The 115343-nt window shown below is 39.6% G+C and carries 111 protein-coding genes (1 of these 111 running past the window's edge); 56 read left to right on the top strand and 55 right to left on the bottom strand.

Annotated features, from left to right (window positions below; translation table 11 throughout):
* Window positions 1-1072, top strand: partial view of an Ig-like domain-containing domain gene (locus C4F40_RS10795; RefSeq protein ID WP_231390017.1) — the 3' portion only. The gene continues 485 nt to the left of window position 1, outside the view; 1072 of the gene's 1557 nt are visible here — the last part of the coding sequence; the start codon falls outside the window, past its left edge; the stop codon is at window positions 1070-1072.
* A gap of 17 nt (window positions 1073-1089) precedes the next feature.
* Here C4F40_RS10795 and C4F40_RS10790 read toward each other — a convergent pair whose 3' ends face one another.
* Window positions 1090-1602 carry a gamma carbonic anhydrase family protein gene (locus tag C4F40_RS10790; RefSeq protein WP_196939415.1) on the bottom strand — a complete coding sequence of 171 codons (513 nt, stop codon included), beginning with the start codon at window positions 1600-1602 and terminating at the stop codon, window positions 1090-1092.
* Between the two features lie 3 nt (window positions 1603-1605).
* Window positions 1606-3198, bottom strand: a complete 1593-nt coding sequence (gene nadB / locus C4F40_RS10785; RefSeq protein WP_196939414.1) for an L-aspartate oxidase — start codon at window positions 3196-3198, stop codon at window positions 1606-1608.
* A 484-nt stretch (window positions 3199-3682) separates the two neighbouring features.
* Between nadB and nadA the strand changes: the two genes are divergently transcribed.
* Together nadA and thiL are read left to right on the top strand one after the other, a co-directional pair.
* The gene (nadA, locus tag C4F40_RS10780; protein WP_196939413.1) at window positions 3683-4681 is read left to right on the top strand and encodes a quinolinate synthase NadA; all 999 of its coding nucleotides are present in this window, start codon (window positions 3683-3685) and stop codon (window positions 4679-4681) included.
* A 101-nt stretch (window positions 4682-4782) separates the two neighbouring features.
* Window positions 4783-5823 carry a thiamine-phosphate kinase gene (gene thiL / locus C4F40_RS10775; RefSeq protein ID WP_196939412.1) on the top strand — a complete coding sequence of 347 codons (1041 nt, stop codon included), beginning with the start codon at window positions 4783-4785 and terminating at the stop codon, window positions 5821-5823.
* Window positions 5824-5850: 27 nt separating this feature from the next.
* On the opposite strand, the gene C4F40_RS10770 is transcribed toward thiL, so the two are convergent.
* A complete protein-coding gene (locus tag C4F40_RS10770) occupies window positions 5851-7458 on the bottom strand; it encodes an acyl-CoA carboxylase subunit beta (RefSeq protein WP_196939411.1) in 1608 nt (535 codons plus the stop codon).
* A gap of 137 nt (window positions 7459-7595) precedes the next feature.
* On the opposite strand from C4F40_RS10770, the gene C4F40_RS10765 reads away from it, so the two are divergent.
* The 3 genes from C4F40_RS10765 (at window position 7596) to C4F40_RS10755 (ending at window position 10441) form a co-directional block, all read left to right on the top strand.
* Entirely contained in the window at window positions 7596-8747 is a 1152-nt protein-coding gene (locus C4F40_RS10765; RefSeq protein ID WP_196939410.1) for an acyl-CoA dehydrogenase family protein, read from the top strand.
* Window positions 8737-9591, top strand: coding sequence for a beta/alpha barrel domain-containing protein (locus tag C4F40_RS10760; protein ID WP_196939409.1), 855 nt, complete (start codon window positions 8737-8739; stop codon window positions 9589-9591). Before C4F40_RS10765 ends, C4F40_RS10760 begins: the two co-directional genes overlap by 11 nt.
* A gap of 145 nt (window positions 9592-9736) precedes the next feature.
* Window positions 9737-10441: an enoyl-CoA hydratase/isomerase family protein gene (locus tag C4F40_RS10755; protein ID WP_196939408.1), complete on the top strand. Its 705-nt coding sequence runs from the start codon at window positions 9737-9739 to the stop codon at window positions 10439-10441.
* On the opposite strand, the gene C4F40_RS10750 is transcribed toward C4F40_RS10755, so the two are convergent.
* Window positions 10438-11187: a segregation and condensation protein A gene (locus C4F40_RS10750; protein ID WP_196939407.1), complete on the bottom strand. Its 750-nt coding sequence runs from the start codon at window positions 11185-11187 to the stop codon at window positions 10438-10440. The genes C4F40_RS10755 and C4F40_RS10750 overlap by 4 nt on opposite strands.
* Before the next feature lie 167 nt (window positions 11188-11354).
* Here C4F40_RS10750 and dxs point away from each other — a divergent pair, with 167 nt between their 5' ends.
* Both dxs and dnaA read left to right on the top strand, forming a co-directional pair.
* Window positions 11355-13283 (top strand): 1-deoxy-D-xylulose-5-phosphate synthase, encoded by a 1929-nt coding sequence (dxs, locus tag C4F40_RS10745; RefSeq protein ID WP_196939406.1) that lies wholly within the window; start codon window positions 11355-11357, stop codon window positions 13281-13283.
* Window positions 13284-13645: 362 nt separating this feature from the next.
* Entirely contained in the window at window positions 13646-15073 is a 1428-nt protein-coding gene (gene dnaA / locus C4F40_RS10740; protein ID WP_196939405.1) for a chromosomal replication initiator protein DnaA, read from the top strand.
* A gap of 73 nt (window positions 15074-15146) precedes the next feature.
* On the opposite strand, the gene C4F40_RS10735 is transcribed toward dnaA, so the two are convergent.
* The 6 genes from C4F40_RS10735 to C4F40_RS10710 all read right to left on the bottom strand — a co-directional run bounded on the left by C4F40_RS10735 (window position 15147) and on the right by C4F40_RS10710 (window position 20337).
* Entirely contained in the window at window positions 15147-15521 is a 375-nt protein-coding gene (locus tag C4F40_RS10735; protein WP_196939404.1) for a hypothetical protein, read from the bottom strand.
* A 185-nt stretch (window positions 15522-15706) separates the two neighbouring features.
* On the bottom strand, window positions 15707-16090 hold the full coding sequence (locus tag C4F40_RS10730; protein ID WP_196939403.1) for a hypothetical protein: 384 nt from the start codon (window positions 16088-16090) through the stop codon (window positions 15707-15709).
* A 128-nt stretch (window positions 16091-16218) separates the two neighbouring features.
* Window positions 16219-17262 (bottom strand): tetraacyldisaccharide 4'-kinase, encoded by a 1044-nt coding sequence (gene lpxK / locus C4F40_RS10725; RefSeq protein WP_231390016.1) that lies wholly within the window; start codon window positions 17260-17262, stop codon window positions 16219-16221.
* Window positions 17259-17723: a gliding motility lipoprotein GldH gene (locus C4F40_RS10720; protein WP_196939402.1), complete on the bottom strand. Its 465-nt coding sequence runs from the start codon at window positions 17721-17723 to the stop codon at window positions 17259-17261. The genes lpxK and C4F40_RS10720 overlap by 4 nt, the downstream gene beginning before the upstream one ends.
* Window positions 17724-17741: 18 nt before the next feature.
* Window positions 17742-19082, bottom strand: coding sequence for a PSP1 domain-containing protein (locus C4F40_RS10715; protein ID WP_196939401.1), 1341 nt, complete (start codon window positions 19080-19082; stop codon window positions 17742-17744).
* 136 nt (window positions 19083-19218) lie between these two features.
* Window positions 19219-20337, bottom strand: coding sequence for a DNA polymerase III subunit (locus tag C4F40_RS10710; RefSeq protein WP_196939400.1), 1119 nt, complete (start codon window positions 20335-20337; stop codon window positions 19219-19221).
* A gap of 250 nt (window positions 20338-20587) precedes the next feature.
* On the opposite strand from C4F40_RS10710, the gene dnaN reads away from it, so the two are divergent.
* The 7 genes from dnaN (at window position 20588) to C4F40_RS10675 (ending at window position 26737) form a co-directional block, all read left to right on the top strand.
* Window positions 20588-21712, top strand: coding sequence for a DNA polymerase III subunit beta (gene dnaN, locus C4F40_RS10705; RefSeq protein WP_196939399.1), 1125 nt, complete (start codon window positions 20588-20590; stop codon window positions 21710-21712).
* 11 nt (window positions 21713-21723) lie between these two features.
* Complete coding sequence (locus C4F40_RS10700; RefSeq protein ID WP_196939398.1) at window positions 21724-22383, top strand: DedA family protein; 660 nt, start codon at window positions 21724-21726, stop codon at window positions 22381-22383.
* A 278-nt stretch (window positions 22384-22661) separates the two neighbouring features.
* Entirely contained in the window at window positions 22662-23240 is a 579-nt protein-coding gene (locus tag C4F40_RS10695) for a CAP domain-containing protein (protein ID WP_196939397.1), read from the top strand.
* A gap of 113 nt (window positions 23241-23353) precedes the next feature.
* Window positions 23354-24229 carry a YicC/YloC family endoribonuclease gene (locus C4F40_RS10690; RefSeq protein ID WP_196939396.1) on the top strand — a complete coding sequence of 292 codons (876 nt, stop codon included), beginning with the start codon at window positions 23354-23356 and terminating at the stop codon, window positions 24227-24229.
* Between the two features lie 2 nt (window positions 24230-24231).
* Window positions 24232-24807, top strand: coding sequence for a guanylate kinase (gmk, locus tag C4F40_RS10685; protein ID WP_196939395.1), 576 nt, complete (start codon window positions 24232-24234; stop codon window positions 24805-24807).
* Window positions 24808-24864: 57 nt separating this feature from the next.
* Window positions 24865-25446 carry a nicotinate (nicotinamide) nucleotide adenylyltransferase gene (gene nadD, locus C4F40_RS10680; RefSeq protein ID WP_196939394.1) on the top strand — a complete coding sequence of 194 codons (582 nt, stop codon included), beginning with the start codon at window positions 24865-24867 and terminating at the stop codon, window positions 25444-25446.
* A 10-nt stretch (window positions 25447-25456) separates the two neighbouring features.
* Complete coding sequence (locus C4F40_RS10675) at window positions 25457-26737, top strand: chloride channel protein (protein ID WP_196939393.1); 1281 nt, start codon at window positions 25457-25459, stop codon at window positions 26735-26737.
* 79 nt (window positions 26738-26816) lie between these two features.
* Here C4F40_RS10675 and C4F40_RS10670 read toward each other — a convergent pair whose 3' ends face one another.
* Together C4F40_RS10670 and kduI are read right to left on the bottom strand one after the other, a co-directional pair.
* Window positions 26817-27581: an SDR family oxidoreductase gene (locus tag C4F40_RS10670; protein ID WP_196940386.1), complete on the bottom strand. Its 765-nt coding sequence runs from the start codon at window positions 27579-27581 to the stop codon at window positions 26817-26819.
* A gap of 19 nt (window positions 27582-27600) precedes the next feature.
* Window positions 27601-28449 (bottom strand): 5-dehydro-4-deoxy-D-glucuronate isomerase, encoded by an 849-nt coding sequence (kduI, locus tag C4F40_RS10665; protein ID WP_196939392.1) that lies wholly within the window; start codon window positions 28447-28449, stop codon window positions 27601-27603.
* 230 nt (window positions 28450-28679) lie between these two features.
* Between kduI and C4F40_RS10660 the strand changes: the two genes are divergently transcribed.
* From C4F40_RS10660 to C4F40_RS10610, 11 genes are all read left to right on the top strand, one after another.
* Window positions 28680-28868: a CsbD family protein gene (locus tag C4F40_RS10660; protein WP_196939391.1), complete on the top strand. Its 189-nt coding sequence runs from the start codon at window positions 28680-28682 to the stop codon at window positions 28866-28868.
* A gap of 123 nt (window positions 28869-28991) precedes the next feature.
* Window positions 28992-29771, top strand: a complete 780-nt coding sequence (surE, locus tag C4F40_RS10655; protein WP_196939390.1) for a 5'/3'-nucleotidase SurE — start codon at window positions 28992-28994, stop codon at window positions 29769-29771.
* Window positions 29772-29774: 3 nt separating this feature from the next.
* Window positions 29775-30035: a hypothetical protein gene (locus tag C4F40_RS10650; protein ID WP_196939389.1), complete on the top strand. Its 261-nt coding sequence runs from the start codon at window positions 29775-29777 to the stop codon at window positions 30033-30035.
* A 4-nt stretch (window positions 30036-30039) separates the two neighbouring features.
* A complete protein-coding gene (locus C4F40_RS10645) occupies window positions 30040-30906 on the top strand; it encodes a 1,4-dihydroxy-6-naphthoate synthase (protein ID WP_196939388.1) in 867 nt (288 codons plus the stop codon).
* Between the two features lie 225 nt (window positions 30907-31131).
* A complete protein-coding gene (gene secA / locus C4F40_RS10640; protein ID WP_196939387.1) occupies window positions 31132-34434 on the top strand; it encodes a preprotein translocase subunit SecA in 3303 nt (1100 codons plus the stop codon).
* 13 nt (window positions 34435-34447) lie between these two features.
* A complete protein-coding gene (locus C4F40_RS10635; RefSeq protein ID WP_196939386.1) occupies window positions 34448-34900 on the top strand; it encodes an SPOR domain-containing protein in 453 nt (150 codons plus the stop codon).
* Between the two features lie 50 nt (window positions 34901-34950).
* Window positions 34951-36141 (top strand): M20 metallopeptidase family protein, encoded by a 1191-nt coding sequence (locus C4F40_RS10630; protein WP_196939385.1) that lies wholly within the window; start codon window positions 34951-34953, stop codon window positions 36139-36141.
* A 2-nt stretch (window positions 36142-36143) separates the two neighbouring features.
* Window positions 36144-36707 carry a hypothetical protein gene (locus tag C4F40_RS10625; protein ID WP_196939384.1) on the top strand — a complete coding sequence of 188 codons (564 nt, stop codon included), beginning with the start codon at window positions 36144-36146 and terminating at the stop codon, window positions 36705-36707.
* Window positions 36708-36883: 176 nt separating this feature from the next.
* Window positions 36884-37198, top strand: coding sequence for a rhodanese-like domain-containing protein (locus C4F40_RS10620; RefSeq protein WP_196939383.1), 315 nt, complete (start codon window positions 36884-36886; stop codon window positions 37196-37198).
* 251 nt (window positions 37199-37449) lie between these two features.
* Complete coding sequence (locus tag C4F40_RS10615; RefSeq protein ID WP_196939382.1) at window positions 37450-38865, top strand: Glu/Leu/Phe/Val family dehydrogenase; 1416 nt, start codon at window positions 37450-37452, stop codon at window positions 38863-38865.
* A 377-nt stretch (window positions 38866-39242) separates the two neighbouring features.
* Window positions 39243-39485, top strand: coding sequence for a DUF6358 family protein (locus tag C4F40_RS10610; RefSeq protein WP_196939381.1), 243 nt, complete (start codon window positions 39243-39245; stop codon window positions 39483-39485).
* Window positions 39486-39506: 21 nt separating this feature from the next.
* Here the strand turns inward: C4F40_RS10610 and gcvT are convergent, their stop codons facing one another.
* The 6 genes from gcvT to C4F40_RS10580 all read right to left on the bottom strand — a co-directional run bounded on the left by gcvT (window position 39507) and on the right by C4F40_RS10580 (window position 43938).
* Window positions 39507-40586: a glycine cleavage system aminomethyltransferase GcvT gene (gene gcvT, locus C4F40_RS10605; protein WP_196939380.1), complete on the bottom strand. Its 1080-nt coding sequence runs from the start codon at window positions 40584-40586 to the stop codon at window positions 39507-39509.
* A 196-nt stretch (window positions 40587-40782) separates the two neighbouring features.
* Complete coding sequence (locus tag C4F40_RS10600) at window positions 40783-41616, bottom strand: DUF6929 family protein (RefSeq protein WP_196939379.1); 834 nt, start codon at window positions 41614-41616, stop codon at window positions 40783-40785.
* A gap of 13 nt (window positions 41617-41629) precedes the next feature.
* Window positions 41630-42310, bottom strand: a complete 681-nt coding sequence (locus tag C4F40_RS10595) for a pseudouridine synthase (protein ID WP_196939378.1) — start codon at window positions 42308-42310, stop codon at window positions 41630-41632.
* Entirely contained in the window at window positions 42310-42678 is a 369-nt protein-coding gene (locus C4F40_RS10590; protein WP_196939377.1) for a hypothetical protein, read from the bottom strand. The genes C4F40_RS10595 and C4F40_RS10590 overlap by 1 nt, the downstream gene beginning before the upstream one ends.
* 49 nt (window positions 42679-42727) lie before the next feature.
* Entirely contained in the window at window positions 42728-43216 is a 489-nt protein-coding gene (locus tag C4F40_RS10585; protein WP_196939376.1) for a DUF4112 domain-containing protein, read from the bottom strand.
* A gap of 2 nt (window positions 43217-43218) precedes the next feature.
* Entirely contained in the window at window positions 43219-43938 is a 720-nt protein-coding gene (locus C4F40_RS10580; RefSeq protein ID WP_196939375.1) for an SIMPL domain-containing protein, read from the bottom strand.
* A 159-nt stretch (window positions 43939-44097) separates the two neighbouring features.
* Here C4F40_RS10580 and C4F40_RS10575 point away from each other — a divergent pair, with 159 nt between their 5' ends.
* Window positions 44098-44289 carry a cold-shock protein gene (locus C4F40_RS10575; RefSeq protein ID WP_136818626.1) on the top strand — a complete coding sequence of 64 codons (192 nt, stop codon included), beginning with the start codon at window positions 44098-44100 and terminating at the stop codon, window positions 44287-44289.
* Window positions 44290-44367: 78 nt separating this feature from the next.
* On the opposite strand, the gene C4F40_RS10570 is transcribed toward C4F40_RS10575, so the two are convergent.
* The 3 genes from C4F40_RS10570 to C4F40_RS10560 all read right to left on the bottom strand — a co-directional run bounded on the left by C4F40_RS10570 (window position 44368) and on the right by C4F40_RS10560 (window position 46028).
* On the bottom strand, window positions 44368-44865 hold the full coding sequence (locus C4F40_RS10570; protein ID WP_196939374.1) for a DUF805 domain-containing protein: 498 nt from the start codon (window positions 44863-44865) through the stop codon (window positions 44368-44370).
* 218 nt (window positions 44866-45083) lie between these two features.
* Window positions 45084-45806: a DNA repair protein RecO gene (recO, locus tag C4F40_RS10565; RefSeq protein WP_196939373.1), complete on the bottom strand. Its 723-nt coding sequence runs from the start codon at window positions 45804-45806 to the stop codon at window positions 45084-45086.
* Window positions 45807-45809: 3 nt separating this feature from the next.
* Window positions 45810-46028: a signal peptidase gene (locus C4F40_RS10560; protein ID WP_196939372.1), complete on the bottom strand. Its 219-nt coding sequence runs from the start codon at window positions 46026-46028 to the stop codon at window positions 45810-45812.
* 214 nt (window positions 46029-46242) lie between these two features.
* Here C4F40_RS10560 and rpmB point away from each other — a divergent pair, with 214 nt between their 5' ends.
* The 7 genes from rpmB to bshC all read left to right on the top strand — a co-directional run bounded on the left by rpmB (window position 46243) and on the right by bshC (window position 52145).
* A complete protein-coding gene (gene rpmB, locus C4F40_RS10555) occupies window positions 46243-46476 on the top strand; it encodes a 50S ribosomal protein L28 (RefSeq protein WP_136818622.1) in 234 nt (77 codons plus the stop codon).
* A gap of 70 nt (window positions 46477-46546) precedes the next feature.
* Entirely contained in the window at window positions 46547-46729 is a 183-nt protein-coding gene (rpmG, locus tag C4F40_RS10550; RefSeq protein WP_002998409.1) for a 50S ribosomal protein L33, read from the top strand.
* A 45-nt stretch (window positions 46730-46774) separates the two neighbouring features.
* Window positions 46775-46936 (top strand): DUF4295 domain-containing protein, encoded by a 162-nt coding sequence (locus C4F40_RS10545; protein ID WP_196939371.1) that lies wholly within the window; start codon window positions 46775-46777, stop codon window positions 46934-46936.
* A 170-nt stretch (window positions 46937-47106) separates the two neighbouring features.
* The gene (gene ftsY / locus C4F40_RS10540; protein WP_196939370.1) at window positions 47107-48069 is read left to right on the top strand and encodes a signal recognition particle-docking protein FtsY; all 963 of its coding nucleotides are present in this window, start codon (window positions 47107-47109) and stop codon (window positions 48067-48069) included.
* A 137-nt stretch (window positions 48070-48206) separates the two neighbouring features.
* On the top strand, window positions 48207-49541 hold the full coding sequence (gene rimO / locus C4F40_RS10535; RefSeq protein WP_196939369.1) for a 30S ribosomal protein S12 methylthiotransferase RimO: 1335 nt from the start codon (window positions 48207-48209) through the stop codon (window positions 49539-49541).
* 100 nt (window positions 49542-49641) lie between these two features.
* Entirely contained in the window at window positions 49642-50316 is a 675-nt protein-coding gene (locus tag C4F40_RS10530) for a hypothetical protein (protein WP_196939368.1), read from the top strand.
* A 233-nt stretch (window positions 50317-50549) separates the two neighbouring features.
* Window positions 50550-52145, top strand: a complete 1596-nt coding sequence (bshC, locus tag C4F40_RS10525) for a bacillithiol biosynthesis cysteine-adding enzyme BshC (protein ID WP_196939367.1) — start codon at window positions 50550-50552, stop codon at window positions 52143-52145.
* Here bshC and ctlX read toward each other — a convergent pair.
* The 3 genes from ctlX to C4F40_RS10510 form a co-directional block, all read right to left on the bottom strand.
* On the bottom strand, window positions 52142-53056 hold the full coding sequence (gene ctlX / locus C4F40_RS10520; RefSeq protein ID WP_196939366.1) for a citrulline utilization hydrolase CtlX: 915 nt from the start codon (window positions 53054-53056) through the stop codon (window positions 52142-52144). The genes bshC and ctlX overlap by 4 nt on opposite strands.
* A 1-nt stretch (window position 53057) precedes the next feature.
* Entirely contained in the window at window positions 53058-53972 is a 915-nt protein-coding gene (locus tag C4F40_RS10515; protein WP_196939365.1) for a dimethylarginine dimethylaminohydrolase family protein, read from the bottom strand.
* A 323-nt stretch (window positions 53973-54295) separates the two neighbouring features.
* Complete coding sequence (locus tag C4F40_RS10510; protein ID WP_196939364.1) at window positions 54296-55120, bottom strand: N-acetylmuramoyl-L-alanine amidase; 825 nt, start codon at window positions 55118-55120, stop codon at window positions 54296-54298.
* 119 nt (window positions 55121-55239) lie between these two features.
* Between C4F40_RS10510 and rlmN the strand changes: the two genes are divergently transcribed.
* Together rlmN and C4F40_RS10500 are read left to right on the top strand one after the other, a co-directional pair.
* The gene (gene rlmN, locus C4F40_RS10505) at window positions 55240-56295 is read left to right on the top strand and encodes a dual-specificity RNA methyltransferase RlmN (RefSeq protein ID WP_196939363.1); all 1056 of its coding nucleotides are present in this window, start codon (window positions 55240-55242) and stop codon (window positions 56293-56295) included.
* Window positions 56296-56338: 43 nt separating this feature from the next.
* Window positions 56339-57025 carry a ComF family protein gene (locus C4F40_RS10500; RefSeq protein ID WP_196939362.1) on the top strand — a complete coding sequence of 229 codons (687 nt, stop codon included), beginning with the start codon at window positions 56339-56341 and terminating at the stop codon, window positions 57023-57025.
* Window positions 57026-57145: 120 nt separating this feature from the next.
* Here C4F40_RS10500 and C4F40_RS10495 read toward each other — a convergent pair whose 3' ends face one another.
* The gene (locus C4F40_RS10495) at window positions 57146-57523 is read right to left on the bottom strand and encodes a VanZ family protein (protein WP_196939361.1); all 378 of its coding nucleotides are present in this window, start codon (window positions 57521-57523) and stop codon (window positions 57146-57148) included.
* A gap of 202 nt (window positions 57524-57725) precedes the next feature.
* Between C4F40_RS10495 and C4F40_RS10490 the strand changes: the two genes are divergently transcribed.
* The 4 genes from C4F40_RS10490 to C4F40_RS10475 all read left to right on the top strand — a co-directional run bounded on the left by C4F40_RS10490 (window position 57726) and on the right by C4F40_RS10475 (window position 62932).
* Window positions 57726-58058 carry a PadR family transcriptional regulator gene (locus C4F40_RS10490; RefSeq protein ID WP_196939360.1) on the top strand — a complete coding sequence of 111 codons (333 nt, stop codon included), beginning with the start codon at window positions 57726-57728 and terminating at the stop codon, window positions 58056-58058.
* A 36-nt stretch (window positions 58059-58094) separates the two neighbouring features.
* On the top strand, window positions 58095-59726 hold the full coding sequence (locus C4F40_RS10485) for a PspC domain-containing protein (protein ID WP_196939359.1): 1632 nt from the start codon (window positions 58095-58097) through the stop codon (window positions 59724-59726).
* Window positions 59727-59849: 123 nt separating this feature from the next.
* Window positions 59850-62267, top strand: coding sequence for a TonB-dependent receptor (locus C4F40_RS10480; RefSeq protein WP_196939358.1), 2418 nt, complete (start codon window positions 59850-59852; stop codon window positions 62265-62267).
* A 77-nt stretch (window positions 62268-62344) separates the two neighbouring features.
* Window positions 62345-62932: an LOG family protein gene (locus C4F40_RS10475; protein WP_231390014.1), complete on the top strand. Its 588-nt coding sequence runs from the start codon at window positions 62345-62347 to the stop codon at window positions 62930-62932.
* A gap of 23 nt (window positions 62933-62955) precedes the next feature.
* Here the strand turns inward: C4F40_RS10475 and C4F40_RS10470 are convergent, their stop codons facing one another.
* The 6 genes from C4F40_RS10470 to C4F40_RS10445 all read right to left on the bottom strand — a co-directional run bounded on the left by C4F40_RS10470 (window position 62956) and on the right by C4F40_RS10445 (window position 71407).
* Window positions 62956-63981, bottom strand: coding sequence for a LacI family DNA-binding transcriptional regulator (locus C4F40_RS10470; RefSeq protein WP_196939357.1), 1026 nt, complete (start codon window positions 63979-63981; stop codon window positions 62956-62958).
* A gap of 80 nt (window positions 63982-64061) precedes the next feature.
* On the bottom strand, window positions 64062-65075 hold the full coding sequence (pelA, locus tag C4F40_RS10465; RefSeq protein ID WP_196939356.1) for a pectate lyase: 1014 nt from the start codon (window positions 65073-65075) through the stop codon (window positions 64062-64064).
* Window positions 65076-65178: 103 nt separating this feature from the next.
* Entirely contained in the window at window positions 65179-66798 is a 1620-nt protein-coding gene (locus C4F40_RS10460) for an NADP-dependent glyceraldehyde-3-phosphate dehydrogenase (RefSeq protein WP_196939355.1), read from the bottom strand.
* An 81-nt stretch (window positions 66799-66879) separates the two neighbouring features.
* Entirely contained in the window at window positions 66880-68286 is a 1407-nt protein-coding gene (gene uxaC, locus C4F40_RS10455; RefSeq protein ID WP_196939354.1) for a glucuronate isomerase, read from the bottom strand.
* An 18-nt stretch (window positions 68287-68304) separates the two neighbouring features.
* Window positions 68305-69945, bottom strand: coding sequence for a UxaA family hydrolase (locus C4F40_RS10450; RefSeq protein WP_196939353.1), 1641 nt, complete (start codon window positions 69943-69945; stop codon window positions 68305-68307).
* A gap of 1 nt (window position 69946) precedes the next feature.
* Entirely contained in the window at window positions 69947-71407 is a 1461-nt protein-coding gene (locus C4F40_RS10445; RefSeq protein WP_196939352.1) for a tagaturonate reductase, read from the bottom strand.
* Between the two features lie 176 nt (window positions 71408-71583).
* Between C4F40_RS10445 and C4F40_RS10440 the strand changes: the two genes are divergently transcribed.
* Together C4F40_RS10440 and C4F40_RS10435 are read left to right on the top strand one after the other, a co-directional pair.
* Window positions 71584-72408, top strand: coding sequence for an SMP-30/gluconolactonase/LRE family protein (locus C4F40_RS10440; protein ID WP_196939351.1), 825 nt, complete (start codon window positions 71584-71586; stop codon window positions 72406-72408).
* An 82-nt stretch (window positions 72409-72490) separates the two neighbouring features.
* Entirely contained in the window at window positions 72491-73786 is a 1296-nt protein-coding gene (locus C4F40_RS10435; protein ID WP_196939350.1) for a UDP-N-acetylmuramoyl-tripeptide--D-alanyl-D-alanine ligase, read from the top strand.
* Here C4F40_RS10435 and C4F40_RS10430 read toward each other — a convergent pair.
* The 5 genes from C4F40_RS10430 to C4F40_RS10410 all read right to left on the bottom strand — a co-directional run bounded on the left by C4F40_RS10430 (window position 73783) and on the right by C4F40_RS10410 (window position 80122).
* The gene (locus C4F40_RS10430) at window positions 73783-74403 is read right to left on the bottom strand and encodes a trimeric intracellular cation channel family protein (RefSeq protein ID WP_196939349.1); all 621 of its coding nucleotides are present in this window, start codon (window positions 74401-74403) and stop codon (window positions 73783-73785) included. The two genes, C4F40_RS10435 and C4F40_RS10430, sit on opposite strands and share 4 nt — an antisense overlap.
* A gap of 133 nt (window positions 74404-74536) precedes the next feature.
* Window positions 74537-76273, bottom strand: coding sequence for a M56 family metallopeptidase (locus tag C4F40_RS10425; RefSeq protein ID WP_196939348.1), 1737 nt, complete (start codon window positions 76271-76273; stop codon window positions 74537-74539).
* Between the two features lie 6 nt (window positions 76274-76279).
* Window positions 76280-76681, bottom strand: coding sequence for a BlaI/MecI/CopY family transcriptional regulator (locus C4F40_RS10420; protein ID WP_313785400.1), 402 nt, complete (start codon window positions 76679-76681; stop codon window positions 76280-76282).
* Between the two features lie 143 nt (window positions 76682-76824).
* Window positions 76825-77415, bottom strand: coding sequence for a TetR/AcrR family transcriptional regulator (locus C4F40_RS10415; protein WP_196939347.1), 591 nt, complete (start codon window positions 77413-77415; stop codon window positions 76825-76827).
* Between the two features lie 322 nt (window positions 77416-77737).
* Window positions 77738-80122, bottom strand: a complete 2385-nt coding sequence (locus tag C4F40_RS10410) for a glycoside hydrolase family 95 protein (RefSeq protein ID WP_196939346.1) — start codon at window positions 80120-80122, stop codon at window positions 77738-77740.
* A 77-nt stretch (window positions 80123-80199) separates the two neighbouring features.
* Between C4F40_RS10410 and C4F40_RS10405 the strand changes: the two genes are divergently transcribed.
* Window positions 80200-80691, top strand: a complete 492-nt coding sequence (locus tag C4F40_RS10405; protein WP_231390013.1) for a Crp/Fnr family transcriptional regulator — start codon at window positions 80200-80202, stop codon at window positions 80689-80691.
* Between the two features lie 451 nt (window positions 80692-81142).
* Window positions 81143-82666, top strand: coding sequence for a TlpA family protein disulfide reductase (locus tag C4F40_RS10400; protein ID WP_196939345.1), 1524 nt, complete (start codon window positions 81143-81145; stop codon window positions 82664-82666).
* A 234-nt stretch (window positions 82667-82900) separates the two neighbouring features.
* On the opposite strand, the gene C4F40_RS10395 is transcribed toward C4F40_RS10400, so the two are convergent.
* Complete coding sequence (locus C4F40_RS10395) at window positions 82901-83521, bottom strand: DUF1016 N-terminal domain-containing protein (RefSeq protein WP_196939344.1); 621 nt, start codon at window positions 83519-83521, stop codon at window positions 82901-82903.
* 404 nt (window positions 83522-83925) lie between these two features.
* Between C4F40_RS10395 and C4F40_RS10390 the strand changes: the two genes are divergently transcribed.
* A complete protein-coding gene (locus C4F40_RS10390; protein ID WP_196939343.1) occupies window positions 83926-84804 on the top strand; it encodes an Rpn family recombination-promoting nuclease/putative transposase in 879 nt (292 codons plus the stop codon).
* Window positions 84805-84892: 88 nt separating this feature from the next.
* On the opposite strand, the gene C4F40_RS10385 is transcribed toward C4F40_RS10390, so the two are convergent.
* The 12 genes from C4F40_RS10385 to C4F40_RS10330 all read right to left on the bottom strand — a co-directional run bounded on the left by C4F40_RS10385 (window position 84893) and on the right by C4F40_RS10330 (window position 94479).
* Window positions 84893-86197 carry a TolC family protein gene (locus C4F40_RS10385; RefSeq protein WP_196939342.1) on the bottom strand — a complete coding sequence of 435 codons (1305 nt, stop codon included), beginning with the start codon at window positions 86195-86197 and terminating at the stop codon, window positions 84893-84895.
* A gap of 30 nt (window positions 86198-86227) precedes the next feature.
* On the bottom strand, window positions 86228-87058 hold the full coding sequence (locus C4F40_RS10380) for a hypothetical protein (RefSeq protein ID WP_196939341.1): 831 nt from the start codon (window positions 87056-87058) through the stop codon (window positions 86228-86230).
* 24 nt (window positions 87059-87082) lie between these two features.
* Window positions 87083-87310, bottom strand: coding sequence for a hypothetical protein (locus C4F40_RS10375; RefSeq protein ID WP_196939340.1), 228 nt, complete (start codon window positions 87308-87310; stop codon window positions 87083-87085).
* Between the two features lie 5 nt (window positions 87311-87315).
* Complete coding sequence (locus C4F40_RS10370; protein WP_196939339.1) at window positions 87316-87996, bottom strand: hypothetical protein; 681 nt, start codon at window positions 87994-87996, stop codon at window positions 87316-87318.
* 215 nt (window positions 87997-88211) lie between these two features.
* Entirely contained in the window at window positions 88212-88532 is a 321-nt protein-coding gene (locus tag C4F40_RS10365) for a hypothetical protein (protein ID WP_196939338.1), read from the bottom strand.
* Between the two features lie 18 nt (window positions 88533-88550).
* Window positions 88551-89363 carry a hypothetical protein gene (locus tag C4F40_RS10360; RefSeq protein WP_196939337.1) on the bottom strand — a complete coding sequence of 271 codons (813 nt, stop codon included), beginning with the start codon at window positions 89361-89363 and terminating at the stop codon, window positions 88551-88553.
* A gap of 44 nt (window positions 89364-89407) precedes the next feature.
* Window positions 89408-90460, bottom strand: a complete 1053-nt coding sequence (locus tag C4F40_RS10355; RefSeq protein ID WP_196939336.1) for a hypothetical protein — start codon at window positions 90458-90460, stop codon at window positions 89408-89410.
* 31 nt (window positions 90461-90491) lie between these two features.
* Window positions 90492-91394 carry an IS4 family transposase gene (locus C4F40_RS10350; protein ID WP_196939335.1) on the bottom strand — a complete coding sequence of 301 codons (903 nt, stop codon included), beginning with the start codon at window positions 91392-91394 and terminating at the stop codon, window positions 90492-90494.
* Window positions 91387-91656 carry a DUF4372 domain-containing protein gene (locus C4F40_RS10345; protein WP_196939334.1) on the bottom strand — a complete coding sequence of 90 codons (270 nt, stop codon included), beginning with the start codon at window positions 91654-91656 and terminating at the stop codon, window positions 91387-91389. Before C4F40_RS10345 ends, C4F40_RS10350 begins: the two co-directional genes overlap by 8 nt.
* A gap of 289 nt (window positions 91657-91945) precedes the next feature.
* On the bottom strand, window positions 91946-92779 hold the full coding sequence (locus C4F40_RS10340; protein ID WP_196939333.1) for a hypothetical protein: 834 nt from the start codon (window positions 92777-92779) through the stop codon (window positions 91946-91948).
* 18 nt (window positions 92780-92797) lie between these two features.
* The gene (locus C4F40_RS10335; protein WP_196939332.1) at window positions 92798-93556 is read right to left on the bottom strand and encodes a T6SS effector amidase Tae4 family protein; all 759 of its coding nucleotides are present in this window, start codon (window positions 93554-93556) and stop codon (window positions 92798-92800) included.
* Window positions 93557-93567: 11 nt separating this feature from the next.
* Window positions 93568-94479 carry a lantibiotic dehydratase C-terminal domain-containing protein gene (locus C4F40_RS10330; RefSeq protein ID WP_196939331.1) on the bottom strand — a complete coding sequence of 304 codons (912 nt, stop codon included), beginning with the start codon at window positions 94477-94479 and terminating at the stop codon, window positions 93568-93570.
* A 224-nt stretch (window positions 94480-94703) separates the two neighbouring features.
* Between C4F40_RS10330 and C4F40_RS10325 the strand changes: the two genes are divergently transcribed.
* From C4F40_RS10325 to C4F40_RS10315, 3 genes are all read left to right on the top strand, one after another.
* Window positions 94704-97079: a peptidase domain-containing ABC transporter gene (locus C4F40_RS10325; RefSeq protein ID WP_196939330.1), complete on the top strand. Its 2376-nt coding sequence runs from the start codon at window positions 94704-94706 to the stop codon at window positions 97077-97079.
* Between the two features lie 2 nt (window positions 97080-97081).
* Window positions 97082-98407, top strand: coding sequence for an HlyD family secretion protein (locus C4F40_RS10320; protein WP_196939329.1), 1326 nt, complete (start codon window positions 97082-97084; stop codon window positions 98405-98407).
* 64 nt (window positions 98408-98471) lie between these two features.
* A complete protein-coding gene (locus C4F40_RS10315; protein WP_196939328.1) occupies window positions 98472-99239 on the top strand; it encodes a glycosyltransferase domain-containing protein in 768 nt (255 codons plus the stop codon).
* Window positions 99240-99278: 39 nt separating this feature from the next.
* Here the strand turns inward: C4F40_RS10315 and C4F40_RS10310 are convergent, their stop codons facing one another.
* Both C4F40_RS10310 and C4F40_RS10305 read right to left on the bottom strand, forming a co-directional pair.
* Window positions 99279-100307: a glycosyltransferase family 2 protein gene (locus tag C4F40_RS10310; protein ID WP_196939327.1), complete on the bottom strand. Its 1029-nt coding sequence runs from the start codon at window positions 100305-100307 to the stop codon at window positions 99279-99281.
* Between the two features lie 332 nt (window positions 100308-100639).
* On the bottom strand, window positions 100640-101251 hold the full coding sequence (locus C4F40_RS10305) for a hypothetical protein (RefSeq protein ID WP_196939326.1): 612 nt from the start codon (window positions 101249-101251) through the stop codon (window positions 100640-100642).
* Window positions 101252-102114: 863 nt separating this feature from the next.
* Between C4F40_RS10305 and C4F40_RS10300 the strand changes: the two genes are divergently transcribed.
* The 3 genes from C4F40_RS10300 to C4F40_RS10290 all read left to right on the top strand — a co-directional run bounded on the left by C4F40_RS10300 (window position 102115) and on the right by C4F40_RS10290 (window position 108338).
* Window positions 102115-105498, top strand: coding sequence for a SusC/RagA family TonB-linked outer membrane protein (locus C4F40_RS10300; protein WP_196939325.1), 3384 nt, complete (start codon window positions 102115-102117; stop codon window positions 105496-105498).
* Between the two features lie 4 nt (window positions 105499-105502).
* Window positions 105503-106858, top strand: coding sequence for a RagB/SusD family nutrient uptake outer membrane protein (locus C4F40_RS10295; protein ID WP_196939324.1), 1356 nt, complete (start codon window positions 105503-105505; stop codon window positions 106856-106858).
* Between the two features lie 235 nt (window positions 106859-107093).
* Window positions 107094-108338 (top strand): peroxiredoxin family protein, encoded by a 1245-nt coding sequence (locus C4F40_RS10290; RefSeq protein ID WP_196939323.1) that lies wholly within the window; start codon window positions 107094-107096, stop codon window positions 108336-108338.
* Window positions 108339-108403: 65 nt separating this feature from the next.
* Here C4F40_RS10290 and C4F40_RS10285 read toward each other — a convergent pair whose 3' ends face one another.
* The 4 genes from C4F40_RS10285 to C4F40_RS10270 all read right to left on the bottom strand — a co-directional run bounded on the left by C4F40_RS10285 (window position 108404) and on the right by C4F40_RS10270 (window position 110719).
* Window positions 108404-108625: a hypothetical protein gene (locus C4F40_RS10285; RefSeq protein ID WP_196939322.1), complete on the bottom strand. Its 222-nt coding sequence runs from the start codon at window positions 108623-108625 to the stop codon at window positions 108404-108406.
* Window positions 108626-108853: 228 nt separating this feature from the next.
* Window positions 108854-109042 (bottom strand): hypothetical protein, encoded by a 189-nt coding sequence (locus C4F40_RS10280; RefSeq protein WP_196939321.1) that lies wholly within the window; start codon window positions 109040-109042, stop codon window positions 108854-108856.
* 22 nt (window positions 109043-109064) lie between these two features.
* Window positions 109065-109781: an ATP/GTP-binding protein gene (locus C4F40_RS10275; protein WP_196939320.1), complete on the bottom strand. Its 717-nt coding sequence runs from the start codon at window positions 109779-109781 to the stop codon at window positions 109065-109067.
* Complete coding sequence (locus tag C4F40_RS10270; protein ID WP_196939319.1) at window positions 109778-110719, bottom strand: AvrD family protein; 942 nt, start codon at window positions 110717-110719, stop codon at window positions 109778-109780. Before C4F40_RS10270 ends, C4F40_RS10275 begins: the two co-directional genes overlap by 4 nt.
* A gap of 321 nt (window positions 110720-111040) precedes the next feature.
* Here C4F40_RS10270 and C4F40_RS10265 point away from each other — a divergent pair, with 321 nt between their 5' ends.
* The 5 genes from C4F40_RS10265 (at window position 111041) to C4F40_RS10245 (ending at window position 114761) form a co-directional block, all read left to right on the top strand.
* Window positions 111041-112051, top strand: a complete 1011-nt coding sequence (locus C4F40_RS10265; protein ID WP_196939318.1) for a hypothetical protein — start codon at window positions 111041-111043, stop codon at window positions 112049-112051.
* 237 nt (window positions 112052-112288) lie between these two features.
* Window positions 112289-112654: a hypothetical protein gene (locus tag C4F40_RS10260; protein WP_196939317.1), complete on the top strand. Its 366-nt coding sequence runs from the start codon at window positions 112289-112291 to the stop codon at window positions 112652-112654.
* Window positions 112655-113488: 834 nt separating this feature from the next.
* Window positions 113489-113851 (top strand): fibronectin type III domain-containing protein, encoded by a 363-nt coding sequence (locus C4F40_RS21775; RefSeq protein WP_390881650.1) that lies wholly within the window; start codon window positions 113489-113491, stop codon window positions 113849-113851.
* Window positions 113851-114297, top strand: a complete 447-nt coding sequence (locus C4F40_RS10250; protein ID WP_196939315.1) for a DUF5675 family protein — start codon at window positions 113851-113853, stop codon at window positions 114295-114297. The genes C4F40_RS21775 and C4F40_RS10250 overlap by 1 nt, the downstream gene beginning before the upstream one ends.
* A gap of 155 nt (window positions 114298-114452) precedes the next feature.
* Entirely contained in the window at window positions 114453-114761 is a 309-nt protein-coding gene (locus tag C4F40_RS10245) for a hypothetical protein (RefSeq protein ID WP_196939314.1), read from the top strand.
* The last annotated feature ends 582 nt before the right edge of the window (window positions 114762-115343 follow it).

The following is a 115343-nucleotide window of genomic DNA, read 5'->3' as shown; positions in this document are numbered from 1 at the left end:
AGATACTAGCGGAAATTTTACTTTTAAAAATTTGAGGGAAGATACGTACCGCATATACGCGCTGCAGGAGCAAAACAACGATAGAATATATAACAGTCCTGACGAAGCAATCGGGTTTTTAAAGGACAGTATCATATTAACAACCGATATTTCCGGTATTCATCTAGAATACTCGAAAGGAAAACCGCTAAAACACCGCACGTTAGAAAAGAAAATAGAAAAAGACAGCAGAATACTACTTACGTTTAATCAACAACTAGATGATCCAGATCTCCAAATTTTTGATCCGAGCACATACAATGCAGCAAAAGTCGTTAATTACTCAAATTATAAGGATTCCGCATTTGTCTTTCTAGAAAACTTAGACTTCGACTCGTTAAAGCTACAGCTATCTGATAATGAAAATATTATTGATACTATTCTAATTCGAAGAGGAAAAAATGATAAATACGAGCGATTCATTACTCCCCTATTGAATATCTCCAACAAAGTAGATAAGATAAATCATATTACACTCAGCAGTAAATTTCCGCTAGCATCTATCGATAAAAACAAAATACAGCTCTTAGAAGACTCCGTATCGCGACGAAATTTTCAATTACAACAAGATAGTTTAAATAGCAACCTATACCACATCAGATTCAATTGGAGAGCAAATAAGAATTACGAGTTAGTCTTAGAAGAAAAAGCGATGCTCAGTCCATTTGATGACTTCAATAAAGAGCATAAAACTAAATTTACACTTGACGAGACTGATAATTATGGAGATATTATCTTTCAGATAACCGGCTTGGATACCTCATCGAACTATATCGTCGAGCTAATTGACGAAGCCAAAACGAAAGTATTTAATAAACGAATTATAAGAAATCAATCCACATTAAACTACAGTAAATTTCCTGGAGGAAAATACTCTATAAGAATAATACAGGATATAAACGGAAATAATAAATGGGATGGTGCTAATGTATATACGCTAGAACAAGCAGAACCTATCTGGTATCTCAACAAGACTTTTACTATTCGTGCAAATTGGGAGCAGAATGAAACGATAGCCGTAAAATTCGAATAGTACTACACTTCTCGGTTTTAATCAGAAAACCAAGAGCTATATAAAACATAGTTATGTGGAAGCTTCTGCAACAAGTGAAGTTGATCGTCTGTGAGTGGTTTAATTTTTTTTGCGGGCACTCCTGCATATAAATAGCCAGATTCACATACTGTATTTTCCAAAATGACCGCCCCAGCAGCTACAATAACATTGGACTCAATAATAGATCTATCCATTACAATAGCACCCATTCCGATCAATACGTAATCGTGTATCGTACAACCGTGAATAATTGCATTGTGACCTATATTAACATATCGACCAATATCAGTACCGTTCCGCTCATATGTACCATGAATAGTTACATTGTCTTGGATGTTGGAATAGTTTCCAATCCTGATGTAATTGACATCTCCCCTAACTACTGCATTAAACCATATGGAACAATATTGACCGATAGTTACGTCTCCCACGATTGTACAATTGGGTGCGACAAAGGTGTCTTCTCCTATAAACGGAAAATGCTCTTTAACAGGTAATATAATCGCCATATCTTATAAAATAGTATCTTCTAATGCATCAGCGTGCTCAGGATAATCTGTCGTATAGTGTAACCCTCTGCTTTCCTTTCTTCTCATGGCAGACTTCACCACTAAATATGCAACCTGAATAACGTTTCTTAGCTCACAAAGTTTTACAGAAAGCTTTGTCTTCTTATAAAAAGATTCTGTTTCTTCATACAAAAGTCCCAATCGACTCATCGCACGCTCCAAGCGAAAGTCAGATCGTACAATACCCACGTAGTCACTCATAAACTTTTGTGTTTCACGCAGATTATGTGTTACCAATATATCTTCATTGGAGAGTCGTGTATTAGAATCGTCCCAATCCGGAACGCCTTCCTTAAAATCCAGCGCAGAGAATCGCGCACTTGCATCTAAAAAAATACGATGTGCAAATACGGCAGCCTCAAGTAATGAATTAGAAGCCAACCTATTAGCACCATGCAGACCTGTAGACGAACACTCTCCGCAAGCATACAAATGCTGAATTGACGTAGCACCAAACTCGTCTACTAATATTCCTCCGCATAAATAATGCGCAGCTGGCGTAACTGGTATAAAATCCGTAGTCATATCTAACCCGATGGAAAGACATTTCTCATAAATATTGGGAAAATGAGCGAGCAAATCCGATTTGCTCCGGTGTGTAATGTCTAAATATACGTAATCCACTCCCGATTTCTTCATCTCCGCGTCTATGGCTCTTGCAACAATATCTCGTGATGCCAACGAACCCCGCTCATCATATTCTTCCATAAAAGAATCCCCATTGGTTCTACGAAGTATACCACCGAAACCCCTCACGGCTTCTGAAATCAGAAAAGCCGGGTACTCGCTTGGGTTATATAACGAAGTCGGATGAAATTGAATAAACTCCATGTTTCTAACTTTGCCCTTTGCTCTGTATACCATCGCTATTCCATCTCCAGTAGCAATTATGGGATTTGTCGTACTTGCATATACATGACCCGCCCCTCCCGTAGCCATCAACGTTACCTTTGCAAGAAACTTTTCAACACGATTTGATCTTGTGTTAAAAGCATATATGCCATAGCAATTAATATCTTGCGATTTCTTGTCCACGTGCTCTCCAAGATGATGCTGGGTGATTAAATCTACCGCGAAGTAATGCGTAAGTATTTCAATATTGGCGTTCTGATGTACCTGATCTAATAACGTACGTTCGATTTCATATCCGGTAATATCTTTATAATGCAAAATACGATGTTCGGAATGTCCACCTTCCTTGGCTAAATCATACTCACCAGAAGCTTCCTTATCAAAAGAAGTTCCATAAGCGATAAGTTCATCAATTCGCGCCGGCCCCTCTTTAATTACGTTTTCCACAACCTGTGGATTACATAATCCATCTCCTGCAGCATGTGTATCCCGGATATGCTTTTCAAAGCTATCTGTCTGATCCGTAACGACTGCAACACCACCCTGAGCATACTTCGTATTTGATTCATCTTCATTTGCCTTGGTAACAATCAATACTTTCCCCAACTTAGCCGCTTTTAAGGCAAAACTCAAACCAGCTATACCCGATCCAACTATTAAAAAATCAACCTTTCTGAAAGACATACCGCTCTTTATATATATCAACATTGTAAGACAACAAATTAACAAAATATGTGGAAAACGTGTAGACAAATAGTGAATTAAATTTTAAAACTATTTATTCATCCACAATCCAACTAAAATTCACACATATGTTATGGAATTATTACCTCAATTTGAATATAATATTAACAAATTATAAACGCTAAAAAACTCACATAAAAATATGGAAAATAAAAACGGCTAAATTTTACGTAATTGATAATCAATACTAAATCTAATTCAAAATGTGAATAAGTTGTTGATAAAAACAAGTTATCCGTATATAAGAATAAATACGATCTAAATTATCCCCATTTTCCACATGCTAATAAACAATAAGATTCTCTTTTATAAAAAGAATTATTATTTATTGAAAAAAGAGAATGTGGATTTCGTTTGAATTTCTTTGTTTACTTTTGTGAAGTTGATTAGTCAAAGTAATTAACGGCAATTTAGAGAAGAGATAATGAATACGACTTTTGAAAGAGATTTAGAAGCAAAGGGATTTATAGATGTGGATGTAGATCCAACTATTGATCTTGTTTCTGAAATCAACAGACTGAAGAAAGAAAAGAATGCTGTTATTTTAGCTCATTACTACCAGGAATCTGAAATACAGGATATAGCCGATTATATTGGAGATAGCTTAGGTCTTTCGCAACAAGCGGCTAAAACTGACGCTGATGTAATTGTTTTTGCCGGTGTACATTTCATGGCTGAAACGGCGAAAATTCTTTCACCAACAAAAAAGGTTTTATTACCAGATTTGAAGGCAGGGTGTTCTTTATCAGATAGTTGCCCTCCACACCTCTTTGCTAAGTTTAAAGAACAATATCCAGATCATTTAGTCATCACCTATGTAAATTGTACAGCAGAACTAAAGGCTTTATCGGATATTGTCTGTACTTCAAGTAATGCAGTGCAAATTGTAGAAAGTCTGCCGCTAGATCAAAAAATTATTTTTGGTCCGGATCGAAATCTAGGTGCTTATGTTAAAAAGAAAACCGGGCGTGATCTTGTTTTGTGGAATGGTGCTTGTATGGTGCATGAGATTTTTTCGCAAGATAAGATTGATGCTTTACAAGATGCTTATCCCGAAGCAAAATTTATAGCACACCCCGAATGTGAAGATCATATTTTGGCCAAAGCGGATTATATTGGATCTACTTCCGGGATGCTGAAATTTACGATTGAGGACTCGAGTCAAACGTACATCGTGGCCACGGAGTCGGGAATTTTACATCAGATGCAGAAGGCTAGTCCGACTAAAACTTTTATTCCTGCCCCTCCAAATAACCTATGTGCATGCAACGATTGTCCGCATATGAAATTAAATACGTTGGAAAAATTATATAACTGTTTATATTACGAACAGCCTGAAATTAACTTAGCTGCAGATGTTATTCTTAGGGCACAAAAACCTATTGAACGTATGTTGGAGATTTCGGCTCAATTAGGATTGTAGCTTTCTTTATAGATCTCAGATATGAGTATTTATACATTTAGATCTCTTATACTTATAACCTTTGACTTTTGTTTTTTAACTTAATACTTTTGAATTAAATAATGTTTGATAATAAAGATAGAACCGATATTCATGAGTTAGGCGAATTTGGTCTAATTAAATATCTGACGGAAGCTGTGGAAATCACTGAATCTTCGACCGTAAAGGGAATAGGCGATGATGCTGCAGTGTTGGATTTCGGTAATAAGAAAACATTAATTTCAACGGATTTATTACTGGAAGGTATACATTTTGATTTACGTTATGTTCCGCTTAAACATTTGGGTTATAAAGCTGTGCAGGTTAATTTAAGTGATATCTATGCAATGAACGGCTTGGCTTCGCAAATAACTTTTTCCATAGGCCTTTCTTCCAAGTTTCCTTTAGAAGCTGTTGAAGAAATATACGAAGGTGCACTGATTGCCTGTAAAAAATACAATGTCGATTTAGTGGGGGGAGATACTTCGGCGTCGGCACAAGGCCTTGTGATTTCCGTAACGAGTATCGGATATGCAGATGCGGATAAAATAGCTTATCGCTCAGGTGCAAAAGAAGGTGATTTACTCTGTGTTTCGGGAGACCTTGGTGGTGCCTATGTAGGATTACAGCTATTGGAACGTGAAAAGAATATTTTCTTGGAAAATCCTGAAATTCAACCGGATTTAGAAGGTAAAGATTACATAATTGAAAGGCAATTAAAACCAGAAGCTAGAAAGGATGTTGTGGAATTGTTTGAAGCGTATGGTATACAACCCGGTGCAATGATCGATGTTTCGGATGGTTTAGCATCTGAAATATTGCATATCTGTAATGCTTCAAAAGTAGGATGTAAGCTTTATGAAGAGAAAATTCCATTGGATCCGATGACTTATGAGACTGCTCGTGAATTTGGCTTAGATCCAACCGTTTGTGCATTGAGTGGCGGTGAAGATTATGAGCTATTGTTTACCGTTTCGCAGGATCAGTACGATAAAATTAAAAATCAGCTTGATATTTCTATTATTGGTTATATCACCGAAGAGCAGGCGGGATGCGAAATGATTTCAAAATCAGGACATGTTCATCCAATTACAGCTCAGGGATGGAACGCGTTTAAAAAATAAATATCGGTTGTTCAACCGATATTTATTTTAGGTTTGTATCACGCCTACATTATACCTTTCAATTGTTGAGTTGTGATTCGCGGCTTCAATGCCCATAGAAATAATTTTACGGGTATCTTTAGGATCTATAACACCGTCTACCCATAAACGGGCCGCTGCATAATAAGGACTTAATTGTTCATTGTATTTTGTTTCAATATCTTTTAGTAATTTGTTTTTATCCTGCTCCGTAAGTTCTATTCCTTTGGATTTTAAAGTCACTTCCTGTATTTGAAGCAGCGTTTTACCTGCAGATGCGCCGCTCATTACAGCCATGTGTGCGGTAGGCCATGCATAGATTAATCGTGGATCATAGGCTTTACCACACATGGCATAATTGCCCGCTCCGTAGCTATTTCCGACTACAAAGGTGAATTTTGGTACCACTGAATTAGCCATTGCATTTACCATCTTTGCCCCATCTTTAATTATACCATTATGTTCTGAACGACTTCCCACCATAAAACCCGTTACATCCTGGAAGAACACCAGTGGAATTTTCTGTTGGTTACAGTTCATTATAAATCGAGCTGCTTTGTTTGCTGAATCCGAATAGATTACCCCTCCCATTTGCATTTCCGTTGCATTTCCCGGTTTTTTGGCCTTAACAATTTCACGTTGATTCGCGACAATTCCGACAGCCCAGCCATCTACACGAGCTAATGCACATATAATCGTTTTACCATAATCTTTTTTATATTCTTCTAATGAGTCTTTATCAACAATTGCTTCCAATATGTGTATCATATTGTAAGGTTTAAGCCTATCTTCTGGTAAGTGTTTGTAAATGTGTTGAAAAGGAAAGGCAGGTTCCGTACTTTTAATACGTGAAAATCCAGCATAGGGATTATCACCAAATTTATCGACAATGCGACGAATGGCATCTAAACAGCTTTCATCATTTGGGTATTTATTATCTGTGACGCCCGATATTTCGGAGTGTGTACTCGCTCCTCCTAGAGTTTCGTTATCAATAATTTCTCCTATTGATGAGCGCACAAGATAAGATCCAGCTAGAAAAACAGACCCTGTCCCCTCCACGATCATGGCGTAATCAGACATTATAGGCAGATAGGCTCCTCCAGCTACGCAGGATCCCATTATTGCTGATATTTGTGGGATGCCCATTGCCGACATTTTAGCATTGTTCCTAAATATACGACCAAAGTGTTCTTTATCGGGGAAGATTTCATCTTGCATAGGTAAATATACACCAGCGGAATCTACTAGGTAGATAATAGGTAGACGATTTTCCATCGCTATTTCCTGTGCTCTGAGATTCTTTTTACCTGAAATTGGAAACCAAGCTCCAGCCTTTACCGTAGCATCATTTGACACGATGATACATAATTTATTTTTTACATAACCGAGTACGACTACGACACCACCATTCGGACAACCTCCATCTTCTTTATACATTCCATCTCCGGCAAAAATTCCTATTTCAGTATACGGTTTATGCTCGTCTAGAAGGTAGATAATCCGTTCCCAAGCGGTTAGTTTTCCTTTTTCCTTATGTTTTTGTATTTTATGTATACCGCCTCCTAAATGAAGTTTTTTTGTTTTTTCCTTTAGTAATGTCAGTAGTTTGTCCATACGGATATATTAAAAAAATGTTAATTTGTAATCTGTTAAAGAATCTATATTTATAAATATCGTAAAATATTATTTATTTTTTATGATATTTGTAAATATAGATTAAAACCCTATATAAACTTAAGGAATATTTTATTATGTACGAATTGAAAAATACAGAACAAATGGATTTAGTACGTGAAAGTGCTCGCCAATTTGCACAAGCTCATATTAAACCTTATATCATGGAATGGGATGAAAGCCAACACTTTCCTGTGGATCTCTTTAAAAAAATGGGTGAGCACGGTTTTATGGGTGTGTTAGTTCCCGAGAAATACAATGGTACAGGCTTAGGTTATCAAGAGTATATAACGATTTTAGATGAGATATCTAAGGTATGTGGTTCGATAGGTTTATCTGTTGCTGCACATAATTCCTTGTGTACAAATCATATATTGTCATTTTCTAATGAAGAACAAAAACAAAAATATCTCCCTAAATTAGCTTCTGCAGAATGGATTGGCGCTTGGGGACTGACAGAAACCGGCTCCGGGTCGGATGCAGGAGGACTGACGACTACGGCAGTAGCTGACGGGGATTATTTTATTATAAATGGATCGAAAACGTTTATTACTCACGCAATTAGTGGGGATGTGGCCGTAGTTATGGTTCGCACCGGAAAGAAAGGTGATAAGCATGGTGTGACCGCTTTTATCATTGAAAAAGGAACACCTGGTTTTACTGCAGGTAAAAAACTTGATAAACTAGGAATGCGTGCGTCGGAAACAGCTAGTTTGTTTTTTGATAACTGTCGAGTGCATAAAAGTCAAGTCATCGGAGAGGTAGGTAACGGCTTTATACAAGCTTTAAAATTATTGGATGGAGGAAGGATTTCTATAGCAGCGCTATCGTTAGGAATAGCCCGCGGGGCTTATGAATGTGCACTAATATATGCGAATGAACGAGAACAGTTTAATCAGAAAATATTTGATTTTCAGGATGTTGGTTTTGCTTTAGCGGATATGGCTACAAAAGTAGAAGCTTCTGAATTGTTGATCCGTCAGGCAGGATATCTGAAAGATACCGGTAAAAACGTCACAAAAGAAGGTGCAATGGCAAAATTATACGCTTCTGAAACCGCTGTGGAAGTTTCTAATCAAAGTGTACAGATTCACGGTGGATACGGATTTACGAAGGATTTCCCAGCAGAGAAATTTTTTCGTGATGCGAAGTTATGTACGATTGGAGAAGGTACAAGTGCTATTCAAAAAATGGTTATTTCCAGAGAAATAAAAAAGGATGTTAAGTAAATCGGATATTCAACTGGTAGATTGTCCTCGCGATGCGATACAGGGTATAGCTGACTTTATATCAACGGAGAAAAAAGCAAGATATATTAATCAATTGATTGAAAGTAAACTTTTCGATTATATTGATTTTGGTAGTTTTGTTTCTTCTAAAGCGGTACCCCAAATGAAGGATACAAGCTCGCTTATTGATCTCATTCAAAAGGATGATCACACCCAATTAATTGCTATTATAGCAAATGAAAAGGGTGCTGAAATTGGTAGCCAATTCGAAAAAATAGATTATCTGGGGTATCCGTTTTCTATTTCTGAAACGTTTCAACAGCGAAATACAAATTCCTCCATATCCGAATCTTTTGGTAAGGTAGTAGCCTGTAAAAAGATTATCGATAGCACACCTGCTCAGCAACTATTGATTTATATTTCCATGGCATTCGGAAATCCGTATGGAGATAAGTGGCATACAGATATCGTATTGGAATGGATTGAAAAATTGAAGGAATTGGGTATACGCCGATTTTCCATAGCTGATACCACATCCGAAGCGTCTCCCTTAGTGATAAAAGAACTTTTGGGTATTTTATTTGTTAATTTTCCCGAATTGGAATTTAGTATTCATTTGCACAGTGGCGCTAATTCAGCACTTTTGAAAGTTAATGCAGCTTACGATGCGGGATGTAAAACATTTGAAGGTGCGATGCTAGGATATGGAGGATGTCCCTTTGCTCTGGACGACTTGGTAGGTAATATCCCTTCGGAATTGCTTTTGGACAGGTTTGGAAGGGGGAGTCTCGCGGAAAGAACACCATTGTTAGTCGGTTTTCAAGAGTTGATAAGTAGATGTTAGGTGTTAGGTGTTAGGTGTTAGGTGTTAGGTGTTAGATTAAAAATAGAGGATAAAATTACAAGATTTAGTGGATTACAGGAAATAGAATATTCGGCTGTAGCAGATAAAAAAGTATATTTTTAAATTAAAGAGGGGGTATCGGATAATGGAGTATAATTTTATAAAAGTAGAAAAGAAGGATTTCAGATTTATTTTGACATTGGCCCGCCCGGAAAAGAGAAATGCGTTTACACCGACAATGGTCAACGAAATAGCGCATGCGTTTGATCTGGCCAATGCCGATGATGCCATTAAAGTTGTCATAATTAAAGCGGAAGGTCCTATTTTTTGCGCAGGAATGGATCTCAATACGTTTGAAAATCCAATGCTTGATATTCTTAATCCGTTCATTAAGAATCAGGATATTTCGTTGGGACAGGTATTCGATGGTTTATTGAAACCTTCTATAGCGATAGTAGAGGGAAATGTTATTGCGGGCGGTTTTCTTATTATTCTTGGTTGTAGTTATGTCTATTGTAAAAAAGATGTACAGTTTAAACTTCCGGAGGTAGATTTGGGTATTTTTCCGTTTCAGGTGATGGCCGGTTTACTTAAAGTATTGCCCGAAAAAAAGGTGTTACAGTTGTGTCTAAATACCGAATATTTTGACGTCCAGAAAGCAATAGCGCTTGGTATTGTTGACGGATTTATAGGAGAAGGTGCCGTTGAATCAATTTTGGATTCCTTCGAAAGACGTAGTACTAAAGCTTTAATGACGGGTATTAAAGCTTTGAGAAAATTACCGACGGTAGTAAAAGAAGAACAATTTGCGTATCTTAAAAATTGTTTGGATACATTAAAGAAAGATTAATTTAATTCAATAGCTCTTTTCTCAACCGAAAAATTATTATATCCTATTCCTACTTCAATTTCCAATAGTTTTTGCTGAAGCATTTCAAGAATAGCGAGAAAATTAAAAACAAAATGTACTTTGTTTTCTGAATTCTTTAGAATGTTTTGAAAATCGAGTTTTTTGTTGAGTTCTATTAACTGGGAGATAGCCTTCTTCTGCTGTTCGATGGTGTAGGGAAACTTAATAACGGTATGTGTTACAGGAAGTACGCGGTGTGTAAAATGATACATCATTTTCTCGTAAACCATCATCAATTTATACAAATCAAAGGAGGAAAGTTCTTCTTCCATGATTTGACGTTTTGTATTCTTTAAATCATAGGTAATATTGCCGCGAAGATGCAACTTTGATCTTCTATCCTCAGCCTCTTTAAGGTGTTCACATACGTCTTTAAATTGCTTGTAGAGGATCAGTTTTTGAACGAGTTGTTCTTTCAGATCTACCTCGTTTTCATTTTCGAGATCCGGCCTTGGAAGCAGCATTTTGGCTTTAATACGCATTAAAGTAGAGGCTACAAAAATAAATTCACTGGCTAATTCAATATTCAAAGACTGCATTTTTTGAATATAATCCAAAAAGTCATTTGTGATTCTAGAGATTGGGATGTCGTGTATATTCAATTCATCACGTTCGATAAAGAACAATAATAAATCAAAAGGACCTTCGAACTGTTCTAACTTGATTTCGTAACTAGTAGCTTCCATAAACTGTTTCAAACTTAGACAAACTTGGATTTTTTTACAAGTATTATTTTTAGTTGCAAAAGAGTAAAGAGCGCAAAGGGTACGGCAAAAACTTTTATTTGCTTATATTGTTCCACTGTTTATAGAATAAATTGTTACTTTGTATCTTATTTTGAAATTTTTCATTTATGCAAGTAGAGGCAGGAGCACTTTTACAGAATATAATCTATCCATCTGATTTACGACAACTTAAGGAATCTGATTTAGAGGAAGTATGTAAAGAGTTGAGGCAATATATAATTGACGTCGTATCTGTTAATGGCGGACATTTCGCCGCTAGTTTAGGGGTGGTTGAATTGACTGTCGCGTTACACTATGTTTTAAATACCCCTTATGATCAGATTATATTTGATGTAGGTCATCAAGCATATGGACATAAAATATTAACAGGTAGACGCGAAACTTTCCATACCAACAGGATAATAGGAGGACTTTCCGGATTTCCTAAACGAAGTGAGAGCGAATACGATTCGTTTGGTGTAGGACATTCCTCAACATCGATTTCGGCAGCCTTAGGTATGGCCGTAGCTTCCGAATACAAAGGAGAGACAGACAGACAGCATGTTGCTGTTATAGGCGATGGTGCCTTGACGGGGGGTATGGCTTTTGAAGCACTAAACCATGCGGGTATCGAGAAATCAAATTTATTGGTTATCCTGAATGATAATTGCATGTCGATTGATCCTAATGTAGGTGCTTTAAAGGAATATCTAACGAGCATCACCACGTCAAAAAGCTACAATAAATTTCGTGACGATCTGATTTCCGTATTAGCTAAAATCTCAAAAAATGGCCCTGATGCATATGGTTGGGCTAAAAAATTGGAACAAAGTATAAAAGGAACATTATTAAAGAATGCAAATTTATTCGAATCGCTCAACTTTAGATATTTTGGTCCTGTAGATGGGCATGATGTCAATAAATTGGTAAAAACGATAGAAGACCTTAAACATATTCCCGGACCCAAATTATTACATGCGGTTACGGTAAAAGGAAAGGGATACGCGTTGGCGGAAAAAGATCAAACGAAATGGCACGCTCCAGGTTTATTTGATAAAATTACGGGAGAAATTAAAAAATCTTCGTCGGATAAGCCGAAGCCACCAAAATATCAAGATGTTTTTGGATATACATTAGTGGAATTGGCTGAAGTTAATCCTAAAATTATGGGTGTAACACCGGCTATGCCGTCTGGGTCTTCTATGAATATCATGATGAAAGAAATGCCTACCCGTGCTTTTGACGTAGGTATAGCAGAACAACATGCTGTTACGTTTAGTGCGGGTATAGCTGCGCAAGGATTAGTTCCTTTTTGTAATATTTATTCGACGTTTATGCAACGGGCCTATGATCAGGTCATACACGATGTAGCATTGCAAAAGTTAAATGTTGTGTTTTGTCTTGATCGTGCGGGTTTAGTAGGTGCCGATGGTCCTACGCATCACGGAGCATATGATATAGCCTATATGCGTTGTGTTCCAAATTTGATTGTGTCTTCTCCGATGAATGAAGAAGAATTGCGTAATCTGATGTATACATCACAATTGGAAGATAAGGGTCCTTTTGTAATTCGTTATCCAAGAGGTAGTGGTGTGATGCTAGATTGGAAAAGACCTTTTAAAGAAATTAGGATCGGTAAGGGACGTAAACTTGTAGACGGAGAAGAAGTTGCTCTTCTGACCTTCGGGCATATTGGTAATGAAGCAACAAAGGCTTTGTCTATATTGAATAGTGAAGGTATCCATCCTGCCCACTATGATTTGCGTTTTGCTAAGCCTTTAGATGAGGAGCTTTTGCACGAAGTATTTCAGAAATTCAGTAAGGTGATAACCGTGGAGGACGGTTGTTTGCCCGGTGGAGTTGGGTCTGCCGTGATAGAATTTATGTCGGATTACAACTATCGGGCGCAAGTGAAGCGTTTGGGTATTCCGGACAGTATTGTAGAGCATGGTGAACAGTCCGAACTTTGGGATATTTGTCATTACGATGCAAAAGCCATTATTGAAGAATGTCGAAAAATGGCGAAAGCAATGCCTACAGATGCTATGGTCAGTTAGTTGTTGCCTTTCAACAAAAAATCAATTGAGCCACAAGTATTTGTGGCTTATTTTTTGTAGTAAAAACATACTGAAGTTTTATAGTTAGAGTTTTCCACATCTTTAATAGTCTACTTCGATTCAAATGCAAATTTTACTTAAAATTTCGTTTATTTTTTTTCTGTGGAAAAGAATAAGTTGACAGGAATTCATTCGCTAAAAACAACTAAAAAAATCGTTTAACTGGTTGTTCTTTAATTACTTAAGTTTTTTTTAACTTTTTAATTTTTTAGCTGAAAAATTTTTGTCATCTTCGTTGTAAGGAAAAGTTATAAACACTTTTTATATCATTAATTGGTTATCAAGTTATTAACAATTTAGGAATGGAAAAAACGTATACAAGTGTTTGGAATAGTTGTCTTCAGGTTATAAAAGACAATATCCCAGCACAAAGTTTCAAGACATGGTTCGAGCCCGTAAAAGCGGTTCGTTTGGAAGGAAACGTTTTAACTATTCAGGTGCCAAGTTTATTTTTCTACGAGTGGTTAGAGGAGCATTATGTAGGGATTCTTCGTAAGACCGTTAAAAAGTTTTTAGGCGAACAGGGCCGTTTGGAATACAATATCGTAATCGAAAAATCTTCGACTAATATACCATATACAACCAATCTTCCTTCAACAGGAAATGGTGCGGAAGCAAAGAGGCAGTCAATTCCTGTTCCCGTAGCTCTTAACAAGAATATCAAAAATCCTTTTGTTATTCCTGGATTAAAGAAATTACAAGTAGATCCGCAATTAAATCAAAATTATACGTTTGATAATTTTATTGAGGGCGAATGTAACCGTTTGGCGCGGTCCGCTGGTTATGCTGTTGCCAATAAACCAGGAGGAACCTCTTTTAATCCGTTAATGATTTATGGAGATGTAGGGTTGGGTAAAACCCATTTAGCACAAGCTATTGGAAATGAGATTAAGAAAAACCTTTCGGATAAGCTTGTTATTTATGTTTCTTGTGAAAAATTCTGTCAGCAGTTTGTAGATTCATTGAAAAATAATACGATCAATGATTTTGTTAACTTCTACCAGGCAATGGACGTAATTATAATGGATGATGTTCACAATTTTGCAGGAAAAGAGAAAACACAAGATATATTCTTCCATATTTTCAACCATTTACACCAATCGGGTAAGCAAATTATCCTGACTTCAGATAAAGCGCCGAAAGATTTGTCTGGTTTAGAAGAGCGGTTACTAAGTCGTTTCAAATGGGGATTGTCTGCAGATATCCAGATTCCGGATTTAGAAACGAGAATGGCTATCTTGAAAAAGAAGATGTATTCCGATGGTATTGAATTACCTGACAGTGTTGTAGAATATGTTGCTACGCAGATCGATAATAGTGTTCGTGAGTTAGAAGGTGCTATGGTATCTTTGTTGGCCCAATCAACGCTGAATAAGAAAGAAATTGATTTGAACTTGGCAAAGTCGATGTTAAAGAATTTTGTTAAGAATACAAACAAGGAAATTTCGATGGAATATATTCAAAAATTAGTTTGCGAATATTTTGAAGTGCCTGTAGAAATGGTCAAATCAAAAGTTCGTAAGCGTGAAATTGTACAGGCTCGTCAGATTTCTATGTATCTGGCTAAAAATCACACGAAATCTTCATTGAAATCAATTGGAAACTTCTTTGGAGGAAGAGATCATTCCACGGTTATTTACGCCTGTCAAACCGTAGAAGATCTAATTGAAACCGATAAAAAGTTTAAAACGTATGTGCAGGATATCCAAAAGAAATTGAAAGCATCATAAGGTTAGGTAGTACACAAAAAAGGGAGGGATTCATTTTATGAATCCCTCCCTTTTTTGTGTACTATAGTTTTAATTATTGTACTGGCTGAATGGGTGATGGTTGTTCCTCTTTTTTAGCATTACGCTCTTCAACGTATTTGGCAAATTCAGCTTTTTGTTCGTCCGTCAACAACTCCGTTATCTTTGCATCTGCAGTCGATGTTAATGTCGAGATTTGTTCTTTAACTGCATCTTCTGATAATGTTGTATCTGCTTTTAGCGCATATTTCGCTGTTGCTTTTTCTAACACAATATTATATACAGAAGCTTGTTGCTCTTCCGTGAGTGTCAACTTTTCTGTGAGCGTTGTCACTGTTTCCTTTGCTTTTTCCTCAGCTGTCCCTTGTTGAGCGAATGTTAATGTAATAGCGAATAAAAAGCTTAGTCCTGTTAAAATTAATTTTTTCATGGCATAAATTTTTAAAATGTTTAAATACTATATTTTTAATTGTTGTTGATATAATAACAGCTAAAAGAGCTGATTTGTTGTATATGTGTATCTATTTTGTTACATTTTAACATGATTTAACAAACCAAAGGGTGTATAATGAAAATTATACACCCTTTAATAAACTGATATTCAGTTTATTATTATCAATTTCTAGACGACCTGCGTTGAGATCTTTCTTTTTGTATCTCTTCGTACTTTTTGATTTGCTCTTCGGTCAGAATCGATTTTAGCTTTGTATCATACTTCTCTCGAAAGGATCTCATTTTTTCTATACGTTTGTCCCTGTCTCCGTCTCCTTGTTGAAATAAGGCTTGTTGCGCTGTGCTCTGTTGGAGTGAATACGTATAAATAGAATCGCGCTGGCTTTGATCTAAACTTAACGCGGTGTTGAGTCTTTCTACTTCTGCTTTCGCTCTTTCTTCGGGTGTCCGGTTTTGGCCTGGCCCTTGACGGTTTCCTCTTTCTTGGGCTATTGCTGCTGAAGCAGATAGGAATATAGCCACTAATACTAACATTAAATTTTTCATACGCATGTTATTTTCATTTGTTTACTTCTAAGTACATTTATTGGCGCTTGCACTTCTTAGTATAAAAATCAAGATTTTATTCTATATAAATGCATTGAAATAAGAAGTTTAGTAAACATTAACCTTTGTTAATGTTTATTAACACTTTGAGCATGAGAAAGGTAGTTTAGTATTTTCTTATCGAAGATTTGCCGATCTGTTATAAAATCTAACTGGATCGGAATATAATAGATAGGAAGGGCAGCGAAGACATCTATATGAAGACGGTGTATATCTTTCTCCGTGGTGATAATGATTTTGTTCCCTTTTAGGTGTTGAAAAGCGGTGTTGATTTTGATATAATCTGCTTCGTCATAATTATGGTGGTCGGCGAAGGTTAATTCTTTAATAGAAGCCACTTTATCAAGTAGATATTCTTTTAAGGGTTGAGGATTAGCTATACCTGTGAGCAAAAGGATATGATAAACCGACAGGTCAAATTCTACGGGTATGTGATTACGATTTCTTAATTGATCGTATTCAATGGTAGAATAGCATATGGGTGCCGCGGAGCGCCTTCTAATCCGGTATTCTATTTGTTGTTTCTGTGCCAATGAAAGTTGCCGAGGGCATTTTGTTATTACTATTAGATTTGCCCGGGACGAAGCTGAAAATGTGTCTCTAAAATTTCCCGTTGGGAGTGTGATCATCATGGAGAATAATGAAGCAAAATCAAAAAGTAAGATAGTGAATCCTGGGTTTAATTTGCGGTGCTGGTAGGCATCATCTAAAAGAATAACTTGATGATCCTTTTTTAAGATTTCGACCCCTTTGCATCTATCTTCGCAAACTGCCACGGTAAGTTTCGGAAATTTATTTTTGAATTGTAGCGGCTCATCTCCGATTTCTGCAGCTGTAGAAGATAGTTGAGCATACTGGAAGCCGGTGGTTTTACGGCCATATCCACGGCTTAAGGTTGCAAGTGTATAATGTGAAGATAATAAACGAACAAGGTATTCCGTCATCGGACTTTTACCTGTCCCTCCTATTGCTAAATTTCCAATCACGATAGTGGGTATATCAAATGATTTGCTCTTGAGTATGCCGCTGTCGTAAAGTTGATTTCTAATCCATACTGTGAGAAAATAGATTAGGCTTATGGGTAATAGTATCCATCTCAGGATCAGGATCATTTTTTCACGAGCTTAATACCGACATTGATGATGTTTTTTAGTGGATTTTCGCGCATATTTTGTTCGACAGCAAATTCGTATTTTCCAGTATCCGGGAAAGCAATATTTTCTTTTGCTAAGTATTGCTTTTCGTAAACACCTCCTGCCGAATTGCTTAGCCACCTGCCGTCTAGTTGAGCCAGTACAATCTCTTTTCTGTAGGCGGTATCTTTTAATCCCTTTCCTTTTTCATGAAACAGGACAAAAATATTGGAGAAATCGTAATCAGCGCTATGTCTTAAATTGATATATATATCATATTTGGCTGTAATATCATCAATATCTACTTCAAATTTTTGAATATTATCATACGACCAGGATTGATTAGGTATCGTTGAATTTTTTTCATAGTAGGCTCCATCCACACAAGAAGAAAGCGAAATAATTACACAGGCTACGATTAAAAGGTGCTTATACATCATACCAAAATTTGGCGAGATCTACTCGCCAGTTTTATTTGATTTATCGTTGTTTCTGTTCCTATTGCGATTATTGAATCGTCTTTTTGGTCTTGACTGATTTTCAGCGCCCCCCTCATTTTTCTTTTCAGCTTGATTTTTAGGAAGCTGTTTTCTTTCGCCTGGCGTATTCTCTTTCTTTTCAGCAATTGTATTAGCTGGGGCTGGTGTTTTTGGTTTACTTTTCTTCTTTTTCTTTTTTCTGTTCTTTTCATCAAGACGTGTAAGACTATCTTGTCCGACCACATTTTCATAATCCAAGACAACAGATTTTTTAACCTCTTGTGCTTCGGGAGTGTATTCTAAAGCTTCAGGCTTTACACCGCCTTTATTCATCTCAGCAAATTCTCTTACTTTATCTATTGATAAAGGAATCCAGTTCTCTACTCCTGGGTAAGAAAACCACATTGTTTTTTTGAATATATCTGTCTTCTGCAAGTAAGCCATCCCAGCTAAGGTTTCCAAACGATCCACATCATTGGGAATGTCTTTAAGTGCATCCATGTAGCTGTCTAATTCATAATTTAAACAACATTTCAATTTACCACATTGTCCTGCTAGTTTAAGCGTATTTAAGGACAAATTTTGATAACGTGCAGCTGAGGTAGATACGGTTTTAAAATCGGTAAGCCAGGTGGAACAACACAATTCTCTTCCACAAGATCCAATGCCACCCAGTCTACTTGCTTCTTGGCGCATTCCGATTTGCCGCATTTCAATACGGATACGAAAAGATTCAGCCATTCTCTTAATCAGCTCGCGAAAGTCAACACGACCTTCTGCTGTATAAAAAAACGTCGCTTTCGTTTTGTCTCCCTGATAATCTACATCGGATATTTTCATGGAAAGGCCTAAATCCAAAGCGAGTTTACGTGCCTTGTGCATGGTTTCCCATTCCAATTCTTTTGCCGCATTAAACTTCGCAACGTCGGTTTCGTTGGCTTTTCGGTATAACTTTTTAGCGACCGAATCCGGTGTAATGTTATTCTTTTTAAGCTGTAACCTTACTAATTCACCTGTCAAAGAAATATGTCCAATATCATATCCTCCCGTAGAAGGTTCTACAGCGACCATCTCACCCATTTCTAAGTAGATATTGTCTGTATTGACAAAAAAATCTTTACGAGATCCTTTAAAACGAACCTCTACGATATCAAATGGTTTATAATTTGATGGCAAATCCATGTCGGAAAGCCAGTCGTATACATCTAATTTATTACATCCGCTGGTCATGCATGAGCCATTATCCTGGCATCCTGCTGGTACAGTGCCTAATTTGCTACTGCTTCCACAACCTCCGGACGAGCAACTGCCACATCCCATATTTTTATTTTATATATATATTGAGCCCCTTCCGGGAACGTTTAATTTTCCTCTATCAATAATTTTCAAAGGCAGAGGAGAGATTTAAAATTTGCTATTATATTCAACCTGATTATAATAACGTATAAAAACAAATTTATCTAAGTTTGAACAATAAAACTAATTGTAAAGATAAATCTAAAAATAATATTTTAGGATTCGCGTTTCTCTCAATTGCGTAATGTGCTTTTTCAAGCTGCCCAATCGCTTCTACAAGTTGTTCAAATTGATAAATCCCACTAAATTTTTCTACAAAAGTCAACTCTTCTTGCTGCAAAAATACTAAATCGCGTAAACCTTGCTGCATCAAAATAATTTGACGCATCATATTAATGGCATAAAGTAAGAAACTTTTTTGGTTTTCTCGTCCTAGTTTTGCAAGATTTTCGTCACACAACGGAATAATCTCCGAACCGTTGTCGGAATAGATATTACGAAGCCAATAAACGAACAAATCGAACTTTTTATTTTCGCTTTCTTGTTGAACTAGATTTAAAGCCTCTTGGATATTTCCATCGGCGATAAAAGCGATCTCATTGGCATTTTTAGCATCAATTTTTTTATTTTCAATCAGAAAATTTTTGATTTTATCGTGTTGTAACTTGTTTATTTTAACGAGTTGGGTACGAGAAATAATGGTATTAATTATTTTATCCTGATTTTCTGCTACAAGTAAGAAGAGCGTTTTTTCTGGCGGTTCTTCAATCAATTTTAACAACGCATTCCCCTGAGTGTCTAAATATTCAGGCAGCCACATAATCAATACTTTATATTCGGCTTCGAAGGATTTAAGACTTAACTTTTTAATGATACTGTGCGCCTCTGCAATATTGATATTGGCTTGTTTATTTTCTGCATCCAATTGATCTCTCCAAAAGGACAAGCCCATATACGGGTTTTTGATAAAAGATTTTCGCCAACTTTCAACATAAGTCGTTGCCGTTTCATCTTTACCTTTTGCAAAGAAGGGATAAGAAAAATGCAAATCCGGATGAATAAGTTTTTCGTACTTACGACAGGAAGGGCACTGTCCACAACTATCGTCCTCGCCTTTGTGTTCGCAATTTACATATTGTGCATAGGCTACTGCTAAGGCCAGGCTTCCGGAGCCTTCAGGCCCTAAAAACAATTGGGCATGACTCACCCGGTTTTCTTTCACCGTGTTGCGTAAATGTGCTTTAATGCTTTCGTGTCCTACTATTTCTTTAAACTGCATAGCTATTGGCTACAAACTTAGATAAAATGCTTTGCATTCACGAACCCAATGTAATGAGTTCGTTCATTGCCAGTGGAATAAATACAAATGAATAAGCGTGAAGCGCCCATGACACCTTTAAAGGCAAAGACAAGTGAATAAAGCCTGGTATAAAAAGTGCTAGTTTGCAGTACAACAACCTTTCATTAGTATTGTAAAGATTTCATAATTTTTCTGTATTATTGCATATAAAAAATTTAGCAAATCAGAAATGAGATTTATTGTATCTACTTCAGTTTTATTAAAGCAATTGCAAGCCATTAGCGGAGCTTCCAGTAGCAGTACTGTGCTTCCAATATTAGAAAACTTTTTGTTTGAGATCAAAGATAATACGCTTACTATTTCAGCTACCGACCTACAAACCAGTATGGTCACTTCTCTGCCAATTGAAGCAAAAGAGGAAGGCCGCGTAGCCATGCCATCTAAAATCTTGATAGATACATTAAAAACGCTTCCCGATCAACCCGTGGCATTTTCGGTAGACACGAATACATTGGCTATTGAAATAAGTGCTGGAGACGGAAAATATAAATTAAGTGGTGAGAATGCTGACGATTTTCCTAAAATCCCTGTTGTCGAAAATGTGACAACGGTAAAAATCGTAGCGCCAATATTAGCAGAGGCAATCAACAAAACTATTTTTGCGGTAAGTAATGATGAATTGCGTCCAGCTATGTCGGGCGTACTCGTGCAATTGGGGGATCAAAATGTAACTTTTGTGGCTACAGATGCACATCGTTTGGTCAGGTATCGTCGCACCGATATTGGTACTGAAAAGCCAACCTCTATTATCCTTCCCAAAAAAGCGCTGACATTATTAAAGTCTTCACTTCCTTCGGATGATGTAACGGTATCTATCGAATACAACAATACAAATGCATTTTTTCAATTTGGAAGTATTCATTTAATATGTCGGTTAGTAGATGAGCGCTATCCAGATTATGAAGCGGTTATTCCGCAGGTAAATCCCAATAAACTTACTGTCGACAGATCATTATTCTTGAATACCCTTCGACGAGTGGTGATTTTCGCAAATAAAACAACGCATCAGGTGAGATTGAAGATCAATGGTAGCGAGTTACATATTTCGGCGGAGGATTTGGACTTCTCCAATGAAGCACACGAAAGACTAAGTTGTCAATTTGAAGGTGAAGATTTAGAGATTGGCTTCAATGCTAAGTTCTTAGTAGAGATGTTAAACAATCTGAATTGTGAAGAAGTTGTATTGGAAATGAGTACACCAAATAGAGCTGGTTTATTAGTGCCGGCTATAAAGCAAGATAATGAAGAGATCTTGATGTTGGTAATGCCTGTTATGTTAAATAATATCGGTTAATACGTTCGATCTTGGAACTCATTCATTCTTTAATAGATTTTATACTTCACATTGATGATCATCTTGTGGAGATTGTTAATGATTATCGGTATTGGACATACTTGATTTTGTTCTTAATAATTTTTGTTGAGACGGGAGTTGTAGTTATGCCGTTTTTACCGGGTGATTCCTTGTTGTTCGCAGCAGGGATGCTAGCTGCCCAACCTAATGAGTTAAATGTATGGGTTATGTTAATCCTATTATTAATTGCGGCGATTACTGGAGATTCTCTTAACTATGCTATAGGAAAGAACTTTGGCATGCGAATTACAAGGTTCAAGATTTTAGGCAAGCAGATGGTAACAGACGAACAAATTGCCAAAACCCATTCCTTTTACGAGAAGTATGGTAGCAAAACGATTGTAATAGCTCGCTTCGTTCCGATTGTAAGAACCCTTGCTCCTTTTGTTGGAGGTATCGGCAAAATGAACTATGGAACGTTTATTACTTATAATGTAATAGGCGCATTTCTTTGGGTCGTAGGAATTACATTGGCGGGGTACTTTTTAGGAAATATTCCCATTATAAAGGATAACTTTTCAAAAGTAGTATTGATAATTATTTTTCTTTCTATACTTCCAATTCTATTCGAAGTTGTTAAAGAGAAATTTTCCAGAAAAAAAGGCGTCTAAAAAGTCAACAGCACCATCATTTCGAGGAGGTACGACGAGAAACCTATGGTTAGTTTTTTTCCCTATTGAAAATTAGTTGTTAAATTCGTACATAGATTTTGCATCGCAGAGCCTTCGCGTTCTCCCTTCGATCGAAATGACGTTTAAACAATTTGTGTGACCGTTTTGGACAACGCCTTTTTGTGGAAATCGTTTCCGATGATCACAAAAATACCATCAATTTCCTTCTGCTTTAAACGTTGTAATTGATAAACAGTCTGTAATAGAAATATATTTTCATGCGAACACTTATTATATTAATCTCTCTTTTTTTATTTACAACCGGTAACGCGCAAAAGAAGAATATCACTGTTGATAAGGTTCAGGCCAAAGAGGCTTTTGAATTATTAAATGATATTCGAATGAATCCAAAAAAATATGCCAAGGCGTTGGGAATATCTAATATTTCGAAAATTACCGGGACTAAATTGATCTGGAATGATACCTTGGCTAAGGTAGCCGAATTGAGGGCATACGATATGGCCAATCACAATTATTTCGATCATGTTTCGCCCAAGGGGTTGGGGCCAAACTATTATATTTCGAAAGGAGGGTATCCGTTGAATAGCGATTGGCTGAAGAAAAGCGCCGCTAACAACTTTGAATCCATTGCGGCTAATCATCCAACTGCTTCAGATGGAATAAAAGCGTTTGTCATTGGAAAAAATTCTCCGGGATTTATGCACCGAAAACATGTTTTGGGGATGGATGAATGGAACGGATCGCTCGTCGATATAGGCATTGGTTTTGTGCGCGTACCTTCTGGGGCACAATACACAACTTATTTATGTGTCTTAATTGCCAAACACGATTGGTAGCCAATTGCATATGTATATTGGTTAATTTTTAGCGGATATATGTCTGTACACCTCACACAGGGAATATTCATGTCTTGGTGCGTGTTGCCCACGAATATTTCATATCTTTGCGTATGATAAAATCAATGACGGGATATGGTGTTGGCTCGAAGGAAAACGGACAGGTAAAATACACCGTAGAAATCAAATCGTTAAATTCTAAGTTTCTGGAGCTAGGTATTCGCCTTCCAAAAGCGGTCTCCGATAAAGAACTGACTTTGCGTGGTGAGTGTAGCAAACTTATTGAACGAGGCAAGGTCAACGTAATGATTTCTTCAGAATACACTGATCAAACTGCAAAAGCCTCAACTATCAATGGTGACTTGCTTAAAAAGTATTATACACAGCTTCAAGAAATCGCTTTTCAGGTAGGAGATAAACAAGCTTCCTTGTTCGATTTGGCCTTAAATATGCCCGAGGTCGTTACGAATAATGAGGATGAAGTGGATGAAGAAGAGGGAAAAATTTTAATGGCAGCATTCCATCAGGCAATTGAAAGATTTAACACTTTTCGATTGGACGAGGGTAAGGTTTTAAAGGCGGATTTAGAAAGCCGAGTTAAAATGATTTTATCGTTTTTATTAGAAGTGGAATCGATAGAAGGAGATCGTATTCCCCTGATTCGCGAGCGTATTAGTCAATATATGGACGATGCGGTTGGAAAAGAGCATATTGATAAAAACCGCTTTGAGCAAGAACTGATTTTTTATATTGATAAATTAGACATCACTGAGGAAAAAGTTCGTTTAAGAAGTCACTGCAACTATTTTTTAGAAGCACTGACGGCAACGGATTCGAACGGAAAAAAATTAGGATTTATTTCTCAGGAAATGGGTCGGGAAATCAACACATTGGGGTCGAAAGCTAATCATGCGGGTATTCAGCAAATTGTGGTACGGATGAAAGAAGAATTGGAAAAAGTTAAGGAGCAATTACTAAATGTATTGTAGTAATGAATGGTAAGCTAATAATTTTTTCTGCTCCATCGGGAGCCGGAAAAACAACGATAGTACGACATATTTTAGGACAACATCGTGATAAGTTTGAGTTTTCTATTTCTGCGAGTACACGTGATCCACGAGGAACAGAAGAGAACGGAAAGGATTACTATTTTATCTCAAAAGAAGATTTTTTACACAAGATTGCAAAACACGAATTTATTGAATTTGAGGAAGTTTATGCCGGTACTTTTTATGGTACATTGCGTTCGGAGTTGGAACGTATATGGGCCTTAGGAAAACATGTCATATTTGATATCGACGTGATAGGTGGATTACGTCTCAAATCAAAATACCCGGATGATGCGCTCGCTATTTTTGTTAACCCCCCTTCTTTGGCGGTTTTAAAAGAACGTCTTTCTGGCCGAGGTACGGATTCGGAAGAGAAGTTGGGTGAGCGTTTTGCAAAAGCGGAATTGGAATTATCTTACGCCGATAAATTTGATGTGATATTGAACAACTTTGACCTAGATACAGCATGTCAAGAAGCTGAAAAACTGGTGTTGGATTTTTTAGCGCGTAAAGATTAAAGACACAGAATAAAAAGAATCCTTTACGGAAAATATTTTTTTTCTTAATACGAAGTAATGGCAGATAAAAAGATTGGTTTATTCTTTGGCTCGTTCAATCCCATTCATATTGGTCATTTGATTATCGCGAATTATATGACTAATTATACCGAATTGGATGAAGTATGGTTTGTCGTGTCTCCTCAAAACCCGTTTAAAGAAAAGAGAAGTTTGGGAAATATGTACGACCGATTGGAAATGGTAAATCTCGCCATCGAGAATACGGAAAACCTGAAAGCCTCAGATATCGAGTTTAAACTACCACAACCGTCCTATACTATAGATACCCTAATGCATTTAGGAGAAAAATATCCTACCAAAGATTTTTTCTTGATTATGGGAGAAGATAATTTGACCGATCTTCCGAAATGGAAAAATGCAGATATTATTTTTCGGGATTATAAATTAATAGTTTATCCCCGGCCTGGATATGATGGGGGGCAGCTAAAAAATCATCCTTCTGTTATTATGACGAAATCTCCCGTAATGGAATTATCATCTACCTTTCTACGCAGAGCGATAAAGGATGCAAAGAACATTAAATTTTATACACCGGATAAGGTCATTGATTTTATAGCCAAAAAAGGAATGTACTTATAAGTCCTGCAATATGAGAAGAAAAGTAGTCGTATATAATTATTTTAAGCTGATTCTTGCTTCGCTTTTCATTGGTTTGATCTCTTCTTTACTCGCTGATTCCTTAAAGTATATTACAGAAAATTATCAGCATCGAATTCTCGAGAAAGTTGGGCAGATTAATCCCATGATATATATTATTTTGCCATCTATCGGTATTACGATTATATATTTTCTGCGCAAATACGCGTTTAAAAATCGTCAAAACAAAGGGATTAAAGAGATTTACAAAACCTTAGAGACTCGAAAGGACGATTTACCGCTTTTCAAAATACCTTCTCATTATTTCAATGGATTTCTCACAGTTATCTTCGGTGGTTCCACAGGTATTGAGGTCTCGACAGTTGTAGCGACAGCTACTGTAGGGAATGTAGTCCACAAGAAGGGTAAGGTTGCTTTTGCTTATAAGAACGAATTGATCTGTGCTGGAGTCGCTGCAGGAGTAGCCGTTTTGTTTGCCAGTCCTATAGCCGGGTGGCTATTTGCTATTGAGGTAATTTCGAGAAAGCTAAGCAAGCCCGTAGTTGTGAGTTGTACTGCGTCGGTTTTAATAGCATGTGTTTTCGTTTATTTTTTCGATAGTGAGATGTTGTTACCTTTTCCCATAGATCAATGGAACTGGGGTGCCCTTCCATATATATTAGTCTTAAGCCTACTTGGAGGTACATTGGCACTTTACTTTACCAAAATCGTTATTTATGTAAAAGGCATCTTTGCAAACATTAAAAGTAATTTTATACGCGTTAACTTTGGTGCATTAATAGTGGGTACGATGTTATTTTTTGTTCCCTATTTGTACGGTGATAGCTATCATGGCCTTAAAGACGCGATATCAACCGCTATGAATGAAACGTTTAGTATTTCGTTTGGTTTACTTCTTCTTTTTATGGTGATATTGAAACCGTTGGCTGCATCTCTTACATTGGGTGCTGGTGGAGATGGTGGTGTCTTTGCCCCTAGCATAGTTTCCGGAGCCTTTCTGGGACTTTTCTTTGCGCAAATATGTAACACGTATTTTGGTACAGAGTTGATTTTAATAAATTTTGTGCTGTTTGGCGCTGCGGCAACGTTATCGGCGGCGATTCATGCGCCATTTACCGCTTTATTTCTAATTTGTAGCATTGCTCCGGGAGGGTATATTCTTTTTGTCCCCCTGATGCTGAGTAGCTTTGTTGCCAAAATGTTTGCGAAGTGGCTTTATCCGTTTAACGTATATACCTATAAAGAGGGAAAACCTATTATACAGTTGAAATAGGAATGTAATTTTGAAGAAATAATAAGATATGATACAGAGGAAGCGAGAGATACTTACTTCCTCCGTATCATGGGATTCGTTAACGACCCATCCATCCCCCATCTACGGTAAGAATAGTGCCGTGTACGTAATCAGATGCCTTTGAAGCTAAGAATACCGCAGGACCTTTGAAATCTTCTGGTTCGCCCCAACGTGCTGCAGGAATACGACCCAAGATTGATACTGAGCGTTCAGCATCTTCGCGTAGTGCTTCCGTATTATCGGTAGCGATATAGCCTGGAGCGATTGCATTTACATTCACACCCTTAGCCGCCCATTCGTTAGCAAATGCTTTTACCATGGAGCCCACAGCACCTTTGGAGGCCGCGTACCCCGGAACGTTTATTCCGCCTTGAAAAGTCAATAACGAGGCTGTAAATATAATTTTACCCGAACCGCGTGCGATCATATCTTTTCCTATTTCGCGCGTTAAGATAAACTGCGCATTTTGATTGATTTCTATGATTTCATCCCAATATTCATCTGGATGTTCTGCGGCAGGTTTACGTAGGATGTTCCCCGCGTTATTGAACAGAATATCAATCTGTCGATGTTCTGTTTTTACTTTTTTAATAAATTTATAAAGCTCTTCACGTTTTGAAAAATCGCATTGGTAGGCATAGAAATTTCGACCAATTGCCTTGATCGATTGCTCTACTTTGGAGTTTTCCAATTCTAAGGTTGCTGACACGCCGATAATATCGGCGCCTGCTTCTGCTAAAGCTTCTGCTAAAGCTTTACCAATACCTCTTTTACACCCCGACACGAGCGCCACTTTTCCTGTTAAATCAAAAGAATTTAATATAGACATATTTGGTTGGTTGTTATTTTAGATCCGTTATTGCACTTTTATCCATATCATCGTAGTCCATGTTTTCTCCGGCCATTCCCCAAATAAACGTATAATTGCTTGTTCCGGCACCAGAGTGGATAGACCATGGCGGAGAAATCACAGCCTGTTCATTTTGCATCCAGATATGACGGGTTTCATCTACAGGCCCCATAAAATGGGAAACAGATTGTCCTTCAGGTACGTCAAAATAGAAATACACTTCCATACGACGATCGTGTGTATGCGCGGGCATGGTGTTCCAGACAGAACCCGGCTTTAATTCGGTCATTCCCATTTGTAATTGGCACGTCTGGATGACGGTATGCAACAACATTTGGTTAATCGTCCGGTGATTGGCAGTTTCCAAAGCTCCCAATTCGATTTTGTTCGCTTCGGCCTTAGTTACGCGCTTTGTCGGATAGCTGTGGTGTGCCGGAGTAGAGTTCAAATAGAATTTTGCCGGTTTGCTCGAATCGTTGCTGATGAAATAAATTTCTTTGGCCCCCATTCCAATATATAGTGCTTCTTTGTAATTTACCTCAAAAGTTTCACCATCGACTTCGACTTTTCCGTCTCCTCCGACATTGATGATGCCAAGCTCACGACGCGCTAAAAAGTAAGGTTCTTTTAACAAGGGTTCAATTGTTTCGAGTTTTAATTTTCCGTTGACTGGAAGCGCTCCTCCCGCCATGTAACGGTCATAATGCGTATATACAAAGTGCACTTTATCTTCAACGAAAAGGTTCTCGATTAAGAAGTTTTCACGAAGACCTTTCGTGTCTAAAGATTTCGTTTCGTTAGGTCCAATGGCGTATCGACTCTCAAAGGTAATGTTACTCATAGTTGTTAACTGAAATTTTAAAAATAAATTCTAAATTTAGCTAAAATTACGTGGATATGCAATATAAATGGCCTGCATATCGACGTAAGTTATCAACGTCCCCGGGGATGCTTCTTCCGTATAACGCAAGATCAGTTTCCGCCGGTGATCTTTGTAGGAGAATACAGATCTTTTAAAACATTTAGGAGGAGGGATTGTTTAATTGATATCACATAAATAATGGAGGAAAAATGGATAATTTAGATTTGAAAGGAAAGTGGAACGAATTGAAAGGTAAAGCGAAGCAGGAATATGCTGAGTTGACTGATGACGATTTAAAATACGAAGAGGGAAAAGACGATGAGTTACTTGGCCGTCTTCAACAAAAACTGGGCAAGGCTAGAGAGGAAGTCGTGGATTGGCTTAAAGGGTTAGGCTAAAATTAATGATAGGATAATTTAAAAGTTGGTTTCTAAACGGAAACCAACTTTTTCTTTTTAAATACGATACAAACTACCCGTAGTTTTTGCAATCTCTTAATTTTTTCTTTCTAACTTCGCACTATGGCTAAAAAGAAACCGTTGATTTTAGTCGTCAATGATGACGGCATTACGGCACCGGGTATTAAAGTGCTGCTTGAAGAGATGCAAAAAATAGGTGATGTGGTGGTAGTTGCTCCAGACAGCCCACAATCGGGAATGGGACACGCCATAACGATTGGAAAGCCGCTGCGTTTGGATAAAATTGACCTGTATGAAGGTGTGGAGATGTATAAATGTTCGGGCACACCGGTAGACTGTGTAAAGTTAGCGGTAAACAAGATTTTTAAGGGTAAAAAACCTGATTTGTGTGTATCGGGAATCAATCACGGGTTGAATTATTCTATTAACGTGTTGTATTCGGGAACAATGTCGGCTGCCGTAGAGGGAGCCATTGAGGATATTCCGTCGATAGGATTTTCGCTAGATGATTTTTCGCATCATGCCGATTTTTCCCATTGCCGACCGTATATACGCGCTATCGCCCAGCAGGTGTTGGACAATGGTTTACAAAAAGCAACCTTGTTGAATGTCAATTTTCCACATATCAGTAAAGAACTAAAAGGGATAAAAATATGTCGACAGGCAACAGCAAAGTGGTTTGAGGAATTTGATGAACGTCTGGATCCATATAATAGAGAATATTTTTGGATGACCGGCAAATTTCAGTTGTTAGATAAAGGAGAGGATACGGATGCACACGCGCTAAGCAATGGCTATGTTTCAATTGTTCCTACGCAATTTGACATGACAGCCCACCATACCATTACGGAGTTAAATTCCTGGAGTTTTGACATCAAATAAAGTATGAAAAATTCGTTAATCCAGGGTGTACTAATTGGCTTCATTGCGCCGCTGATAGCTTTTTTACTGACTGTTTATACTGACCTTGAGAACATGCTATCTCCGGATAAGCCCATTTTTTTATACGTCATAGCAGCAGGTGTTAATTTAATAGCAACGCGTATTTTGTTTAAAGAAGGTTTTGATGCAGCTGGACGAGGTGTGGTATTAGTCACTTTTATCGGTGTATTGCTGCTTTTGTTTTGGGCAAAATTTAAAATTTAAGAACATGGAAATAACGTTAGGCTTTTCGCCTTGTCCAAATGATACGTTTATTTTTGATGCGTTGGTACATCATAAAATAGACACAAAGGGGTTAACATTTAACGTGGAATACCACGATGTCGAGACCCTCAATGAAAAGGCGTTTAATAATAAGCTGGATATTACAAAACTTAGTTACCATGCGTTTGCATATGCGGTTCAAAAATACGAGTTGTTGGATGCAGGGAGTGCTTTAGGTTTTGGTGTCGGTCCATTATTGATTACAAAAAACGAGGAGTTAGCGGCTGAATTGAAAGAATACGCCGGAGATCATCTGCCGGTAGCGTTACAGGATCTGCGGGTTGGTATTCCAGGGAAATATACTACGGCCAATTTTTTATTGGGATTAGCTTTTCCTGCCCTACAGAATAAACAAGAGCTGGTGTTTTCGGATATCGAACAGGCGTTATTGGATAATAATATCGATTTAGGACTGATTATTCACGAAAACAGATTTACGTATCAAGATAAGGGGCTTTTTAAAGTCGTGGATTTGGGGGATTTCTGGGAGAGAACGACGAATAATCCCATTCCCTTAGGCGGTATTGTGGTTAAACGTGAGCTTCCTGTTGAAGTTAAATTATTGGTTAATCAGCTTATCAAGGAAAGCGTGGAATACGCTTTTGCCAATCCGAAATCCGGAATAGAATATATTCGTTCGCATGCGCAAGAAATGGAAGACTCGGTAATGTATAAGCATATAGATCTGTATGTCAATCAGTACTCTATACATTTGGGAGCGGATGGCCGTTCTGCGGTTGAAACAATGTTTAAAAAAGCGCTTAGTGCGGGGCTTATACCTCAATTTCACACCAATATTTTTTTAACATAAGAAGCCCCTTATGATCTGCCGCAACAGCAACAGTTAAAGAAAATGTCATGAAGATTTCTTGATGGACATTGGAGACAGACACTTTCTGAAAAAAAAAGTAAAAAAATAGTTATCATAGCCTAAGTTATCATCCTTAATAAGTAAATTTGCCCGATTAGCGCCAAATTGTCTTAAATAGTTTTTTGGATTTAATTTTGCGTGCTAGAACTGAGATAAAAAAATATTATGTTAAAATTTCTAAGTAAACTTTTTGGTAGTAAGTCCGAACGGGATATTAAAGTTATCCAACCGTTAGTTGCCAAGATCAAAGAAGAATACAGTAAGCTAGCCGACCTCACACATGATGAACTCCGCGCGAAAACCACCGAATTTAAGAACCGAATCCAAGAATATTTAAATGAAATAGATACTGAAATTGCGGAATTGAAAGCAAGTGCGGATGAAAGTTCAGCTGATATCTCCGGAAAAACAGAAATCTATGAAAGAGTCGATAAGCTGACTAAAGATAGAGATAAGAAACTAGAAGAGATATTGTTAGAAATTCTTCCCGAAGCTTTTGCTGTTGTAAAAGATACTGCACGCCGGTTGACGGAAAACACTGTTGTTGAGGTTACAGCTAATGATTTTGATAGAGACTTGGCTGCCCGCAAACCGAATGTAACTATTCAAGGTGATAAAGCACATTGGAGCAACACATGGAGTGCGGCGGGAACAGAAGTCACGTGGAACATGGTGCATTATGATGTGCAGCTTATCGGTGGTGTTGTTTTACATCAAGGAAAGATTGCGGAGATGTCTACAGGTGAAGGTAAGACATTAGTAGGTACTTTGCCGACCTACTTGAATGCTTTATCAGGACAAAGTGTGCATATAGTGACTGTTAACGATTACTTGGCAAAACGTGACTCCGAATGGAATGGTCCTTTGTTTGAGTTTCACGGATTAAGTGTGGATTGTATTGACAAACATCAACCAAATTCACCACAACGGCGTAATGCGTACAAATGTGACGTCGTTTACGGTACTAATAATGAGTTTGGTTTTGATTATTTGCGTGACAATATGACGCAGACACCTGACGCAATGGTACAACGTAAGTTGCATTTTGCGATGATTGACGAGGTTGACTCTGTGTTGATCGATGATGCACGTACCCCTTTAATTATCTCAGGTCCTATTCCACTTGGTGATCAACATGAGTTTCATCAATTGAAACCGCGGATTGAGAAGTTAGTGAACGCGCAAAAGGCATATATCAATACCGTATTGAATGAGGCTAAGAAAGCGATAACAGCGGGTGATACCGATGTTGAGAAAGGTGGTTTAGCTTTATTCCGTGCCTACCGCGGTCTTCCTAAAAATAAAGCATTAATCAAGTTCTTAAGTGAAGGTTCTAACCGTCAAGTTCTTCAAAAGGTAGAAAACTACTATATGCAGGAGCAAAACCGGCACATGCCAAAGGCAGATAAAGAACTGTTTTTCGTTATTGATGAAAAAAATAATCAAGTCGAGCTTACGGAAAAAGGGATTGAATTGATTACGGCTTCAGGAGAGGACAGCAGTTTCTTCATCCTTCCTGATGTAGGTACAGAAATCGCCGATATTGAGAAGGCTGATATTCCATTAGAAGAGAAGGCTTCCCGCAAGGAAGAATTATTGAGGGATTATTCGGTAAAGGCAGAGCGTATCCATTCCATTAATCAATTGTTGAAGGCCTATACGCTTTTTGAAATTGATGATCAGTATATTGTAGACGAGGGGAAAGTAAAAATTGTAGACGAGCAAACGGGACGTATCATGGATGGTCGTCGTTACTCGGATGGACTGCACCAAGCTATTGAAGCAAAAGAGAATGTAAAAGTAGAAGATGCTACTCAAACATATGCTACAATTACCTTGCAGAATTACTTCCGTATGTACCACAAGCTTGCGGGTATGACGGGTACGGCTTCTACAGAGGCCGGAGAGCTTTGGGAAATCTATAAATTGGATGTTGTAGAAATACCGACAAATAGACCAACCCAACGTGATGATAGACAAGATTTTATTTATCGTACAGCACGTGAGAAATATAATGCAGTTGCACAAGAAATACAACTCCTTACGGAGCAAGGGAGACCGGTATTAGTCGGTACTACTTCGGTAGAGATCTCCGAATTATTGAGTCGTATGTTGAAGTTGAGAGGCATCAAACATAATGTATTGAACGCAAAACTTCACCAAAAAGAGGCGGATATCGTGGCTGAGGCAGGGCACCCAGGGCAGGTAACTATTGCTACAAACATGGCAGGACGTGGTACGGATATAAAATTGGCCGAAGAAGTTATTAATGCCGGCGGTTTAGCTATCATTGGTACAGAGCGTCATGAATCTCGTCGTGTCGACCGCCAATTACGTGGTCGTGCCGGTCGTCAAGGAGATCCGGGATCTTCTCAGTTTTTCGTTTCATTGGAAGATCCGTTGATGCGCCTTTTTGCTTCCGAGCGTATTTCCAACATCATGGTAAAAATGGGCGTTGAGGAAGGAGAAGTGATGCAGCATGGTATGTTGACGAAATCGATCGAAAGAGCCCAGCGTAAAGTAGAGGAAAATAACTTCGGTATCCGTAAACGTTTGTTGGAGTATGACGATGTCATGAACTCGCAGCGTACCGTAATTTATAAAAAACGCAAAAACGCATTATTCGGTGAACGTCTTGATGTCGACTTGAATAATACGATTTACGATGTTACAGAGGATATTGTGACGGAATCAAAAGAAGGAGGTTCTTATGAAGAATTCCAAATTGAAGTAATTCGTCTATTTGCCCTTGATCCTGCTATTTCGGTGGATGAATACGCCTCCGGTAATATTCCTACGCTAACAGATAAGCTTTTTACGCAAGTAATTACGCATTACGAAAATAAAGCGAAAACTATAGCTACGCAGACACTACCTGTTCTCTCAAATGTAATGGCAGAACGAGGCGATATGATCGAAAATGTGGTTGTTCCATTTACAGATGGAATTCGTGGCATACAAGTTGCGACGAATCTGAAGAAAGCTGTCGAATCTGATGGGTCTGAAGTATTCAAATCTTTTGAGAAAGGAGTCGTACTGGCACTTATTGATGAAGCTTGGAAGGAACACCTTCGTGAAATGGACGACTTGAAACAATCTGTACAAAATGCAGTTTATGAACAGAAGGATCCAATTATCATTTACAAAATGGAGGCTTTCAATTTGTTCAAAGCGATGCTCGCTGCAATGAATAAGGATATTGTTAGTTTCTTGTTCAAGGGAGAAATACCGGGCCAGCAGCAGCAACCAGAAGATATACAGGAGGCTCGTCCTATCCCAGTTCAGGCTAAGGTTGTAGCGACCAAAGGGCAATTAAATTCGCCAACAGGTGTTAGCGACGAGGATATTGAAACACGTGTACCTCAAGTCACACAACCTATCCGTAAGGAACAATCTGTGGGGCGTAATGACGAATGTCCTTGTGGTTCAGGTCTTAAGTACAAGAACTGCCACGGAAAGAACAGTTAAGAAATATAAAGTGATGCTGAAAAAAGGGTTGATTTTATGTGTTGTACTTGGAGTGATATCTTCTGTAGCGAAGGCGCAGGAAGGTACTGTAGCGGTGGTAAAAGATTCATTGATTACATTATTACAAGAATATAGATCCGCGCATGAAATTAACCCTACAGTTGCACGCGCTATTAGTTTAGGAACCAAACCCATCGACAAAAAAACAGCAACTCGGGTGAAACGTAAGGGCTTTAGGGTACAGATATTCTCGGGGTCAAACCGTAATGAAGCTTACGCTGTACAGAGCCGTTTCCGAAATCAGTATGCCGACGTGGATAGCTATATTAATTACGATGAACCCAATTATCGGGTCAAAGTTGGTGATTTCAGAAGTAGAGCAGAAGCAAATAATTTTATGGGTGCGTTACGTTCACAATACAACAATGTTTTCGTTTTTGTTGAAGACATCTGGGTCTGGGAATAAAACCTTCATCGCCTAAGGCGAGATGAAGGTTTAAGAAAAAAATCTACATTATGTCCGATTTAAAGGATACCATCAAATCTATATCGCGGGAACTGTTTAGAGAAACAGTTGCTACGAGACGTCATCTCCATCAAAATCCTGAACTTTCGTTTCAAGAATTTAATACGGCTAACTTTGTAAAAGCGAGATTAGATGAAATAGGGATCCCTTATCAGTCTATGGCTAATACAGGCGTTGTAGGTCTGATAACTGGTGAAATGCCTTCCGATCGTGTTATCGCGTTGCGTGCTGATATGGATGCGTTGCCTATTACAGAGGCAGAAGGGCGGGAATACGGTTCACAGAATGTTGGTGTCATGCACGCTTGTGGACACGACGTACACACCTCTTCTCTATTAGGTGTGGCAAAAATTTTATTTCGTCTTAAATCTAAGTTTGGCGGTACGGTAAAGCTTATATTCCAACCGGGCGAAGAACGTCTTCCTGGGGGAGCTTCTATCATGATTAAAGAAGGGGTGCTGAAAGACCCCGAACCGCAGGCGATTATAGGTCAACATGTAATGCCTTTGATTGAAGCAGGTAAGGTTGGTTTTCGCGCTGGAAAATATATGGCTTCCTGTGATGAACTTTTCATGACGGTACACGGAAAAGGTGGGCATGGAGCACAACCACATGAAAATATTGATCCCATTGCTATTACGGCACAGATTATTACGGCCCTTCAACAGGTTGTTAGCCGTAGTGCCGATCCACGTATCCCTACTGTGTTATCTTGGGGTAAAATAGTGGGTAATGGTGCCACGAATATTATTCCGGATGAAGTTTATTTAGAAGGCACATTCCGAACTTTCGACGAGAAGTGGCGCGGCGAAGCACATGAAAAAATCAAAAAAATGGCGTTGGGAATAGCAGATAGCATGGGAGCAAGCTGTTCCATAGAAGTACGAAAAGGCTATCCATTTTTAATAAATGAACCGGAGCTAACAGCGCAATCCAGAAGTTTTGCTCAGGAATTTTTAGGACACGAAAACGTTGTTGAACTAGATTTATGGCCGGCAGCAGAAGATTTTGCGTATTATTCGCAGGAAACAAACGCCTGTTTCTACCGTTTGGGCACCGGGAATGTAGCGAAAGGAATTACATCGGCGGTTCATACGCCCACTTTTGATGTCGATGAAAGCGCATTGGAGCTGAGTATTGGTTTAATGTCGTATATAGCCCTTCGTCAACTAGGCGCATAGGTATGTCGTCTCATCACATAGTAAGAGAAAATCAGGAACCGGCACTAATTGTGGAATCGGTAGCGGATTTGGACGCGGAATACATTGGTCAGTTGCTGGAATGGAACCCTACCGTCTTTACAAACGACTACACGATTGATTTCTTTTTGGCAGATGATATCAAGGTAGACATTGTTGTTACGAATCAGGGCAATTTGTATGTGCAGGAACAGATAAAAAAAATCCCCGTACAACGGGGATTTATTGCTGATGCCATACAGTATTTGATCGATAACAACTACAAAGCTGTTAATATAATTTGTGACGAAATTCCGGATACGGTTTTCTCCTTTTGTAAGGAGATAAACATCGTGCTATTTATCGCTGGCAAAAGATATGTTTTTATAGAAGGGAAATACGAAAAATGGAAGCAGAAAGGAGAGCAGCTCTTTGTGAGGGAAGATCTGTTAAAATCGCTAGTCGGTGTTAAGAAGGTCGCGAGAAATACGTTTATGACGGAGCAAGATGGATTTATTCATCTGGCCTTTAATACAACTGAATTTGTTTGTATAGGGGAGGAAATCTAAAGCATACTATTCGAAGGCGTGATCTACCAGATCTTTAGCTCCTATTGGGGTGGCATGATTGAGACCGCTACGCTAAGTTATTCATTCGTGTTGATCTTCAACGGCATGAATGAGCTCACTCCGTTCGGTTTGCGAATTCAAAGCATTTTATCTAAGTTTGATTAAAATAGAAAACTATGAAAGAAGTTACTGTTCAAGAATTGAAGTCAATGATGGATCGAAACGAAGAGTTTCAGTTAATCGATGTTCGTGAATCTTTTGAATATGAAGTATCTCATTTAAATGGTCTTAATATTCCGCTATCCGGCGTTGTGATCGAGGCTGAGAAAATTTCTAAAGATATTCCCGTTATCGTCCAGTGCCGTTCAGGTAAACGAAGCGCTCAGGCAGTGATGTTATTGGAACAAGAAGGCTACACGAATCTATCAAATTTAAAAGGTGGCATTTTAGCTTGGAAAGAAGAGATTGACCCCGACATGGACGTGTATTAATTGAACCGATATTAATACGGGTAAAAAGGGAATAAAGTTATACTATATTCCCTTTTTATTTTTTGTTGATTTAATGTAGAAAACCTAACAAGATCCTAACCAATTCCGGTCTTTATTTATTATTTTTTAATAATACGGCGCCATTGCTGTAAAGTTGCTAAAAGTTTGTTTTTCGCTGATTTTTAAAGATTTATCTATTGATTTTTTGGTAATTTTATCGAAAATTATAAACAGAATAAACAAACCATTTTATGTCTACAAGTGAATATAGTTTTTTCAAAGGAGTAGAGCGAAGCTTTGATAAGGCTGCTAAATTTACGCGATTTTCAGCCGGGATATTGGAGCAGATCAAGGCGTGCAATTCTATATTGCGTGTCAAATTTCCCGTCCGCATCGGCGACAGTGTGGAAGTAATAGAAGCTTATCGTGTGCAGCACTCACACCACAAATTACCCTGTAAAGGTGGGATCCGTTTCAGTATGGAAGTAAACCAGGATGAAGTAATGGCCTTGGCCGCGCTGATGACGTATAAGTGTGCCATTGTGAATGTACCTTTTGGCGGAGGAAAAGGCGGGATAAAAATAGATTCAAAAAAATATAGTGTATTTGATTTAGAAAAAATTACCCGTCGCTATACTTCGGAGTTGTGCAAAAAGAATTTTATTGGGCCAGGAATTGATGTTCCTGCTCCTGATTATGGTACAAGTGGCCGGGAAATGAGTTGGATAGTAGACACATATTCCTCTTTAAATCCCAATGATGTAAATGCTATGGCCTGCGTTACGGGTAAGCCTATTTCGCAGGGCGGTGTTAGGGGGCGTGTAGAAGCAACAGGTCTCGGTGTGTTCTTTGGTATTCGAGAGGCGTGTTCTTACGAAGAAGATATGGTAAAACTGGGCTTGAGTACGGGTGTAAAAGGTAAGAGAGTTATTGTGCAGGGATTAGGAAATGTGGGCTATCATGCCGCTAAATATTTTCAGAATGCCGGAGCTATTATTGTGGGGTTGATCGAATACAATGGAGCTATATACGATGCCAATGGAATAGATGTAGATTTGGCGCAAGCGCACCGTGCCAAGAGCGGCTCGCTGTTGAATTATCCCAATGCTAAAAATATAGAAAATGCTTCCGAAGGTCTAGAACAGGTGTGCGATATTCTTATTCCTGCAGCTCTTGAATCAGTAATTCATAAAGAAAATGCCGCTCGTATTCAAGCGAAAATCATCGGTGAAGCCGCAAATGGCCCTTTGACTCCAGATGCAGATGAGATTTTGCTTGCAAAGGGCGTGCTTATTATTCCAGATATGTACTTGAATGCTGGCGGGGTAACTGTTTCTTATTTTGAATGGTTAAAGAACCTGAGCCACGTGCGCTATGGGCGGCTTGAAAAGCGATTTAGTGAAAATAGGTATGCCGAAATTATCAACTCTGTGGAGAACATGACGAATAAGAAGGTGTCTGATGTCGAACGTAAGATTATCCTTAAGGGGCCGGATGAAATTGATCTTGTTCACTCGGGGCTTGAAGACACGATGATGGGGTCTTATCAAGAAATAAGAGAAATCTATGTCAATACACCGAATGTGGATGATATGCGTACCGCTGCGTTTATTTGTGCGATTAATAAAATTGGTGTTTCTTACGAAGAATTGGGCATATTTCCGTAGCAAAGGGCAGAAAAATAAAACAGGTCTATTGTCTGGATACTCCGTCTGCAAAACTTCATGTATCTTTGTAGCATGAAACTCATGAATCTATTTCATCAAACTAAGCAGGCGTTCTTATTTAGTTTGGTGTTTTATATAATAGGGATTCTATTATTGATCCTGAAGGTGTCTTTTGCACCGTTTATAGTTAGTATTTCATTACTAATTTCGCTTATATGGGTTTTTCTGGTACTTCGAGAAATTATGCTTTCTCCGTATATTGATGCTTCCGAACGATTCATGTTAATCTTGTTTATTATCTTTTTAAATATTATCGGCGGGATCGCTTATTTTTATTTTCTCAGAGAAAGAATCATACGACAAAAAGGGGTAAAGAAATGAAAAAGCAAATTATATTAAATGTACTGCTCAATTTAGGAATTGTTTTTCTGATTATGAGTGGAATTGCGGGTTATCAGAGCGGTAATATGCTGATTGTGGGATTGGCTATAGCTATTGGTGTGGTACTGATTTACCTGAAAATGGTGCTCTTAAAATACGTTCGAAGCCAAGTTAAACCGGAGTTGCGGAGACCTCCTTTGATTAAAGAAAAGAAAAATAAAAAACGGGTTAAATTTTAACCCGTTTTTTATTTTTTGGGATTATTTTACAAAAGGAGGTTTTTTGATTACTGCTTTCACTTTTTGATTACGGATATTGATGTAAATTTCGGTACCTTCTTTTGCGAAGGCTGTATTGACATAACCAAGACCAATAGATTTTTTCAATGAAGGAGACTGTGTTCCCGAAGTTACACGTCCAATCGAGACGCCTTCCGCATCTACGATTTCATAATCGTGACGTGGGATGCCTCTTTCTATCATTTCAAGTCCAACTAATTTTTGAACAACTCCGCTTTCTTTTTCTGCTTTAAGATTAGCAGAATTTACAAAGTCTTTTGTGAATTTCGTCACCCAACCTAAGCCTGCGGCGAAAGGTGAAGTGTTGTCATCAATATCATTACCATATAGACAGAATCCCATTTCCAGACGTAACGTGTCGCGTGCACCCAACCCTATCGGTTTGATTCCATAAGGTGCACCTGCTTCAAAGATAGCATTCCATACTTTCTCTGCGTCTTCATTGGCAACATAGATTTCGAAACCTCCAGCCCCGGTGTAGCCTGTAGCCGATACAATTACATTGTCTACCCCAGCGAACTTTCCTTTTTGGAAGGAGTAATATTCCATTGGAGCTAGATCGATATCTGTTAACGATTGCAAAGCGTCGGCTGCTTTAGGGCCTTGAATTGCCAATAGCGAAGTTTTGTCAGAGATATCTTTCATATCGACACCTTCGGTGTTGTATTTACTGATCCAGTTCCAGTCTTTTTCAATATTTGAAGCATTGACTACCAATAAATATGTCGTCTCGTTGATGCGGTACGTCAAAAAGTCATCTACAATACCACCATCTTCATTTGGAATATACCCGTATTGCACTTTGCCATCGTAAAGCTTGGCGGCATCATTAGAAGATATCTTTTGGATCAGATCCAAAGCCTTTTCTCCTTTTAATATAAATTCGCCCATATGACTTACATCAAAAACGCCGACAGCAGTCCGTACTGTCTCGTGCTCATCATTAATACCGGAATATTGCACGGGCATATTAAACCCCGCGAATGGAACCATTTTAGCACCTAATGATATATGTAGGTCTGTTAAAGCAGTGTTTTTCATTTGTTTTATAGTTATATTTTAGGGCACCATGAAACACATGGACAATCAAAAGGTCATTTCTTACCAGGTATTTAATGACTTATCGAGTACATGAAGTTTCATTTCGTTTATATAAGTTATGTTTTTTTCCAAAAATAGTTATTTAAACAACAATAAACATGATCTTTTTGCGGTATTACTAATTTTGCGCAATCGATTACTTTTGTACGGTGAGTTTGTAGATCGTCGTTTCAAGGCTTTCATCATCCGGATCTTCGCAGAGCAAAAAAACCAATTTACGCTCGTCTTCTTCCATTAAGGTGATCCCTTCGAATTTATGCGTCGTCGATATCATTGTTAAATCTTGAACTTGTTTGGTTTCAAGATCTATTTTGCCCAATAGACTTCCTCCTTTTTCTCCATCTTCATAGGTTGATTCAGTCCCTTCTATCGCTGCCAAAAAGTAAATGCTGTTGTCAACACGTATAGCATCCGTGAAGCCGGCAGTTCCTTTTTCGAAACGAGGGAGAACAACTGGAAAGAACTGCGCAGAATCTTTAAGGTTCAAATCTACCTGGATAATGCCATTCTTTCCGGCAGGGCCATTTCCCCTATTGAATAGATAATAATGGTTCTGGTAAATAAAAGAACCTTCGATATTGAGGTCTTCGTCTGCTATAGACAATGATTCCTTCACGGTGTTAAACGTATCCGTCCATGGTTGATGGATTACGGGGTCTGTGTTGCGAATGCGGAGTTTAAAAAGATGATTTCTATTTTTTGTAGAGGCAGATCCAAATATGTAGAATGTATCGTTATACTTAAAAATAGATTCGAGATCCAATTTACGCGCTTTGGGTACGCGTTCGGTATGGCCGTTGCGGTCGTAGAGTAGGCGCTTTTGTAGACGTTTTTCTGCGATGAGATAGGTATAGAGATAATTACTGTTGTCGGCTATCAGAAAGATGTTGTTATTTTCGTAGTGTAAGCCGGATGCTGCGCCTACGCCTGAAATGGTTAAAAATATTTCGATGATGAAATTGCTAAACATGATTTATGAGGAATTAGGTTATAGCGAGTATATCAAGTACACGACGAAATTCGGGTTGAAGAGGGGCTTCGATATGTATATTTTCTTGGGTACGGGGGTGGATAAAATCAAGTGATTTGGCATGTAGCATCATGGTGTCCATTTGAAACATCTCTTTCCAAAGTTTATTCTGTTTATTACATCCATGTGGCCTGTCGCCGATTATCGGGTGAAGAATGTGGGCGAAATGTCGTCTTAATTGATGCATTCGCCCGGTTTCGGGACAGGCTTCCACGGCAGAATAACGTGAAGTTGGAAATTTTCCAGATGGAATACCAATTTCAGCTTGAGCCAGCTTTTTAAAATGCGTTATGGCTTCTTGTACCACTCCATTTTCTTTGGCTAAAGGGTAGTCTATTGTGCCCTCTTGGGCACAGAAGCCTCTTAGTATTGCGATGTATTTTTTTTCTATCGCTTTATCGCTGAATAATGGTTGAATCAGCTGGTCTGTTTCTTTATTTAACGAAAATAATAGGACACCGGCGGTCTTTCTATCGAGGCGATGAGCTGGGTAAACTGTTTTGCCAATTTGATCGCGAAGGAGTTGTAGTGCAAATACCGATGTATCTGCGGCGATGGAAGATCTGTGTACCAATAGACCGTGAGGTTTATTGATCGCTATGAGATTTTCGTCTTCGTAAAGAATCTCTAACATTACAGCGTTTTGAGAATGTCAACGATCTCTCCTGCTTTTTCATCAATTTTTGGACTAAACCATATTTTTTTAAAAGCCCCTCCCCCTATTGGAGTTTCTTCGCCCTGCCATTTGAGACTTACCAGGGAAAATAAATAATAGTTTTTTATCTGTACATTATTCTCTACAAACTCGTCAGCAATGCGGTTGCCAAACAATGTCATGCCGAGCTTTAATGCATCTTGGTGTTCGTAATTGAGTTGTTTTTCCACTAAAGAGGTTGCTTTTCCTTTTACGGCGATGTAAATTTCCTCTTCCCTGGGATTCGTCACAATTGCAATAAGCATAATGGCGATAATAATTAAAGCAAATATTCTTGTTTTAGACATAGTGCAAAAATAGTGCATAATTTTTTCAACTACGCACTAATATTTTATGTTAAAATAAACTCCCTATGAAACTAAAAAGCCAATCTGCTAAAAGCCACATTAAATAGAAGATAACACCGCAAAATAGGAGTAATATGAAAAAGATGGACATCAATAACCCTTTGGCTGAGCCTTGATGTTTGCCTTCGAAATAATGTTCCTTTAAAAGGTTAATGTTTTTTTGATTGGCTTTGTTAAAGAAGTCAAATATATTTCCGATTAATGGGATTGAACCTAGTGTCGCGTCCATTATGACATTTAGAAGCATTTTTACCGCGACCTTGGATCCTACTCCATTGCGATACATCACAACGACAAGCATTAATGAAATTCCGAATGATGCGACTTGGCCACCTAACGGAATGAAATTTAATATTGGATCCAATCCGAAGCGGAATTTTCCAATACTAAACTTGCTATCCATCCATTTAGATGTACGTTTCACCCATTGGAAGTCCTGGAGACGTTTGTCTTCAGGAGATTGTATCCCATGATCCATTTTTATTTAAGCTCAAATACCACGTCTATATAACAGGTCAGTTTGATCGGACGGATGTCGATATTAAGACCGTTTCCACTTGACTCCATCACAGACGCGTCGGCAGCTTTTGCATAAGACATGACGCGAGGTTGCGGAATTAGGTCATTGAAGTTCATGCTGCTGTTATCGTTGATGACCAACGCCTTTCCTACTCCCTGCTGATCCGCTTCTGCTAATATTTCTGCATTGCGACGAGCATCCTTTACGGCTTCTGTTTTCAATTCCTTTTCAATTTCCTTTTTCTGAGAGTGATCGTATCCACTTATGGATGTACTTTCGATTCCAAAAGGATCGACTTTGTCTAATATCACGTCTAAATTATTGAGGTCAGCTATTTTGAGGCGATATTGGCGTGCCTGCAACAACTCGTTGCCTTTTTTCTTCACATTATGGTTGTAGCTATATACATTCTGAATGGTAAAGTCCTCTTTTTTCACGCCATTTGCTATGGCAGCATCGTATAGCTGCTTCTCCAAAGTTTCTATGAGAACTTTTTTCTTGGTGTTTCCGTCGATGTAAAATTCTTTCAGATTAATGGAAAGATAAATGATGTCTGGAGTTACTTCGCGTTCAGCGAAGCCTTTGGTCGCTACCTTACGACTGTTTTCTACATTTCCTGTTTGTGCTTGAGCCATTGTCGTTGCGCCGATCAAAATAAGGAGACCTAATAATTTTTTCATGTGTATATAATCTAAATATATGTAAAAGTACTTCAAAAACTTTATCGTTTTATGTATTCGATAGACACAAAACAATTGTCAGCGTTTAAAGTTGTTTTCAAAAAAATTACATCTTTTCAAAAAAATTAATACCTTTAGAAAAAATAATACCTTAATACAATGCAAGAAGGAGTAGTAAAATTCTTTAATGAAACCAAAGGTTTCGGTTTCATCATTCCAAATTCTGGAGAGAGCGAGATTTTCGTTCACGTGTCAGGATTAATCGACAAAATTCGTGAGAACGACAACGTGTCTTACGATGTGGATCAAGGCCGCAAAGGTCTTAACGCGGTAAATGTAAAAGTTATCTAACAGATTCTATATATATTTATTGTGAAAAGCCCCTATTCAAAACTTGAATAGGGGCTTTTTTACGTTTATCTCGTTCTTTTAGATCTGTGTATTGTTGTCGAGGGGATTATTGGGAGCAGGTGGTGGGTTGGTGTATGGTTTATTGGGATCCTGATATGCCTCACGTTGTCCGGCAAAGGGGTCTTGATTTTCGTCCGCTTTGGGATCTGCTCCGTATTCATTGTTTCCGTGATCGCCTTCTAATATGAATAGGTACAGCACATAAATTACCCCGATACACGTTAAAGCCCAAAGTAGATTCCAGCCAGACCTTCCCGTGTCGTGAAGGCGTCGTATACCTACTGCGATGCCCGGAATAAGTACGGCGAGCGCATAGATGGAACTTAAAATCCCATTCTGGCTGTACCAAGGAAGGCCTTCGCCGCCAATCGAGAGACCAAAGAGCTGATCTATTGTCCTTAGGATAACACTACCAATGATAAAGTTTACTAGCGTAAACATCCAGTATTCTTTACGGCGGGCACGACCATTAAAATTAGCGTAGTTGTCGCGGACTACTTTTAAGTACCATTCCATAATTGTGATAATTTAAATTTAAAATTGATATTAAATATCGAAAATCATTTGTAAAAAGACAAATATACTTTCGAATAACAGGGTTTGTTTAAAGCAGTATTAATAATGACTTTCAAAAAAGAAGGTCAAATAAAACTACGTATACTACAACGCGGCGGCTTGAAAATTGTTTTGTTCTATTTTGATGATTTTTAGAAGTGACGAACTCTAGCAGAAACCTAATGAAATATTTCTTCTAAAATATACAGCGAATTAACTTCTCCAAAGTTTTCGGTGTGCAGACGGTAAAAATCTGTTATTTTTTGCAGTAAATAAATCCTATCTGCATGTTTCATTTGAAAGTGATGAGATGCCTCATAGCTAGCCGTGAGTATATTGTGGAATATCGTTGTATGCGGTTCCTGTAATACATGTTGATGCGGGGGGAGTGAATGGGTAAACACCCCGTCCATCAAATCAAAAAATGGTTTCTGATCTTGGTTTACGGTAGGCAAAAAGCCGAGAAACTTGCTGAGTTTCATTAAAAAACTGAGATGGAAATTGGCTAAAGGGCTTTCCGTTTCATCGAGCCACAATATAGATTGCTGTATGAAGTGGAATAGTTGCGGATCAGGCTGTTGGTGTTTCAATACTTTATATAATACCTCATTAAGAAAAAGGGCTAATGAGCTTTTTACAATATTTAACGGTATTTTATGTAATGTAGGGTACTGTTGTGCCTCTTTGATTCGCTGCAGGGCATTATTGTCTTTGTGATAGACTACCAGCTCTAGCAGATGAAGTGGTTGAAGGATGTTGATGTGGATCTTGGCTTTGGGTTTTCTGGCGCCATTAATCAAATAAGACTGTAGGCCCAAGTCTTCTGTAAATATCTGGGCTACTACACTGTTTTCCGAATAGTTGGTGACTTTGAGGGCAATTCCTTTGGTCTTCTGAAGCATAATTTACTCCTTTTCTCTCCTTCTTTGTAAAATAGCGCGGCGGTCCATTTTGCGGAAAAAACTATACATGATAAGGAGAAATCCCATTCCGAATAGAATCACACCAAGCGGCATAATAATTTTGTAGATGTTATTTTCGTTTTCCATAAGGATATTGCCGCCATATGAAGCCGCGATACCGGTTGATAAAAGAAGAATTCCACGTAGTAGATATTTGTTCATTGTGAATTGTTGAAAACTATTTTGCCTTCTGTAGACAAATATAATATTATAAAAGATATACATTTGCGAGAAGAGCCGATTATTGAATTATTATTTCAAATAATTCTTATTTTACTGTTGTATATCACAAAAAAAATTTAGATATTTGCAAACTCTTTGCAGAGAGTGCAAAGGGATAATTTGTGTAAATAGACAAACATTAAAAATAAATATCATGTCAAGAATTTGTGATCTAACAGGCAAAACGGCATTAACAGGAAATAACGTATCTCATTCGAACGTTAAGACTAAACGTAAATTCTACCCGAATTTGCAAACTAAGCGTTTTTATATTCCTGAAGAAGATCGTTGGATAACTTTAAAAGTGTCTACATCTGCTATTAAAACAATTAACAAGAACGGGATTACTTCGGTTATCAATAAGTTTATCAAAAAAGGATACGTTTAATAGATAATCGCCTGTTAAATTAAAAATATTCATGAACATTAGTCCTTCGGGATTTTAATAAAGTAAAATAATGGCTAAAAAAGGAAATAGAGTACAAGTAATCTTAGAATGTACTGAGCACAAAGAAAGTGGTCTTCCAGGGATGTCGCGTTACATCACAACAAAAAATAAAAAGAATACTACAGAGCGTTTAGAGTTGAAAAAATTTAACCCTGTTTTAAGAAAAGTCACTGTTCACAAAGAAATTAAGTAATCACGTTATTGATGGTCTAGTACCATTGATTTAAAATATTATACCATGGCAAAGAAAGCAGTTGCATCGTTACAAAAAGGTGGCGGTAAAGAATACACAAAAGTTATCATTACTACTAAATCTGCAAAAACTGGAGCGTATACTTTCAAAGAAAGTATGGTACACAATGACAACGTAAAAGATGTTGTCGCTGCGGGATCTAAATAAGCAGACGATATTCCTTTTTTTAAAGTTTTTCTTTAAAAACACGAAAAGCCGTTTTGGTATTGCACCAGAAGGGCTTTTTTAGTATGTTTGATTCCCCTAACCCCGAAGGGGAATACAGGATTTTGTGTTTTGGCTATGGTGCAAGGGGGATGACTTTTTACATTTTACGAATGGGATTATTTGATTTTTTTAAGAAAAAACAGGAAACTCCTGAAGCACAAGAGGCCTTAGATCGCGGATTGGAAAAGACTAAAGAAGGTTTTTTATCCAAGATTACAAAAGCTGTTGTTGGTAAATCGACAGTGGATGATGATGTACTCGACAATCTTGAGGAGGTATTGGTCACTTCGGATGTGGGGGTTACGACTACGTTGAAAATTGTAGAGCGTATTCAACAGCGTGTAGCCCGCGACAAATATGTAAGTACTGATGAACTGAATGGGCTTCTTAAAGAGGAAATACAAGATCTGTTGGCAGAAAATAACAGCGCGGATTTTGAACACTTCGAATATGGGAACCATAAACCGTATGTTATTATGGTGGTGGGTGTCAATGGGGTCGGTAAAACGACCACTATAGGTAAATTAGCACATCAGCTTAAATTAGCAGGAAATAGTGTAGTATTAGGAGCGGCAGATACATTTAGAGCCGCTGCGGTAGACCAAATCCAACTTTGGGGCGAACGGGTAGGCGTACGAGTAGTGGCTCAAGCCATGGGTTCGGATCCGGCTTCGGTGGCATTCGACACGGTACAATCTGCCCTAGCCAATGGCGACGATGTCGCTATTATCGATACAGCAGGCCGTTTGCATAATAAAGTGGGTTTAATGAATGAGCTTGGTAAAATCAAAACAGTAATGCAAAAGGTTGTACCAGGAGCTCCCCATGAAATTTTGCTGGTGCTGGATGCCTCTACCGGTCAGAACGCAATAGAACAATGTACGCAATTTACACAAGCCACGGATGTCAACGCTCTGGCGTTGACAAAATTAGACGGTACAGCGAAGGGTGGTGTGGTAATTGGCATTTCCGATCAATTCAAAATTCCGGTTAAATATATTGGAGTAGGTGAGAAAATTGGCGATTTGCAATTATTTAACAAGAAGGATTTTGTGGATTCACTATTTAAGTAAAATTATATTAACAAAGAAGTCAAAGCGCTTTTTGAGATAGGAACGTTCTTTCGGTGATTTCGCGGGAAGATTTTCGTTTTTTGGTAGTGTGTATAATAGCTCAATACGCATATCTCACTACACAATAATAGAATAATATGAGAACAAAATATGCAAAGGTTGCCCAACCGGTGAGTAAACCTCGTGTGAATGTCGTAACATTAGGATGTTCGAAAAATATACACGATAGTGAGGTGTTGATGGGACAATTGAAGGGCAATCAAATCGAAGTGGTTCACGAATCGACGAATATCCAAGCAAATGATATTGTCGTAATTAACACCTGTGGGTTTATCGACAATGCAAAGCAGGAATCAATAGATACCATTCTGCAGTATTCCGAACTTAAAGATCAAGGTAAAATAAATAAAGTAATTGTAACGGGTTGTTTGTCTGAGCGATATAAGCCCGAATTACAATCTGAAATTCCAAACGTAGACGCTTATTTTGGAACGAATGATCTTCCGGATTTATTATCCAGTATAGGTGCGGATTACCGACATGAACTATTAGGTGAGCGCCTGTTGACTACACCCTCTCACTTTTCGTATTTCAAAATTGCGGAAGGCTGTAATCGTCCGTGTTCATTTTGCGCTATCCCGCTTATGCGGGGGAAACACGTTTCTAAATCAATCGATGATCTCGTAAAAGAGGCGAAGTTCTTGGCTTCAAATGGTACGAAGGAACTTATTCTAATTGCACAGGATTTAACGTACTATGGATTGGATATCTATGGAAAGCGTAATCTTTCCGATTTAATGCGGCACCTTTCTGATGTAGATGGAATCGAATGGATTCGTTTGCAGTATGCCTATCCTTCCGGATTTCCGATGGATATCTTGGATGCTATGAACGAAAGAAGTAATATTTGTAACTACTTAGACATGCCATTGCAACACATTAGCGATAGTATGTTGACTTCGATGCGTCGTGGTACAAGTAAGCAAAAGCAAATTGATCTTGTTGACAAAATTCGGGATAAAGTTCCGGATATCGCTTTACGTACAACACTGATCTGTGGATATCCAGGAGAGACGGAACAAGATTTTCAGGAAATGTTGGAGTGGGTCGAAGAAACGCGTTTCGATCGCTTGGGTTGTTTCACGTATTCGCACGAAGAAAAAACACATGCGCATACGTTAGCGGATGATGTTCCGGAAGAGGTGAAGCAAGAACGTGTGGAAGCGATTATGGAAGTACAGCAAGGTATTTCTTATGAGATCAACCAAGAAAAAATAGGGAAAACGTTCAAGGTTTTAATCGACAAAGTGGATGGGGATTATTTTGTGGGACGTACCGAATACGACTCTCCGGAAGTTGATAACGAGGTCCTCATCGAAACGAAGGGAACTTACGCTCGTATTGGTGATTTCGTGCAGGTGAATATTCATCGGGCCGAGGACTTTGATTTGTATGGTACGGTTGTAAAATAGCTAGCTTAAAGTAATAAAAACCAGAATAAAACATTTGTAAAAAGACAGGAAGTTCGCTAAGTTTGTTATAGATTATTTTAACCATCTCATTACGATCATTATGACAAAGAATTTATCCTTCCTAAGCCTTGTGTTGGGTTCGTTATTAGTAGCGTGTGGCCCGAGTCATGTTGAACCGGAAGTAATTATTGATCCGGTTGAGGATATAGCGTCTCTTTCAGTTATTGATGTATCTAAACAAGCGTCCTTGCCCAGTCAGCTGTATATCGATGGACTGTTTGGCACGAGCGAGGGAATCACTATTGCAGGATCGTCAGATCAGCCAGCCGCATATGAAGACATTCAAGCGGGACTTCGTACATTTTCTATAGGAGATCATGAAGACACCGTTCGTATTAGCGAACATCAGTATTATACCCTAATGGTATTTGATAAGGACAGCGTACAGCTTACGGTTGATGCGCCTTATGAAGATAACAAATTTAATGTCCTGCAGTTAATACGCTGGAATCTTATCGGGGCTAATCCATCAGATTATAAAGTAGATATAATGGGCGATTCGTTGATACGTAATATTGAAGTAAACGCCTTCACCTATGTTCCTTCCGAGTCGAAAAAGGTAGAGCTAAAATTATATCACAAGAGTAATTCGAATACCACGGTCGGCACACAAGAGATTGAAATCGAGATGAATAAGAAGTTTACGGTGAATATCTTATATGATCCTGCTAAGGAAGAATATGGGTTTAACACGATTGTTCAAGCTTCAAAATAAGCTAATCTATGATTGCAATTGTCAAATAAATGATATAATTCGTTGTATAGACCTACCTTTTTAGAAAAATCTGTATTTTGTGTATCGAAAGAATATACATTTCCTCTATCGATAAATTTCAAAGGCTGAGGAGAGAACGATAAGGCCGCTTAGCGCACATGTATGCCATTAAAAATGGACATCGTGAATGCTAAGCATTTTATCTAAGTTTGTGCAAGATTTTAAAAAGGTAGATGAAAGCAACATATATCGACTACAAGGACACCAACAGTTTTTCCAAAACATTGCTCGCATATTTGGCAGCAGATGAGGAGTTAGCAAATTTTTATGGCAATTCTCCAGATATTTCGGGCTTTGCGAAGCAAATTGAGCTGAAGTCTTCTTTTACTTTTAACAATAGAACAATTCTAGTCGATCAACTAAAACGACAATATGGTACCGTGTTGGCAGATTCTCCGCAGGTGGCCGCCAACATTGAGTTGTTAATGGATCAAAATACCTTTACCGTTACCACAGGACACCAGTTGAATATTTTCACGGGGCCATTGTATTTTATCTTCAAAATTGTCACCGCGATACGTCTAGCTTCTGATTTAAAGAAAAGTTTTCCAGAGAAGGAATTTGTACCTGTTTATTGGATGGCGACGGAAGACCATGATTTTGAAGAGATCAATAATACACGTGTATATGGAAAAAAAATAGTTTGGGATGTTCCGCGCGTATCGGGTACCGGAAGGATGGATACAGGGAGTATGGAACAGGTCGTGCGCCAATATTGTTCGATGTTGGGTTTATCCGAAAATTCCACCAAGCTTACAGCGATAGTGGAAGATGCCTATCGTAAAGATAGATCTTTAGCAGATGCAACCCGTGTTTTTGCAAATGCACTATTTAAGGAATATGGGCTCGTCATTGTTGATGCCGATAAGCCAGCGCTAAAAATGCTCTTTGCGCATATTATTGAAGAGGACATCTTGTATGAAAAAAGCTTTCATGCCATTACGACGACTTCCCAATTGTTAGAAGAAAAAGGTTTTCAAGCACAGGTACACGCTCGAGAATGTAATTTCTTTTATCTGACGGACGATTTCCGGGAACGGATTGTCAGGAACCCCGATGGTAGGTTTGAGGTTTTAAATCAAGATATATATTTCACCGAAGTGGAAATAAAAGCTGAAATCCAATCTCATCCCGAGCGTTTTAGCCCGAATGTAGTTATGCGACCGTTGTATGAAGAAGTCATTCTACCTAATTTGGCCTATATCGGTGGTGGTGCGGAAATTGTTTATTGGCTTCAGTTAAAGGCTAATTTTGAGCAGTTTGGAGTTCCTTTTCCGATTCTAATACCCCGTAACTCGGCTATGATTACGGATGATAATGTAGCCGGTAAAATCTTTCGATTGGATCTCACGTTCAGGAGTATTTTCAGATCCACCCTTATCTTGCAGAATGATTATGTCAAACGACATACGACCCACCGTCTTAATTTAAGGGATGAATGGATGGAGATCAATGCCATATTCGCGAAAATCAAGCTCCGTACACATAAAATTGATCCGAGTCTTGCGCCGAGCGCCGAGGCCGTAAAGGCTCGTCTCAAAAAGGCGATGAACAACCTGGAAAAGAAACTTCTGAAAGCCGACAAAAGAAATCATGATGAGGCCCTAATCCATATTGAACGGGTTAAAGAGCGGTTATTTCCCGGAGGTGGTCTGCAGGAACGTACGGAGAATTTCGCAACACTGTATATTAAATACGGAGATGATTTGGTCAACGAGTTGGTGAAACATTTTAATCCGTTAGACTTTAAATTTACGATCCTGTATTAATAGAAAACTTCGGCCATCATACACCTTACACTTCCTCCTCCATATTTTTCGATGGTGTAAATAGGAGCGTGAATTATTTTTCCGAATTGTTCTAACAGATTTATTTGCTCTTCGGTATAGCTTTCGAATGCTTGTGAACTCATACAAATAATCGACTCGCCTTCCGTGGAACGTATCTCCAGAATGTTACCGGTAAAATAATTTAGTTGATCTATTGAAATCGGAATGACGGTCTTATTGGTTTCCTCAAAGCACTTTTGAAGCAGTTTTCGATGCTCCGAATTATGAATACTATCCCAACAAATTACGCTAAAATTTGTTCCTACAGAGAGCATGACGTTGGTATGATAGATCGGAAGCATCTTACCATCCACCTGATGCACCGCTTCAAAAATTACGGGACGATATCCGATCTCTTCACACCATAGCTGTACCAATTGAGGATGGGCTCTTTCGGATAAGGAACAGTAAGCGATTTTATGGATTCTATCTAATACCAGTACACCCGTACTTTCCAGATACATTCCACGTTCTTCATAGATTGAGTAGTCTTTTAGTTTTTCGAAGTTGAGACCAGCCTTGCTGAGCAGGCCTAAATAATTGAGGTTTCGTTCTTCCCTTCGGTTTGGCGCAAACATGGGATATTGAATGGCCGTCGCCCCCTGATGAAATGAGATTACATTATTGGGAAAGATACTATCAGGCGTATCCAGCTCTGCGTCGTTTTGTACGACAATCGTACGAATCCCATGTGTTTCCAATAAGACGACAAAGTTGTCAAACTCTGCCAAGGCAATTTCCTGTACGTTTACCTGTTTTCCTTCTTGCTGGAAATGATTGTTCACGGCCGTCTCTTCATTACGTCTGAAGGCGGTGGGTCTTACCAGTAAAATGGTATCAGTGGCTTGCATATCAATCGCGTGTTAAAGGTAGCGTAGAGCAGCGGAGTAACCCTTCCTGCTTACCGATTTCGTGATATGGGATTTCCTCCACAATAAAACCATGCTGTCGAAGCCAAGAATTCAGACGTGTAAATCTCTTTTCGGAAACAATGATCTCTGGACTAATAGAAAATACGTTTGAATACATTTGATACATTTCATCGGCGGTAATCTGGAATAAATTTTCGATCCCGAATAGATCTATGATCGTATTGTATTCGGATTCTTTTTGAAATCCCTCTTTGAAGATGATGGCTTGATGTGTACCGACTGGTTGAAAACAACAGTCCAAATGTAACGCATTCGCTCTGGCGTCGGTCATGGATTTGATCAGATCAAATTCGAGTACCGTTTTGTTGGGGAACAAGTTTCTGATAAAATCTACACCTTGTATATTCGTCCGTGCCGTATTGTACTGGGTATAGTCTTTCCCGCTGTAAGTGCCGATGAAAATGTGGTCATTCCATAAGATTACATCTCCACCTTCAATATGTACTTCTTTCGGCGGAACGATAAATTTTTCTGAATCGATTTGGCGGATAATATATTGAATCGCATTCCACTCTTCTGCCCGATCGGGAAGAATATTTGCTTTTATAAAATAGTCATCCACCACGAAGCCGATATCACGCGTAAAGATTTGATTTAGTTCGGGAATTAATTCCGGACGATAGACTTGGATTCCGTATCGTTGCAGTACTTCGGCAAAAGTCTGCATTTCATATATCATATCACTTTCGGTAGGATAGGTTCCGGCAATTATATGTTCCAATGATTTTGGATCGTATGCCTCGTCTACTGTGGGAACAGGTCCATTGCTTTTTGCTGTTCCAAGTATTACGGCCCTTAGCCTACTTGTCTCGTTTTTCACATTTAGCTTTAGCATAAAATTACTATAAAAAGGTCTTTCTGCTAAGGTAGGAAACAAAATCTGAATCAAATAGCACGTAGAAATTATTACGAATCTTCCTGAAATAGCTTAAAAATAGTATTAAAAAGCTAAGAATTTAGGGAAGTTTTAGAATTTTTTTTATTCGTGAAGCTAGGGAGCTGTCTAAAATTTCCTTCGCCGCTGCCTTTGGTGGTCGCTAAGTTCATGAACTTACTACGTTCGGCTTACAAGTGTTTAGATGTCACTGCGTTCAGTATGACAACATAAAAACTACATTTATTGTGAGAACGTGTGTTGTAGGAAATCTTCTTTTATTTCTACAAGAATTTTTTGAAAATAGAATACAATATCTTCAGATCCTCCTCGTTCAGGTTGGCTGTTGTTGTATCTTTTTGGATATAATGTATTTTGAACGCTTTAATCGCGGCATCTAGGTTCTTGACATCGTAACCAATAATGCGCAGCGCCAATCGGGGCTCGAAACCAAGAGGAGGAGTTTCCAAATAGTCATCATACCAAAATCCGAATCCCTTTTCTGCTAAGGTTTTCCAGGGAAAACGCGATGGGTCATTTTTGCGTGTAGGAGCATAATCCATATGGCCTATAAAATTAGCTTGGGGGATCTTGTAAGCATCTTTTAAATAGGCTAATAATTGAACCAAGGCATCTATTTGTATCTGTGGCCAAGGGTCTGTGGTTCCGTTGTTGTCTAATTCTATACCGATTGATGAGGAATTCAAATCGGTATCATTACCCCATTTTCCCAATCCGGCATGGTGTCCACGGTAATAATCGTTCACCATTTGTACAATTTTACCATTCCGTCCGATGACATAATGCGAACTCACAGCAGCCCTTTCACTGTGGAAAGTTTTTACCGTTTGTTCCAATGAATTTTGCGCGGTGTGGTGGATCATTACATAATTGGGTTTGCGTACACCAAAATTAATGGATGCAATCCATTCTTTATCTGCGGTGCTAATTTTTTCCAATTGCCCTATCACAGGACTTTCCTTATACACTTCAGCAAATTGCTTTGCTTTCTTTTTATACACTTTCTCGGTAGCTGCATATTTTCCTCCTCCACATGAAGACAAGATGAGTAACGCCGTGATGGCAGATAGAATGGAATGTGCTTTCATAGAACAAATATATTGAGTCTCAGGGATATTCTTGTTTATTAATATAATATTTGTGTAAATCTGTAACGGGGTCTAGAAGATAATAGGACTACTAATAAAATTTGCTGTATCTTTGTAGCGTGGCAGAGAAAACTAAGTTAGTGGATATCAGAAGTCTTTCGTTGGATCAATTGAAAGACAAACTTACTGAAATGGGTGAGCAAGCATTCCGTGCGAAGCAAATTTATGAATGGATCTGGCAAAAATCAGCGACTGATTTTGATGAGATGAGTAATTTGAGTAAGCCACTTCGCGAAAAGCTAAAAGCTGGTTTTACGATTAATTTTGTTTCCGTTAAAGCATCGCAGATTAGTGCAGACAGGACTATAAAAAGTAGTTTTTCACTTTACGATGGTAACATCATTGAGGGCGTGTTGATCCCGACTCCAGAGCGTATGACGGCATGTGTCAGCTCGCAAGTGGGCTGTAGCCTTACTTGTAAATTCTGTGCTACGGGGTATATGGACCGTAAGCGTAACCTCAATGCGGATGAAATTTACGATCAAGTTGTTTTGATCAGTAAACAAGCTGAAGAAAAATATGGACTCCCTCTTACAAATATCGTATATATGGGAATGGGGGAGCCGCTATTGAATTATTCAAATATGCTGAAATCCGTTGAGCGTATTACAGCAGCAGACGGATTAAATATGGCCGCGAAACGTATAACGGTCTCTACGGCCGGTATCGCCAAGATGATCAAAAAATTGGGTGATGATGAAGTAAGGTTTAATCTAGCGCTTTCTTTACATGCTGCAAATGACGAAAAGCGCAATGAAATTATGCCTATCAATGAGCAAAATACACTTCAATCACTTGCCGAAGCTCTTAAATATTATTACGCTAAAACTAAAAATCCGGTAACTTTCGAATATATTGTCTTTCATAATTTTAACGATGAGTTGCAAGATGCTAAAGAGTTGGTTCGTTTTTGTAAGCACGTGCCTTGCAAAGTCAATATTATAGAATATAACCCTATTGCGCTCGCTGATTTTGTAAATGCAGAAGCAGATAAAATTGATCAGTTTGCAACTTATTTACGTAATCAAGGGATTATTACCAATGTGCGTCGTAGCCGTGGAAAGGATATTGATGCCGCATGTGGTCAGTTAGCGATAAAAGAAGCAACAGCATAATTATTTATTGCTATCTTTAGTGAACTAATCGCTTAGAGATGTGATGATTCGTCAGTATTTTCAAGATGTTGTACGCTTGCTTTTCCCGAGTACCTGTGTAGGATGTGAGATTTCCCTACTGTCACATGAAGAATTGCTTTGTACCGAATGCCTATACCATCTCCCTTTTACTGATTTTCATTTGGATTCCGAAAACGCTACCGCCCGTCAGCTGTGGGGTAAATTAGACTTTCAGTTTGCCGTATCTATGTTATATCTATCTAAATCTTCTCGTGTAGAAAAGATAGTACATAATTTCAAATATGGAAATCAGCCGGAAATAGGCTATTGTTTGGGAAAAACATATGCACGAAAACTGGCGCAGGTTCCCGATATCGAACAGATCGATCTAATTTTACCTGTTCCGTTGCATCGCTCTAAATTGCGGAAAAGAGGATACAATCAGTCCAGCTATTTTGCAAAGGGCCTTGCTGAAGGGCTGGAAAAAGAATGGTCAGATAAATTGTTGATGCGATCAAAGGCGACAATAAGCCAGACGCAAAAGAGCCGATCGGATCGGTACAATAATGTAGAGAATATATTTTACATCAAAGACAAGGAGGCAATCAAAGATAAACACATCTTGATTGTAGATGACGTGTTAACCACCGGGGCCACGATCTCATCCTTGGGAAATGTATTGATCGATTTGGGCGCCCAAGTAAGTGTGGCGACTATGGCTCGAGCGTAGCCTATCTCTTTTTTCCGATTGGAGAAGGGCAATCACAGTCCTTTTTAAAAATGCCACAGGATTGTAAGCCTGTTATTGTCAATAAGGCTACGATCAGCCAAATAATGTTTTTTTTTCGCATTAGAAATCTCTTTTTTGATAGTATAAAATATACGCAAAAGTCCCCATTCCTATACCTACCCCATCCGCAAATATGTCCCACCAATCAGAAGTACGCGTTGGTGAAAAGTACAATTGAGCACCTTCGGTTACGAAAGCAAATATAACAGTACTTATCAACACTTTAATAACGGTTATCCATTTTGAAGCTCTCCTTTTGGATTTAATGATAGATCCCCAGTATAATAGGACAGTCAATACGAAGAATGTACCACAGTGCGCCAATTTGTCGAAGCCCTCAAAAAGAGGTATTCCCACTTCATTGGAAGGCATTATCATAAGCACGAACATAATAAGCGCCCAAAATATAGCCCAAAAGTAATTTACAATATATCTCATGGTGCCCTAAATGTCGTGTTAATCTTTGAATTATAGAAAGTAAATCTGCATAAAATCAGAAAAAATAGTCCGTATTTATAATACAGTATTCTTTCGTTTGAAAATTATTGTTCTGAATTTCAGATTGTTGTGATGTTTTGTATAAAAAATATAGTACTATGTATTGCAAAGTACTAGTTAAAGGATATATCTTTGTATTATTATGATAGCAGAAAATACACAAACCCAAATGCGAAAGGGGATATTGGAATACTGTATCCTTTCCATTATTTCTAAGGGTGAAATATACGCTTCGGATATTATCGGCGAGCTTAAAAAGGCGGAGCTTTTAGTAGTGGAAGGAACACTATATCCATTATTAACTCGTCTTAAGAACAATGGCCTGTTGAGTTACAGTTGGAAGGAGTCTACTTCGGGTCCTCCGCGAAAGTACTATCAGATCACTGTTGAAGGAACGGCAGTCTTGGAAAAGCTTGATATCACCTGGAAAGAGTTGCTTTACGCTGTAGAGACATCATTATTTGGACGAAAATAAAGAACATAAACAACCCAACTATAACAATAAAAAATCATGAATAAGACCATCATCATAAATATCAACAGCATTGTTTTTCATATTGAAGAAGATGCCTATGAGACGCTACGTGGCTATATGATCGACATAAAGCGACATTTTAGCCAATCTGCTGATAGTGGAGAAATATTGCTTGACATTGAGAATCGAATCGCAGAAATGTTCAGTGAGCGGATTCAATCGGGAAGAAAAGAAGTGATCAATAAAGACGATGTCTCGGAAGTTATCGCGCAGATGGGCCGTGTGAGTGACTTTGAAGACGCTTCTGGAGAAGAAGAAATAGGACAACAGTCATATCAACAACAACAATCCTCAAGCGGGGAAGAACATAAAGCTCTCCCAACGGGAAAGAAATTAATGCGTGATCCAGAAGATACTACAATCGGTGGCGTTTGTAGTGGGTTGGGGCATTATTTTGGCGTTCAGCCGAAGTGGATGCGTGCATTCTTTATTCTATTCGTTTTGATTGGTGGGTCTGGAGTTCTGCTATATATTGTGTTGTGGGCGATTATGCCCGTAGCCTCTACACGTGCGGATAGAATGGCAATGCGCGGAGAAGCTCCCAATTTACAAAATTTCAAAAAGAATTTTGAAGAGGAGATGGAGGGTATACGTGATAACTTTTCTGGCGCAAACGCTCATTTTAACCGCGGATTGCGCACGGTTGGAGCAGGTTTTGGAGAGATCTTCAGATTTATTGGAAAGGCACTTGCAGCCTGTATGCTCGTATTCGCTGGAGCTACTATTTTTGGCCTATTTTTCTTCTTCGTGGCCTGTACATTAGCTATCATGGGTTATCAGGATGAGATCATTTTTCCGCCTTTGGAAATACTAGAACCAGGACAGGCGTTTTTTGCTTTACTAGCAGGTACTTTTGCCATTGTGTTACCTTTTGTTGCGCTATTTTATGTCTTGCTCCGGATCTTATTTAAAATCAAGCCTATGAATAGCTATCTCTCGCTGGGCATGTGGGCTACTTGGATCGTTTCTATTATCGTCGTGATATTCTATTGTGTGATAGGAGCCCAAGATTTTAAGGAAGATAGTATCATCAAAGTGGATCGGCCGCTTAAGACACAGGCTGTTTATTCGTTTTCTGAAAAAGATGTACGTGTGATTGAAGCATCTTCCTCTGCAGATGGCAGAACCAAATACAATATTCAGGTAGATGGAGAAAGTTTGCATAACCTGTTGCGTTCGGATATTGAAATCCGTTTTGAATCATTGGATTCTTTGGAAAAGCCCTTTATTCAATATCATTATAAAGCAAAAGGAAAATCGTATCAACTGGCGGCCGAACGCGCTTCAAAAATAAATTATCAAGCCGAGCAGGTGGACAGTAAAGTAATCTTTAATAGCCATTTTGCCTTAGGTGCGGGTGATGTGTACAGGAATCAAAGTGTAAGCGTGGTCGCGTATTTACCAGTGGGTGCTAAAGTAGAGATTGATCGTTCTTTGGAGGGTAAAATCAGAGAAATTGCTTATCACAATTGCTACGATAATTACCCCGAAGAATCAAAAATGAAACAAACAGAATGGATCATGACAAAATCTGGTTTAATTTGTGCCATACCTGAAAAAGTAGAAGAGAAAAAAAGTGAAGAGGAAGATGCAACCCAATCAGAATAATTTGCGTCTAGAAGGTAATTAAATGCTTTATCGAAGAAAGAGGAAGGAATTTCTATTTTAAAAGAACAAACAGCTCTCGGTTATGCATAGGCCGAGAGCATATCATAAAGATAACTTATATACATGAAACAAACTTTACTATTACTACTGTTAAATATACTTACTACTGTTCATTTTGCTTGGGCTTCCCGACAGGAAACTGATGTAAAAGGTAAGGTCGTCAATGAGCAGCAGGAACCTATTATCGGCGCTTCTGTTTACCTTTTGTCTTCCAGTACACAGGCGATTATCAAAACAAGTGTAACCAATGAATCCGGATACTACGAAATAAAGAATGCTCCTCAAGGCTCTTTCGTAATTGAAGTTTCTGCAGTAGGATTATCTAAATTCAAAAGCGAACCGTTTACTGTCGTCGATAGGGGAATAGAAATGGATATCATTACGATGTTGCCTTTGTCTACCGAGATAGAGGCTGTAGAAATAAAAGGGGAACTACCGCTCATTCAAAGCACAAACGGCAAATTAATACTGAATGTAGAAAACTCTTCTATTTCAGCAGGTAACAATGCATTGGAAGTTTTAAAAAGAGCGCCTGGTGTAAGTGTCGACAAGGATGACAATGTACTATTGATGGGGCAACAGGGTGTTAATGTTACTATCGATGGTCGTCAGACTTACATGACCGGAGATCAATTGGCGACATTTTTGAAGAGCACCGACGGCGCTCAAATAAAAAGCATTGAAGTTTCTACGACCCGTTCTGCAAAAGACGATGCAGAAGGTGCCGCGGGGGTCATTAATATTGTGATGAAGAAAAATAGAATAGAGGGTTTTAATGGGTCATTTGTAGCAAGCGGCGGTATGGGTAACCGCTTCCGGGGAAATTCATCGATTAACCTGAATTATAAGAAAAACAATACAACGTTGTTTGGTAGTTATTCCTATACCGATAATACGACAGAAAGTGATTTGGCGATCGAACGGACGATTCCGAATAATAATGAAAACACAGTTTTTGATCAGACTGCCGAATTATTTGAGAAAGATCGAACGCATGCTTATAAAATTGGTATAGAGCAGAAGACATCCGACAGAAATATTTTAACGCTTCAATTTAGCGGAAATAATAACATTGAAGATCAAGATAACGCCAGTATAACGAATATGGGGCCAGTGTTAACTGTTATTGACTCGATTATGAATACAAATTCTTCCAGCGTCGAACGTTTTAACCGATATTCTTTTAACGCCAATAACGAGTTTAAAATTGATACAGCGGGTACAAAGTTAACAGCTGACCTAGACTACAGTAGGTTCAGTACTGGAACGAATATCGATTATTTGTATAAAACAATGTTCCCCGATCTATCTAATATCTATGACCCCGAATTAGAGCAAAGTAATTCATCGATTAAAATAGATATTGTTGCGGCGAAGTTAGATTATACGCAGCCATTTGCTGAGGGTAACCTTGAGGCAGGGTTGAAGTATAGTAATGTCAGATCAGACAATGACATACTTTTCGAACAATTTCTGGAGGGAGCCTGGGAAAACAATACAAACAGAACAAACAACTTTCTATATGTCGAACAAATTGCCGCCGGGTATTTAGATTACTCCAAAGGGTTCGGCAAATGGAGCATTAAAGCGGGCCTCCGTGGAGAATATACATTTTCTGATGGAAAATCCATTACACAAAGTTCCCAGGTAAAAAGAGATTATTTTAATTTATTTCCATCGGCAGCAGTAAGTTTTAATGCACACGAAAACCATGCGCTGTCCTTAAGTTATGCCCGCAAGATTTCACGTCCAAACTATAGGTACTTAAATCCATTTGAGTATTATATAGACAAGAGAACTTTCATGCGCGGAAATCCGTATCTACAGCCGCAGTATACAGATAATTTGACCTTAAATTATACCCTGTATAAAATGTTTAATATTTCGGTAGGGCATGACTATACTACAGATGCTATGGTTGAAAGTATGGGACAGGATACGGTTGAAAAAACAACTTGGGTGATAAGGGAAAATTTGGGACGGACCAATACAACATATTTAAATATCAGTGCCCCTTTCCGGGTTGGTAAATTTTGGACCATGTATAATAACTTAACAGGCATTCATATGTTTTTTGAAGGTCCGATTGCAGGGTCGTACGTAAGCCAAGGCTCGGTTTTCTTTCAGGGGACTTCCATGAATACCTTTAAGCTTTCAAAAGCATTCTCCGCCGAAATGTCTGTTAATTATACATCTCCGTTCCTCTACAATGTGTACCGTATTGAAACCAAGTGGAACATGGATTTGGGTGTTAATTTTAACTTTAAAGACGAGAGAAGCTCACTTAAATTTGCTGCCACAGATATTTTCAGGACCAATAGAAACAACCTGTCGACAAATTTTTCGGAATTTAACTCCAAAATACGGCAGTATCATGATGCGCAGTCCGTACGACTAACATACACCTATAAATTTGGAAATTTAAAGCAGGCTATCCGTAAAAAGGACAGCGATAGCGACGAAAAAAATCGGGCTTTATAGCGAGGTTATTTGTTTTACTGTTTAGTTTAATCAAGCCGTAAGCTCTTTGCTTGCGGTTTTTTAATTATAATTGTAGCATGAAGATGAATAGCATATCCGTTTTTTGTGCATCAAGCCCTGGTTTTGATGAATCTTGGATGCGAGAAGCACGTTATGTGGGTGAATATTTGGCAACAAAGAAAATTACACTAGTGTATGGAGGCGGACGGGTGGGGCTTATGGGTGCTGTGGCTGAAGGAGCTTTAGCAAAGCGCGGAAAGGTGATCGGAGTAATTCCCAAGTTTTTAAACAGTAAAGAAATTGCGCACAGCGGTGTCACGGAACTGATATGTGTGGATACTATGCACGAGCGCAAAACCATTATGGACGAAATGTCTGAAGGTATCATTGCGTTACCGGGTGGTTTTGGAACGATGGAAGAGCTGTTTGAGATGATAACCTGGGCGCAGCTTGGTTTACATCAAAAACCTGTAGGTCTATTAAATACGAATGGAATTTACGATCATCTCATTGCTTTTATCAACCATCTGGTGCAGGTGGGTTTATTAAAGCAGGAGAATCAAGAGATGCTATTAGTGGATAATACGATAGAAGGACTTATCCAAAAAATGGAATCGTATGTTGCTCCCAACGTACCCAAATGGTTGAACCAGGATAGAACATAAAACACGAATAGTTGCGAGGAAAGTTAACTATGTTGTACGGGCAACACAATCTGTTCGAATTCCGTGATCGGATATTTTGTTTCGATCATTTTGATGAGCAGTTCTACAGACGTTTTACCCATTTCAAATGCATTTTGGCGGATTACAGTTATTTTTGGTGAAAATAACTGTATAAAGTCTGAATTGGTAAACCCTGCAATTGGGAAATCATGCGCTACGTTTTTTTCTTTGGTAGCTAATAGAAACCCTGCTGTAAGGCGATCTCCCGAAATAAAAATACTATCAAAGCCTTCCTGAAGAAAGTGATCCAATGCGCGATTTATTTCCTCCATATGCATTCCGCCGTATGGGCAATATTGAATCAATCGTTCGTCAAAAACTACGTTATGTTTATCCAACGCTGCTTTATAACCATTTAGACGAGATTGTGTAATAGACAGGCTTTTGGAATTTGTGAGATGTGCAATACGTTTTTTGCCGGATAAAATAAACTCCTCAGTAGCTTTGTAAGCTCCTTGAAAGTTATCCGATACAACCGTGAATGTATTGAAATTGTTGGGAATACGATCAAAAAATACAATGGGTAAGCCCCTGTTGTAAAGGTCTTTGATATAGTCAATATCTTTTGTTTCGGAAGAGAGAGATATAAGCAAACCATCCACCGAACGAGAAGCCAGGTGTTCTATATTCATTTTCTCCTTCTCACTCGATTCGTGAGACTGTGAAATAATGACATGATAGTTTTTCTGATGGGCTACGGATTCAATCCCGTTTACAATCTGTGAAAAAAAATTATTAGCGATTTCGCTGACTACTATACCGATACTTTGTGACTTTCGCTCTTTTAGGCTCCTTGCGATAGGATTTATTTTGAATTTCACTTTCGCAGCATAATCCAACACTTTTTTCTTGGTTTCTTCGCTGATTTCATGACTATCCCGAAGCGCACGTGAAACAGTAGAGGTGGAAAGACCTAAATCTTGCGCAACATCCTTGAGGGTATAATTTCTGTACTTCACAAAGGTAAACTTAGCTAAAATGCTTGGCATTCACGAACACCCATTAAAAAAATTACTATTCGTAGATCTGTTAATGCGCAATATAATCCGTCTAGCCTATCTAAGTAGCATTAATTTATCCGCTTAAGCCATTTTTCATATTCTCGTGTGATTACTTTTTCCGGCCAGTTTCCATACCAAGAGTAGCCGTTTTTTCGTTCTTCGCTTACTTCATTCAAAGCATGTTTTATGGTATTATCTCGGTCACCAAAGATAGGCTCATTGGTTTTGACGTCATAAAACCTTGCCCATATGGTGGAAGTTGATGAAGGAACGACATCCCGGATGAGTTTTCCGTTTTTTTCGGTCTTGATATAGTCGTATCCCACCTCTTTATGGGTGGAAAACCATTCTACAGCATGGATAATGGCACTTTTTATTTCGGGAGTGGGATTGTCAAGTCGCATCAAAAAGCGAAGAATACCGGCTGATTCCGCTGTAGCTAAGGCTACCGGTTCAAACAGTCTGGCTTGAGCAGGCTCCATTGTTTTTTGATCATACTGTGCGGCCCAGATGGACAATTTGTCTCCTTGTTTAACCTGGGTTTGTAAGATGCATTTTATACCTCGTAGCAAGGCCTTTTCTATTCTTCCGTTAAATTTATCCGCTAAAACAGCATAGCGGTCTTGTTTTGTTGATATGGAAAGTAAAATTTCCAATACATTAATCATCGCACCATCATTGTAGGTGATCTGGCCACGGTATGAACTGCTATCTGGATAATATTGTGGCCATCCTCCTTTTTCGTTTTGAGCTGCTAGGATATACGCAATGCCCTTTGTCGCCGCTTGAAGATAGTTGTCGTTGTTTGTTTTGGAATAAGCAAGGAGAAGATGATTGATCTCACGGGTTGTCGCATTATTGTCAATAGTCGCAGCCTTTTCGGTCGATTGATCGATCACTTTTTGCAACGCAGGTGTGAGCGGTTTTGAATAGTCGACAACGGATTTATCGGCCAAGTGCTTCGGCCAGCCTCCGTTTTTAAGTTGATAGCTAGTCATACGATCTGCAACAGAATCCGACAGCACCTGTGCATTTGAAATGTTGAATAGTGCCGAGAGTAATATGGATAAAAATATCTTCATAACTGGGGTTATTGAGATAAGACGATAGCCGTTGGACGATCGAATTTACAAAAGGTTTATAACGATACAAGTCAAGCACGGGGCTTGACTTGTAGCTGTTGTTTTAAAATATAAACTTGGTGCTGACGAAATTCGAATTATTGCTTTCAATAATATCATTGAGTAGCTTCTTATTATCGTCGGTATACTTTGCGGCCACCAATGATCGTATAGAAAACGAGCGGATGGCGTCGAATACTGAAAGCGTACCTTCTGCACTGTCTTTTCGGCCGGTGAATGGGAAGCTATCTGGGCCGCGCTGACACTGGCAGTTGATATTCACGCGGCTTACCTGATTCACTAACGGATCTATCAGTGAAGAAATGATCGCTGCATTCCGACTGAATATACTTACCTGCTGTCCATGTGGCGAGCTAATTAGATATTCTATAGGCTCCTCCAGATCATCAAAAGGGACGACAGGGATCAATGGGCCGAATTGCTCTTCCCGATATAGTTTCATCTTGTCGTTTACAGGATATAAAATAGCAGGGTAGACAAAGGACTCTAGTGTTTGTCCTCCGTTCTCATTAACTACTTTAGCTCCATTTGCAATAGCATCGCTAATGCATTCTTGTAAATAAGCCGGCTTATTGGGCTCGGGAAGTGGGGTAAGCGACACGCCACTTTCCCAAGGCATTCCAAATTTTAATTTGGAGACCTCCTCAGAAAGCTTTTTCAAGAACTCTTGTGCTAAGCTACGGTGTACATATACAATCTTGATCGCTGTACAACGTTGCCCGTTGAATGATAGCGACCCAAGTACGGTTTCCTTTACGGCGAGGTCTAAGTCAACATCCTTCGTAATAATGGCTGCATTTTTAGCGTCTAAACCTAATATGGCACGTAATCTATTTACTTTCGGATGAAGTTTCTTAAGCTCATTTGCTACTTTACTGCTACCAATTAAGGTAAGCACATTGATCTTTCCAGATTCCATTAGCGCAGGAATAATTTTATTACCCCTTCCGTAGATGGTATTAATTACCCCTTTTGGAAAACTCGATTGAAATGCCTCCAGTAATGGATAGTGTAATAACGTACCGTGCTTTGGTGGTTTGAATAATAACGTATTACCCATTATCAAGGCCGGAATCAGGGTCGTGAATGTTTCATTCAATGGATAATTGAATGGTCCCATACATAACACGACACCGAGTGGTGAGCGACGGATCTGTGCAATAATACCCTGCTCTATCTCGAAACGGGAAGATTGTCTATCCAGATCTTTCAACGAATCTATAGTGGCGTAGATATATTCTACAGTTCTATCAAATTCTTTAATCGAATCGGCGTAAGATTTTCCGATTTCCCACATAATCAACTTGACAACAATGTCTTTTTTATCGATCATTTTATTGGTGAAATCTTCCACGCATTTAATACGTTCAGCGACCGACATCGTAGGCCATTTTCCACGACCATTGTCGTAAGCCGCTACGGCAGCATTTAATGCTTCTTCGGATTCTTTCTCTGTACATACCGGATAACTGCCGATACGTTTACGAGCTAGACCGTCTTTCGTCTTTACGCACACCGGCGAGAAAACTTCACTGACAGGACCATTCCACGTTTTCATTTCGCCGTTAGACAGAAATGTTCGCTGGTCGATCTGTTCTTCCAAAAGATACTCTTTGGGGATGTCTTCTTCTTCCCAAAAGAGATTTTCCAAATTTAAGCTCATACTAAGTTTAGTTGTTTATGATGTTATGCTAAAGTTAACAAAAAACTCAACAGTTAATAGGTCAAGTCCTTTGTCGGATTATTATTTGTAAAAATTGAAGTAGTTTCTAGCGTTTTTATAGCAAATATCTTCTATAAGTTTGCCGATCCATTCCATATCATTTGGCAGTTCACCGTTCACTACATCTTCCGCGAAAAGATTACAAACCAACCTTCTGAAATATTCATGTCTAGGAAATGAAAGAAAACTCCTGGAATCGGTGAGCATACCTACGAGACGGCTTAATAAGCCCATATTTGATAAGGTATTCATTTGTTTGATCATTCCGTCTTTTTGATCTAGAAACCACCAAGCTGATCCGAATTGAACTTTACCAGCAACAGATCCGTCGTTAAAATTTCCGATCATGGTGGCGATCAGTTCGTTATCTGCTGGATTGAGGTTGTAAATAATCGTTTTCGTTAGTTTATCCTGTGTATCTAATCTATTTAAGAATTTGGATAGCGCTCTTGCCTGACTAAAATCTCCAATCGAATCGAAGCCCGTATCCGGACCCAATTTGGTCAATAGCCTGGTATTGTTATTGCGAAGTGCACCCAGGTGATATTGTTGCACCCATCCTTTTTCATGATCCCATTCCGCAAAATAGGTCAACATAGCAGACTTGAACTTCAGGTTCTCGGAATAACTAATTTCCTGATTTGTGCGGATTTTGTTGAAGATAGAAGCGACCTCATCTTTTGTATAATCTTCGGCATAGATCTGTTCTAAACCATGATCAGATACCGAACAACCATTGGCCGCAAAAAAGTCGTGACGCTGTTTAAGCGCACTCAAATATTCATCTAGGGAGCCTATTGACGTGTTGGTGACCTGTTCTAATTTGGATATATAGGTATTTAAATCCGCTATATTGTCCGAATTCATCGCTTTATCAGGACGAAATGCAGGCAACATTTTTAGTGTGGAACCTTCCTTCGCAAATTGTTGATGATATTCCAACGAGTCAATCGGATCATCTGTCGTACAGACTACTTCAACGTTCATCTTTTGCAATAGCCCACGTACGGCATATTCGGGTGTACGAAGTTTAGCCGAAGCTTCGTCGTATATCGCCTTCGCTGTATCTCCGTTTAGCAGCGTATTAATTCCAAAATAACGTTGCAATTCTAAATGTGTCCAATGATATAGGGGATTGCGCATCGTATACGGCACGGTTTCCGCCCATTTTTGGAATTTTTCAAAATCTGAGGCATCGCCGGTGATGTAACGTTCATCTACCCCGTTTGTTCGCATAGCACGCCATTTATAATGATCCCCATATAACCACACCTGCGTCAAATTTTCAAAATTGATATTATTAGCGATTTGATCAGGAATCAAGTGGTTATGGTAATCTATAATGGGTTGATTTTTGGCATAATTATGATATAATTCTTCCGCTACTTTGCTTTGTAATAAGAAATTATCATCTAAAAAATTTTTCATGTCAAATAGTTTTTATAATTATAAACTCACGCCTCTTTTCCAGGGAATGAAGTCGTCTTGATTTAGTAATACTGCTTTTGGCGTGATCTCACCACTCGCCGCTTTGATGCAATAGGCAAGGATATCCTCACCCATTTCTTCGATGGTTTTTTCACCTTCGATCACCGGCCCTGTGTCGATATCAATAATATCACCCATTCGGCGGGTCAGCTCTTTATTTGTTGACACTTTGATCGTAGGGCAGATTGGATTTCCCGTGGGCGTACCCAGGCCCGTTGTAAATAAAATCAGTGTTGCGCCAGAAGCTGCCTTTCCAGTAGTAGCTTCTACATCATTTCCGGGAGTACATACTAGGTTTAATCCCGGTTTAACAGCTTGCTCGGTATAATCTAATACATCTTCTACCGGCGAAGTGCCTCCTTTTTTAGCTGCTCCATTGCTTTTTATAGCGTCTGTGATCAACCCGTCTTTGATGTTTCCAGGCGAAGGGTTCATGTGGAATCCTGATCCCGCCTGTTCGGCGGCAGCACTATAAGAACTCATCAGCCGGATGAATTTTTTTGCCGCCTGCTCATCTTTTGTGCGGTCGATAAGTTGTTGCTCTGCGCCACACAATTCCGGAAATTCGGCTAATAAAACGGTGCCACCTAATCCGACCAATAAATCTGACGTATATCCGACGGCAGGATTTGCACTGATACCGCTAAAGCCATCACTTCCGCCACATTTAACGCCCAGTACCAGCTTATTGATCGGTGCCGGACTGCGTTCCAGTTTGTTTGCTTCAATCAACCCTGTGAAAGTTTGTTTTATCGCCTCTTTAATCAGCTGCTCCTCACTTTGCGATTGTTGCTGCTCAAAGACAAACAACGGTTTATCAAAGCCTGGGTTGCGTTCCAATAAATCTTTTCGAAAGTCAGCCACCTGCAGGTTTTGGCAGCCCAGACTTAATACAGTTACTCCAGCCACATTCGGATGGTCTGCATAGGCGGCCAGCAATTTGCTTAGCACAGCAGCGTCTTGGCGGATGCCACCACAACCGCCCTGATGGTTGAGAAATTTAATACCGTCGATATTTTTAAAATACCGCTCATTTGGTGCTGCACTATCCGCAGAAAAGTCGAGGTTAGCAATATCGTCGCCTTGCTCGTAATATCTGATGAGGCTATGCGTGAAACGCTTATATTTATCGGTTACTGTATAACCGAGCTCATTATGCATGGCTTCTTTTATGACATCCAGGTTCCTGTTCTCACAAAATACGGTTGGTATAAAAAGCCAATAATTTGCCGTACCCACCCGGCCATCGCTACGCCAATAGCCATTGAATGTGCTACCCTCAAATTTGGACACATCAGGAGCCTGCCATTCATAATGATAGGGACGATAGGTATAGGGATCTACAGCGTGTTTTGTGTTTTGGGTATTCATAATGCTGCCCGCAGGGATTGGATACTGTGCCTTTCCGACCAATACACCATACATATAAATCTCGTCTTGCAGATTCATATCTCCGGTAAAAAATTTATGTTTCGCCGGGATATCTTCCAGCAGTGTATAAGCCTTGTTTTCAAAGCTAATGGTCTCTCCTTGTTTCAAATCTTGAAGAGCGACCAATACGTTATCCTTAGGATGTATGCGTAATACTCGTGATTTCATCTTAAACCGTAGTTTTATTTTCTTTTTTAATGGCATTAACTTGCGCTTGCACCTCTTCCAAAAAACCCGGGAACGATGTTAAATCAACTCCCCAGATAGCTTGATCGGCTAAAATATTTTTAACAACTGTATCTTCATTTTGCCAGTAGTCGTATAGCTTTCCAGCTTGATCATCTTGGATAGCGAATGAATTACCTTTTAATTTCGTGAAGAATTTTCCCTCAGATTTTTCTGTATCCATAAGTATAATATAGGCTGCAAAGCCAGTTGCAATATGCTTTGGTGTATCTTCTGACTTGCTATACCATTTTTCGACGATTGGAACATTCCGTAGTACCATTTTCGATGTATAGTTTAAGGAGATCGCTTCCCACTTGTGTGCCAGGAAAGGATTGCTAAAGCGATCGATCACACTACCTGCAAAATCGTTAATATCTGTACGGGTTATTTCTTCGGATTCAATCGCCTGGCCGATCTCATTGAATGCCAATTCTTCGATAAATGTTTTGAAAGAAACATTTTCCATGGCTTCTTTTACCGTCACAAACCCTTGGAGCAACGCATATGCACAGGTGAGAGTATGTGAGCCATTTAATAGACGAAGCTTCAGTTCTTTGAATTTATATACGGATGGTGTAACGACCACGCCAGTATCTACACTTGCAAAACTCAGAATGTCCTTTACTTTTGGATCGTTGGTCTCAATGGCCCACAACGTGAAAGGTTCTGCCATGATCATAAGATCATCCTTATACCCTAAACTTTCGTCAACAAACGCACCCGGCACAATACGATCGACAAGCGTGTTGCAGAATGAATTAGCAGACGTCAACCATTGGATAAAGGTATCTTCAAGGTTGTTCTTTTTCGCTAACGAAATGGTGTATTGTTTTAGTACATCGCCGTTGTTAGAAATAAGTTCTGTTGGTAAGATAATCAAACCTTTGGTTACGTCACCATTAAATGCTTTGTAGCGTGCATATAAGTAAGACAGCAATTTGCCGGGGAATGAAGCTGGTGGCATATCCTGGATGTTATCACTGCTTTCTACGATACCTGCTTCAGTTGTATTAGAGATGATCACTTCGATATCTGTACTCGCCGCGGTAGCTAATATTTCATTCCATTGTTCTCTCGCTGATAGCACACGACTAATAGAAGCATTGATAATGTTTTCTTCTACAATTTCTCCTTTACTAATACCTTTAATACAGGTTGTATACAAATTGTTTTGCTCTTTAAAAGCATCTACACCACCGGAGGAGGTTGATTTGACGACAACAACCCGACCATTAAAAACACCTTTTTTATTTGCTTTATCAATAAAATAATCCGGTAGGCCGCGCAGTAATACGCCTGTGCCGAATTGTATTACTTTTTCCGGAAGATTCAGAACTTTTTCAGTTGGTTTTTCAACTGTAGCACTTGTTATTGAAACTAGATTTTTATGATTTAAATACATAGAGACATTATATTGGATATACAAGTCTAACCAATTTTATTAGAAGTGCGAAGTGATTTTTACGCAAACGATGTCGAAGAAAGCGCGTTATATACAGAACAGGTAAATTTGATGGTATGGTTTAATTTGGTTATTTTTATCCGAATGCATTTACCCATAAAAGAAAAATTAAATAGATGAAAACGTTAGTCAATATATTATGTTCCGTGCTATTCATTCAAGGAATTAATGCACAGCAGAAGGCGCTTGATAAGATTTGGGAGTCGAAAGATCAATTGCCCGTTCCGGAGTCCGTACTGTTTGTTCCAGAAAAAAATGAATTATATGTTTCCCTAATTGATGGTGAAGGGGCCACAAAGGATGGTAAAGGCGGCCTTGCTATTTTAAACCTTGACGGCTCGCTGAAACAAGCGGATTGGATTACCGGCCTGAATGCTCCTAAGGGGTTAGCCTTATATCGCGATCTTCTGTACATTGCGGATATTAGTTCTGTTGTGGTGGTGGACGTTGTCACGGGAAACATAGTAAACGAGATTGAGATCGCGGAGTCGACCTTCTTAAATGATGTTACCGTCGATGATAACGGTGTAGTATACGTTTCAGATACGCGTCAAAATAAGATTTTCCAGATTAAGGGATCCAGGTACACCTTGTATATGGATAATGTACCTTCTGTAAATGGGTTGAAATTTGTAAATGATAACCTATATGCATTGGCGGGACCTGAGTTATGGAAGATTGATGCTAACAAAAATAAGACCGTACTTGCAACGGGATTTGAGAAGGGTGGCGACGGATTAGAACCCGTAGGCAACGGCGACTTTCTAGTGACATGTTGGGCGGGACTTATTTATTATGTGCGTGCAGACGGATCTTTCCAGAAAATGCTCGATGTGCAAGGCAATATGAATACAGCAGATCTGGGATACAATCCAAAAGAGCAGATATTGTATATCCCCACTTTCAATAGCAACAGCGTCGTCGCGTATAAATTAAAGTAGAGGCACACGATCAAAAAAGGAGTATTATTTAAAAAATAATGCTCCTTTTTATGTTTACTTTTGTTTTATCAATTAACAGGTTATGCAGATCGATCAACTTTACGACATTTATAAAGCGTTTCCCAAAGTAGTTACAGATACGCGTCATATAGCGGTAGATAGTATTTTCTTTGCCTTAAAGGGAGCTAACTTTAACGGAAATGCATTTGCTGATCAGGCGATAGCCGCTGGCGCAAAATATGTAGTGATAGATGAGCCTCAGTACCAGAAAGGAGATCATTATATCGTAGTAGAAGATGTGCTTTCTACACTTCAACATTTAGCAAAATATCACCGATCTCACCTAAATATTCCTGTTATCGGTGTCACCGGAACAAACGGCAAGACGACAACGAAGGAGCTGTTGCATGCAGTCCTTTCTCAGAAGTATAAAACCTATTCTACAGTAGGCAATCTAAACAATCATATCGGGGTGCCATTGACCCTGCTTTCGATAAACAATAGTTACGAAATTGCTATCGTAGAGATGGGGGCAAATCATGTGGGGGAGATTGCACTATTAAGTGATATAGCACAGCCTACGCATGGTCTCATCACCAATGTCGGAAAAGCGCACTTGGAAGGATTTGGCTCGTTTGAAGGAGTTAAAAAAACAAAGGGAGAGCTATATGATTTTCTTCAGGAAAATGATGGCACTCTTTTTTTGCAAAGCGACAATGTCGAACTTCTAGAAATGGCGAATGCCAGAACCTTTAATAAAATTGTGCGGTATGGTTTTTCCGATCAGAATGATGTAACTGGGAAGTTGTTATATGCTAACCCCTATCTTTCCATTAGTTGGAAGATGAAGGATACAACCCCGATCTATGAGCTTACTACACGCCTTACGGGATCATATAATATCGAAAATCTCTTGGCTGCTATTGCAGTGGGGTTACATTTTGAGGTGTCCCCTATTCCAGTCAATATGGGGATCGAAGGTTATATCCCCAAAAATAATCGTTCACAAATTACAAAAACAGCGAAGAATACCATTATTGCGGATTTCTATAATGCGAATGCAAGCAGCATGTCGGCGGCTTTGGATAATATGAGGGTGTTGGAGGCGGAGCATAAGGTGGTGATCTTAGGGGATATGTTTGAAATGGGTGAGGACGCTTATGCAGAACATAAAAAAATTATCGAATTGGCTAAGTCCTTACGACTGGATCGGTTAATTTTTGTAGGAGAAGAATTCTATGCGCAGCGGGAGCCGGAAGGCGAATACTACCGAACCACGGAGGAAGCTAAATCTGCAATTCCGACTATTGAAAATAGTTTTATCCTACTAAAGGCATCCCGCGGAATGGCATTTGAAAAACTATTGGAACAGCTTTAATTGTCTTTAGTTTCTGTATGATTGACTGTAGGAAGTGATAAATTGAACTTAACAGATAATATGCGAATCAGAAATACCAGTGCTGCGCTTAAAAAGGCATTCGTGCCGTTATCCACATGCAGGTTATTTAAGATCACAAATAACAAGGCGCCAGATAAACATGCAGTAGCATAAATCTCTTTTCGTAATATTAACGGTGTTACATTCATCAATACATCCCGTATTACCCCGCCCATGGAAGCAGAAAACATACCTAACATTATTGCAGCAATGTCGCTGCTTCCGTAAGACAATGATTTTTGAACACCTACCACGGTAAAGAATCCGATGCCGATGGCATCAAATAAGGACAATGTTCGCGCCCATTTGTCTAATTGCTTGTTGGCTATAATTGAAATAAATACACCGATGAATATCGCAATCAGGTAATTTCCGTCTTCGACCCAAACCGGTCGAATATTTAGGAATATATCGCGTAATGATCCACCGCCTATAGCTGTTACAAACCCGGTAAAACTGGCTCCGAAAATGTCAATGTTATTGCGGTTGGCTGCCATAGCTCCCGATATGGCAAAAACCATTGTACCTAAAAGATCGCTATAATATATAAAGTCCATTTATTAACGATGTATACCCAACGCAATAATACGTAAAAAACCTTCATATTTACCAACAATATCGGTAAATATGAAGGTTCTTTACGGCCAATGATATAAGCGCGTTAAGACAGAATAGCGAGGTTGGGCTACCTTAATTCTCTTCTGATTGGTGCAAGGTCTCTAGCTCCTGTTCAAATTTTTTGTGGATTTCTTGATATTCCGGAGCCTCATATGCTTCTGTTATTTTATTTATTTTAGCCTTAAATTCAGGCGATTCATAATATGCTGCAATGTTTTTTGCACTGCTTTCTATTTTCGCAATTTTGGCTTTGAATTCGGGCGATTCAACGTATTTTTCGATGTCCTTGGCACTAGATTCTATCTTCGCGATCTTTTGCTTAAATTCTGAGGACTCAACGTATTTTTCTATTTTTTTAGCTTCCAATTCTATCTTTGCTATTTTCCCCTGAAATTCTGGCGAATTAAAATACTTCTCGATATCCTTTGCATTTGCCTCTATTTTCGAAATCTTCGCTTTAAATTCCGGCGACCCGAAGTACTTTTCGACCTCCTTGGCATTGGCTTCTATCTTTGCTATTTTGGCCTTGAACTCTGGCGAATTGTGATAGTGCTCAATCTTTTTTGCATTTGCCTCTATTTTTGAAATATTGGCTTTAAGTTCCGTATCGTTGCAGGTCGCCTTTAAACTATCGGATCTATTGTCCGAGTGGTGAATTACGGTTGTAGTACGAACAATAGGTGTTTCTGTTGACGCAACCGAAGTCGTATCAGAATCTTCCCTTAGTGTCAGTACTTCCCGTATTTCTGTTTCATGGTTTATTTCAGTTAGCGTTTCTGTTGTAGTTTCTTTATTTTTTGTAAGATCATTTTTATTTCTGTCAGGCGCTATCCAAGCTACAGTAATAAACGTAAATAAAGTTAATGCAATCGCAAACAACTGTTGCTTTACATTGGGATAATTTCTTTCCATATTCGTTATTCGTTTTATACGTTTTAATAAATAGTGCGTGTTTCCGGTTGCGGCCATAGACATAGCAGGAGCTTGTTCAACTCTGAGCGTTTCGATATGGAGCAATGCCTTGGCATAAGCGAGTGGCGTCTTGGTCGAACGGACGACTAAGTCATCGCATGCGTGTTCGCGCTCGATGTGCATAAACCTTGAGGTAAGCCAAACAAAAGGATTAAAAAATAACATCGTTTCTATAGATACTTTGATAAGGTTGATTAAATAGTCATTCCGACGAATATGAGCCAGTTCATGCAACAGTATGGCTTCCACTTGTTCGGTGTCGAGATGGTTTATGAGCGCAACGGGAAATAATACTATGGGTTTGAAATAACCAATCGCCAGCGGTACGCTTACACGTGTAGAAAGATAGAAACCAATCGACTTAGAAATATTCAATTTTTGTAACGCTTTTTGAAACAGCATTGACCATTCTGCAGGCACGGGTTGAATGTTGTAGTTACGGATCTTTTTGAGCCTTATGTAACCATTTACTAGAAAAGCAGTCTGAAATAGTATTCCCAACAGGTATATTATTACGATAAAAGGAAAAATGTTTTCGGTGGCGAATTGCCCTTTTTGAAATTCTTTTAAGAGTAGAACATAGTCCTGTTCATTGAATTTAACACCTGGATTGGTGTGCGAAACCGGAAGAGAGAACGTAGAAACGACGGTAAATATAAACGCGGCCAGTGTTAACAATAATGTTCCGAAAGCGATATTGTGTTTTATTCGCGGGCTCGCCTTAGGCATAAGGGCGAACAAGCCGAACAATATAATATATAGTATTGCTCCTTGCCACAGGGAGTGAACGATACTCCATCCGAGGGCTTTGATCAGATTTTGAATAATAGCTTCCATGGTCTTTTATTTTTCCAGTTTTTCGAGGTATTCTTTTATTAAATCGATTTCTTCCCTACTCGCACTTTTATTTCCCAGCGCCTGCATTACTAACCGCGCTGTAGATCCATTGTATACTGTATCTATCATCTTGTTTAGAAAATGTTGCTGTGTATTCTCTTTATTCAGTAGCGCTTTATAGATGTGTGTCTTTGCCGAAGTATTTCTATCTACCATCCCTTTTTCGTGCATGATCTGCATGATTTTGAGAATGGTGGTGTATCCGATGTCTTTTTTATTCAGTTCTTCGAATACCTCACGTACAGTGCATTCTCCTTTTTTCCAAAGGACCTGCAAAATTTCCATTTCGCCTTCAGTAGGCTTAATTAAATGCTCATTCATATCTTCTACGAATTGTTTCGTATTCAAATGTACGAAGTAATTCGTAGAATCAAAATAAAATTCATTTTTTTTTCTTATTCTGTGATATCTACTGCAGCTACTGGGTTAAATCGCTTCTGTTTCGTCAGGAGCAATTGCGGGTTAATTTAGGTTTTTGTGCGAAATGGTAATTATTTTATCTGTTTGATTAGCCTCGTAATGGTGTTTACCATTCTTTTTCTGTCGGATTTTTTATTTATATCAATCCCATAGAATGTGTTCCCTTTTTCAGCGGAACGGATAGAAAGGTAATATAATCCACCTATGGTCAATGCCAATAGTGGAGATGCATCCATTTTAACGTCCTGTTGGTCGATAAATTTATCGACCATCTTGTTCGTATTTTCCAGCCTGTCTTGCGCAATTTTTTTTAGTGTTTCATTTTCTTCACTCAATTCCCATATCAATAAGCGCTTCAGGAGGTCTTTTTCATAAATAGAGGTAAACTGGTCGGTTAGCATGTCTTTAACAGTCCCTTTGGTTATCTCTTCGGGTACTTCCCGTTGGGATTGCCAAAAATCATTTCTGAGGAGGTATTCGGTTTGCAATCCCTTTAGGTCTCCGAAATGGAAATAAATCAGTTTTTTATCTACATTCGAGATCTCGCAAATTGGATTTGCTTTCAACTCCGTGAATCCTTTATTGATAAGGACGGATTCTACCGCATTTAATAATTTCGATTTTGTAATTAAAGATTTTTGTGTTTTTTTATTTTTAGTCATATCGTATATCCACCACGTAATGATAGCATATTAAATAGTTATTTTGCACCTGTATGCGGGCAATGAGCCTTTTAAGATCAGTATATATTTTGAAACCTTGTTATAAATCAGGCTCCGGGACTGCTAGAATCTACTAAACAAAGGCAATTCGCGAATACAAAAGTTCTAACTGTTTGATGTAAAGAAGGGAAGTTTTCTGAAGGGTATCGTTCATAATATATTGGATTTCGTTTATAATTTCTAAAATAGGCAATTTTAATTGCTTTCAAAAGAGGTTGAAAGATTTTATGCTATCATCTGCAAAAACTATTTAGTTGTTTTTCTATACAGCTATCGTTTTATACTGTCCGTTTACCAATATGTTGACAGTGCCCCTTGGTCCTCTGATTTTGTAATCCACCACCTTTCGTGCCTTCCAGCGGACATCAATTTCATAGTTTCCGCGGGCTTTCAATCCCCGGATTTCTCCGTCCTGCCATCCGCTTGGTAATGCGGGTAATAGATGGATATAACCATTGTGGCTCTGCAGAAGCATTTCAGCAATACCTGCACTTCCGCCGAAGTTACCGTCTATTTGGAAAGGTGGATGCGCGCAAAAAAGATTGGGATACGTTCCGGCACCAGCACCTTTATAGGTTACTTGATCTGCATGCGCGGGCTTTAAAAGCTGACGCAAGATTTCCAACGCATGATCTCCATCCTGCAAACGTGCCCAAAACAGGATCTTCCACGCACGCGACCATCCTGTTCCTTCGTCTCCCCGTACTTCTAGCGTCTTGCGTGCCGCATCGGCCCATATTGGCGTGGTCTGTGGAGAGATAAACGGAGCTGGATATAAGCCATATAAATGGGATACATGCCGATGTTGCGGTTCGGTTTCTTCATAATCCTTCAACCACTCCATGACACGTCCATTTGGGCTTACCACTACGGCTGGAGGCAGTTGCGTGAGCTTAGACTTCAGCGCTGCTACAAAACGATCTTCTTTTTGTAAGATGGAGTCTGCCTGAATTAAAGAGAGATACAGTTCGCGCACAATCTGGTTGTCGATCGTTGGACCCATCACTACGGAAGCGGTCTTTCCATTAGGCAAGCGAAAGCCATTTTCTGGAGAAACGGACGGTGCGGTTACGAGCCATCCCGTAGCGGGATCTTTAATCAACGTTGCATCATAGAATACCGCTGCATCCTTTAAAATCGGGTATATATCGTTCAAGTAGTCGGTGTCTTGCGTAAACTGATAATGTTCCCATAGATGATTGCACAGCCAGCCGGAAGCTGTACTCGCCCCCCATGATGCGTGTTCGCCAGGAGCTGTATACCCCCACACATTGGTCATCATGTACACCACCCATCCCGGGGCATTGTAGTATGCCTGTGCCGTTTGTCTACCTTGCTGTGCCAATGTTTTGATCAGTCGAATAAATGGCATGTGGTATTCGCTTAAATTTCCTACCTCAACACCCCAATGGTTCATCTGTGCATTAATATTTAAGTGATAATCACCATTCCAGGGCGTTTGGATCTGATGTGTCCATAGCCCCTGCAAATTGGGAGGTAATGCACGTTCGTCGTCTGGAGCGGTACTGGATAATGTTAAATAGCGCCCGAATTGAAAATATAAGGCAGCCATAGCCGGATCTTGATTTGGATCCGCGAAAAAATTCGTGATACGTTTATCCGTAGGCAATTCACTGTTTTCCTTCGAAGCAAGCTGCAAATGAACGCGATCAAATTTCGAACGATAATTTTTCACATGTTCGGTATGAAGTTTTTTTTCGGAGAGCTTTTCAATTTTGCCTATCTCATTCTGAACTTGTTTCTCTGGATCACCACCGTAGTAGCTGGTGCTTGCCGCTATGTATATAACTACATCGCCCTTGGCTTGGACCGTCAATTCTTTTCCGTTTTTTTCTATGCGAAGATCTTTCCCTTTCACTTTTACCATCCCCGCAAAGCGTAAATTTTTCCCACCCTTGCCATCCGGCAATGATCCATTGATGCGTAAACCATCCGAGGCGAGGCGGTAATCCTCAACATTCTCTGGTCTATCCAGTCGTAAGGAGAAACGCAAAGCGTTCTTTTTGTTGGCATGCAAGGCAATTACCCCTACATTGGGACCAAATGCGGTATAATATCGACGTGTATATTCTACGCCATCCGCTGTAAACTCCGTCAAGGCGGTAGCCGTCTCCAAGTCCAAGCTTCGTCTGTAGCTTGAAATATGATCGAGTGAATCAAATTTCAAGTGCAGGTTGCCAAATAACTGATAACAACCGTAAGGTACGTTTGCGCCATTGCCATGGCCCGATCCTTTACCATTTGTCACAAAAGTTTGGTTTACCAACTTTTCTGCCTCGTCATTTTTGCCTTCAAGTAAAAGAGCTTGTATACGTTGCACTTTTTGATAAGCTGCTGGATCATTCGGATCTTCCGGACTTCCCGACCACATACTGATTTCATTCAGTACAATGGTTTCTTCTTGTACTTTTCCATCCGGCATCATGCCGATTTTCCCGTTTCCTAATGGTAGGGTGGCTTCCCATATGCTGGCGGGTTTGTCGTACCAAAGTTTTAGATTATTGTCTTGGGCATAGCAATGGCAACATCCAATAAGGCAGAGTCCGATACAAATGAAAGAATAAAGTCTAATTGGGCGATAGCAAAAAGACACGAGGTTAGCAGAAAAAAAACGAATGGTGATCATCTTATGGTCTATGTGTTTAGATCTAAAGATATAAAACAAAATAAAACTTACATCAACTGTTTTACAAACAAACGTTTGTGTATTTTATCAAGATAAATGAGTATTTTTCAGAAGCCGGAAAAGTTGCCCGCCAAATTGCCTTTGTGCAGGAAGGTGTTTTGATGATTTGTTATTATAATAACAAAGGCGAAGAAATCGTTCATCATTTTGTAGATGAAAATCACTTTGTAGTGGACCTGGAAAGTTTCAACAACAAAATCACTTCTATGATTTACATACGGGCGGTTACAGATTGTGTGCTAATCTTGTTCTCGTATGAACGTTTCAAAGAGTTGTCCACCACGATTATTGATTGGGATAAAACCATCCATAAAATTACCGTAAAAACCCTGCTGGATAAAGTTAACTTAGTGCAGCCAAAGTTGAATACCGAGGCCAAAACCCGATATTTGGATTTCTTGAAAAACTTTCCCAATTTAGTAAATAGGATACCGCTTATTTATATCGCTTCTTACTTAGGGATTACAGCAACCTCGTTAAGCAGAATCAGGAAAAGTATCAGTAAATAAATTTCAAGTAATAAACTTTAAAATCGGATAGCCTGGGTTGGTCGGTGTGAGCTCAGGATAATGCCATAGGCGAGGGAGTAAATCTGTTGCTATCTATTATAAAATCTGCACCGGGAAAAAGACCACCATTCTATTCAAACGAGTTAGGTGTATCGGTCTAAATCATCGAAAAATGGATAAGGTCTTTACGGTCTGACGATAAAATAGCGTTCCTTGGAGCGCCAAAGACCGTATGATATAGGGGCTTAAGTAGCAGCTAGTAATTGCAAAATATAATAGGAATACAAATTGATTGAGGAAACAATCGACGCAGATTAAGAAGTAATGATCGAAATGAAGATACCAGTATACGTTATTAATTTGAAAGAGCGAGCCGACAGGTTAACAAGTGTCCTCGCTGAATCTCGGCAGAACTTTTTTAAATTTTGCCGGGGTTTAAATCAAGATAACAATGATTAAAATAAAACTTCTTTTCGTCTGTAGTCTTTTGTTCTTTTTGTCATGTAACCGGGCAACAGAGATCGCTACAGACACTACAAACATAATCGCCGGTACTTCCAAAATAACAGGAATCATCACTCCTATTGATCAAAATAGGGATAGCATCATGGTAACTTTTAATGTTATACATCCAATTTCTGGAGAAAATGTTAAACATCAAGTTCTCGCTGACCAATTGGGAAAATTCTCAATAGACTTTGATATGGAAACCGAGACTTCTTTATTATGGTTGTATACGAGTGTAAATCCCAATAAATTTTTTTTCATCAAATCGATAAACAATCACTCTACTCACATTGATATCGACTATAATTCAAATCGTGACATCAAAAATGTCGAGGTTACGCCTGTGATGAATAAATATGATATGATGCAGACCATGGGGGTGTTAAACAAAATGTTTGATTATAGACCAGATAGCCCAGGTTGGGTATATCCACGACTCTATGATAAAAGTGTAGATGAGTTCTTGGATCGTGCTAAAAGTACAGTATCTCATAGATTAGCACTATTCGTAAATAAGGATGACGCATTATCCAGAGAGTTTAAAGATTTTATAGCTAAAGAGTATCGTTTATACTTGTATACAGGACATGTCTTTGATTACCAAAGAGAGATGAAGCTTAATTATCGTAACGCAACTCAAGACACAGCCAATACACCAGAAATCCAACAGATTGATCGGTCATATTTTCGTTTTTTGAAAGAGTTCAATCTCAATGATCCGCAATACCTCCACACGTTCACATTCTCCGAATTCCAGAGCCTAGTTCTTCAAAATGAGGTTTTAGATCTTCCAAAGATCGGAGAAAACGATATCCCCTCTTGGTTGGCAAGCGTGAAAGTTATTCTAGCTGATCTGGTCGGATTCGATGAAGGGCCATATTATGATATTCTGGCGGCAAATGCCTATGGTTGGCAGCTCAACGAACAGGTAGAACCCCTAACCGAAAAGCAAAAAGAGCATATAACCCATTATTGGAAAGATGGAAAAATCGCAAAAATACTCTTTCGAAAAAACCGACAGGTTGTTGAACTTGACAAAGTAAAATCACCTACTGTTGTAAATGACATCACGTCGGTTCCGGAAGATAAGGTCATGGAGACTATTGTTTCTAAGTATAAGGACAAGGTTGTGTTTATTGACCTTTGGGCAACATGGTGTGCTCCTTGCCTGGAAGCAATGAAACAATTCAGAGGTGCAAAAGGCGATTTTAAAGATAAGGATATTGTATTTGTATATATCACCAACGGGTCTTCACCCCAAAAGTTATGGGAAGAAAAAATAAAAGGAATAGGCAGCGAACATTATTATCTGACAGACGCCCAGTGGACTTACATGATGGATTATTTTGAGTTTGAGTATATTCCGTCCTATCTGTTATATAATAAAGAAGGCGTACTCATGAATAAATTTTCAGCCTTTCCCGGAAATGACGCTGTAAGCGGGATGATTAACGATCTGTTAAAATGAGCAAGCCATGGCGGCATCGTCAATATAATTACCGCACCAAAACGTATAAAACTGCGTTAAAATATTACTATGCAAAATATATTTAAGTCAAAATTTTTTATGGTTATAACCATAATTACATATGTAAAAAGATATCTTTTGTGGTTATAACCATAAAGATGATTTTAAAAACAGCATATATAGATCAGGTCAAAAGTTTTATCGATAAACCGCAGATAATGATACTTACTGGTATTAGACATTTAGAAATTCAAGAACATAACTGTCTTTAAAAGTACTGGCAATATCGATGTGAATTGCTTTTGCTTCCGGCGAAAGTTTCGAATTTCCTATCATTGTACGCTCAAAAAGACTTGCTGATATTTGGCGATCTAGCTCTCTAACACTATAATTCTCTCGGATGCATAGACGGATATAAAACTCTCTTTCTTCTTCCATTTTACATCGGGAGAAAATAGTGCGGTGATGTGTCCAACTTAATTGTACCAAAATTGTGTTTCTGATGTTCTTTGGTTCAAATTGTGTCCTCACTGAGGACACAATTTTACTATTATCGTTAGATAATGTTTGTTGTTCAGTTGAAATGATAAGTTTGGATGGAGCATAGGTCTCGTAAAATTGTATGATTCTATAGAGTCCTCTACGGTTAAAACCTTTCAGTTCAGGATTGTTTTTTTGAACGAAAGTTGCAAGTTCTTCGACCGTTTTATCACCCCACCCAGCAACAGCGGGCTTATCTTTAATATATGATCCGACATTCCAATACAGGTTTATCAATTGTACATTAACAGCTTTTATGGCGCTATTTCGTGATTGTTGTATGAGTTGTATGATGTCTGAAAAACGTTTGTCCATGTCTACTACTGTATGTTATAAATATTGCTTTTACATTCAAGTACTCCCATTGGTTTATGTACACGCTGCGTTGTATGAATTCGGTTTCTAGTACGGTTTATATTTTTCCAACGCAGCGTTGGAAAAACTCTGATGAAGAGAAAAAGCTGTAAAATTTAATACAATTGTAGAGGTTTGTTGGGGAAAAACCAGAATAATATAAAAGCCTATACTCAAAGTCAGAAACAAGAAAAATAATCAATCCATAGCCTCATAAAACAGTATTAGCTGGGATATAAAAATAAACATGGTCTAAACCGTGAGTTTACGAAAGATAATAAGTTTTGATCTATTTTTTTGCTAATTTATTTAGTTTTTTGCAAATTTTATTGCTATATTTGATTAATAACCAATAGATAACGGTAATGGCAAAAGCAAAAAAGCAGACAAGTAATTACGTCGATATCCTCAGCGACTTCGGCTGGAAATATTATTTTGGTCGTGAGGAGAACAAGAGTAATCTCATCAATTTTCTGAACAGTCTTCTCGAAGGGGAGCATGTCGTTGCTGACTTACAGTACAGCAATGTCGAAGAAGATGGTGAGGATGTCAGCGATCGTAAGGTCGTGTTCGACCTGCGTTGTGTCGGTGAAGGAGGGGAAGTTTTTTTAGTGGAAATGCAGCTGCAGAACCAGGACTTCTTTTTCGACCGTGCAGTAACCTATACCTCGCGTACCATAAGTCGCCTGGCTAAGAAAGGAACAGACGGCAATGGGTACGAGCTGCCTTCCGTTTATTTTGTTGCCGTATTGGGTTTTCGGATGGATAAGCTCAATAGTGATAAATACTATTATAGTGCAAAGGTGATAGATGAGTTTGATCAGGAAGTATTGTATCCTAAGCTAAGTTACAAGATGCTAGTGCTGCCCAATTTCAATAAACCACTGACAGGATTGGATACTGTTATAGATCAATGGATGTATCTGATGAAGCATTCGCATGAGATGAACCAACTGGCTAACTATTTGGATAAAAGAATATTCTCCCGTATCTTTGCCATAGGAGAACTGGCAAATCTAACGCCTGAGGAACATATGGCATATATATCAAGCTTGGATCGTAAACGTGATTATAATAACACGATAGCCTATGCAAAAAAGGAGGCTCTCGCCGAAGGTATTGCCGAAGGCGAACGCAAGAAGGCTATTGAATCAGCCCGTAAAATGTTGAGTAGGGGGTATGATAAAAAGGATATCAGCGATCTTCTGGGGCTTTCTATTGAGGAAATCGAAAAACTAAAATAATTATTTAGACATTATAAAGTCTATTGCAGCCATCTGGAATCTTTTCAGATGGCTGTTGTTGTTTAATGTCATCACGCAATCAAAATGCCTATTTCGTCAATGTTTTTAAAATTTCACCCTTGTACAGCATGGAATACCGGGCGTTGATCAACCTGAATTCAGAAACATTGTAATCCGTCAATGCCTTGTAGAGATCCATCGAAGAACTTTTTCCGATCTTGTAGCGCTCGTTCATCGCTTCATAGTTTACTTTGTTCGCTTCAAATGTAGCCTCTAAAGCTCTTAGTTCCTCAATGGATGCCTGATATTCCAGCTCGGATTGCGAGAATGCTTCCCGTCGCTGCTTTACGACCTTTCCTTTTTCAAATAGGAGATTTTCCTGCCCGAGTCTCGCCTTTTTGGTATTAGCTCTAGCCTTAAAGCCGTCATAGATGGGCATAGAAATAGAGATATTACCATATAGCGATCTATTCTGGTTGAACTGTTCCCACAAGGGCATTACCATACTATTAAACATATTATAGCGTTGTGACGAATAGTTCGTACCGTATCCGCCATTGAGTGAGATAGTAGGGTAATAGGCTGATCTGGCAAGTTTGATATTGATATGTGCCAGATCGATCTGCCTATCTATAGCCTTGAGGTAAGGATCGTTTATGAGATATTCTTCAGGCGGGGCTAAGGGTAAACCTGATGCGGTCGGAGGTACGAGTTCCAGTTCATCCGATTCCGCCATCTCCAATAGCTGTTTGAGCTTGAGTAAGCCCAGGTTGTAGCCATTCTTTGCCGTTACGATATTGAGCTTATCATTTGCTACCTTACTTTTGGCCTGGGATAGATCAATTATGGTCCGCTTGCCCACTTCGATCTGGATCTCTTCCTGCGCAAGCTGCTGTTCGGATAGTTTTAGCTGTACCAGACTAGCCTCGTAAAGATCATGGTTGATCAATGTCTGAAAAAACAACGATAGCAACTGCAGCTCCAGTTCTCTTTTCAACTTTTCAACATCCAATTTTGTGAGCTCCAGATTCAGTTCTTCCGCTTTAATGGTATTTACTTTTTGAAGGCCCTTAAACAGGATTACATTGGTTGCGATATTGGCATTCGCATAATTAGACCACTGGTTTCCCGTAATCAGCTGGCCGGTAACCTGATCGAAAACCAGTCCAAGCGTATGCTGGTTGTTTGCATTGAAATAGATATTCGGCATCAACGCATGTTTCGCCATATCGACGTTCATCACAGCGATACGCTCCTGCAATTCCCGCTGTTTTAGATCCAAGCTGTTTTCCACCAGAATCTCTCGGGCGCGTTTCAGTGAGAGTACCAGTTGCGCATGTGAGAGCAGGGGTAATAACAAAACCAGCAACGTTGTCAAAAACCACTTCTTCATTATTTGGAATTAATTATAAATGGTTCTACCTTAAAAAATAAACAAAGGATTGTTATAGTCATCTTTAAAGTTTTTAATCTTTAGCTTTCTTTGTCGTCCTGTACTTGACACCGTGAAGGTCTTATCTGGATTTAAGCGAATGTAGATGTCGGCAAGACTTCTTCTAGGGGTTCCATTGTTAAGGTAAGGGTGAAAAAAGCGACCAAACGGGAATTGACTTTCTTTTGTACCGAACACGAAATCATAAAATTTTCCTCTTTCCCCATACAACAACTCCGTTTCACCCATGGTTCCCTCCCTTTCTACAACAACCTGAAGAATAAGGACCGAATCGCGAGTAAGCTTGATCGCTTCTGAATAATTCTGATTAAGGTATTCCGTAAATTCTTTTATTTTTACAGCACGGGGTGTGGCCACAACTGTTGAAAACCTCGTTGCTTTTGCTATATAAGAGTGGGTTTTAGTCAAAAGAATCCCGCTGGTCTTAGATTCCATTAATGTAGTATAATGGACGAAATTCTTACTAAGAATAAGATTATACACCATCGGATACTTTTTCTTTACCCAGAAACGATCTCCTTCAAAGTTCAGGTTGTAAAAAGTATAATTTAGAATCCCCGTTTTACCTGCGTAATAGATTGAGTCTATGATTCCATAAATATCTAGATTTACGGGGATACCATCAAAATAATCTACACGTATAGAGTCAATACCCTCATAAGTAGCAAAAATAGTTGCTATATCATCCTGTATAGTTTCATCCTTAAAATCAATTCTGTCTATCTGCCCTAAGAGGGAATATGACTGAGTGAATACGATAAAAAACAGGGCTAAACTGCGAACACCAATTAATAATTTCATGATTAATCTTTATTTTCTCCTTCATTAAGGATTGTAATATTTTTTTGTGAGACCTTCATATATTTCACGATTTCGTCCATCATTGTAAAAGTCTTGTAGACTGTCGTAAGACCTTACTGTTCCATGATCTGTTATGCTCCATACCTGCCCCGTCGAAGGATCTGTTCTTACGGAGTGAGAAAGAACACTTCCATTATAAAATGAGATAACTGTTGCTGCTGATGCATTAGAAACATAATTAGTGTTCATCATTATTATTACCAATACATCAGTGGGTTTTTCGGATCTTCTTTATAATTCTTTATCCTCAGCACTCGCCCCCGACCAGTACTTGATACAGAGAACGTCCTGTCAGGATTTAAACGGACATATATATCAGCGATGCTTATTTTACGATAGGAATTAAAAAATCGAAAAAAAATCATGTACTTCTCGTGTTTTTCGTCGGGGCCAAATACAAATTCATAAAAGCGGCCTTCCTCGCCATGAAGAAGAAACTTTTCCTTTATTGTTCCTTCTGCGTCTAAGACTGCTTGTACTATAAGAATCGAATCTTTTGTTGGCATGATAGTATCTGAATATTTCGCGTTCAAGTAATCGGTAAACTCTTGAGTTTTCTTCAATTTTGCTGTTGAAGAATAATAAGCTACTACATCCCTTACTCTAGAAGATTCTTCAGATACGACTAATCCGAAATGATTGAGATCTTTTGGTATATACTCCTTCAAATTTTCGTTTAGAATAAAATCATACAATAAAGGGTATTTTCTTTGTAAGTATAACAGATCCCCTTCAAATTCCAGATTATAATAATGTTTTCGTTTATTATGTTTCAGGTTAGAAAAATTACTGGAATCCAAGTCTCCATACACAATTAAATCGGTAGTTTTTTTATTGTAATAAGTAAAATCTATCGAGTCAATCGTTTTATATTCCATAAAAATTCCTCTTATATTTTTTTCAGAATAATAATCGCCGATGTTTTTCTTCTCGTACTGCGATACGCGGCAAGACGTAAAACATATTATAGGTAGAAGGAGGTAGATAAGTGCGTGGATTTTCATTTGATAAATCTTGAATTCTTAAAGCTGATAGTATTTTTTTACCATATCAGCATTATTGTAAATATCTCCATGTGTTAGACCGTTTGGTGCTATGGGAGAGTGTAATAATCCTGGATGCTAACGTAATGTTTAATATCACCATGATCGGTTTTGCTCCATACCTCACCTGTATTTGGATCTGTTTTAATAGAATGCATAAGTGTACCTCCAGATCCATAAAATGAAATGACGTTTGCATCAGCTGAATTAGAAGAATAAGTTCCATCCATCATATTTTCAAACGCCAAACTTTCATTTATGCCCCATGAAGATGTAGGCATAGTGGAGTTGTCGGGATCAACAAACCACAGATCAAGTCCCATAGCATAGCCATGACAATTGGATTTGTAATGTCCCGGTATATCATTCACTACAAACTGTTGCCCTTATCAATACCCTTCTATGGTATGAAGACCCCTCGGAGTTTTGATCGTGATACTTCCGTCCCTATTCAAGCGTACCAATACACGGATGAATGTGTCATGTCTTAGCCCTGATGTTTCTAAAATCGCTGCTCTCCATGATTTACTGCTTTTACGAAACTCTTCAACAATGATATCATATAACAATGATGGTCTGCCAACTATCCGTTCTACATCACCTAAACTGTCATCTCGAAGTACCTTACACTTCAGTACATACACAGAATCTCTTTCTTCCGTAAACTGTTTTTCTTTTTTGTACCTCATGCTTATGGTCTGCTGTAACTCCTTCATATTGCCACCGTATGATGCGGGCCATCCTAATATTCCTTTTTTTTCTCCTTCTAAAAGCCTTTTGTCGGTTAGAAATCGGTAGATGATGGAATCTTTAAATGCGACTATACTATATAAATTATCTTGTTGGAGCGCATTTATGTCTTTAGATGAGAAAAGCTCAGTTCCTTCCGATACAATATTGACCATGTCATATTTTTCTTTGAAAAAGACTGAGTCTGCCTCATAGCTTAAATCAAAGTAAAGAGATTTACGATAGTTGTACTCGTCTCTTTCTTTAAAATGCAATATCGAAACTGAGGGAATATCCTTTCTGTAGATTATAGAAAGAGAGTGTAGTGTAGGATATTCACTAAAAAGGCATGTAACCGATTGATTTGGTTCCCGAACAAATTTTATGAATTTATTCTCCTCATATAATGCTTGCGCATGGACGTAATTGGGAAAGCTAGAAAATGTTATTGCAAGCAAAATATTTAACAGCATCCTCTCTGGGTAAATGAAAAACTTGTTGTTTCTATTACAGATCATCACCTTAGCTTATAATATTTTACCGTACCCTTATACCAATCTTCAGTGCCGACGGGAGCCTCACCTCGTTGAAATGCAGCTTCTGAATTGTAGGTGTTTACATCTGAAATCATTCCTTTTGCGGCGTAACCTTGTGACATGTCATATTTTCCAGCATGTATTGCGTAATCGCCTGAATACACTACTGCAATGCTGGCATTGGGGTCAAAGCTAGATGTTTCTTCGTAAAATGCGTTTTTATATGCTTCGAAAGAAAATTCGTTTTTAGTTGTTGTTGAGGTATCATCCCAAAAATAGTATTGACCATCTGCAACAGCAAATCCAAAACAATTTGATTGATAAGAATCCTCAATAGATAAAAATTGTCCCGTATTGGTATCCCATATAGATACTGTTTCGTAGACAATATATTTTTCTCCATTTTTGTCCGTTAACTCCATTTCCCTATACTCGAAGATCAGTCCGTTCACTGTCGAATCCTCTCCTGTCGGAAAGAACGTAATTCTATCAGTGGGAGTAGCAACAATATTCCCATCTGAATCCCTTACCCAGGGGTCTCCCGTATTGCTTTGCCCCGTATTTCCATTGTTACCTCCACCACCACCTGGATAGTAACCTCCATAGTCGCCATAACCCCCGTACGCTCCATAATTCCCATAGTTCCCATAACCACCTGTGCCGTAACCTCCATTATGATACCCCCCATATCCTCCTTCGTAATAACCACCGTATCCTCCGGGTCCCCAAGGCGTCCAGTCATCCCAGTCATCATCAAAATATCCTCCATATCCTCCACCTATATCTACCCCAGGAATCTCAATAGGATTGTTCGGGTCTCCGTAGCCCCCGAAATTACCATAGTCTCCATATCCACCAGGGTTATACTCACCTTCCGGCGGAACATATCCGTTTTGCATGGCTGCCCAAAGTTCTTCCCATGAGTTATACCCACCATAACTTCCGGTTCCGCCCTTAATACTATGCAAATGCTCCAGATCCAGCATTTCCAGTTCCTGTCCCAATTGGTCCAGATTTAATTTTAATCGTTTCATTTTGTTTTTATTTAAGATCATTGCTGTCCACTTAAAATAAGCTGAGGGACAGCTGTTTAACAATACGTTCTTTGACATTTCTGTAATCTGATTTTGTAACCAATTCATTTATAGGCGTTTTGTCCAACAAGGATATGCCTAACACCTGTAATATTTCGTAGGGCTGACGATCTGTTTTGAGATCACTACCAACAATGGCTACAAGACAATATGTCGTAATTGCAGCGAATATCTGTATTCGAACAGCATTTTCCGTTGTACCCCAAAACGATTTTATTTTCAGATGTTGCTTGATCCATTTGAAGAACAGTTCTATTGCCCAACGGTGTTTATAGAGCAGGGCAACTTCGGCTGCCGTGACCTCCATGTTATTGGTCAGAAAGACGAACGTCCTTTTGGATTCGCTGTCGTAGAATTTTACCCTGCGTATCTTTTGAGGGTAATCCCGACAGGTGTAATAACCAATAAGTTTCCCTATCTGGTCGCATAAGATACCGTTATCCTTGTCCGCTTTTCTAGAATACATGCGCTGGAACTTGAGGTTTGATTTTGCTCTTATGACAAAGTATGCTCCTGCATTGTGCAGACGGTACAGCCTGGAATAATCAAGGTATCCGCGATCAAAAACATAGAATGCCCCCTGCTCATAGTTTAGCTGATCCATGGCATTTACATCATGGACGGTAGCGGCTGTAATATGCATGAATACAGGGATATGGCTATTGGCATCGTACAGGGTATGCATCTTGAGGCCTCCTTTGTTCCTTCTGAATGATGCCCACCAGAATACGCTGAGACAAAGATCAATGGTCGTCGAATCAAACAGGTAGACTTGTGAATCGATACCTAGATCGACATTCTTGCATTTGGATCTGGCCACAGCGACCATGTGGTAGGCAAACTCCTCAAATATCAAGCTGGCACGTTTAGCCATTCGCCTTGGCCAGATTGCTTCGGGTGATCTGTTTGCCGAGCCCCAAATGGTAGGACTTGCTGCTATGTGCTTCCAGCACAAGTATCAAATCCCGCAAGCTATCGCGGTTAGACAACTGACCGAACATCATACAAAGCAACTGGTTCCAACAAGTGAAATGCTTAACATATCTGTTCCCATCGTACCTTTGCACGATAGTGTCGAATACACGTCGTGGAAGAAATTCAGTCAACTGTGCGAAAACGTATTTGCCTCGATTCATCTTTACCGCTTTTTGCGGTGAACCTAAACAAATTCAAATCGTCACGCATGAAAATTCATCACAACAATCAGATTATCAAGAAATCAAAGAACAATTTTAATAATTTTAGTAGACACTAATGATTTAAGATATATAATAGATGAATTAATGGGAGTATCTATTTTCCATTTTTCCGCAAAAGGATATAAACCGGCAAAACTGCCCACCTTTCTTCGTAATAGTTCCGATCCGAAAGCAAAAGCGACAATCAACCGTATAATAATGGACACAGATTTATATTTACGTATAATCATTTAATCAGCTTGACTGACGGAATTTTTCTTGACCAAATACTATCTTTTACAACTTTTAAAGTGGAAAAAGATTTATCATCAAGACGATATACATTCCTATCGTTCTTAGTGAAATCATAAAACCTGAATTCAGATGGATTATGAATTATTAGCATTTTTTGAGTTTTTACCCCTTGTGGATCTATAAGTTCAACTAAGCAACTAGTAATAACTGGATATTTAATATTTTCAATCATATTCCCCTTTCGAATTATTGTATACGCTTTCCATATAGGAGAAACCACCGTTCCATCCAATTTAAATTCGATTTCAAATCCCCGAAAATACGGACGTAGTGGGTTTGATAGTTCAAAGGAACCATTTAGCAGTAAATAGCCTTCAGCGGTTAGATACGTGATATTACTCATTTGTTTATTTACTAGCACATATCGTAATGTGTCTGTCGGTTTGCCCTTAACACTTTTTTCTATCTGTATGGACTCTTCACTGAAAAGGAGGAAAAAATCTACATTGTTGAACTCAGAGATCTGATAATGGGACATATTTATGTTTTTATTTAAATTAGTAATCTTGATTCTACCGATGGAATCTTTAACAATAATAGCTTTTGCAAAACGACCGCGGTGTGTGTCAAAAAAAATATCGTCACCTCTCATGACGATTGCTTTTATAGGGAATTCATCAAATTTACTAATATCATATTCTTTTCGCAGTAACAAACTCTCGACAAAATTCTCTGGCAACCAGATTTTTTCATACCCTGTAATTTGACCTAACGTCTGGAAAGTAAGTAATAGATAAGTTCCCCATGTAAGAAGTAGCTTTTTCATATATTTCATCGAAGATTTTTAAGGATTCCAATCATCCCCTGCTATTGGGAAGAAAATCAAATTTTGATTACTATAGAATCCTGTTTCTGTCTCACCGTTACCGCTATAAATATCTATGTGCGCCATGGATCCGTCTTCAGCTATTTGGTATACGATACCTGTTGTAGAATAGTAGCTAGAACTTAAAAACTCTGCTCTGGTCATCGTGGATGTATGTCCTACGCCATTCTCGATTAACCACTCTGCTACATCTCGTGCTCCACGGGGATAGCCTTCAGATGTTACGTTTCCTGCGTATGTAGGATCTTGAGAAAAATCAACACCGTAAGCATCCATAAACATTTTTCCTAAGCGTATAGCACACTGGTTTGCCGCATAAGAATCACTGGAAGGTGTAGCGTTTGATCCGTCTTCATTTCTGGGATAATAATGGAATAATCGACTATGATTTAAATTTGAATAATCAATTTGGCCACCACTATAACCGCCATAATTTCCATAACCACCAGTGCCGTAATCCCCGTATCCGCCTCCGTACCAATCTGGCCATCCGCCATTATAACCTCCGTAGTCGCCCCAACCATAGTCTCCATATCCACCAGGGTTATACTCACCTTCCGGCGGAACGTATCCGTTTTGCATGGCTGCCCAAAGTTCTTCCCATGAGTTATACCCACCATAACTTCCGGTTCCCCCCTTTATACTATGCAAATGCTCGGGATCCAGCATTTCCAGTTCTTCGCCTAATTGGTCCAGGTTTAATTTTAATCGTTTCATTTTGTTTTCATTTAAGATGTATAATGGATTAACCTGTTTTGATTGGTTATTAGACTTTTTATAATAGTGAGACCGAGGGCGCTCCATTTACCACGGTGAAGATCAATGTGCTGACAGATCGACCTATTGATATCACGGAATAAGCTCATTGGAGCTGTAGTGCGTGATATCTGCTTACATGCCTGTTCCCATGCCCAGAGCCATTCGGTGTCAGCACTGTAATGTCCATACTCTGCCAAAGCAAGCAGTTCGTTCAAATCGGCGAAATTGTTTTTGATCAACTTATCAGCTTCAAGCTCCAGTCGGCGAACTTCTTCCTTGGGTAATCGGGCAGCTAATTTCTTATGATCTTCTCGCAGGATCTCTGCTACTGTGCTTAGTGGGCTGCCAAATACGCCCAAGGCTACTATTTGGAGGCACAGGTAAAAATTGAATAGGGCATCCTGATCCACCGGATTTTCCGCAAAGGCTTCCAGCATCAATGCGGATATTTCTTTTCTAATGAAAGCAACCTCCGGCGGTGCAATATGGGCAGTATGGGGTAACGCCGGTTTAAAGGTATTGGTATATACGCTGTTATTGGGTAGGTCTAAAAAAAATGAATCATGGATGGGTAGGGGCTTGTCGAGCCTCTGTGTCGGATGGGCAGTTATGAACTCCTCAATGGTCGATTGATATAATTGTATCTTCTGCTGGTCCATAGATTGCAGGTGCAGCTCCAGCCGTAGATGTTCTCCCTGCTCCTTGCAGAAGTATAGTGTATAACCGCTATAGCCACTCTCTGTTTTCAACTGTTGTAGGATTGGCGCTAGGCAGTTCTTTAACAGATCGGACCATGCCTGCCGGTTATAATAAATCGCAAAACAAAGTGGATATTTCATTGCGTGAGTAGCTGATAAGAGAAGATAGCTGGCTTGCTCCATGGCGCTCTTATTAACTCAGACAAGTTTCCTGCTGGATGCTTTACGGCGATATTTTGATTACATATCGTTTGGCAAGCGTATATTTCTCCGACGGTGATCATATTTGCTAATTGGTTTTAGATGGTTTAAAAAAGGCTTAATTTTTTTTAATTATCCATAAAGAAAAAAAATATTTTCTATATTAGCAAATAAGTTTGAAAAAAACTAAAATCTAATTATTAACCATGTTTAGACCTTTTCCACTTGATAGACAGTTAGATATGATGGATTGTGGTCCGGCCTGTCTCAAATCGATTTCAAAATTTTATGGCAAGTACTATTCACTGCAATATCTACGGGATAAATGCGGATTATCCCGGGAGGGGGTTTCTTTCCTTGATTTGAGCCATGCAGCCGAAAGTATAGGCCTAAGAAGTATCAGCATAAAAGCGACCATTCAGGATTTATACGAAAAAGTGCCGTTACCCTGTATTGTACATTGGGGCAACAGTCACTTTATTGTTGTCTACAAAACAACAGCTAAAACAATTTATGTTTCTGATCCGGCTAAGGGCCTGCTAAGCTACAGCCATCAGGAATTTGCAAAAAACTGGTGCAAACCGCAGTACGAACATAAAAAAGGTGTGCTGCTTGCCTTGGAACCGCAGGCAGATTTCAAACTTATGCATGAAGATGAAAAGCGGAACAGAAAAAAAACAATTGATAGCCTAATGGGTTATTTTACACCGTATAGGAAGAATTTTGCAAATCTGTTTGTCGTGATGTTTATCGTGACGCTGCTACAGGCCCTTTTACCGTTTATTTCTAAAGCAGTGATTGATGTAGGCATACAACGGCAAGATATCGATTTTATCAACATCGTGCTGATCGCCAATATTGCCATTATTCTTTCGGTCACTCTTTCAAATGCGGTACGCGACTGGATATTGGTTCACGTAACCTCCCGAATTAATATTGCACTTATTTCAGATTACCTTATGAAGCTCATGAAGCTTCCCATTACCTTTTTCGAGACAAAGATGACGGGCGATATCTTACAGAGAGCAAACGACCATGAACGTATTCGGAGCTTTATTATGAACAACTCGCTGAATACAGTTTTCTCTGCATTAACGTTTGTGGTATTCGGCATTATTTTATGGATTTATAATACATCTATCTTCTATACATTCTTGGTGGGCAGTACGCTTTATATACTCTGGGTACTGGCTTTTTTGAAACTCAGGCGCAAATTGGATTGGAATTATTTTGAGTTAATTTCTAAAAATCAAAGCTATTGGGTAGAAACGATAGAGGGGATGCAGGATATCAAGGTGAACAACTACGAGAAGGCTAAGCGCTGGAAATGGGAAAACATACAGGCAAAGCTATATAAAGTAAATCTGAGAAGCTTAACAATCAACAACGTTCAAAACCTGGGTGCACAATGCATCGACAATATCAAGAATTTGCTGATTACGTTTTTTTGCGCAAAGGCGGTCATCGCCGGCGAGATCACTTTCGGTGTAATGATTTCTACGCAATTTATCATTGGCATGTTAAGTGGTCCGCTACAACAGTTTGTTAGTTTTATCACTTCGGCACAATTTGCACATCTGAGTTTTCTGAGATTAAACGAAATACACCAGCAACCGGAAGAAGATGACAATACAGGCAATAACAGCCTGGAACTCGCGCAGGACAAAAGCCTGATATTAAAGAACGTTTTTTTTCAGTATACAGCCAATTCACCAGTGGTTCTAAACGGTCTGCATTTATCCATACCCGAAGGAAAGATTACAGCGATCGTAGGCGATAGCGGTAGTGGTAAATCCACACTACTTAAACTGTTGCTCCGTCTTTACAAGCCGTCTCATGGCGAAATTCTGATCGGTAATATGAACCTGAACAACATCAGCCTGAAGCAATGGCGGGATAAAGTCGGCGTGGTGATGCAAGACGGGAAGATATTTAATGATACGATACTGAACAACATTGTATTGGACGATGAGAAAATCGATTATGGGCTATTACGTCAAGCCGTCGAAACCGCCAATATTGCCAAAGAGATAGAGCAGCTTCCCTTAGGATATCAAACCATGATGGGTGAGCGTGGACGTGGATTAAGCGGTGGTCAGAAACAGCGGGTACTGATTGCACGGGCACTTTATAAAAATCCAGATTTTCTATTCTTTGATGAAGCTACGAATTCACTGGATACGATCAATGAACAGAAAATTATCACCTCACTGGAAAATATCTTTAAAGATAAGACGGTCGTTGTAGTGGCTCATCGTTTAAGTACGATCCGTAAGGCAGATCAAATTGTTGTTATGCGGAAAGGAAGTGTGGTCGAAACAGGTTCGCATGAAACACTTATGAAGCGGCGGGGGCTTTATTATCAGCTGGTAGAGTCGCAGGTAGACCTGGTCAGTAACATCACGGATAACTCAGCAGCGAAAGAGAATGATGGTGAGCTGAAGCCGAAAATAGATAATAAGATAATCGAAAAGATTGAGAGCTATATAGAAAGCAATGAAGATTCGAAAAGGATGATACTTAACGAGCAAGAGCCATTTGAAATAAGATCCGATACAGAAACCAAACCAACCGAAGGATAGATATGGGAACTGAAGTAACACCCGAAGAGTTTAAAAATGCAGAACGCACGGAGGAAGTTCAGGCAATCATTGATCGGATGCCTACCCGCTTTGGCCTACGGATCACCCTTTTTGTGTTGGCACTGGTAGGCGTTTTCTTTTCTTTTGGATGGATCATTAAGTATCCCGATGTTGTAACAGGAGCAATCACCATCAACGCCAGTAGCGCACCAGTAAAACTGGTTGCCCACACCTCCGGCAGATTGCAGTTTAACAACATCCAAAATTTCAAAGAAGTAAAGGAGGGAGAATATGTGGGCATTATACATAATGCAGCAGATTTAGACGATGTAATAAAGGTGGGTCACCTGATCAGCGAATTTCGTATAAATGATATCAAAACCTTTGATAAATTGACTCTTTTCCCAAAAAATGTTTCGCTGGGTGAATTAAGTAATAAATATTTTGTTTTTCTCAACGCCTTTGCCCAGACGGCACAGTACTATCAGGCAAATTTATATGACAAACAAACTGAAGTATTAAAAAAGCTAATTCAGGAGTACGGCAAGATTTTGGACATCACCGCGCATCGAATTGAAATGAGCAAAACCAACATGGGGCTTGTGGGCAAGTTTTCAGACCGGGATTCTATTCTGTTTTCAAAAAGGGTGCTTTCCGAAGCAGATAACGAACGGGCAAAGATGACACTCATTTCAGCCCAGGACGCTTACCAAAATATGCTTAAGGAGTATGCCAATACCAACAGCCAGTTACAGCAAACGGAGAGCCAGCTGCAACAGACGGTGATCCAAAAAATGGAAAAGGAAAATCAACTGGAGCTCGGCTTGATTTCAGCCTTTACAGATCTGGAAGATCACTTTAAGATGTGGGAAGATAAATATGTACTCAAGGCGCCAATGGATGGTAAGTTACAATTTCTAAAGTTTTGGGTCGAAAGTGAATTTGTGCAGAGCGGTGAACCGATTTTTACCATCGTTCCACTTCAAAACAATGTTTTGGGACAAATGAACTTGCCTATTCAAGGTGCCGGAAAAGTAGAAATAGGACATGAAGTCATTATAAAATTGGCAGATTATCCATACATGGAGTATGGAAGTATAAAAGGTGTAGTATCCGCAATTTCATTAACAGCCAATGTACAAAATACTGCGGAGGGTACCGTTGAAAATTATTTGCTAGATATTTCTTTACCGGATAATTTAAGAACCAATTACGGGTCAGAACTCGGCTTTCGTTTCGAGACCAAAGGTACAGGAGATATCATCGTCCGAGAACGCCGCTTGATTGAACGGTTGTTTGATAATTTGCGATATAAACTAAAGCAATAATTACAACTACCTCAGACTACTAATTTATTCGATAAAATTCATTTCAAATAAAATATATAACCCTATGATTGTTCTGACCTGTATATCCGACATGGAAAATCCTGGCTATAAACTACTTTTAAAATCATGTGACTACTTTGGTCTAAACTTAAAAACATTATATAATGAAGGAGGATGGAAAAGTCATCGGCTGAAAGATTTGCATGTCAATAAATACCTGAAAACACTAACCCCAGATGAAGTAGTTTTGTTTACAGATGGTTACGACACGATGTTTGTATCCGGAGAAGACGAAATACTAAAAAAATACAATGCAATTGGTGGATCAGTAGTTTTTTCGACAGAGATGAATTGTTTTCCCCACGAAGCCCATAAATTTGAGTATGGTGTAGGTGAAACTAAGTTTCAATACCTCAATTCAGGCGGCTATATTGGTACGGTATCCGCATTGTTGAACTTATTTGATAAGTTTGACACCATGATTTCTTCTGGAATAGTGTCGGATAATAATTACCGTATGAGTAATCAATATCTATGGACAAAACTGTATTTGCTTAACCGAAAGGACATACGATTGGATTACCATTGTTCCATCTTCCAGACGTTCGTCAACCGGATTGATATTCTTCGTAAACCTCAGATGAGCAACGTATATCTTGAAGAAATAAATACCGTGTTAGATGACTTTTATATCGAAAAAAATAGGCTGTACAATGTAGTTACGGGGAGCACTCCTTCCCATCTCCATTTCAATGGCGTCTTGTTTAAAAATTTGATAAAAACCGGAGTTCTGGATGGTATCATACCTTGGAAAGAAGAAGTGAATAGTTAAATTTAGGTGCTATTTAGCTTGAAAAACGCATATTGTAGGTTAAACCTCTAGAGGAATAGGAGAAAAATTTTTATAAAGATTGCCTTTTTTTTGTATTTCGTTTTTTACGAAGCTAATTCCTTTTCTTGTATTTTCTTCCATAATCAATCTGTTGGATATCTGGTGAAAAAAAAACAGGGCCTCTTCCTGTAAATATTTAGAGTCTATTCGATAAAAATTCTTAAGATTGCTGATTTCCCCTTCTTCATCATCCAACCAAACCTCACTTATCCAAGAGTTCTCCAAGATCGAATAATTATAGCGAAGTGAAAAATTTAAAGGCGTCTCCGGTTCCAACTTACTGTAAAGAATATTGTTTATCATAGTTCCTCTCATAGCCGTGCGATCATCGAAAAGAAAAAGTAGCTCAGAACTGTATCCGTTTATATATCTGATGTAAAGATCCTTAACCGAAAATCCTTCTTTCGAATTAGACGTGCGCTCCTGATTAGAATGTTGTATAGCATTCAAGAATAAAGAATTGTCAATATCCACCTTTTTAAGTCCCGAACGCTCTAAGCGATGGATTAAATCAATATCTTCAAAACCATAATGTTTCATGCGCTCATCATACCCACCTATATTTAAAAAACTACTCTTTAACATACATATCCTACCTAGTACATCATTTTTGCGGAGTGGCACATAATAGGTGGTCAAAAATACGTCCTGCATGTTTTTGAACATTTGGTTTACGTACTTTGCAAACCCCGCGCCCGTAAAATTGTCTGCATCAATATTACAGATGATATCGCCGGTGGCTAAAGAAACCGCAAGATTTCTTGAATGCGTCCAATCATAGAACTCAACAGAATCGATCCTAAAATAGATTAGCTTACCATTGTTTAATTCTTCCGAATAGTTCGATTTTATATAATCTTCCAGACCATCAGAAGAATTATAATCAAGCAACACATACTCGAGGTTTTCATAATCCATATTATCAGCTAAATTCTGCGGCAGCGTTTGCTTGAGATAGGATAACCTGTTCATGCACGTGGTGCAAAAAGAAATTCTGAAATTATTCATTTATTAGGTTTTAAAGTTATTGTCCTTACAATTAGAACTACATTTATGTAATCCATATCTGGCTACATATTAACTAGAAAAGATTTAAACATTGTTAATCACCCAATATTAGGTTTTCCCCCAAAATCTGTTTAAACTCCTCCCAACTTTTTCTCTTGCCTTACTAAGCAGTTGCTTTATTTCTTCAACAAATTTCTTTCATAGCTGTCACTTTGAGATTTTCGTGTCTCCGACTCCAATCAACGGCAAGACACCGGAAACATTTCGACGCCAGCCTGTGGCCTTATTCGTAATCTTGATTACGTCTGCAATTATTGCTTTCATTAATATTGTTACTCCGTTTTTATGTGTTCCTCGAATTCCTTTAGCCATAAAGGGTCTACTGTTTTTTTAGCATTTTCAATAGTTTCAGGTGAGAAATGGGAAATCAATTTATATATTTTTGTTTTGGATGCTTTATCCTCGTTGATATCTTTGAAATGATTCTTAATGCTGGTTTTACTTAATTCAATTGATTTGCCATTTAATTGAGTTGGTAAATAAGTTCGAATGAACTTATTCTTTATTACATCATCAAGTTTGTAGTATTGATCGATTATGAGTACCAGATAAGAGGTTAGTTTTAGTGTCTTTTGTTCTCTAATACTATTTCTATCTTTTGTCAATTCTTGTATTTTATTTGGTAGACTTTTGTACGCTGGAAATTCACCATCGAGATTCAATAAATCCTTTAGAGATAAATTGTATATATTCTTACAGACGTCTCTTAGTGATTTTAAATCAATTTTTTGACTTTTACCAATCATTCTCGAATACTGCCCTGCTTTAAGTTTGGCATGCTCGTCTATTTCTTGTCTTTCAATCTTGAAATGATTTCTCAAGCTTTCCAATAGCGTGATAATGAATACAACTTCATCAATTTTGTGCAAAACCATAATTTTCAAAATGCGAGTATTAAATATTTTTATTTTCGAATAATTGTTGTTATCTTTGAATAGTTAATTAAATAGCGACAAATCAAAGAGATATATTATCTCTTGAACGATTGTCACTCATGAAAGAAGCCGCCAATTTCCCAATGAGTTGATCGTGATCTCGCTTTCTATTGGATTTTTGTATATTCGTACATAATTCAATAGAGCGAGTTTCATGTCAGTCTTTCTGGGAGCTTAAGTCTTTAGACTTAAGTGGCACTTGGCGGCGCCATTTCGGAAGCATTGAGACTCGCTCTATTGGTTTTTATATCAATATTGTGCTTACCTACAGCTGAGTGTACATCGTTCTTCATAAACTATAAAAATTATGAGCAGAACGAAAAGAACAAACACCCCAAAAGACCCCACCAGAATCCAGGATTCTAGGCCGTGGTTTTCCCATTTACTACTTTATAACAACGTTCCGTGTCATCCGGAATAGCTTTAAAAAAGAAACAAACTTTGTTAGAAAAAGGGGAGAGGTATGCTTGTTCAACAACCATACCTACGGCGTGAGCCGTGTCCTCTTCTTGGAAGTTTGTTTACCGACCTTTAACATACATGAAAGCAAATGCTTGTTCATAGGTTAAAAATCAGTCTTGACTTTGTTTTAGCAGACTAAAGGTAAGGTTTTATTTAATCAGAACCAATTGTTTTCCTGAAATTCGTATAGTTTTTCTATAAAAACGAGGTCGGTAATTTTATTTTTTATTCAGGAAAGGCGTAAATCAATACCGAATAACCTTGTATGAAGCCCTCAGTAGCGCGTTCCGAATAGTATCAATCATTTTTAACGGTATAGACCTTTGGTCTTTACACTAACCATTAAAAGAATGCGAAAATTACGCAAAGGGGGAAGCTATGCGCCGTTGCGAGCGATAGAGAATGCCCTAAATACAAGAAAAAGATCGCCACTTCGCTTCGCTCATAGCGATGACGAGCATAAAAAGGGGCTCATGCAATACCTACAACCGATAGCATATTGCACGAAGCTGGTGACTTTAATAATTTCATTTATATGTGTGTTGTTTAGTGATGCCCAGGCGCAGTCGGGCCGTGCACTCGGAGGGGTAGTACGATCGGCTGCCGACGGGCTACCTATAGAAGGAGTATCTATAGAGGTAGGCAAAAAGTATACGCTAAGCAATAAAGAGGGTAAGTTCACTATCATCGTCGCCGAGCAAAAGGGTATATTAAAAATCAATCATATTGGGTTTGTTGGGCAAAGCCTTGCTTACGATGAAACAACTACGCTATTAGAAATAAGGCTCGAAGCTAATGAAAACCAGATCGAAGAGGTGGATGTGGTCAGCACGGGGTACCAGCGTATCCCTAAAGAACGGGCTACCGGGAGTTTTGAGTTCGTTGATAGCGCGCTGTTTAACAGGAAAGTTTCGACAGATTTTATCAGTAGGTTAGAGGACGTGGTGCCGAGCATTGTGGCCGATAAGACGTCTTCTTCCAATAGAGGCTCGAGACTCAATGTTTATGTAAGAGGAGTAAGTACGATGCAGTCTGAACGTTGGCCATTAGTTGTGATCGATGGGGTGCCATATCCTAATAATTTCGATAGCTATACAGGTAATTTTAATAATATCAATCCAAATGATATTGAAAATGTAACGGTCTTGAAAGATGCGGCGGCATCTTCGATCTGGGGCGCGCAATCGGGGAATGGGGTTATTATTGTTACGACCAAGCGTGGTAAATACAATCAGCCGTTCCAGCTGTCGGTCAATAGTAATGTGACTGTAGGTCAAAAACCCGATCTCTATTACTATCCGCAGATGAATACGTCCGATTATATCGATCTGGAAAAGCAAATATTTGATGCAGGATATTGGGATAGCCGAATGAACCGGTACAATGTAAATCTTACGCCTGTTATTCAATTGTTAAAGAAGCACAAGGAAGAGGATATTTCTGATCAAGAGCTGCATCTGGGATTGGATGCCCTACGTGGTATCGATATGCGAGAGGATTTCCTGAAATATATATACCGCGAATCGGTCAACCAACAATATAGTATCCAGTTGCGTGGCGGTGGAGAAAAGATCAATACCGCCTTCTCGGTTGGTTACGACAATAATCTAGAGAACTTGGTCACTTCATCTTACCGCCGGTTGACGGCAAAGAACAATACCCAGCTTAGACCGATCAAGAATCTGACGCTGGATATCGGCATCACGTATACCGAATCTAGGCGCAAGGATTCGGAGCAGCCTATGGGGTATAACCTGATGGGTAGCGGTGAAGGTAATTTTCCCTATATGCGTATGGCCGACGAGCATGGGAGACCGTTAGTCGTGGATGCGATCACGCGCAATCCGATATTTCGGGATACGGTAGCGGGAGGTAGGTTATTGGACTGGAAATATCGACCGATAGCCGAGCTGGATGAAACCCACACCATTACACACATCCGCGAGACCTTTTTAAATTTGGCGGCCAACTATCAGATATTCCCTTCACTCAAGGTGTCCGGACTATATGCCTACCAAAGGGCTTCGCAGCCTATGGAGCTCTGGCGTGGAATGGGCTCAGTATATCTCCGTGAGATGATCAACTGGCGTGCATCATGGGATAATAACAAGGTGACCTGGAACCTGCCCCTCGGAGATTATTTAAATACGTTGCACCGTAACAATGCCTCGCAGCAGGGACGGATTGTTTTAGACTTTAGTCAACGATGGAATAAACATGATCTGACAGCTATCGCCGGTTCGGAAGTCAGGCAGGTGAACAGCGATATGATGTCTTCCGTGTTTTTCGGCTATGACCGGGAGACCATGAGCTACCAGACGGTAAGGCTTGGTGCGCAGATACCGGCACTGAATGGTATCGGCGGAATGACCACATTGATGGACTATTCGCAGAATGCAGCTTTTATTAATCGCTATGTCTCTTACTTTTCTAACGCGGCGTACACATATAATGGCCGGTACACCCTAAGCGGAAGTGTCCGGAAAGATGCGTCCAATCTGTTTGGTGTACATTCCAACAATCGGGGACAGCCCTTTTGGTCGATTGGCGGAGCTTGGTTATTATCTAATGAACACTTTGTGAACTCGGAATGGTTTCCGGTATTGAAATTACGGGCAACTTACGGGTATAACGGCAATGTTAACAATTCGACAGCGGCTTATCCTATTATCAGCATAGGCGCTCAGCCCAATACCATTACTGGACAGAATTTTGCAACGATATCCACCCCTCCCAATCCATCCCTAAGATGGGAACGTATAGGAATGCTAAACATAGGGCTGGATTTTGTATTCAAGGACAATCGTCTCTCTGGCGCGATCGAATACTATATCAAGCGGCCAAAGGATCTGATAGCACCGACACAGGTGGATCCGTCTACCGGATTTACGTCCCTCAACATTAACAGCGCCGATCTGGACGGACGTGGCGTCGATATTTCCCTAAATTCAGTCAATATCAAAACAAATATGTTCAGTTGGACATCCAATCTGGTATTTGCTTACAACCGTAATAGAGTGATTCGCTCTTTCGTCAGTAACGAAATGGCGAGGAATTATATCAGTGGTCCGGGAGGGATGTTAATGACCCCGGTTGAAGGTATGGATCTGCATAGTCAGTTGGCCTATAAATGGGCAGGACTCGATCCGGAGGATGGCACACCGCGGGGATACCTTGATGGCGAAATATCAAAGGACTATTCTGCACTGGTAAATCAATCGTCCGTACACGACGTCGATAATCACGGATCATTACGGCCTGTCTATTTTGGCTCGTTCAGAAACAACTTCCGCTATCAGGATCTAGAGCTATCATTTAATATCGCTTATAATCTTGGACATAAATTTTTGAGAAGGTCGTTTGATAACCGTTTCTTCATCGATAACGGCATAGGCCACGCGGACTATGCAGACCGTTGGCAGCAGCCGGAGGATGAGCAATGGACAGATGTGCCGGCTTTTACCTATCCCCATAATCTGTATGCGAGTCAGCTGTATTACCTGTCGTCTGCCTTGGTAGAGGATGCAGGCTGGATAAAACTCCGGGATATACAACTGAGCTATTCGCTCCCAAGATTAACAGGTATCCCCGTGAAGAATGCACGGGTTTACGCGTATGCACAAAACTTAGGTATGCTGTGGCGGGGCAACAATTATCGATTGGATCCTGAGTTTGGCGGAAGGAATATTCCTGATCCATTTGCCCTGTCCCTAGGTCTAAATTTTAACCTATAATATCATGAAGAAATTTTTAATTTATACAGCGGCGGTTTTACTCGCGACTAGCTGTTCGGATTTTTTGGATGTCAAACCGGATCAAAAAATGGCCATACCCAAAACCTTGGAACATGCGGATCTGCTGCTTAATGACTACAGCAGTATGAATGCCAGCTATCCGACCTTGGGGGAAATCTCCGCAGATGATTATTTTTTGCGTACCAATAACTGGCAGTCTATATCCGTGATGGACGAACGTCAGGCCTACCACTGGCAAGACGAGGACATTGTTCTACCTGTGCAATGGCAAAATGCATATCGCACCGTCTACCGGAGTAATCAGGTGCTGGAGGTTCTACGTGGCCTAGAAGCTAACGGCGACCCTGCTAAATATAGCAGCATTTGGGGCGGTGCACATTTTTATCGCGCCTTCGCCTTTCATCAGGTGGCACGGGTGTTTTCTCCTGCTTATAGTAGGCAGATCGCTGACGAAAAACTGGGGATTCCGTTACGTCTTAGCCCAGATCTGGATATACGCTCTGTACGCTCATCAGTAGAGGAGACGTATCAACAGGTTGTCGCAGACTATAAGATTGCGATAGCCCATCTCCCGCTAACGGAAACTTTGCTTGGTCGTCCTTCCAAAGTTTCAGCTTACGGCGGACTCGCCAGGACTTATCTTGATATGGCCGATTACGAACAGGCGTACCGCTACGCAGATTCCTGTCTAGGATTGTACAATGAGTTAATGGATTTTAATGATCTGAACGTGGGCAATGCCATGCCGATCGCCCGTTTTAATAAGGAAGTGATTTTTTCGGCGTCTACGGTAGTGGCAGGTCCAATGGGACAAACCTTCGGTCGTATTGATACCAATTTATACGATTCCTATCATCAAAATGATCTTCGTAAGCTGGCTTTCTTTCAGCACAATAACAATGATCGCGGCACCTATGCTTTCAAAGGAACTTATAGCGGTGCACATGCGGGTATTTTCGTTGGACTGACAACTGGTGAGCTTTATCTAATTCGTGCGGAAGCTGCGGTGCGTACGAGTCGATTGGATCAGGCGCTCTCGGATATCAATCATTTATTAAAGCACCGCTGGAACGAGGATGTACCGTATCCGGATATTACGGAGCAACAGCCCGATCGGTTGTTGGAAATTATCCTGACCGAGCGTCGTAAGGAACTGGTGTTCCGTGGTCAACGTTGGGCCGATCTGAAACGATTAAATCAAGAATCCCGATTTGCCAAGACGCTGTTACGGTATATCGATGGGAAGGAATATCGTCTTGAACCAAACTCTCCGAAGTATGCGATCAAAATACCGTTAATCGTGATTGAGGAGACGGACATGGAGCAAAATAAAAGGTAGTGTGTCCTCTGTGCCGGACAGGCATGACACTTTGTGTCGCCAAAGCGTCCCCAACCTCGTAGCTGTACCGTATCGGCGGAACGGATCACCATTCCTGCTCATGCCGATCCGCTGAGGCGACATTTGAGGGCCTGTTCGGATGGTGCGTGCATTTGAATGGTACAAATCTTTTGGTCATCGAACCGACAGTTTTAGTAGCAGTGAAAAGTGAATGAGAAATATAAACAAGCAAAACATGAAGAAAATTATAACATATATCATTTTATGGAGCATTGTGGGTATAGGCTATGCCCAACAGAAGCAGGTGGATCTGAGTAAGCAGGTGAGGGTAGGGGGAGCGATGCCATCGATACCTCCGCAGGCGGTGTTGTTCTATAAGCAGGATAATATCATGCTAAACGATTACAAGGATAAGGTATTGATACTGGATTTCTTTGATACGTATTGTTCGAGCTGCATTGCTTCGCTGCCGAAATTGCAGAAGCTGCAGGATGAAATGGGGAATCAATTACAGATCGTAATGGTTACCTGGCAGGATAAGGGAACTATCGAAAAATTTTGGTCAACGAATAACTTTGTTCAAGAGCATAAGATCCACTTGCCGATGATCTATAGTGATACATTGCTTAGACAATATTTCCCGCATCGGGTCATTTCGCATGTGGTATGGGCATATCAGGGCAGTGTGCAGGCCATTACGCATCCCGATTTTGTGGCAGGCGATCGCATTGCACAGTTGTATAAAGGTGGCAATATAAAGTTGCCCTTAAAATACGATTTCGAAGATAGTGGGAGGCAACATCGTAATGGGCAAAACAGCAAGGGATCAGTTTCACTTACCGGATTTCAGGAAGGCCGGCCGACGATGGGCTATAATTATGGATTGGATAGCCTGACGGGGATGTATAGGACTTCGTTCTACAACCTGCCGATCTTTGTCGCTTATACTGCTGTATGGGCTACGATTAAAAAGCCGGAGTTCATCTTGAAGCCTGAGCGTATTGTTTGGGAAGTGCGGGACTCTAGTTTGTACAAAAACTTTGGACCGTCAGGTACCGGAAAGATTTGGTTGTCAGAAAACGGTATTTGCTATGAACGTTACGATCAGGTTCCACGTAGCGAAAAAGATCAGGCCGCAATTGTATTAAAGGACTTAAATGCATTGCTGGGTCTAAATGTTTATTGGTCTACTCGTAGAATGCCCGCTCTCGTGATCGAAGGAAAGTATAAAAGTCCGGGAAGTATAGTCTCTATTGATGGACTTAAAATGGAAGGCACTTCGGTATTGTCCTTTGGACTGGATATGACAGGGTTATATCCCCCTGTGATTGATCGTGTAAATAACAAAGAGATGCTTTTGATCCCAAGCTATGAAGGTTTAAAGGAGCTAAATGATAATCTCAAAATGTATGGTTTGAAGGTCGTAGAGAAAATAACAGATGTGGAGGTATTGGTTTTTCAAGAGATTGATAAACGGTAAGATACAAACAATAAGGGGTTAGCGTTACCTAACCCCTTTCAAAAATTATATGTTTACGCTAATCCTTATGCATCCCGTAATTGGACATTCGTCGATGGGTTCCCAAATTGAAGAGCCTGAATCATTTCATCTTTCAAAGGCTCTGTCAATACTGGATGTCCAGTTCCATCATCTTCTGCCTGAACCGCACAGATTTGGTCTGTACCGTCGCAGGTTGGTGATGGATTTGACGAATAGTCATTAGGTTGCGTAGGATCACCGCTAGGATTCAATTGAAACCAAGCCATTTTGACCTCCGATCTTTAACTATCATAATTCACTATAATTGATCACATCGTCCCTTTCGGTTTGATGGCCCCGGCCCTCACATAGAGGGTTGTTTTGGTTTCGGCATCAGGACTCCTTATTTGGCCAACCATTTTATTTTCCCCTACAACCCCAGCGGGGGGAAGAGCGCGAACTTACGCCAGCGCCATAGCGCAGGGCCCGTGCAAAAAGCGACTTTCTTAAAACCGCTATCCGCGAGCGCTTGCCTGCCCCCTATGGGGAGGTAGCTGATCGGCAATCGGCCGATGCTGTAGCTGTCGTCTTTTGCTGGCAGTTGCTGCGGTAGGAACCTTAAAATAGTGCTTCGTGCGTTCATATATACCTTTGTTTATGAGATAATCGTATAATAATCTCCCCGCTGGCCGTGCCCGATCCATAGGGAGAATCTATACTGATAAATTAGGGGCGCTTGTTATTTCGAGTTTCCAGCCGGACACTGTCAAAGCGGTTAGAACGTTTAAATTCAGCCTGTAATACACACTGCTCAAGCGACATCTGGGGTGTGATCCCCAGTATATCCACGGCCTGCTGCAACCGCTGCATATGGTTGCCGCGGATAACCTCAGGTTCTATCAGTAGCTCATCATATGTCTTAAGCAGACGCTTCTCGGATTCCTGCCGAAACCGCTCGGAAGTAGGCCGGTGTCCGTCTGGTACAAAATCAAATTCTACCGGTAGATGGATAAATTGGTCGTAATGACCACAGGTGTATTCCTTGGCCATGCCTTCAAATCCCGATAACAGTTTTTGAAAATCACGGTATCTACCCGGGTTTAATAGTTGCCGGAATTTCATCTTCCAGGGTTTCTCATCCGGATAGGCTCCGGTGATCAGTCGTGTACTGCCATACAGCCACTCCTGTATGGGGCATCCGTCCGAAATAAACCCATGCGGTAGATCTGACTCGCTTTCGATGCGTTCCCCAAACCGTTTCATGCCCAACGTTATGAGTTCGACAGGAGTGCACTGCCGGAGGGTTTTCCCCGGGTAAAGCATAGGGAGTATCTCGCGCATGGTAAGTGCGTGGGTAGCAGGTATACCGCTGGCCAGCGAAAGCGCAAGTGCGAGCGTGGTCTTGCCGGTGCAATAGGTGCCGCTTATAACAATTTTCTTCATGATTCTATTTTTTGAAATCCTACTTGAAACTTCCCGCGATAATTACCGACGGTCCCGCTGAGCGAGATGAGCTGCCATTTCTGGTTTTCCCTGTTCACCTCACGGCTGTCGTGGAACAGGATAGCTCCATCACAGTGATCTTCAAATATCGGACGGCCGCTTGCGAGTGTCAGCTGCCGCAGCCAGATATTCGGACAGCGGAGACGGTCTATTCCCAGCTGCGTGAAAAGTAAGGCCTGCATCAATTGTCCGAATACAATAAGGGCGTCGGTAGGCAACCACATATGACGGGTAGATCCGATACCCTTTTCCATTGGGCTGCCTTCGGTAACTATGCTGCGGATATAGGCACTTGCACGGTTCTGTTCCGTAATGAGATTTACCTTTTCGATATGGATTTCCCGGTTTTTATAGCCCGAGGAATATAACTGTTCGCAGTCGAGACAAAGCCGCTGTTGGGGATCGAGATAGCGGTAATAGGGACGCTGGTGATCTATGGCAATTAGGATACTATTCTGTGTGCCGATTGTAATAGCAAAGGTGCTGCGGGTTCCCGGCACACTTTCAGCGCTTTGTGTACTGGAAACAACCTTGACACGGTAGGAAGTAGCCATAAGGTACTGCGGACTGCGCAGTTTGATATGCAGGTCGCTGAGGGCAGCGCTGCTGATCTGCTCATTACTCAGGCCTATCATCAGATAAAGTGCATGACTCGCGAGTTGCAGTGCCAGGGCCGTAAATTCAATGCTGCCGACATGCACCTCCTCGCCCCTCGGGCGCTCCGGCCCGCAGTAGTTAAAGGAAACCTGGCCTGCCAGCTCTCTGTCTTTTAAAATTCCCTCGTGCACCTGAATGTCGTAATAACGATAGCCTTCGGCGAAATATCGGACACTGCTGTTTCCGAGGACCTGGTCAATGTGTTGGAATTGTTTGCGCATATACTTAAGAATTTAATTGTATAGACGAAGGTATAAAGCTGGGTGCATACCGGAAATGTGGATTTTTGGCCTCCACAGCCGGATGTTTACCTTTTTAGTAAGATTTTGTGATGCTCTAGATACAAGTCTCCCGAAAAACGGAAGCTTCATGTGTATCAAGTGTAATATCTATCCGTTTATGGGAAATTTTTTAAACGAGAGGACGAAAAAAGATGGGTAAAGGGGAACTGTCGGGGAATGAACTTGGTTATATTTGTTCGTAATCAAATTTGGGATTACAAATTATAAGCCTATTTAAGATAATTTACTAAACAATTAACTATGAAAGAAGAAAAAAAGAAGTACCAGCGTAACCTGTTCCAGTCACTTGAAAAAGTGATCGGCAGCCATGTGTATAAAGAACTGGAAGGATTGCTTTTTATGAGTTATAAAAGTGTTTATTCCCTTCGGCAAGGAAACAGTTGGTTAAAGTTTGAGGATGCTGCCAAGATTATCGAACATTTCGGCCTGCCTGTGCAGGATCTTTTTGTAAACAAAACGGGACTTCTTGGGTTTTCCTATATCAGTTTAAAGGATTTTAGGGAAAAGGGATACCGTGAATACTTAAATAGACTGGCGGTGAGTATACGGTTATTTGCTAAAAAAATACGCGCCGAGATGCTCTTCCTCGCCGATGAGATTCCTATTTTTCATTTTATGCCCCATAAGGAACTGATCTATTTCAAACTTTTTACCTGGGCGATGGAAAATCAGACGGATAGGGAGCGACCTTTGATGTTCTATGAAGATTTTGTAAAGGATATGGAAGAGATGGACTTTACGGCTGAGTTTGAAAGTATCTACGCAGCATATATGGAAATTCCATCACAGGAGATCTGGTCCCCGTCAACCATTGATTCCATGCTCTATGAACTGCAGCTCTATATCGAGTATAAGGTATTCCGTGAAAAGGAAGTTATCGGGTTACTTCATGATCAGGTCGCGCAGATCTGGAAAAATCAACTGGACTGGGTATCGACAAGGCGTAAACCGAACGGTCAATATTTTGATCTCTTCTACACCAGAACCCATATCGGGGGCGGACGCATGTTGCTAAAAAGCGATGAAGATAGTACAGCGGTGATCAAACTGCATAAGATCAACAGTATCGCAACTTCCGACCGCTCATTTGTGCAGGAGCAGGAAGCGTCCTTCCGTAGCATAACTGAAAAGTCATCGCTGCTCGGCACGGCACCGTTGCCAAAACTACAGTTGATCGATCAGGAAATTAGACAACGGATCGAGCTGTCCAACGATATCGCCCATAAGCTATATATACAGACCTATGATTAAGATGTAGATGCCAGATAAATTTAGGGGTCAAGCAACTAAGTTTATAGCCGCTTAGGAACCAGTTCTGCTCGTTTTTTGCCGATAAGTAGCCAAAGGTACGTTCTTTTGAGCTTCCATGTTCGTTATCTACTTCTGTGAGGGTATTATTAAAATGGAAGTTTTAGTGAGCATCGCTGACAGGTTGAGGAGTAACGAGCGTGCTCCGGGATAGGCTCCGGAGCACATCCCCCTATCAACATGGAAAAATACTTCCAACAACTGATCGAACACACGGTCAGGACCAACCAATTGCTCGAGCAGCAGAACCAGATCTTAAAAAAGCAGCAGGAATCGCTGGTTGCGCTTAACCGAGGGCTGGCCGATCTGCACGACGTGCAGCTGTCGGTCAATAACCTTCTGAATAAGGAACTTATACATCTGCTGGAGCAGCCCTTACTGGACAAGAACCAGGTGATGGACAAGCTGAACATCAAAGACTCTACCTACAGACGTTATGTAAAGGAAGGCTATCTGCAACCGATGGGCTTTGAAAAGATCGACTGGTATTTTGGACGCGACCTGGTCAAAGCGCTAGAGGAAAGCAGACGTAAGGGACGCATCTAGAACGCCTGGCTTTTTATGCAAAATTGCCATTTCCCCGTACAGGTTTGTCAAACAGTTGTACAAAAAGTTGACAGATCTGTACAGGTCTGTGATAAATATGTACAAAACTTTTAAAACTTTGTACAAGAAGTTTGAAAGTTTGTACAAGATGTTTAACTCTTTGTACAGTAGTTTCTGCTTTTTGTACAAAGACAGCGATGTTTTGTACAAAATGTTGAATATTCTGTACAAGTTGCTGAACAACCTGTACAGGTTCCTGAATATTTTGTACAAAATGTTGTCACACTTGTACGAGTCTTTGAACATTCTGTACAGCGAAACCAACAACTTGTACAGGGAAATGGCCATTTGCTGGCTCCGGTTCGATTTCACTGCACCATCAATTGACGAAAAACGGCCAATAAACGCCTGTTTTTGTTCTTTCACGTCCTTTCGCGTTCATTTTTTCATTTCGCCCTGCCCCTCAGGCTATGTTTGTCATGTTCGTTGATATCAGGGACAGGATTCAGTAACCGCTTAGGGCCTATAGCTTACCGCCTTAAGCACTTAACATTAAATAAAGAAAAAATGGCAACAAAAATGAAAGCACTCATCGGCTTCGGAAGTATGAAAGACGACGAGCTACTGATCGCGGCGACAACGATTGTTAACGCGATGACGGGAAATGCGAACTTCCCTACGCCCACACCGGATCTGGCAGATGTACAGTTGCTGCTGGATGATTTTAGCGCGAAGTTGGCTGCAGCACGCAAACGCGGATCGCCCGAGGATACGGCGATCAAGGATGAAAGTTTCGACCCATTGGCGCAGGCGTTACAAAAACTGGGCTATTATGTGAACGGAATAGCAGACGGTCATCTATCGACCCTGCTCAGCTCGGGCTTCCCGACCAACGCTCCCGCGGTGGCCAGTACGGTTCCGTTTGTGGTAGACAACGTGAAGGCTACGGACGGACGGCAGTCCGGACAGATGCGGGTAGACTTTAATGCGCAGTCCAAGGTACGTATGTATGAGTACAGCTACCGCAAGGTACAAGTACCCGAAGCGCCATGGAGCGACCGCCTCACGACGAGCTCTTCGCGTAACAACATCATTGCGCCACTGGAACCCGGACAGTATTATGAAGTAAGGGTACGCGCGGTGAATACCAAGGGGGCTGGCGACTGGAGCCAGACAGCAACGTTACTGGTTCGCTGATGACAATCGTTGTAAAACGTATTCGGCAGGGGAAGGAGAGTACCCTGTCCGAATGCTATATCGATGGCAGGTTCATCTGCTATGGGCTGGAGGATCTGATCCGCGAAGTGAAGATCAAAGGCAGCACGGCCATACCGGCCGGTCGATATAAATTGGGGCTGAATACGCATGGTGGTATGAATGGACGTTACAAGAAGCGGTATCCGAATCTGCACCGGGGTATGATCGAGATAAGCAACATCCCGAACTTTTCTTATGTGTATATACATATCGGAAATAATATCGGTGATACCTCAGGATGTTTGCTGGTCGGTGATCATTACAAAAAAGATGAGGACGGCGATTATTTTCTGCAGAAATCAGCGAAAGCTTATAAGCGATTGTATGCCTTGCTGGTGGATGCGGTAGCACGGGGTGGGGCTTGGATCGAGATTGGTAACCCGTGAATCGTGACTGGTGATTCGTGACTAGGCTGTTTTTCGCGTCATCGCGAGGAGGAACGACGTGGCGATCTTCGAGGAGTTAGTGACTAGGTTCTCATATCTCACATCTCAAATCCAAGGTCTCAATACTTAATACTCATTACTTAATACTTAATACTATGCGTAGCATTATAAACAAAATAAGCCAGGCACTGCAGGTGGTACTGCTGGCACCAATTAAATTGCCGGGGAAGGCATTGAACATTTTAAAATACGTAGCCGTGGGGCTGGGGATTATCGAATCTGTACTGGATGATGGGAAGCAGGGATCGGGAACTGGGGATCGGGAAGCAGAAATCCGGGATCAGGAAAAAGATGTTGCAGACATTGCCGACATCGGTGACAATGGAGGATCAAAGAATAAGGATCACGGATTAAAGATGAATGCCGAAGGAACGTGCGACGACGATGGAGGAGCGGAGCGATGAGGCAGCTGAATAATGTGCAGGCGGGTACGCTTGGCGGTACGTGCTGCTCAATCTTGAATAACTTCGACTGGTCCAATTTATTTCATACGGTGCTGATGGCTGTAATTGGTGCGGCAGTAAGTTACCTTGTGAGTAGATTGCTGGATGGTAAGCGACGGCGGCGCTAGCAGCTCCATTTAATAGAAAACCCCCGATGTGATCGTACATCGGGGGTTTTAGCGATGTAAGCTTGCGGGGAGAAGATGAAAATATAAAATTATTGATCAATGCATCAGTGGTTTACAATAAAGTTATAAAAATAACGTTTAGTTTACTTGGAAGTAATGTGTTCAAGTTCCTATCTTTGCACCACTCCGCAAGGGAGGAAGGGTTTGAAAGCAGGGAAATCAGGGATAGAAAGCCGAAGGACTTTGGTTTCTGATGGATTGAAAAACGGAGGGAATAAAAAAAAGATAATTTTTATTTTGGAAGTTTAAAAAAGATTTCTACCTTTGCAGTCCCGTCGGAAACGAAGGGGTTTTAAAAGAGATAACAAGGGCCGTAAGGCCTATAGATAAAGCAGAAGCGCGATGCGGATGCGGA

Source organism: Sphingobacterium pedocola (assembly GCF_015209965.1).
GTDB classification, from domain to species: Bacteria; Bacteroidota; Bacteroidia; order Sphingobacteriales; family Sphingobacteriaceae; genus Sphingobacterium; species Sphingobacterium pedocola.
This window is presented reverse-complemented; position numbering and strand designations above follow the sequence as displayed.

Coding starts and splice junctions, on each gene's coding strand:
- C4F40_RS10730 (WP_196939403.1), bottom strand. CDS start 16,090: ATGAAAAATTTAATGTTAGTATTAGTGGCTATATTCCTATCTGCTTCA.
- C4F40_RS10320 (WP_196939329.1), top strand. CDS start 97,082: ATGGGAACTGAAGTAACACCCGAAGAGTTTAAAAATGCAGAACGCACG.
- C4F40_RS10355 (WP_196939336.1), bottom strand. CDS start 90,460: ATGAAACGATTAAAATTAAATCTGGACCAATTGGGACAGGAACTGGAA.
- C4F40_RS10325 (WP_196939330.1), top strand. CDS start 94,704: ATGTTTAGACCTTTTCCACTTGATAGACAGTTAGATATGATGGATTGT.
- C4F40_RS10370 (WP_196939339.1), bottom strand. CDS start 87,996: ATGGAATATAAAACGATTGACTCGATAGATTTTACTTATTACAATAAA.
- C4F40_RS10265 (WP_196939318.1), top strand. CDS start 111,041: ATGAAAGAAGAAAAAAAGAAGTACCAGCGTAACCTGTTCCAGTCACTT.
- C4F40_RS10595 (WP_196939378.1), bottom strand. CDS start 42,310: ATGTTAGAGATTCTTTACGAAGACGAAAATCTCATAGCGATCAATAAA.
- C4F40_RS10270 (WP_196939319.1), bottom strand. CDS start 110,719: ATGCGCAAACAATTCCAACACATTGACCAGGTCCTCGGAAACAGCAGT.
- C4F40_RS10285 (WP_196939322.1), bottom strand. CDS start 108,625: ATGGCTTGGTTTCAATTGAATCCTAGCGGTGATCCTACGCAACCTAAT.
- C4F40_RS10410 (WP_196939346.1), bottom strand. CDS start 80,122: ATGATCACCATTCGTTTTTTTTCTGCTAACCTCGTGTCTTTTTGCTAT.
- C4F40_RS10275 (WP_196939320.1), bottom strand. CDS start 109,781: ATGAAGAAAATTGTTATAAGCGGCACCTATTGCACCGGCAAGACCACG.
- C4F40_RS10440 (WP_196939351.1), top strand. CDS start 71,584: ATGAAAACGTTAGTCAATATATTATGTTCCGTGCTATTCATTCAAGGA.
- C4F40_RS10350 (WP_196939335.1), bottom strand. CDS start 91,394: ATGGCTAAACGTGCCAGCTTGATATTTGAGGAGTTTGCCTACCACATG.
- secA (WP_196939387.1), top strand. CDS start 31,132: ATGTTAAAATTTCTAAGTAAACTTTTTGGTAGTAAGTCCGAACGGGAT.
- C4F40_RS10470 (WP_196939357.1), bottom strand. CDS start 63,981: ATGCCAAGCATTTTAGCTAAGTTTACCTTTGTGAAGTACAGAAATTAT.
- C4F40_RS10385 (WP_196939342.1), bottom strand. CDS start 86,197: ATGAAGAAGTGGTTTTTGACAACGTTGCTGGTTTTGTTATTACCCCTG.
- C4F40_RS10570 (WP_196939374.1), bottom strand. CDS start 44,865: ATGGAATGGTACTTAAAAGTAGTCCGCGACAACTACGCTAATTTTAAT.
- C4F40_RS10765 (WP_196939410.1), top strand. CDS start 7,596: ATGTACGAATTGAAAAATACAGAACAAATGGATTTAGTACGTGAAAGT.
- C4F40_RS10450 (WP_196939353.1), bottom strand. CDS start 69,945: ATGAAATCACGAGTATTACGCATACATCCTAAGGATAACGTATTGGTC.
- ctlX (WP_196939366.1), bottom strand. CDS start 53,056: ATGCAAGCCACTGATACCATTTTACTGGTAAGACCCACCGCCTTCAGA.
- C4F40_RS10475 (WP_231390014.1), top strand. CDS start 62,345: ATGAAGATGAATAGCATATCCGTTTTTTGTGCATCAAGCCCTGGTTTT.
- C4F40_RS10380 (WP_196939341.1), bottom strand. CDS start 87,058: ATGAAATTATTAATTGGTGTTCGCAGTTTAGCCCTGTTTTTTATCGTA.
- C4F40_RS10760 (WP_196939409.1), top strand. CDS start 8,737: ATGTTAAGTAAATCGGATATTCAACTGGTAGATTGTCCTCGCGATGCG.
- C4F40_RS10330 (WP_196939331.1), bottom strand. CDS start 94,479: ATGGAGCAAGCCAGCTATCTTCTCTTATCAGCTACTCACGCAATGAAA.
- C4F40_RS10430 (WP_196939349.1), bottom strand. CDS start 74,403: ATGGACTTTATATATTATAGCGATCTTTTAGGTACAATGGTTTTTGCC.
- C4F40_RS10400 (WP_196939345.1), top strand. CDS start 81,143: ATGATTAAAATAAAACTTCTTTTCGTCTGTAGTCTTTTGTTCTTTTTG.
- C4F40_RS10580 (WP_196939375.1), bottom strand. CDS start 43,938: ATGAAAAAATTATTAGGTCTCCTTATTTTGATCGGCGCAACGACAATG.
- C4F40_RS10295 (WP_196939324.1), top strand. CDS start 105,503: ATGAAGAAATTTTTAATTTATACAGCGGCGGTTTTACTCGCGACTAGC.
- C4F40_RS10495 (WP_196939361.1), bottom strand. CDS start 57,523: ATGAGATATATTGTAAATTACTTTTGGGCTATATTTTGGGCGCTTATT.
- C4F40_RS10675 (WP_196939393.1), top strand. CDS start 25,457: ATGAGAAGAAAAGTAGTCGTATATAATTATTTTAAGCTGATTCTTGCT.
- thiL (WP_196939412.1), top strand. CDS start 4,783: ATGTTTGATAATAAAGATAGAACCGATATTCATGAGTTAGGCGAATTT.
- C4F40_RS10690 (WP_196939396.1), top strand. CDS start 23,354: ATGATAAAATCAATGACGGGATATGGTGTTGGCTCGAAGGAAAACGGA.
- C4F40_RS10300 (WP_196939325.1), top strand. CDS start 102,115: ATGCGAAAATTACGCAAAGGGGGAAGCTATGCGCCGTTGCGAGCGATA.
- C4F40_RS10735 (WP_196939404.1), bottom strand. CDS start 15,521: ATGAAAAAATTAATTTTAACAGGACTAAGCTTTTTATTCGCTATTACA.
- C4F40_RS10610 (WP_196939381.1), top strand. CDS start 39,243: ATGAAAAAGCAAATTATATTAAATGTACTGCTCAATTTAGGAATTGTT.
- C4F40_RS10260 (WP_196939317.1), top strand. CDS start 112,289: ATGGAAAAATACTTCCAACAACTGATCGAACACACGGTCAGGACCAAC.
- C4F40_RS10485 (WP_196939359.1), top strand. CDS start 58,095: ATGAATAAGACCATCATCATAAATATCAACAGCATTGTTTTTCATATT.
- C4F40_RS10530 (WP_196939368.1), top strand. CDS start 49,642: ATGACAAAGAATTTATCCTTCCTAAGCCTTGTGTTGGGTTCGTTATTA.
- C4F40_RS10500 (WP_196939362.1), top strand. CDS start 56,339: ATGATTCGTCAGTATTTTCAAGATGTTGTACGCTTGCTTTTCCCGAGT.
- C4F40_RS10585 (WP_196939376.1), bottom strand. CDS start 43,216: ATGGATCATGGGATACAATCTCCTGAAGACAAACGTCTCCAGGACTTC.
- C4F40_RS10720 (WP_196939402.1), bottom strand. CDS start 17,723: ATGATGTATAAGCACCTTTTAATCGTAGCCTGTGTAATTATTTCGCTT.
- C4F40_RS10415 (WP_196939347.1), bottom strand. CDS start 77,415: ATGACTAAAAATAAAAAAACACAAAAATCTTTAATTACAAAATCGAAA.
- C4F40_RS10630 (WP_196939385.1), top strand. CDS start 34,951: ATGTCCGATTTAAAGGATACCATCAAATCTATATCGCGGGAACTGTTT.
- C4F40_RS10660 (WP_196939391.1), top strand. CDS start 28,680: ATGGATAATTTAGATTTGAAAGGAAAGTGGAACGAATTGAAAGGTAAA.
- ftsY (WP_196939370.1), top strand. CDS start 47,107: ATGGGATTATTTGATTTTTTTAAGAAAAAACAGGAAACTCCTGAAGCA.
- kduI (WP_196939392.1), bottom strand. CDS start 28,449: ATGAGTAACATTACCTTTGAGAGTCGATACGCCATTGGACCTAACGAA.
- C4F40_RS10620 (WP_196939383.1), top strand. CDS start 36,884: ATGAAAGAAGTTACTGTTCAAGAATTGAAGTCAATGATGGATCGAAAC.
- C4F40_RS10545 (WP_196939371.1), top strand. CDS start 46,775: ATGGCAAAGAAAGCAGTTGCATCGTTACAAAAAGGTGGCGGTAAAGAA.
- C4F40_RS10510 (WP_196939364.1), bottom strand. CDS start 55,120: ATGAAAGCACATTCCATTCTATCTGCCATCACGGCGTTACTCATCTTG.
- C4F40_RS10280 (WP_196939321.1), bottom strand. CDS start 109,042: ATGGATCGGGCACGGCCAGCGGGGAGATTATTATACGATTATCTCATA.
- C4F40_RS10575 (WP_136818626.1), top strand. CDS start 44,098: ATGCAAGAAGGAGTAGTAAAATTCTTTAATGAAACCAAAGGTTTCGGT.
- surE (WP_196939390.1), top strand. CDS start 28,992: ATGGCTAAAAAGAAACCGTTGATTTTAGTCGTCAATGATGACGGCATT.
- C4F40_RS10715 (WP_196939401.1), bottom strand. CDS start 19,082: ATGGGATGTGGCAGTTGCTCGTCCGGAGGTTGTGGAAGCAGTAGCAAA.
- rimO (WP_196939369.1), top strand. CDS start 48,207: ATGAGAACAAAATATGCAAAGGTTGCCCAACCGGTGAGTAAACCTCGT.
- C4F40_RS10635 (WP_196939386.1), top strand. CDS start 34,448: ATGCTGAAAAAAGGGTTGATTTTATGTGTTGTACTTGGAGTGATATCT.
- recO (WP_196939373.1), bottom strand. CDS start 45,806: ATGCTTCAGAAGACCAAAGGAATTGCCCTCAAAGTCACCAACTATTCG.
- C4F40_RS10335 (WP_196939332.1), bottom strand. CDS start 93,556: ATGAAACGATTAAAATTAAACCTGGACCAATTAGGCGAAGAACTGGAA.
- gmk (WP_196939395.1), top strand. CDS start 24,232: ATGAATGGTAAGCTAATAATTTTTTCTGCTCCATCGGGAGCCGGAAAA.
- C4F40_RS10425 (WP_196939348.1), bottom strand. CDS start 76,273: ATGGAAGCTATTATTCAAAATCTGATCAAAGCCCTCGGATGGAGTATC.
- C4F40_RS10645 (WP_196939388.1), top strand. CDS start 30,040: ATGGAAATAACGTTAGGCTTTTCGCCTTGTCCAAATGATACGTTTATT.
- C4F40_RS10750 (WP_196939407.1), bottom strand. CDS start 11,187: ATGGAAGCTACTAGTTACGAAATCAAGTTAGAACAGTTCGAAGGTCCT.
- nadB (WP_196939414.1), bottom strand. CDS start 3,198: ATGTCTTTCAGAAAGGTTGATTTTTTAATAGTTGGATCGGGTATAGCT.
- C4F40_RS10770 (WP_196939411.1), bottom strand. CDS start 7,458: ATGGACAAACTACTGACATTACTAAAGGAAAAAACAAAAAAACTTCAT.
- C4F40_RS10360 (WP_196939337.1), bottom strand. CDS start 89,363: ATGCTGTTAAATATTTTGCTTGCAATAACATTTTCTAGCTTTCCCAAT.
- C4F40_RS10490 (WP_196939360.1), top strand. CDS start 57,726: ATGATAGCAGAAAATACACAAACCCAAATGCGAAAGGGGATATTGGAA.
- C4F40_RS10290 (WP_196939323.1), top strand. CDS start 107,094: ATGAAGAAAATTATAACATATATCATTTTATGGAGCATTGTGGGTATA.
- rpmB (WP_136818622.1), top strand. CDS start 46,243: ATGTCAAGAATTTGTGATCTAACAGGCAAAACGGCATTAACAGGAAAT.
- C4F40_RS10480 (WP_196939358.1), top strand. CDS start 59,850: ATGAAACAAACTTTACTATTACTACTGTTAAATATACTTACTACTGTT.
- rpmG (WP_002998409.1), top strand. CDS start 46,547: ATGGCTAAAAAAGGAAATAGAGTACAAGTAATCTTAGAATGTACTGAG.
- C4F40_RS10590 (WP_196939377.1), bottom strand. CDS start 42,678: ATGTCTAAAACAAGAATATTTGCTTTAATTATTATCGCCATTATGCTT.
- C4F40_RS10345 (WP_196939334.1), bottom strand. CDS start 91,656: ATGAATCGAGGCAAATACGTTTTCGCACAGTTGACTGAATTTCTTCCA.
- dnaA (WP_196939405.1), top strand. CDS start 13,646: ATGGAAAAAACGTATACAAGTGTTTGGAATAGTTGTCTTCAGGTTATA.
- C4F40_RS10460 (WP_196939355.1), bottom strand. CDS start 66,798: ATGAGCTTAAATTTGGAAAATCTCTTTTGGGAAGAAGAAGACATCCCC.
- C4F40_RS10435 (WP_196939350.1), top strand. CDS start 72,491: ATGCAGATCGATCAACTTTACGACATTTATAAAGCGTTTCCCAAAGTA.
- C4F40_RS10245 (WP_196939314.1), top strand. CDS start 114,453: ATGCGTAGCATTATAAACAAAATAAGCCAGGCACTGCAGGTGGTACTG.
- C4F40_RS10250 (WP_196939315.1), top strand. CDS start 113,851: ATGACAATCGTTGTAAAACGTATTCGGCAGGGGAAGGAGAGTACCCTG.
- C4F40_RS10650 (WP_196939389.1), top strand. CDS start 29,775: ATGAAAAATTCGTTAATCCAGGGTGTACTAATTGGCTTCATTGCGCCG.
- gcvT (WP_196939380.1), bottom strand. CDS start 40,586: ATGAAAAACACTGCTTTAACAGACCTACATATATCATTAGGTGCTAAA.
- dxs (WP_196939406.1), top strand. CDS start 11,355: ATGCAAGTAGAGGCAGGAGCACTTTTACAGAATATAATCTATCCATCT.
- C4F40_RS10515 (WP_196939365.1), bottom strand. CDS start 53,972: ATGCTAAAGCTAAATGTGAAAAACGAGACAAGTAGGCTAAGGGCCGTA.
- C4F40_RS10615 (WP_196939382.1), top strand. CDS start 37,450: ATGTCTACAAGTGAATATAGTTTTTTCAAAGGAGTAGAGCGAAGCTTT.
- lpxK (WP_231390016.1), bottom strand. CDS start 17,262: ATGATCCTGATCCTGAGATGGATACTATTACCCATAAGCCTAATCTAT.
- C4F40_RS10375 (WP_196939340.1), bottom strand. CDS start 87,310: ATGATGAACACTAATTATGTTTCTAATGCATCAGCAGCAACAGTTATC.
- C4F40_RS10710 (WP_196939400.1), bottom strand. CDS start 20,337: ATGCAGTTTAAAGAAATAGTAGGACACGAAAGCATTAAAGCACATTTA.
- bshC (WP_196939367.1), top strand. CDS start 50,550: ATGAAAGCAACATATATCGACTACAAGGACACCAACAGTTTTTCCAAA.
- nadD (WP_196939394.1), top strand. CDS start 24,865: ATGGCAGATAAAAAGATTGGTTTATTCTTTGGCTCGTTCAATCCCATT.
- C4F40_RS10755 (WP_196939408.1), top strand. CDS start 9,737: ATGGAGTATAATTTTATAAAAGTAGAAAAGAAGGATTTCAGATTTATT.
- C4F40_RS10625 (WP_196939384.1), top strand. CDS start 36,144: ATGTCGTCTCATCACATAGTAAGAGAAAATCAGGAACCGGCACTAATT.
- C4F40_RS10390 (WP_196939343.1), top strand. CDS start 83,926: ATGGCAAAAGCAAAAAAGCAGACAAGTAATTACGTCGATATCCTCAGC.
- C4F40_RS10315 (WP_196939328.1), top strand. CDS start 98,472: ATGATTGTTCTGACCTGTATATCCGACATGGAAAATCCTGGCTATAAA.
- C4F40_RS10340 (WP_196939333.1), bottom strand. CDS start 92,779: ATGAAAAAGCTACTTCTTACATGGGGAACTTATCTATTACTTACTTTC.
- C4F40_RS10560 (WP_196939372.1), bottom strand. CDS start 46,028: ATGAACAAATATCTACTACGTGGAATTCTTCTTTTATCAACCGGTATC.
- C4F40_RS10395 (WP_196939344.1), bottom strand. CDS start 83,521: ATGGACAAACGTTTTTCAGACATCATACAACTCATACAACAATCACGA.
- C4F40_RS10695 (WP_196939397.1), top strand. CDS start 22,662: ATGCGAACACTTATTATATTAATCTCTCTTTTTTTATTTACAACCGGT.
- C4F40_RS10790 (WP_196939415.1), bottom strand. CDS start 1,602: ATGGCGATTATATTACCTGTTAAAGAGCATTTTCCGTTTATAGGAGAA.
- C4F40_RS10600 (WP_196939379.1), bottom strand. CDS start 41,616: ATGTTTAGCAATTTCATCATCGAAATATTTTTAACCATTTCAGGCGTA.
- dnaN (WP_196939399.1), top strand. CDS start 20,588: ATGAGATTTATTGTATCTACTTCAGTTTTATTAAAGCAATTGCAAGCC.
- pelA (WP_196939356.1), bottom strand. CDS start 65,075: ATGAAGATATTTTTATCCATATTACTCTCGGCACTATTCAACATTTCA.
- uxaC (WP_196939354.1), bottom strand. CDS start 68,286: ATGAAAAATTTTTTAGATGATAATTTCTTATTACAAAGCAAAGTAGCG.
- C4F40_RS10310 (WP_196939327.1), bottom strand. CDS start 100,307: ATGAATAATTTCAGAATTTCTTTTTGCACCACGTGCATGAACAGGTTA.
- C4F40_RS10445 (WP_196939352.1), bottom strand. CDS start 71,407: ATGTATTTAAATCATAAAAATCTAGTTTCAATAACAAGTGCTACAGTT.
- nadA (WP_196939413.1), top strand. CDS start 3,683: ATGAATACGACTTTTGAAAGAGATTTAGAAGCAAAGGGATTTATAGAT.